At 66.0% G+C, this 113,644-nt stretch carries 94 protein-coding genes and 3 pseudogenes (2 of these 97 cut by a window edge); 53 read left to right on the top strand and 44 right to left on the bottom strand.

Features of this window, described 5'->3' with window-relative positions; genetic code table 11:
* A protein-coding gene (locus ACFQ2S_RS24295) for a sugar ABC transporter ATP-binding protein (RefSeq protein ID WP_386079196.1) crosses the window boundary here: on the bottom strand, positions 1-851 show its 5' portion. 571 nt of this gene lie to the left of the window's left edge; only the first 851 of its 1,422 coding nucleotides appear in the window; the start codon lies at positions 849-851; its stop codon lies beyond the left edge, outside the window.
* A gap of 666 nt (positions 852-1,517) precedes the next feature.
* Between ACFQ2S_RS24295 and ACFQ2S_RS24290 the strand changes: the two genes are divergently transcribed.
* Positions 1,518-3,146, top strand: a complete 1,629-nt coding sequence (locus ACFQ2S_RS24290) for an FGGY-family carbohydrate kinase (RefSeq protein WP_386079194.1) — start codon at positions 1,518-1,520, stop codon at positions 3,144-3,146.
* Positions 3,147-3,176: 30 nt separating this feature from the next.
* Here ACFQ2S_RS24290 and ACFQ2S_RS24285 read toward each other — a convergent pair whose 3' ends face one another.
* Together ACFQ2S_RS24285 and ACFQ2S_RS24280 are read right to left on the bottom strand one after the other, a co-directional pair.
* Positions 3,177-3,608 carry an RbsD/FucU family protein gene (locus ACFQ2S_RS24285; RefSeq protein ID WP_386079191.1) on the bottom strand — a complete coding sequence of 144 codons (432 nt, stop codon included), beginning with the start codon at positions 3,606-3,608 and terminating at the stop codon, positions 3,177-3,179.
* A 216-nt stretch (positions 3,609-3,824) separates the two neighbouring features.
* The gene (locus ACFQ2S_RS24280; RefSeq protein ID WP_386079188.1) at positions 3,825-4,508 is read right to left on the bottom strand and encodes a phosphoribosyltransferase; all 684 of its coding nucleotides are present in this window, start codon (positions 4,506-4,508) and stop codon (positions 3,825-3,827) included.
* A gap of 47 nt (positions 4,509-4,555) precedes the next feature.
* On the opposite strand from ACFQ2S_RS24280, the gene ACFQ2S_RS24275 reads away from it, so the two are divergent.
* Positions 4,556-5,713: a M20 aminoacylase family protein gene (locus ACFQ2S_RS24275; RefSeq protein WP_386079185.1), complete on the top strand. Its 1,158-nt coding sequence runs from the start codon at positions 4,556-4,558 to the stop codon at positions 5,711-5,713.
* Here the strand turns inward: ACFQ2S_RS24275 and ACFQ2S_RS24270 are convergent.
* From ACFQ2S_RS24270 to ACFQ2S_RS24240, 7 genes are all read right to left on the bottom strand, one after another.
* Positions 5,705-7,468: an adenine deaminase gene (locus tag ACFQ2S_RS24270; protein WP_386079183.1), complete on the bottom strand. Its 1,764-nt coding sequence runs from the start codon at positions 7,466-7,468 to the stop codon at positions 5,705-5,707. The genes ACFQ2S_RS24275 and ACFQ2S_RS24270 overlap by 9 nt on opposite strands.
* On the bottom strand, positions 7,465-8,355 hold the full coding sequence (locus ACFQ2S_RS24265; RefSeq protein WP_386079181.1) for a nucleoside hydrolase: 891 nt from the start codon (positions 8,353-8,355) through the stop codon (positions 7,465-7,467). Before ACFQ2S_RS24265 ends, ACFQ2S_RS24270 begins: the two co-directional genes overlap by 4 nt.
* On the bottom strand, positions 8,355-9,320 hold the full coding sequence (locus ACFQ2S_RS24260) for an ABC transporter ATP-binding protein (RefSeq protein WP_386079179.1): 966 nt from the start codon (positions 9,318-9,320) through the stop codon (positions 8,355-8,357). The genes ACFQ2S_RS24265 and ACFQ2S_RS24260 overlap by 1 nt, the downstream gene beginning before the upstream one ends.
* A gap of 168 nt (positions 9,321-9,488) precedes the next feature.
* On the bottom strand, positions 9,489-10,268 hold the full coding sequence (locus ACFQ2S_RS24255) for an ABC transporter permease (protein ID WP_386079176.1): 780 nt from the start codon (positions 10,266-10,268) through the stop codon (positions 9,489-9,491).
* Positions 10,265-11,092 (bottom strand): ABC transporter permease, encoded by an 828-nt coding sequence (locus ACFQ2S_RS24250; RefSeq protein WP_386079173.1) that lies wholly within the window; start codon positions 11,090-11,092, stop codon positions 10,265-10,267. Before ACFQ2S_RS24250 ends, ACFQ2S_RS24255 begins: the two co-directional genes overlap by 4 nt.
* A 4-nt stretch (positions 11,093-11,096) precedes the next feature.
* On the bottom strand, positions 11,097-12,119 hold the full coding sequence (locus ACFQ2S_RS24245; protein ID WP_386079170.1) for an ABC transporter substrate-binding protein: 1,023 nt from the start codon (positions 12,117-12,119) through the stop codon (positions 11,097-11,099).
* Positions 12,116-13,114 (bottom strand): LacI family DNA-binding transcriptional regulator, encoded by a 999-nt coding sequence (locus ACFQ2S_RS24240; RefSeq protein WP_386079168.1) that lies wholly within the window; start codon positions 13,112-13,114, stop codon positions 12,116-12,118. The genes ACFQ2S_RS24245 and ACFQ2S_RS24240 overlap by 4 nt, the downstream gene beginning before the upstream one ends.
* Positions 13,115-13,780: 666 nt before the next feature.
* Here ACFQ2S_RS24240 and pta point away from each other — a divergent pair.
* The gene (gene pta / locus ACFQ2S_RS24235; protein ID WP_386079165.1) at positions 13,781-15,916 is read left to right on the top strand and encodes a phosphate acetyltransferase; all 2,136 of its coding nucleotides are present in this window, start codon (positions 13,781-13,783) and stop codon (positions 15,914-15,916) included.
* A gap of 211 nt (positions 15,917-16,127) precedes the next feature.
* Here the strand turns inward: pta and ACFQ2S_RS24230 are convergent, their stop codons facing one another.
* Positions 16,128-17,024 (bottom strand): MurR/RpiR family transcriptional regulator, encoded by an 897-nt coding sequence (locus tag ACFQ2S_RS24230; protein WP_386079162.1) that lies wholly within the window; start codon positions 17,022-17,024, stop codon positions 16,128-16,130.
* A 323-nt stretch (positions 17,025-17,347) separates the two neighbouring features.
* Here ACFQ2S_RS24230 and ACFQ2S_RS24225 point away from each other — a divergent pair, with 323 nt between their 5' ends.
* From ACFQ2S_RS24225 to ACFQ2S_RS24195, 7 genes are read left to right on the top strand one after another with little or no spacing between them, the layout of a single operon-like run.
* A complete protein-coding gene (locus tag ACFQ2S_RS24225; protein ID WP_386079160.1) occupies positions 17,348-18,415 on the top strand; it encodes an extracellular solute-binding protein in 1,068 nt (355 codons plus the stop codon).
* A 1-nt stretch (position 18,416) separates the two neighbouring features.
* The gene (locus ACFQ2S_RS24220) at positions 18,417-19,523 is read left to right on the top strand and encodes an ABC transporter ATP-binding protein (RefSeq protein ID WP_386079158.1); all 1,107 of its coding nucleotides are present in this window, start codon (positions 18,417-18,419) and stop codon (positions 19,521-19,523) included.
* Positions 19,520-20,383: an ABC transporter permease gene (locus ACFQ2S_RS24215; protein WP_386079155.1), complete on the top strand. Its 864-nt coding sequence runs from the start codon at positions 19,520-19,522 to the stop codon at positions 20,381-20,383. Before ACFQ2S_RS24220 ends, ACFQ2S_RS24215 begins: the two co-directional genes overlap by 4 nt.
* Positions 20,383-21,156, top strand: a complete 774-nt coding sequence (locus tag ACFQ2S_RS24210; RefSeq protein WP_386079153.1) for an ABC transporter permease — start codon at positions 20,383-20,385, stop codon at positions 21,154-21,156. The genes ACFQ2S_RS24215 and ACFQ2S_RS24210 overlap by 1 nt, the downstream gene beginning before the upstream one ends.
* Before the next feature lie 13 nt (positions 21,157-21,169).
* Entirely contained in the window at positions 21,170-22,420 is a 1,251-nt protein-coding gene (locus ACFQ2S_RS24205) for a diaminopropionate ammonia-lyase (protein WP_386079150.1), read from the top strand.
* Entirely contained in the window at positions 22,417-23,667 is a 1,251-nt protein-coding gene (locus tag ACFQ2S_RS24200) for a Zn-dependent hydrolase (RefSeq protein WP_386079148.1), read from the top strand. Before ACFQ2S_RS24205 ends, ACFQ2S_RS24200 begins: the two co-directional genes overlap by 4 nt.
* Positions 23,664-24,641, top strand: a complete 978-nt coding sequence (locus ACFQ2S_RS24195) for an N-carbamoyl-D-amino-acid hydrolase (protein WP_386079145.1) — start codon at positions 23,664-23,666, stop codon at positions 24,639-24,641. The genes ACFQ2S_RS24200 and ACFQ2S_RS24195 overlap by 4 nt, the downstream gene beginning before the upstream one ends.
* Before the next feature lie 45 nt (positions 24,642-24,686).
* Here ACFQ2S_RS24195 and ACFQ2S_RS24190 read toward each other — a convergent pair whose 3' ends face one another.
* Positions 24,687-26,318 (bottom strand): FAD/NAD(P)-binding protein, encoded by a 1,632-nt coding sequence (locus ACFQ2S_RS24190; protein WP_386079142.1) that lies wholly within the window; start codon positions 26,316-26,318, stop codon positions 24,687-24,689.
* Positions 26,319-26,555: 237 nt separating this feature from the next.
* Here ACFQ2S_RS24190 and ACFQ2S_RS24185 point away from each other — a divergent pair, with 237 nt between their 5' ends.
* The gene (locus ACFQ2S_RS24185; RefSeq protein WP_386079140.1) at positions 26,556-27,536 is read left to right on the top strand and encodes a zinc-binding dehydrogenase; all 981 of its coding nucleotides are present in this window, start codon (positions 26,556-26,558) and stop codon (positions 27,534-27,536) included.
* Between the two features lie 484 nt (positions 27,537-28,020).
* Here ACFQ2S_RS24185 and ACFQ2S_RS24180 read toward each other — a convergent pair whose 3' ends face one another.
* On the bottom strand, positions 28,021-29,127 hold the full coding sequence (locus tag ACFQ2S_RS24180) for an alkene reductase (protein ID WP_386079138.1): 1,107 nt from the start codon (positions 29,125-29,127) through the stop codon (positions 28,021-28,023).
* A 307-nt stretch (positions 29,128-29,434) separates the two neighbouring features.
* Here ACFQ2S_RS24180 and ACFQ2S_RS24175 point away from each other — a divergent pair, with 307 nt between their 5' ends.
* From ACFQ2S_RS24175 to ACFQ2S_RS24155, 5 genes are all read left to right on the top strand, one after another.
* Positions 29,435-29,857 carry a GlcG/HbpS family heme-binding protein gene (locus ACFQ2S_RS24175; protein ID WP_386079136.1) on the top strand — a complete coding sequence of 141 codons (423 nt, stop codon included), beginning with the start codon at positions 29,435-29,437 and terminating at the stop codon, positions 29,855-29,857.
* Between the two features lie 438 nt (positions 29,858-30,295).
* A complete protein-coding gene (locus ACFQ2S_RS24170) occupies positions 30,296-30,793 on the top strand; it encodes a Hint domain-containing protein (protein ID WP_386079133.1) in 498 nt (165 codons plus the stop codon).
* Positions 30,794-30,922: 129 nt separating this feature from the next.
* Positions 30,923-31,462 carry a CIA30 family protein gene (locus ACFQ2S_RS24165; RefSeq protein ID WP_386079131.1) on the top strand — a complete coding sequence of 180 codons (540 nt, stop codon included), beginning with the start codon at positions 30,923-30,925 and terminating at the stop codon, positions 31,460-31,462.
* A gap of 148 nt (positions 31,463-31,610) precedes the next feature.
* Positions 31,611-32,813, top strand: coding sequence for a lytic murein transglycosylase (locus tag ACFQ2S_RS24160; RefSeq protein WP_386079382.1), 1,203 nt, complete (start codon positions 31,611-31,613; stop codon positions 32,811-32,813).
* Positions 32,814-32,920: 107 nt separating this feature from the next.
* Positions 32,921-33,325, top strand: a complete 405-nt coding sequence (locus ACFQ2S_RS24155; protein ID WP_386079128.1) for a c-type cytochrome — start codon at positions 32,921-32,923, stop codon at positions 33,323-33,325.
* Between the two features lie 24 nt (positions 33,326-33,349).
* On the opposite strand, the gene ACFQ2S_RS24150 is transcribed toward ACFQ2S_RS24155, so the two are convergent.
* The 3 genes from ACFQ2S_RS24150 to ACFQ2S_RS24140 form a co-directional block, all read right to left on the bottom strand.
* Positions 33,350-33,886: a histidine phosphatase family protein gene (locus tag ACFQ2S_RS24150; RefSeq protein WP_386079125.1), complete on the bottom strand. Its 537-nt coding sequence runs from the start codon at positions 33,884-33,886 to the stop codon at positions 33,350-33,352.
* A gap of 96 nt (positions 33,887-33,982) precedes the next feature.
* Positions 33,983-34,720 carry a dienelactone hydrolase family protein gene (locus ACFQ2S_RS24145; RefSeq protein ID WP_386079123.1) on the bottom strand — a complete coding sequence of 246 codons (738 nt, stop codon included), beginning with the start codon at positions 34,718-34,720 and terminating at the stop codon, positions 33,983-33,985.
* 226 nt (positions 34,721-34,946) lie between these two features.
* On the bottom strand, positions 34,947-37,382 hold the full coding sequence (locus ACFQ2S_RS24140; protein ID WP_386079121.1) for a GcvT family protein: 2,436 nt from the start codon (positions 37,380-37,382) through the stop codon (positions 34,947-34,949).
* Positions 37,383-37,488: 106 nt separating this feature from the next.
* Here ACFQ2S_RS24140 and ACFQ2S_RS24135 point away from each other — a divergent pair, with 106 nt between their 5' ends.
* The 6 genes and pseudogenes from ACFQ2S_RS24135 to ACFQ2S_RS24110 all read left to right on the top strand — a co-directional run bounded on the left by ACFQ2S_RS24135 (position 37,489) and on the right by ACFQ2S_RS24110 (position 41,169).
* Positions 37,489-38,418 carry a LysR family transcriptional regulator gene (locus ACFQ2S_RS24135; RefSeq protein WP_386079118.1) on the top strand — a complete coding sequence of 310 codons (930 nt, stop codon included), beginning with the start codon at positions 37,489-37,491 and terminating at the stop codon, positions 38,416-38,418.
* 279 nt (positions 38,419-38,697) lie between these two features.
* On the top strand, positions 38,698-38,970 hold the full coding sequence (locus ACFQ2S_RS24130; protein WP_386079116.1) for a hypothetical protein: 273 nt from the start codon (positions 38,698-38,700) through the stop codon (positions 38,968-38,970).
* Between the two features lie 186 nt (positions 38,971-39,156).
* Positions 39,157-39,456 (top strand): annotated as a pseudogene (locus ACFQ2S_RS24125) (MotA/TolQ/ExbB proton channel family protein); the annotation flags it as partial.
* 31 nt (positions 39,457-39,487) lie between these two features.
* Positions 39,488-39,826 carry a biopolymer transporter ExbD gene (locus ACFQ2S_RS24120; protein WP_386079113.1) on the top strand — a complete coding sequence of 113 codons (339 nt, stop codon included), beginning with the start codon at positions 39,488-39,490 and terminating at the stop codon, positions 39,824-39,826.
* A gap of 3 nt (positions 39,827-39,829) precedes the next feature.
* Positions 39,830-40,219 (top strand): ExbD/TolR family protein, encoded by a 390-nt coding sequence (locus ACFQ2S_RS24115; RefSeq protein WP_386079111.1) that lies wholly within the window; start codon positions 39,830-39,832, stop codon positions 40,217-40,219.
* Entirely contained in the window at positions 40,216-41,169 is a 954-nt protein-coding gene (locus ACFQ2S_RS24110; protein ID WP_386079108.1) for a TonB family protein, read from the top strand. The genes ACFQ2S_RS24115 and ACFQ2S_RS24110 overlap by 4 nt, the downstream gene beginning before the upstream one ends.
* Positions 41,170-41,182: 13 nt before the next feature.
* On the opposite strand, the gene ACFQ2S_RS24105 is transcribed toward ACFQ2S_RS24110, so the two are convergent.
* From ACFQ2S_RS24105 to ACFQ2S_RS24090, 4 genes are read right to left on the bottom strand one after another with little or no spacing between them, the layout of a single operon-like run.
* Positions 41,183-41,950, bottom strand: a complete 768-nt coding sequence (locus ACFQ2S_RS24105) for an iron ABC transporter ATP-binding protein (protein ID WP_386079106.1) — start codon at positions 41,948-41,950, stop codon at positions 41,183-41,185.
* Positions 41,947-42,585, bottom strand: coding sequence for an iron chelate uptake ABC transporter family permease subunit (locus ACFQ2S_RS24100; RefSeq protein WP_386079103.1), 639 nt, complete (start codon positions 42,583-42,585; stop codon positions 41,947-41,949). Before ACFQ2S_RS24100 ends, ACFQ2S_RS24105 begins: the two co-directional genes overlap by 4 nt.
* Positions 42,567-42,890: an iron chelate uptake ABC transporter family permease subunit gene (locus ACFQ2S_RS24095; protein ID WP_386079100.1), complete on the bottom strand. Its 324-nt coding sequence runs from the start codon at positions 42,888-42,890 to the stop codon at positions 42,567-42,569. Before ACFQ2S_RS24095 ends, ACFQ2S_RS24100 begins: the two co-directional genes overlap by 19 nt.
* A complete protein-coding gene (locus ACFQ2S_RS24090; RefSeq protein ID WP_386079097.1) occupies positions 42,883-43,005 on the bottom strand; it encodes a hypothetical protein in 123 nt (40 codons plus the stop codon). The genes ACFQ2S_RS24095 and ACFQ2S_RS24090 overlap by 8 nt, the downstream gene beginning before the upstream one ends.
* Positions 43,006-43,338: 333 nt before the next feature.
* Here ACFQ2S_RS24090 and ACFQ2S_RS24085 point away from each other — a divergent pair, with 333 nt between their 5' ends.
* Positions 43,339-44,154 (top strand): hypothetical protein, encoded by an 816-nt coding sequence (locus ACFQ2S_RS24085; RefSeq protein ID WP_386079095.1) that lies wholly within the window; start codon positions 43,339-43,341, stop codon positions 44,152-44,154.
* On the opposite strand, the gene ACFQ2S_RS24080 is transcribed toward ACFQ2S_RS24085, so the two are convergent.
* The 3 genes from ACFQ2S_RS24080 to ACFQ2S_RS24070 form a co-directional block, all read right to left on the bottom strand.
* Positions 44,138-44,371, bottom strand: a complete 234-nt coding sequence (locus tag ACFQ2S_RS24080) for a hypothetical protein (protein ID WP_386079092.1) — start codon at positions 44,369-44,371, stop codon at positions 44,138-44,140. The two genes, ACFQ2S_RS24085 and ACFQ2S_RS24080, sit on opposite strands and share 17 nt — an antisense overlap.
* A gap of 264 nt (positions 44,372-44,635) precedes the next feature.
* Positions 44,636-44,875: a hypothetical protein gene (locus ACFQ2S_RS24075; protein WP_386079089.1), complete on the bottom strand. Its 240-nt coding sequence runs from the start codon at positions 44,873-44,875 to the stop codon at positions 44,636-44,638.
* A 734-nt stretch (positions 44,876-45,609) separates the two neighbouring features.
* Positions 45,610-46,683: a LacI family DNA-binding transcriptional regulator gene (locus ACFQ2S_RS24070; protein WP_386079087.1), complete on the bottom strand. Its 1,074-nt coding sequence runs from the start codon at positions 46,681-46,683 to the stop codon at positions 45,610-45,612.
* A 432-nt stretch (positions 46,684-47,115) separates the two neighbouring features.
* Here ACFQ2S_RS24070 and ACFQ2S_RS24065 point away from each other — a divergent pair, with 432 nt between their 5' ends.
* The 6 genes and pseudogenes from ACFQ2S_RS24065 to ACFQ2S_RS24040 form a co-directional block, all read left to right on the top strand.
* Complete coding sequence (locus tag ACFQ2S_RS24065) at positions 47,116-48,195, top strand: TIM barrel protein (RefSeq protein ID WP_386079085.1); 1,080 nt, start codon at positions 47,116-47,118, stop codon at positions 48,193-48,195.
* 201 nt (positions 48,196-48,396) lie between these two features.
* Complete coding sequence (locus ACFQ2S_RS24060; RefSeq protein ID WP_386079083.1) at positions 48,397-48,639, top strand: hypothetical protein; 243 nt, start codon at positions 48,397-48,399, stop codon at positions 48,637-48,639.
* Between the two features lie 91 nt (positions 48,640-48,730).
* The gene (locus ACFQ2S_RS24055; RefSeq protein WP_386079081.1) at positions 48,731-49,711 is read left to right on the top strand and encodes an aldo/keto reductase; all 981 of its coding nucleotides are present in this window, start codon (positions 48,731-48,733) and stop codon (positions 49,709-49,711) included.
* A 273-nt stretch (positions 49,712-49,984) separates the two neighbouring features.
* Positions 49,985-51,049, top strand: coding sequence for a dipeptidase (locus ACFQ2S_RS24050; protein WP_386079078.1), 1,065 nt, complete (start codon positions 49,985-49,987; stop codon positions 51,047-51,049).
* A 193-nt stretch (positions 51,050-51,242) separates the two neighbouring features.
* Complete coding sequence (locus ACFQ2S_RS24045) at positions 51,243-52,220, top strand: ABC transporter substrate-binding protein (protein WP_386079075.1); 978 nt, start codon at positions 51,243-51,245, stop codon at positions 52,218-52,220.
* 40 nt (positions 52,221-52,260) lie between these two features.
* Positions 52,261-53,886 (top strand): annotated as a pseudogene (locus ACFQ2S_RS24040) (ABC transporter permease); the annotation flags it as partial.
* Positions 53,887-53,937: 51 nt separating this feature from the next.
* Here the strand turns inward: ACFQ2S_RS24040 and ACFQ2S_RS24035 are convergent.
* Both ACFQ2S_RS24035 and ACFQ2S_RS24030 read right to left on the bottom strand, forming a co-directional pair.
* On the bottom strand, positions 53,938-54,393 hold the full coding sequence (locus tag ACFQ2S_RS24035) for an HD domain-containing protein (RefSeq protein ID WP_386079379.1): 456 nt from the start codon (positions 54,391-54,393) through the stop codon (positions 53,938-53,940).
* A 66-nt stretch (positions 54,394-54,459) separates the two neighbouring features.
* Positions 54,460-55,500, bottom strand: coding sequence for an ABC transporter ATP-binding protein (locus tag ACFQ2S_RS24030; RefSeq protein WP_386079073.1), 1,041 nt, complete (start codon positions 55,498-55,500; stop codon positions 54,460-54,462).
* 235 nt (positions 55,501-55,735) lie between these two features.
* Here ACFQ2S_RS24030 and ACFQ2S_RS24025 point away from each other — a divergent pair, with 235 nt between their 5' ends.
* The 4 genes from ACFQ2S_RS24025 (at position 55,736) to ACFQ2S_RS24010 (ending at position 58,304) form a co-directional block, all read left to right on the top strand.
* Positions 55,736-56,563 carry an NAD(P)H-binding protein gene (locus ACFQ2S_RS24025; protein ID WP_386079071.1) on the top strand — a complete coding sequence of 276 codons (828 nt, stop codon included), beginning with the start codon at positions 55,736-55,738 and terminating at the stop codon, positions 56,561-56,563.
* Positions 56,564-56,597: 34 nt separating this feature from the next.
* Positions 56,598-57,023, top strand: a complete 426-nt coding sequence (locus ACFQ2S_RS24020) for a DUF4345 domain-containing protein (protein ID WP_386079068.1) — start codon at positions 56,598-56,600, stop codon at positions 57,021-57,023.
* Between the two features lie 70 nt (positions 57,024-57,093).
* On the top strand, positions 57,094-57,594 hold the full coding sequence (locus ACFQ2S_RS24015) for an anthrone oxygenase family protein (protein ID WP_386079065.1): 501 nt from the start codon (positions 57,094-57,096) through the stop codon (positions 57,592-57,594).
* A gap of 215 nt (positions 57,595-57,809) precedes the next feature.
* The gene (locus ACFQ2S_RS24010; RefSeq protein ID WP_386079062.1) at positions 57,810-58,304 is read left to right on the top strand and encodes an AAA family ATPase; all 495 of its coding nucleotides are present in this window, start codon (positions 57,810-57,812) and stop codon (positions 58,302-58,304) included.
* 67 nt (positions 58,305-58,371) lie between these two features.
* Here ACFQ2S_RS24010 and ACFQ2S_RS24005 read toward each other — a convergent pair whose 3' ends face one another.
* From ACFQ2S_RS24005 to ACFQ2S_RS23990, 4 genes are all read right to left on the bottom strand, one after another.
* Positions 58,372-59,265: an EamA family transporter gene (locus tag ACFQ2S_RS24005; protein ID WP_386079059.1), complete on the bottom strand. Its 894-nt coding sequence runs from the start codon at positions 59,263-59,265 to the stop codon at positions 58,372-58,374.
* Between the two features lie 262 nt (positions 59,266-59,527).
* Positions 59,528-60,151, bottom strand: coding sequence for an NAD(P)H:quinone oxidoreductase (wrbA, locus tag ACFQ2S_RS24000; RefSeq protein ID WP_386079056.1), 624 nt, complete (start codon positions 60,149-60,151; stop codon positions 59,528-59,530).
* A gap of 95 nt (positions 60,152-60,246) precedes the next feature.
* Positions 60,247-61,143 carry a LysR family transcriptional regulator gene (locus ACFQ2S_RS23995; protein WP_386079054.1) on the bottom strand — a complete coding sequence of 299 codons (897 nt, stop codon included), beginning with the start codon at positions 61,141-61,143 and terminating at the stop codon, positions 60,247-60,249.
* A gap of 60 nt (positions 61,144-61,203) precedes the next feature.
* The gene (locus ACFQ2S_RS23990) at positions 61,204-62,211 is read right to left on the bottom strand and encodes an AraC family transcriptional regulator (protein WP_386079051.1); all 1,008 of its coding nucleotides are present in this window, start codon (positions 62,209-62,211) and stop codon (positions 61,204-61,206) included.
* A 324-nt stretch (positions 62,212-62,535) separates the two neighbouring features.
* On the opposite strand from ACFQ2S_RS23990, the gene ACFQ2S_RS23985 reads away from it, so the two are divergent.
* The 6 genes from ACFQ2S_RS23985 to ftsH all read left to right on the top strand — a co-directional run bounded on the left by ACFQ2S_RS23985 (position 62,536) and on the right by ftsH (position 68,769).
* Positions 62,536-63,027: a hypothetical protein gene (locus tag ACFQ2S_RS23985; RefSeq protein ID WP_386079048.1), complete on the top strand. Its 492-nt coding sequence runs from the start codon at positions 62,536-62,538 to the stop codon at positions 63,025-63,027.
* On the top strand, positions 63,024-64,376 hold the full coding sequence (locus ACFQ2S_RS23980) for a GAF domain-containing protein (protein ID WP_386079045.1): 1,353 nt from the start codon (positions 63,024-63,026) through the stop codon (positions 64,374-64,376). Before ACFQ2S_RS23985 ends, ACFQ2S_RS23980 begins: the two co-directional genes overlap by 4 nt.
* 203 nt (positions 64,377-64,579) lie before the next feature.
* Positions 64,580-65,938 (top strand): FAD-binding oxidoreductase, encoded by a 1,359-nt coding sequence (locus ACFQ2S_RS23975; RefSeq protein ID WP_386079043.1) that lies wholly within the window; start codon positions 64,580-64,582, stop codon positions 65,936-65,938.
* Between the two features lie 48 nt (positions 65,939-65,986).
* Entirely contained in the window at positions 65,987-66,484 is a 498-nt protein-coding gene (locus tag ACFQ2S_RS23970; protein ID WP_386079041.1) for a c-type cytochrome, read from the top strand.
* Positions 66,485-66,559: 75 nt separating this feature from the next.
* Entirely contained in the window at positions 66,560-66,709 is a 150-nt protein-coding gene (locus tag ACFQ2S_RS23965; RefSeq protein ID WP_386079039.1) for a hypothetical protein, read from the top strand.
* 113 nt (positions 66,710-66,822) lie between these two features.
* Entirely contained in the window at positions 66,823-68,769 is a 1,947-nt protein-coding gene (gene ftsH, locus ACFQ2S_RS23960; RefSeq protein WP_386079036.1) for an ATP-dependent zinc metalloprotease FtsH, read from the top strand.
* A gap of 352 nt (positions 68,770-69,121) precedes the next feature.
* On the opposite strand, the gene gndA is transcribed toward ftsH, so the two are convergent.
* The 6 genes from gndA to ACFQ2S_RS23930 form a co-directional block, all read right to left on the bottom strand.
* Positions 69,122-70,543 (bottom strand): NADP-dependent phosphogluconate dehydrogenase, encoded by a 1,422-nt coding sequence (gndA, locus tag ACFQ2S_RS23955; protein ID WP_386079033.1) that lies wholly within the window; start codon positions 70,541-70,543, stop codon positions 69,122-69,124.
* A gap of 81 nt (positions 70,544-70,624) precedes the next feature.
* Entirely contained in the window at positions 70,625-71,587 is a 963-nt protein-coding gene (locus ACFQ2S_RS23950) for a pirin family protein (RefSeq protein ID WP_386079030.1), read from the bottom strand.
* Positions 71,588-71,623: 36 nt separating this feature from the next.
* Entirely contained in the window at positions 71,624-72,301 is a 678-nt protein-coding gene (locus ACFQ2S_RS23945) for a cupin domain-containing protein (RefSeq protein WP_386079027.1), read from the bottom strand.
* Positions 72,302-72,344: 43 nt separating this feature from the next.
* Entirely contained in the window at positions 72,345-72,644 is a 300-nt protein-coding gene (locus ACFQ2S_RS23940) for a GNAT family N-acetyltransferase (protein WP_386079025.1), read from the bottom strand.
* A gap of 35 nt (positions 72,645-72,679) precedes the next feature.
* Complete coding sequence (locus ACFQ2S_RS23935; protein ID WP_386079023.1) at positions 72,680-73,300, bottom strand: alpha/beta hydrolase; 621 nt, start codon at positions 73,298-73,300, stop codon at positions 72,680-72,682.
* A 27-nt stretch (positions 73,301-73,327) separates the two neighbouring features.
* The gene (locus tag ACFQ2S_RS23930; protein ID WP_386079021.1) at positions 73,328-74,260 is read right to left on the bottom strand and encodes a VOC family protein; all 933 of its coding nucleotides are present in this window, start codon (positions 74,258-74,260) and stop codon (positions 73,328-73,330) included.
* 115 nt (positions 74,261-74,375) lie between these two features.
* Between ACFQ2S_RS23930 and ACFQ2S_RS23925 the strand changes: the two genes are divergently transcribed.
* Positions 74,376-75,290: a LysR family transcriptional regulator gene (locus ACFQ2S_RS23925; RefSeq protein ID WP_386079018.1), complete on the top strand. Its 915-nt coding sequence runs from the start codon at positions 74,376-74,378 to the stop codon at positions 75,288-75,290.
* A gap of 28 nt (positions 75,291-75,318) precedes the next feature.
* Here the strand turns inward: ACFQ2S_RS23925 and ACFQ2S_RS23920 are convergent, their stop codons facing one another.
* Genes ACFQ2S_RS23920 through ACFQ2S_RS23905 form a run of 4 tightly spaced genes read right to left on the bottom strand, consistent with a single transcriptional unit; the run spans position 75,319 to position 80,174 of the window.
* Positions 75,319-76,602, bottom strand: coding sequence for an OpgC family protein (locus ACFQ2S_RS23920; protein WP_386079015.1), 1,284 nt, complete (start codon positions 76,600-76,602; stop codon positions 75,319-75,321).
* The gene (gene mdoH / locus ACFQ2S_RS23915; RefSeq protein ID WP_386079012.1) at positions 76,589-78,385 is read right to left on the bottom strand and encodes a glucans biosynthesis glucosyltransferase MdoH; all 1,797 of its coding nucleotides are present in this window, start codon (positions 78,383-78,385) and stop codon (positions 76,589-76,591) included. The genes ACFQ2S_RS23920 and mdoH overlap by 14 nt, the downstream gene beginning before the upstream one ends.
* Before the next feature lie 23 nt (positions 78,386-78,408).
* Positions 78,409-78,585, bottom strand: a complete 177-nt coding sequence (locus tag ACFQ2S_RS23910) for a hypothetical protein (RefSeq protein WP_386079009.1) — start codon at positions 78,583-78,585, stop codon at positions 78,409-78,411.
* Positions 78,582-80,174, bottom strand: coding sequence for a glucan biosynthesis protein (locus ACFQ2S_RS23905; RefSeq protein ID WP_386079006.1), 1,593 nt, complete (start codon positions 80,172-80,174; stop codon positions 78,582-78,584). The genes ACFQ2S_RS23910 and ACFQ2S_RS23905 overlap by 4 nt, the downstream gene beginning before the upstream one ends.
* A gap of 407 nt (positions 80,175-80,581) precedes the next feature.
* On the opposite strand from ACFQ2S_RS23905, the gene ACFQ2S_RS23900 reads away from it, so the two are divergent.
* Positions 80,582-81,229 carry an alpha/beta hydrolase gene (locus ACFQ2S_RS23900; RefSeq protein ID WP_386079004.1) on the top strand — a complete coding sequence of 216 codons (648 nt, stop codon included), beginning with the start codon at positions 80,582-80,584 and terminating at the stop codon, positions 81,227-81,229.
* A gap of 2 nt (positions 81,230-81,231) precedes the next feature.
* Positions 81,232-82,539, top strand: coding sequence for a glycoside hydrolase family 15 protein (locus tag ACFQ2S_RS23895; RefSeq protein ID WP_386079002.1), 1,308 nt, complete (start codon positions 81,232-81,234; stop codon positions 82,537-82,539).
* Here the strand turns inward: ACFQ2S_RS23895 and ACFQ2S_RS23890 are convergent.
* The 4 genes and pseudogenes from ACFQ2S_RS23890 to ACFQ2S_RS23875 form a co-directional block, all read right to left on the bottom strand.
* A complete protein-coding gene (locus ACFQ2S_RS23890; protein WP_386078999.1) occupies positions 82,515-83,771 on the bottom strand; it encodes a glucoamylase family protein in 1,257 nt (418 codons plus the stop codon). The two genes, ACFQ2S_RS23895 and ACFQ2S_RS23890, sit on opposite strands and share 25 nt — an antisense overlap.
* On the bottom strand, positions 83,759-86,002 hold the full coding sequence (locus tag ACFQ2S_RS23885) for a glycoside hydrolase family 3 N-terminal domain-containing protein (RefSeq protein WP_386078997.1): 2,244 nt from the start codon (positions 86,000-86,002) through the stop codon (positions 83,759-83,761). The genes ACFQ2S_RS23890 and ACFQ2S_RS23885 overlap by 13 nt, the downstream gene beginning before the upstream one ends.
* 24 nt (positions 86,003-86,026) lie before the next feature.
* Positions 86,027-86,635 (bottom strand): annotated as a pseudogene (locus tag ACFQ2S_RS24835) (ATP-binding cassette domain-containing protein); the annotation flags it as partial.
* Positions 86,636-88,677: 2,042 nt separating this feature from the next.
* Positions 88,678-89,478 (bottom strand): 4'-phosphopantetheinyl transferase family protein, encoded by an 801-nt coding sequence (locus tag ACFQ2S_RS23875; protein WP_386078991.1) that lies wholly within the window; start codon positions 89,476-89,478, stop codon positions 88,678-88,680.
* 323 nt (positions 89,479-89,801) lie between these two features.
* On the opposite strand from ACFQ2S_RS23875, the gene ACFQ2S_RS23870 reads away from it, so the two are divergent.
* The 8 genes from ACFQ2S_RS23870 (at position 89,802) to ACFQ2S_RS23835 (ending at position 106,450) form a co-directional block, all read left to right on the top strand.
* Positions 89,802-91,475 carry an amino acid adenylation domain-containing protein gene (locus tag ACFQ2S_RS23870; RefSeq protein ID WP_386078989.1) on the top strand — a complete coding sequence of 558 codons (1,674 nt, stop codon included), beginning with the start codon at positions 89,802-89,804 and terminating at the stop codon, positions 91,473-91,475.
* Complete coding sequence (locus tag ACFQ2S_RS23865; protein ID WP_386078986.1) at positions 91,468-91,701, top strand: acyl carrier protein; 234 nt, start codon at positions 91,468-91,470, stop codon at positions 91,699-91,701. The genes ACFQ2S_RS23870 and ACFQ2S_RS23865 overlap by 8 nt, the downstream gene beginning before the upstream one ends.
* Complete coding sequence (locus tag ACFQ2S_RS23860; protein ID WP_386078984.1) at positions 91,698-95,876, top strand: amino acid adenylation domain-containing protein; 4,179 nt, start codon at positions 91,698-91,700, stop codon at positions 95,874-95,876. The genes ACFQ2S_RS23865 and ACFQ2S_RS23860 overlap by 4 nt, the downstream gene beginning before the upstream one ends.
* Complete coding sequence (locus ACFQ2S_RS23855) at positions 95,873-100,606, top strand: non-ribosomal peptide synthetase (RefSeq protein ID WP_386078982.1); 4,734 nt, start codon at positions 95,873-95,875, stop codon at positions 100,604-100,606. Before ACFQ2S_RS23860 ends, ACFQ2S_RS23855 begins: the two co-directional genes overlap by 4 nt.
* A gap of 72 nt (positions 100,607-100,678) precedes the next feature.
* On the top strand, positions 100,679-101,839 hold the full coding sequence (locus ACFQ2S_RS23850; protein ID WP_386078979.1) for an acyl-CoA dehydrogenase family protein: 1,161 nt from the start codon (positions 100,679-100,681) through the stop codon (positions 101,837-101,839).
* 57 nt (positions 101,840-101,896) lie between these two features.
* Entirely contained in the window at positions 101,897-103,234 is a 1,338-nt protein-coding gene (locus tag ACFQ2S_RS23845; protein ID WP_386078977.1) for a nucleotide disphospho-sugar-binding domain-containing protein, read from the top strand.
* A 102-nt stretch (positions 103,235-103,336) separates the two neighbouring features.
* Entirely contained in the window at positions 103,337-104,524 is a 1,188-nt protein-coding gene (locus tag ACFQ2S_RS23840; protein WP_386078974.1) for a HupE/UreJ family protein, read from the top strand.
* Positions 104,525-104,554: 30 nt separating this feature from the next.
* Positions 104,555-106,450 carry an ABC transporter ATP-binding protein gene (locus tag ACFQ2S_RS23835; RefSeq protein ID WP_386078972.1) on the top strand — a complete coding sequence of 632 codons (1,896 nt, stop codon included), beginning with the start codon at positions 104,555-104,557 and terminating at the stop codon, positions 106,448-106,450.
* 631 nt (positions 106,451-107,081) lie between these two features.
* Here ACFQ2S_RS23835 and ACFQ2S_RS23830 read toward each other — a convergent pair.
* A complete protein-coding gene (locus tag ACFQ2S_RS23830; RefSeq protein WP_386078969.1) occupies positions 107,082-109,457 on the bottom strand; it encodes a S8 family serine peptidase in 2,376 nt (791 codons plus the stop codon).
* 418 nt (positions 109,458-109,875) lie between these two features.
* Here ACFQ2S_RS23830 and ACFQ2S_RS23825 point away from each other — a divergent pair, with 418 nt between their 5' ends.
* From ACFQ2S_RS23825 to ACFQ2S_RS23815, 3 genes are all read left to right on the top strand, one after another.
* Entirely contained in the window at positions 109,876-111,294 is a 1,419-nt protein-coding gene (locus tag ACFQ2S_RS23825; RefSeq protein WP_386078966.1) for a radical SAM protein, read from the top strand.
* A gap of 535 nt (positions 111,295-111,829) precedes the next feature.
* On the top strand, positions 111,830-112,471 hold the full coding sequence (locus ACFQ2S_RS23820; RefSeq protein ID WP_386078963.1) for a hypothetical protein: 642 nt from the start codon (positions 111,830-111,832) through the stop codon (positions 112,469-112,471).
* A 496-nt stretch (positions 112,472-112,967) separates the two neighbouring features.
* Positions 112,968-113,644 carry the 5' portion of a hypothetical protein gene (locus ACFQ2S_RS23815; protein WP_386078960.1) on the top strand. 730 nt of this gene lie beyond the right edge of the window, so only the first 677 of its 1,407 coding nucleotides appear in the window; it begins with the start codon at positions 112,968-112,970; the stop codon falls past the right edge of the window.

The following is a 113,644-nucleotide window of genomic DNA, read 5'->3' as shown; positions in this document are numbered from 1 at the left end:
CGGCGCGGCTGACCGCCGACCAGGATCTCGCCCGCATCCAGCGGGTCGGCGCCGAAGATCGCCCGTGCAACCTCCGTTCTGCCGGCGCCCATGAGGCCGGCAAAGCCCAGGATCTCGCCCTTCCTGAGTTCGAAGCTGACGTCCCGGATCTCCTTGCCACGGGTCAGGCCGCGGACTTCCAGCGCCACGTCGGCGGCGGACAGGTCGGGGACAACGAGCGGGTCGTGATGCACCTCGCGGCCGACCATCATGGCGATGATCGTGTCCACCGGGGTTTCTTTGGCATCGACAGTGCCGACGTATTCTCCATCGCGCATCACCGTTACCCGGTCGGCGATCCGCTTCAGCTCGTCCATCTTGTGGCTGATGTAGACGATGCCGACGCCTTCGGCCTTGAGCTTGTTGATGATGGAGAAGAGGTCGGAGATCTCGGCGTCGTTCAACGCCGCGGTCGGTTCGTCCATGATCAGAACCTCGGAGTTGAACGAGAGCGCCTTGGAGATCTCGATCATCTGCTGCTTGGCGATGGTCAGGTCGCCCACCAGAACCGAGGGGTCGAGGTTGAGGTGCATCGAGGCGAAGAGCTCCTTCGCCTGCCGGTTCATCTTGGCATCGTCGATCCGCCCGAGCGAGCGCCTTGGCTCACGGCCGATGAAGATGTTCTGTGCCGCCGAGAGATCGTTCATCAGGCTGAGTTCCTGGTGAATGATCCCGATGCCGAGCGCTTGGGCTTCCCGTGGGCCGACCGGTTCTTCGGGCTTGCCGCGGATAAGGATCTCGCCAGCGTCCTTGCGGTAGATGCCCGACAGAACCTTCATCAGCGTGGACTTGCCTGCGCCGTTCTCTCCCATAAGGGCATGGACCTCGCCCTTGCGGAGTTCGAGCCGGGCGCCCTTCAGGGCCTGAACCCCCCGGGAAGCCTTTGTCGATGTCGATCATCTCGACAATCTTGTCCATTTTGCGCTCCAACTGTCGCCTCATGGGCCGTCGGGCGGATGCGCCAGGATCGTCACTGGGATGCGCGGGTTCAAGGACGGCGGAGTCGGGGCGAAGATTGTGCCCGGCGCCTCGGTGAACCTGCTTGCTCCTCCCAAAGTACGAAACTGGAGCCCTCCTCAAGACCCCGTTTGCTGCTCCGACACCTCTGTCATCGGGTGGGCGGAGCGTTTTCGAACCGGTTCGACGGCATGTGAGCATCGCTGTGGCTTCATGTCAATAGACTGATGGTGTCGCGGGGCGCGCGCGAGTTTTCTTGCGCGGAGGGGGTGGTGGTGGCGAGTGGAGCTCTGCATATTTACTGATTTAAAACAGTTAAATAGATCGCGAAGATTCTTGAGCGGCTGTTTTTGCCCCACTTTTCAGAGCTTATGTGGTTCCGATGGTGTGGGATTGCGATGGTCGGGATTCAAAAATCGAAACGATGCAATTTTGTGGCGACTCGGGAAATGAGGTGGTTATGCTCATGGTAGATCGTCGGGCGATAGCTCGGCGCATCCGGACGAACGGGAGGAGATGACGTGACGTGCTTTCTTGGGATCGACGTCGGCACGGGAAGCGCCCGCGCCGGAGTCTTTGATGGGAGCGGGACCTTGCTAGGGGTCGCATCCCGCGAGACGGCGGCATTCCGGCCGCAGCCAGATTTCATCCAGCAGTCCTCGGCCGACATCTGGGAGGCGATCTGCGTCTCGGTGCGGGCGGCGATGGCGCAGGCTGGGCTCTCACCCGCGGAGATCGGCGGGATCGGTTTCGACGCCACCTGCTCGCTGGTGGTCTGCACCGCCGACGGCGCGCCGGTAAGCGTGAGCCCCGACGGCGCACCCGAGCAGGACATCATCCTTTGGATGGATCACCGCGCCGTCGCCGATGCCGAGGCGATCAATGCCACCGGCGCCGAGGTGCTGCGCTATGTCGGTAGCGTGATCTCGCCGGAGATGGAGATGCCAAAGCTGCGCTGGCTGAAGCGCAACCTGCCCGAGGCCTGGGAGCGCGCCGGGCTGTTCTTCGATCTGCCGGACTGGCTGGTCTGGCGAGCGACGGGCAGCCAGGTGCGCTCGCTCTGTTCCAGCACCTGCAAATGGACCTACATGGCTCAGAAAGGGCGCGGAGGAGAGGGCTGGGACGACGCCTTTCTGGCCGAGATCGGGCTGGAAGAACTCGCCGGCGCCGGGCACGCGATGATCGGGACCAAGTTCCTCTCGCCCGAGGAGAGCGCAGGCCGTCTGAACGCACGGGCCGCGGAGGAACTTGGACTGGCCGAGGGAACCCCGGTCGCCGCGGGCCTGATTGACGCCTATTCGGGTGCGCTCGGCACCCTCGGCGCGATGCCCGGGCATGCCGCCCTGACCGAACGAATGGCCGTAATCGCGGGCACCTCGACCTGCCACATCACCGTTACCCCCGAGCCTGCCTTCGTGCCCGGCGTCTGGGGCCCGTATTACTCGGTCCTGCTGCCGGATCTCTGGGCGCTGGAAGGCGGGCAATCCGCGGCCGGTGCGCTGATCGACGCGGTCGTCGCGCGGCATTCGGCAAGCGCCATGCTGCGCGCCAGAGCCGAGGAGGAGGGCCGCTCGATCCATGCGCTTCTGGCGGATGTGCTGGCCGGGATGGGGGAGGAGACGGCGTTGCTCACCGCGCACCGCCATGTGCAGCCGGATTTCCACGGCAACCGCGCGCCTCTGGCGGACCCGACCCGGCGCGGGGCGATCAGCGGGCTGTCGCTGGAACACGGGTTCGAGGACCTCGCGCTCGACTACCTTGCCACGCTGCAGGCTCTTTCCTACGGCACGCGGCACGTGCTGGAGGAGATGGCGGCGCAGGGGGTGGAGGTCACGACGATGGTGGTCAGCGGCGGGCTCGCCCGCAACGCCCTGTTCCTGCGGGAGATGGCGGATGCCTGCGGGTGCAAGGTGATCGTGCCGGAGCAGAAGGAGCCGGTGCTCCTTGGTTCGGCCATGCTCGGTGCTGTTGCGGGCGGCGGCTATGCCGACCTTCCCGCGGCGATGGGCGCGATGAGCGGGCCAGGGATCGAGATAGCCCCGCGGACCGGCGAGATCGCCGCATTCCACGACAGAAAATACCGGGTCTTCCGCCGAATGCAGGAGGATTTCGCGGCATATGCGGCGCTGATGGAGGGTCAGGACGCCTAACGCCAGGACGCGGAGCCGGACGGCGCATGGTCAGGGCTGAATCACGCCCTTGACCAGCAGGATGTTCCCGTAGAGCCGCCGCTCGCCCGTCTGGACGATGGCATAGGCGTCACGCGCCTTCTCGTAGAAGGCAAACCGCTCGACCGGCCCGATACGGGACGGGGTGTCGGCCGTGCTGTCGATGGTTTCCTGGAAGTCCGCCACTGCGGGCGGGACGGCAGCCGGATCGCCTACGACCTCCATGGAAAAAGCTGCGGGGTCCGACATGTGATCGAGCGGCATGATCGAGAGGATCGCTTGCAGCACGCGGGTCGCCGAAAGCCCGTCGGCCCGCACGAGCCGCTTTGCGCAGGCATCGGCCGGAAAATTCGCGTCTACCACCGCGATAACATCCCCATGCCCCATCGCGCGCAGGACGCGAAGCATGTCGGGCGAGAGAACGGGGTCGAGTCCTATCAGCATGTCGGGTCTCCAGTCACGAGCTTCGGCTCGGGTGGGCGAGGCAGAGCATCCTCTCGATGAGCGGGCCGCCCGTTGAGCCGCCGGCGAGCGGACGGCTCGCGCGGGTTATGTTCGGCCCCGTTGAGGGGAGTTGCAAGATGCTCCATTCGACCGGCAGCGATAACACCCTAGGAAATCTGCGAAACTGCCCTAACGGCATCCTGGGTGCCGGCTTTCTCAGTCGGGATCGGCCGGATGCCATCCCCGCGGCGTCATGCGCAGCAGCGGCGTTCGGATCACGCCCTTCACGTGGTCTTCGCCAAACTTGTGGCCATCGAAAAGCATCGCTTTCCAGCGAGTTGTCTGCAGCATAGCGGCGGCGACGACCTCCGGTCGATGCCCCGCGTGTTTCAGCAGGTCCAGCCCCGCGGTGATCGAGGTCCCCGAGCTGATGACGTCGTCGATCAGGGCGATACGGGCGTCTTCGAGGAGCGGGAGAAGCCGGGGGTCGATGTAGAGGCGCTTGGTGGCGCCGGGACTGGTGATGGAGGCGAGCGGGATGGACAGCTCGTCGCGATACCAGAATTTCCGCGAGGTGCCGAGCGGCACATAGCGCGCGTGCCCCAGCCGCTCGGCCACCGATCGGGCCAGCGACAGGCCGAGCGTGGGCAGGCCGACGACGATGTCGAGATCCAGCGGCGCGAGCTGCGCGGCGAGCATCTCGGCGAGCGTGGTCTCCACGTCGAAGCCGGCCTGGTTGAGGATGAGCGAGGCAATGCCCGTGGCGCCGTCTCCGAGCGCGCGGATCGGCAGGAACAGGATGCGCCCATCGGGCAGGCGCGCCGGGAAACGATCCTGCCAGGGGGGCGGAACGGCATCCTCGGGCGGGTGGATTTCCTGCCAGAATTCATGCGGTTCCATGTGCTGTGTCCTGTTCAATCCTCGAAGCGTTGGGTACACATAGCGGCATGACAGAGCCATCGTCCATCGACCTTCCGCGCCTCATCGAAATCCGTCGCGATCTGCACGCCAATCCCGAGCTCGGCTTCGAGGAAACGCGCACCGCCGCGATCGTTGCCGGCTTTTTGCGCGACCTCGGGCTGGAGGTGTCAGAGGGCATCGGGGGGACGGGTGTCGTTGGTGCCCTGCGTAACGGCGGCGGCAGGGCAGTCGGGCTTCGGGCGGACATGGATGCGCTGGCGATGCCGGAAACGGGCACGCCACCCTGGGCCTCGACCGTGCCGGGCAAGATGCATGCCTGCGGTCACGACGGGCACACCACGATGCTCCTCGGGGCTGCCGCGGCGCTTACTACGAATCCGCCCGAGGGCACGGTGTATTTCATCTTTCAGCCGGCCGAGGAGGGACGCGGCGGGGCGAAACGCATGGTCGAGGAGGGGCTCTTTGAGCGCTTTCCGTGCGACCTGGTCTTCGGGCTGCACAACATGCCGGGGCTGGCAGCGGACGAGATGGCCGTGGTCGCCGGCCCGCAGCTCGCCTCGTCGGACAGCTGGCGCGTGGCCTTCCGCGGGGTCGGCACGCACGGGGCCAAGCCGCATCTCGGCCGCGATCCGGTGACCGTGGCCGGGCATTTCATCGCGGCTTTGCAGACCATTCCAGGCCGGGTGGTCGATCCGTTGCAGCCCGCGGTGGTCAGCGCCTGTTCGGTGGCAGCCGGCAATCCCGAAGCGCTGAACGCGATCCCGGATTTCGTGGAGATCGGAGGCACCGCCCGGGCCTATTCTCCCTATGTGCGCGATCAGCTCGAGACGGAGATCGGCCAGCTCGCTGAGGGCATGGCGCAGGCCATGGGCGTGCGCGCCGAGTATCACTTCATTCGCCGCATACCGCCGGTGGTGAATGACGTCGGAGCGACGGCGGTGGCACTGGCAGCGGCGCAAGCCGTGTCGCGTGGCGGCGTGCGCACCGATTTCCCGCCCTCGACAGCGGGCGACGATTTCGCCTTCTTCGGAGAGGCGGTGCCGGGCGCCTATGTCTGGCTCGGAAACGGGCCGGCTGTCGATGGCGCGCTGCATCATAACACCGGCTACGATTTCAACGATTCCGCGATAGCTACGGGCGTTGCCTTCTGGGCAGAGGTGGCGCGGCAGGCCCTGTCAGCCTGACCCGTCCGCGAGGATTGGGGAGAGGCGCAGGATGCCCTCGTGGGAATCCGCGATGCCGCGGTCAGTCTGGTGCGGGCCAGCGTTGCAGGCGAGCGTCGCGCCGACCAGCGCCTTGAAGGTGAGATAGGGCGGCTCCCATTTGACCACGCCCCCCATCGCGGATCGAACGGCAGAGAATGCCTCCGCGACCTGCTCCAGTGGTGCATCCGAAACGAGCCCCGCCACCGGCAACGGCAGCACTGCGGTCGCAGCGCCGCCCTGAGCCACAGCCATGCCGCCGCGGGTCGCAATTACGGCATTCGCTGCGGCGGCCATGTCTTGTGGGGAATTCCCGAACACGGTCAGATTGTGGCTGTCGTGGCTGACCGTTGTCGCGAAGGCGCCGTTCCACTGGCCCCAGCCCCGCAGGAACCCCACCTTCGGAGCCGTATCCCCACCATGGCGGTTGATCACGGCTATTCTGGTCGTGCCGGACGGCGGGACGACGACTCCGTTGCGCACATCGGCAGTGATCTCGCCCCATTCGGTGAAGCGCGGGTGGGAAATCGTGGCGAGGCGGACGGTTGGCCCCTTGGCCGGCACGTCGAAATCGTCTGGACGCACAAGTGGCAGCGCGCAAGTGTCGAGAAAGGCGTCCGGGAAACGGGAGGCCGCCCCCTGGACATCAATGGGCGCGCCGTTGCGCAGCACGTGGCGAACGCGGACCGCCTCCAGATCCTCCAGCAACAGGATATCGGCCCGCTTGCCAGGGCCGATCAGGCCGAGATCCGGTCGGCCGATACGGATTGCCGCGTTCAGCGTTGCAGCCTGCAACGCCCGCATCGGGGCGAGCCCGTGGGCGATCATCTTGCGCAGCATCTCGTCGACGCCGCCGGTGGCCAGCAGGTCGTCGGGAAAGACGTCGTCGGAGCAGAAGGTCACGGTGGGCGGCATCTGAGGCAGCGACTGCAGTCGGTTGGCGAACTCCGGCAGCAAGTAGGGGTGCGATCCCCGCAGCTCGATGGTCAGCCCGGCGCGAAGCTTCTCCATGAGGTCATCGGCAGAGGTCACCTCGTGGTCGGAGGTGATGCCGGCGGCGGCATAGGCCTGCAGGTCTGGCCCAGTCAGGCTGCGGGCATGGCCACAGACCATCTTGCGTGAGTGCAGCCCGGCCTGCACGATCCCGCGCATCCGCTCGGTGCGGGACGTGACGGCGCGCATGTCCATGACTTCGGCCAGACCATGGATGCCGGGGTCGGAGAGCATCCCGGCAATCACCGGCGCGTCAAAGTCGGCGCCGGCGGTCTCGTATCCGGGCGCGGAGGGCACGCAGGATGGCGCAAGCGGCAGGATTCGCAGCGCCGACCTGGCGGCGCTGTCGAGCGCATAGCCGACCCCGGCGAGCCCCGCGACGTTTCCGAACTCGTGGGGATCCCAGACGACGGTTGTAACGCCCCGGGGCAGCACGGCGGCGGCATAGGTTTCGGGCGTGATCATGGAGCTTTCGACATGCATATGCGTGTCGATCAGGCTAGGCGCGGCAACGAGGCCGGTGGCGTCGACAATGTCGGTCGCGTCGCTCCGCGTTCCCGGTAGGTGGACCGAGGCGATCAGCGGCCCGACCAGCCCGATATCGGCCGGGCGCAGCTCTCCGGTGACCACGTCGGCGAGCGTCGCGCCCAGAATGAGCCGGTCGAACGGGGCGTCGCCGCGCGCCGCGGCAACAGCGCGGTCCCGGAGGCCGGCTTCATCGAGATCCTGCGGCTCGACGCTCACGGCCGTGTCTCCAGGGCCCGCAGGCACAGCGACCTGACCGAGGGGGCGTCAAGATCCCGAACGATCATGGCGTTGGCACGGTCCGGCCGGCGCTGGTCGACGACGGTGCGCCCGCGGGTATGCGCGCCCGCCAGTTCGACGACGATCTCGGCCGGCGCGGTGTCGAACAACTCAGGCGCTGCGAGGAGGGCCGCAGCGACGGGATCGTAGAGCGGCATGGCCGGGCGGCCTCGCGATAGCGCGATGTCGAGGTAGCCGCCGAGGAGGTCGCGCAGCAGGGGGGAGGCGTCGGTTGCCGCGACATCGGCCTCGGTGATTTCCACGCGGCGACAGGCGTCGAGGTCGACCATTGTGAGAGGCAGGTCCCGGGCCAGCAGGATCGCCAGCGCTTCGGGATCGGCGGCGGCGTTGAACTCCGCGGAGGCCGTGTGATTGCCACGTCCGGCCGCCCCGCCCATCCAGACGATGCGCCCGATCCGGGGAAGGAGATCCGGGCGCGCCAGGGCAAGTGCCGCGAGGTTTGTGAGGGGGCCGAGGGCGAGGATCTCGGCCTCGGTCTGCCCCGTAAGCCAGTTGGCGAGGGCAGGCAGAGCGGGGGGATGGTCCGTCTCGGCGTCGGGCAGTTGCGCGCCGCGGGTCGGCAAGCCGGTCTCGCCTAGGACATTCTGCGCGGTGGTGATCTCTCCAAGGATCGACCGCTCCGCGCCGGCATGGATCGGCGTCAGCCAGCCAAAGGCGCGGGCTGCACCGGCCGCGTTTCTGCGAACCTGCGGCAGGGGGGCATTGCCGAAGCTGAGCGACATGCCGTCGATCTGCCGGGCCTGTTCGGCGAGCAGGATCGCGAAGATGTCGTCGCCCCCCATGTCGGTGTCGATCCAGATCCCCATCAATCGATCCGCGCCAGTTCCACCGCGGTCTCGCGGGGCAGGTCGAAGGCGATCGTCTGCCCAATCTCGTAGCGCGGCAGCGCAACCGGGACATCCGCCTTGATCGTGCCGAGCGCGCTTTCGAGCACGTATTCCCGCCGCTCGCCGGCGAAAGAGGCGCCGCGGATCTGGCCCTGATGCGGGCCGCTGCCAAGTATCACCGCGCCGGGGCGCCAGGCCAGTCCGCCGCCCGCGTCGCTCGGAAGGATCGTCTCGAAGCCCATGAAGTCGGCCGCGAAGCCGGAGACGGGGGCGTTGTAGATCTCCTCGGCTGTGCCGGCCTGTTCGATGGCGCCGTTGCGCATCAGCACGATGCGATCTGCCAGCGCCAAGGCCTCGGACTGGTCGTGGGTCACGAAGACCATGGTGATGCCGGTCTCGCGCTGCACGCGCTGCAGCTCGGTACGCATCTCGAGCCGCAGGCGGGCGTCGAGGTTGCTGAGGGGCTCGTCGAGCAGGAGCACCTTGGGGTGCATCACCAGCGATCTTGCCAGCGAGACACGCTGTTGCTGGCCGCCAGACAGGTCGGCCGGCTGGCGCTTGGAGAAATCGGTCAGGCCGACGGTCTCCAGCCCCGCCATTACCTTGGCCTCAAGGTCGGGCTCGTGCCGAAGCCGCAAGCCGAAGGCGACATTCTCGAACACGCTCAGATGCGGAAAGAGCGCGTAGGACTGGAACACCAGGCCGACCTCGCGGCGGCTCGGCGGCAGGCGCGTCACGTCGCGACCGTCGATGTGGACGGAGCCGCTGCGAGGCGTCAGAAGCCCCGCGATGGCGCGCATCGTCGTGGTCTTGCCGCAGCCTGACGGGCCGAGCAGCGCGATCAACTCGCCCTTGCGGATGTCCAGGTCGAGGCGGTCGACCGCGACGGTTTTGTCATAGGCGAGCGTCAGATCCCGGAGGGAGACGAAATCCTGGTTGGTCATGGGTGTGATATTCCGGCCGGCGGGTACTGCGAGAAAGGGCGACGCGCGGCCGCGGGATCGGGGGCAGCCCCCACCCTTGGAAGGGGGGATGGGGCGGAGGCTGCCGGCACTGGCCGCCGGGCGCACGGGAGTAAGGCGCCATGGGGAGGCAGTGCAACTGAGTTGGGGTCAGACATAGCGGGACAATCCGATGAAACGTTCGGCGGCAAAGACGATACCGATCGACATGAACGCCAGCAGCGCCGAGAGCGCGGCCACCGACGGGTCGTAGTTGATCTCCATATAGGCGATCATGTCGATGGGCAGGGTGCGCAGACCCGGCCCCGAGAGAAAGAGCGACACCGGCACCTGGTTGAACGAGGTGACGAAGCCGAGGATGAAGGCCGCCAGCACGCCGCCGCGGATATTGGGCAGCACGATCCGGCGGAAGGCGCCGAAACGAGTGCAGCCGAGCATCAGCGCGGCCTCCTCCATGTCGACGCGGAGGTTCTCCATGGAGGCGGAGACGACGCGCACCGCATAGGGCAGGATCAGCGCCGTATGGGCGAGAAACAGCGCCAGCCCGATCCCGACGCCGAGCGGGATGACAAAGTACTGCAGCAACGCCAGGCCCACGATGATTCCCGGCACGATGATCGGCGAGGACACGATCAGCTTGACCGTCTCAGCGCCGGGCACCTTGAAGCGGGTCATCGCATAGGCGGCAGGGACCCCCAGCACCAGCGCGGCCAGCGTGCCGAAGATGGCAAGGAACATCGAGACCCCGAAGCTGGCGCGGAAGCTCTCGACCTCGAAGACCTTGATGAACCACTTGAGCGACAGGCCCTGCGGCGGGAATGCGAGGTTGTTGCCGGCCGAGAGCGCGGCGGCGATGATGATGAGGAACGGCCCGATCAGGAAGGTCAGGGTCAGGCCGAGGATGATCCAGGTCGAGAGGCGGCTGTTCATCGCGATTGCCTCGCCGTGGCAAGCCGCTTGAGCAGCAGGTTGGCGGAAAAGCTCATGACGATCAGGATCATGGCGATGACGGAGGCGGCGACGAAATCGTTCGCCACGGTCACCCGCTGGTAGAGCAGGGTTTCCAGCATGAGCACCTTGGAGCCGCCGAGGATGGCGGGCGTGATATAGGCCGTCATGGAGCCGGTGAAGACCAGCGTGCCGCCGATCACCAACCCTTCGCGGGTGAGCGGGAGAATTACCTTCCAGAACACCTGGAGCCAGTTCGCCCCGAGGATACGGGCGGCCGGGACCGCGTCGCGCGGCATGTTCTCCATCGCCGAGACAAGCGAGATGATCATGAGCGGCAGGAAAAGCTGGAGCAGGCCTATGAAGACCGCGGTTTCGGTGAAAAGGATGCGGATGGGCGTCTCGATCAGGCCGAGATCGACGAGAATCTGGTTCACGAAGCCGGTGCGGCCGAGGATCACCAGCCAGGCATAGGTGCGCGCCACGGGAGAGATCATCAACGGCAGCGTCACGAGGCCAAACATGCGCCCGCGCGATGTGGGCGGCAGGTTAACGATGGCAAAGGCCGCCGCATAACCAATCACCGCCGACACCGCGGCGACGAGCGTGGCGAGCTTCAGTGTTCGGAAGAACACCGTCTGGTTGCGGGACGAGGCGAAGAACTCGCCATAGGCAGACAGCGACCATCCCGTTTCGGTCTGGAAGGCTTCTGACAGGAGGATGCCGACCGGCAGCAGGAAGAGCGCCGCGGCGAAGATCGCCGCGGGCAGGACCAGGGCCAGACCGATTGCCCGGTTTTCGAACATGGCCTTACTTCACGACCTTCGTGTTCCACTGCTCCAGCCAGCTCTCGCGTTCGTCGAGAATGGTGGCCGGGGCGAGCAGGTCGAGTTGCGACACGGTCTCGGCGCCGTAGGTCAGGTTGGCGGCGATGTCGTCGGAGACCTCGACCTCGGCATTCGCGGGGCTGTCGACCAGTGCGTTGGCGAGGGCTGCCTGAATCTCGGTCGAGAGCCAGAAGTCCATGAACTGCAGCGCCAGTTCCTCGTTGCCGTTGTTCGCCGTCATCACCATGACGTTCATGCCGCCGGTCTGGCCTTCCGCGGGCGTGGCCCAGGCCATCGGCAGGCCGTTGTCCTTGAACTGTCCCCAGGCGAAGCGCCCCACGGGAGCGGCCCAGATCTCTTCCTGCTGCATCAGCTGGGCGAGCTGGGAAGAGCGGACGTAGAAGGTGACGATATCGTCGGCCTTCTCTCCCACGGCCTCGATCGGCGCGGTAAGGTCTGCGCCGGTCTCGCCCATGGCCTTGCCCAGCATGTAGAGCGCGGGCGGGCCCTGGTTGGTGGTGATGTCCGGGAAGGCGACATTGCCGGCAAGCTCCGGCGACAGCAGGTCGGCCCAGCTGTCCACAGTGACCTTGTCCGAGCGGTAGACGATGGAGGTGGCATAGAAGGTGTAGCCAATGCCCATGTTGTCGCCGAGCGGGTCCTTCGCGATGTCGTAGAGCTTGTCGTAGTTCGTGAGCTTCGACACGTCGACCGGCTGCAGCAGCCCCTTGCGCGCCGCGCCGAGCGCGTCGTGGGTCGACAGCACGGCCATATCGATCACGGGCGCGTCCTTGTTGGCTTCGATCTTGGCGATCCGCTCGATCGAGTTGCCGGTCTCCACGACGATCTCGCAGCCGCAGATCTCCTCGAACGGGTCGTAGACCAGTTCCTTGAACTCGTCCTGGGCGAAGGAATAGACCGAGATGGTCAGCGTCTTGTCCGCCGCCATCGCTGTGGCCGAGAGCGCCAGCGTCGAGGCGCTGGCCAGTGCAAGGGTCTTGATCATGTCGTCACATCTCCTTGTTGGGTTGTTTTGTTTTGCTTTGGGTCGTTCGGAGCCGGGCCGGTGGAGCCGCGCACCAGCAACTTCATCGGGATCAGGCGGGGAGCGGGCAGGGGGGCCTCGTCGAGCTGCAGCAAGAGATGCTGGACAGCCGCTGCCGCGATCTCCGGCATGTTCTGGGCAAGCGTTGTCAGCCCGGGCGTGATCTGCGCAGAGAAGCTGAGATCGTCGAAGCCGAGCACGCTGACATCGCCGGGCACCGACATCCCGGCGCCCTGCAGGCGGGTCAGGGCGGTCAGCGCGTGCAGGTCGGAGGTCGCGGCAAAGGCCGTCGCGCCCTCGCCCGCCAGCGCGGCGAAATCCGGGGCAGCCTCTTCCAGCCAGAAGACATCGGCCCGCGTTCCGGGCTCGAGCGCGGCCTCCATGCCGGCAATCCGGGCTGTCTGAACCGAGGAACGCCGGCTGTGGCCGAGCAGAACGAGACGTTTGTGGCCAAGGCCCTGCAGGTGCTCCACGGCCATACGTCCGCCCTGGAAATGGTCCGCGCAGACGCTGTTGCCCGGGGTCGCGGCGGAATCGATGATGGCGATGGGCAAGCTCAGGCTGCTGACCTGCGTGCCGCGGCAGGGCACGATGACGATGCCGTCTGCCCCGCGTTGTATCATCCGCTGCAGGGCTTCGGTCTGTGCGATTGGGTCGCCATGGGAATCCGCGATGAGGATGCCGTGGCCCGTGCGCGAGGCCGCCGCCTCGATGGCCTGCGCGAAGGCTGGAAACAGCGGGTTCGAGATGTCGGGCAACACCAGCCCCAGAACGCCGCTGCGCCCGGTGCGAAGCGCCCGGCCTGGCCCGCCGGGCCGATAGCCGATCTCGCGGATCTTTTCGCTGATCAGCTTGCGCGTCTCCTCCGACACTCGCCCCTTGCCGGACAGCACGTTGGACACCGTCGCCGTCGAGACGCCGAGCTGTTTCGCGATGTCTTTCAGTTTGGGCTGCATGGCGGGGCGGGATGTTCGGCTGGGGATGAAAAATCGTTTAACCAGACTAGAATCATCATCCGACCTGTCAACTTGGAGTTGTTAGCGTATGCTTAGCTCCCATGCTGCGATCCCCGGTGGCTCCCAGATCATTTGGAAAAGGATTCAGTGGCTTGGCGACCTGCCGCTCGCTGAAGATGGGTTCGCGGGCTTCGTTCTAAACCTCGCCCCTTCTTCTCTTGCCCAATTATTGTGCGCACTGCTCCGCCCTTTGCATTGCCTTTTTGCGGTGCGGCACGACGATTCCCGGAGACTCGATTTTCAGCAGATGGATCGCGGTTCCCGAGCCAGCGGAATCCCTGCCTGCACCTGTAGCGCAGCCGGGCTTTCGACCGTGCAGAGGTCCGGACTGGCCTCGACGTTTAGGGCCGTGCCGGTCCGGCCGTGACGAACGACCGCACCTAAACGTTGCCCTCCAATTGCCGACAACTACTGCGAAATGCCTGAAATTTCTGCGCTGCGACATTGCATATGCAGCAGGCGGCATGCCGGTGTGCACTGGCGGCGGGTAGCGCCCGGAGTCGGCATTCGTATATTTGTCGACAAGCCCCTGCAGTGCGCGTTCGCGGGTCCGTTCCCGAACGGTTGAGCGCTGCTCGCGTCCCTCAACAATCCTGGATATCCGACATGCCATCGAAAAAAGTCCTTTTCCTCGCCTCGGCCAACCTTGAAGCGGGCCTGACCTCCATGGCCCTGGGGCTTGCCCGGGCCTTGCAGCGCGAAGGGCTGAACGTCGCCTTCTCCAAGCCCATCGGCCAGGCGCCGCTCGGCGCGGGCGGAACGGCCGACCCCTCCATCTCCTTCGCCCGCGATCTCTGCAACTTGCCGGTCACCGGCTCCCTGCCGCTTACGCGGGCCTCGGACCTCGTTGCCGCCGGAGACATCGATGGGCTGATGGACGAGGTCGTCGACCTGATGGACGAACTCCACGGCGATTACGACGTGCTCGTGGTCGAAGGGCTGGTCGCGGTCGAGACCGACACCTTGGCACTGCCGGTCAACGCCGCGATGTGCCGGGCGCTCGGCGCGGACCTCGTGCCGGTGGTCAACGCCAACCGCCCGTCGGCCTCGGATATCGGATCGCTGGTCCGCCGCGTGGCCCGGCAGTTCGGAGGGAATGACGACACGCTGGATGTCGACGGCGGGTTTGCCGGCATTCTCGTCAACAAGGTGCCAGAAGACACCGATCCGGACAGTCTGCACGGCCTGATGCAGGCCGATCTCGGTCCGAACCTTCCAATCCTCGGAACCGTCCCATTCGACCCCAGCCTCTATGCCCCGCGACTTCAGGAGATGGTTGACGCGATGAACCTGACCGTGGTCAACGCGGGCGCGATGGAGGCCGGGCGCGTCAGCGAAGTCGTCGTCGCCGCGCGGTCGGTCGAACTCGTGCTGCCCTGCCTGGTTCCGGGGGCTCTGCTCGTCACCCCGGGGGACCGCGCCGACATCTGCCTCGCCGCCTCGCTCTCCTTCCTGAACGGCACCCGGCTCGCCGGACTGCTGCTCACTTGCGGCAGCCGGCCCGACGCGGTGGTGAGCGAGATCATGCGCCCGGCGGCCGAGGCCGGCCTGCCGATCTTCCTGGCCACCGATGACACCTACAACGTGGCCGCGCAGCTTGCGCAGCTCGATTGCCACGTCTCCGCCGACGACCGTCACCAGATGGAACGCGTCATTACGTCGATTGCCGACCGCATCGACGTGTCCGCTCTCCTGCCCAGGCTTGGGGCCGCGACCAAGCCGCTGCTGTCTCCCTCCGCGTTCCGCCACCAGCTGGTGCAGCTTGCCCGCTCGGCGGACCGTCGGATCGTCCTGCCCGAGGGCGAGGAGCCGCGCACCATCGAGGCGGCGATCAAGTGCGCCCAGAAGCAGATCGCCAATTGCGTGCTGCTGGGCGACCCCGACGCCATCGCCGCCAAGGCCGCCAAGCTGGGTCATGCGCTGCCGTCGAACCTGGAGATAGTCGATCCGGCCTCGATCCGCGCGCGCTACGTCGCGCCGATGGTGGAGATGCGCAAGCACAAGGGGCTGACCCCGGAGCAGGCCGACGCGCAGCTGGAAGACACGGTGGTTCTCGGCACCATGATGGTAACCGCGGGCGACGTGGACGGGCTGGTGTCCGGCGCGGTCCACACGACCGCCGACACGGTGCGGCCGGCGCTTCAGCTGATCAAGACCAAGCCCGGCGCAAAGATCGTCTCCAGCGTGTTCTTCATGCTGATGCCGACCGAGGTGCTGATCTACGGCGACTGCGCCATCAACCCCGATCCGTCGGCCGAGGAACTCGCCACCATCGCCATCCAGTCGGCGGAAACTGCGATCGCCTTCGGGATCGAGCCGCGGGTTGCGATGATCTCCTACTCGACCGGTGGATCTGGCATTGGCTCGGATGTCGAGAAGGTGCGGGATGCGACGCGGCTGGCCCAGAGCCTGCGCCCCGATCTGCTGATCGACGGCCCGTTGCAATACGATGCCGCCTCCGTCGCCAGCGTCGGTAAGCAGAAGGCGCCGGACAGCGCGGTCGCGGGCCGGGCGAATGTGTTCATCTTCCCCGACCTCAACACCGGCAACACGACCTACAAGGCGGTGCAACGCTCTGCCGGCGTGGTCAGCGTCGGTCCGATGCTGCAGGGCCTGCGCAAGCCGGTGAACGACCTTTCGCGCGGCGCACTTGTCGAGGACATCGTCTACACCATCGCCCTGACTGCCATTCAGGCCGCCGCGCCGGAGGTGCCGGCCGTCTCCGTCGCCGAAGCGATCTGAGTGTGCGCCCCGTCTGGAGCCATCCGGGCGGGGCCAACCCAGACGCGATAGCGCAATTTGGTAGGCGTTCGGCCGCCGCCCTCCCGCCTTCAGGGGCGTCGGTTCGTATGATTGCGCAGGGTGGCCCCGGTAATGCGCCGCCGCGAGGAAATGGCTCCACACGGACTTCCAGCCACCCACCGAACTCTTGCAAGCACCGTGATCCGACCGGTTAGCCCTTCGTGGCGGGTCCGGCAGCCGAGGGGGCGGATTCCAGTTCCCCGAGGGTCTCGCGCAGGGTCTCGACCTCGTTCAGGTGGTGAATGCCCCGGTCTTCGAGTTCGGCGGCGGTCTCGGTCGCCAGCATCCGCATCAGCGTAAGCGCCCCGACATAGGAGTCGATGGGCAGGGGCGTCTCGACGCTGCAGGTGAAGGTCCAGGTGGCGAAGGCCGGGGCTTCGCGCAGGCTCTTGTCGGCGATTAGGATCACCCGCGACTGGCGTTCTGCGATCAGCCGGATGATCTGACTGAATCGCGCCGGGCGCCTGCGGAACCCGACGACGACCGCGATGTCCTGCGGCCCGAGGCCGGCGATCCCTTCGGCGATCGTCTGGCCGTAGAGACCGAGGGGCGCAACATCGTGGCGCAACTGGGCGAGCTGGGCGGTCAGGTAGTCCGACAGGAAACGGCTGTTGCGAAAGCCCATCAGGCGGACCTGTCGGGCACCCGCAATCGCCCGGGACGCCTCCCGGAGGGCGCTGGCATCGAGCCGTGCCAGGGTAGCTTCGATCAAGCCGGCCTCGGTGCGGAGGAGATCGGCATGTGGCTCGCCGCCCGTGCCGCGCGCGGAGGTTTCCTTCATGAACAGGGGCGAGCCGGTTTCGCGCAAGGTGCGGGCGTCCTGCCGGGCCTGTTCGAAGCTGCGGTAGCCCAACCGTTGCACCAGCCGGCTGACCGTCGCGTTGGAGACCTGGGCATGTCCGGCCAACTCGGTGGCGGTCCAGACGGGCATCTCGGCGGGCGCGTTGAGGATCGTGTCCGCCACCCGCCGCTCGCTGTCCGGAAGTGCGGCGTAGGCCTCGTGGATGCGGCGCAGAAGGGATCCCTGTGTGGCTGGTTCGCTGGTCATGTGCTCTTCGCTCGTTGTCTGTGCAGGTTTTCGCGTTTGCGCGCCGGCTGCAAACCGGTGTTCGCGCGGCCGCGTCAATTGGCAGGGGCTGCAGCCAATCTGCACCGGTCGAGTCGGAGCTGCGGCTGGAATAACCGGCCTGTCTGGCTGGCAGCCTCCGCGGCGATGCGTTGGTTTTTGGGCATCCGCTTGCCCGGGGCGGCGCATTCTTGGGCACTTGCGGAATGTATGGGGATTTTCATGATTTGATATTATGTGAAAAATGAATTTCATAAAAGACTGAGGGTGCTCGACTTTCCGGCCACAGAACGAAAGGACCGACCATGTACCGCCGAGACCTCCTCAGGACCGCCCTTGCCGGGGCCGCGCTCGGGGCGCTTGGCCCCGCCTCCCGTGCCTTCGCCGCGACCGACATCCTCTGGATGACGTGGGAGAACCTCGCCAAGGACGACTACCTCGCGCCCTTCTTCGCCGCCAACGACGTGGCGCTGACCAAGACCTTCATCGGCACCGATGACGAGCAGTTCGCCAAGCTGCGCGCCGGTGGTGCGTCTTCGGTGGACCTGATCACGCCCGGTCTCGACAAGGTGGAGTTCTACACCGCCTCCGGCCTGCTCCAGCCGATCGATTTCGACAAGGTGCCGAACGCCGCGTTGCTCTATGACACCTTCAAGAAGACGCCGCTGGGCAAGGTCGATGGCGAAACCTACGGCATCCCGTTCTACTGGGGCATCAACCCGATCGTGTACCGGGCCGACCTTATGGACGAGGAGCCGGACTGGTCCGTGTTCTTCGAGGGCGACAAGTACAACGGCAAACTCGCGATGCGGGACTACGCGCTCGAGGGCATCATGATCGCCGCGATGTACCTGGGCATCCCCGAGAGCGAGATGTTCGATCTCGACGACGCGCAGCTGGCCGAGGTCAAGAAGGTCCTTATGATCCAGAAGTCCAAGCTTCGGACCTACTGGAACTCGATCGGCGACCTGACCAACCTGTTCGCCACCGGCGAAGTCGTCTGCGCCTTTTCCTGGGTGCCGCCCTATTACGACCTGCGGGCCAAGGGGATCGACATGGGCATGGCCAAGCCCAAGGAGGGCGTGATCGGATGGTGCGATACCATCGCGGTGCCCAAGGGCGTGGAAGGCGAGCGGCTCGACGCGACCTTCAAGCTGGTCGACTACCTGCTCGGCCCGGACTACGGCAAGATGCTCGCCGTCGGCGGTCCCTATGCCCAGTCGACCTCGGCCGCGCGCGACATGCTGAGCGCCGAGGAGCAGGAGAAGATCTTCATCAGCGATCTATCGATCATGGACAGCTTCGTCTGGAAGAAGAACCCGCCGCGCTACAACGAATGGGTGGCTCTCTGGAACGAAGTGAAGGCCAGCTGACATGACGACGCCTGATCTTCGGGCAGAGACGGACGGGGGCGGGCGCGCGCAGCGCCCGCTCCTCGAAGCCAAGGGGCTCTACAAGAGCTACGGCGAGGTCGACGCTGTCTCCGGCGTGGATTTCGCGCTCGACGGCAACAGCTATGTGACGCTGCTGGGGCCTTCGGGCTGCGGCAAGACCTCGATCCTGCGAATGATCGGCGGTTTCGAGGAGATCACCTCCGGCGCGCTGACCCTCGACGGTGCGCGTCTCGATGAGATCCCGGCGGCGCGGCGGCCGATCAACACGGTATTCCAGAGTTACGCGCTCTTTCCTCACCTGTCGGTGCTGGACAACGTCGCCTTCGGGCTGAGCTATCGCGGCATTCCCAGGTCGCGCATCCTGCCCACGGCGCTGGAGGCGCTCAAGACCGTCCGTATGGAAGCGATGGCCGACCGTCGGCCGCGCCAGCTCTCGGGCGGACAGCAACAGCGCGTGGCGCTGGCCCGCGCCATCGTCAACGAACCGCGGCTGCTGCTGCTCGACGAGCCGCTTTCGGCGCTCGACCGGCGGATGCGCAAGGACATGCAGATCGAGCTGAAGGACCTGCAACGTCGCCTCGGGATGACATTTCTGCATGTCACCCACGACCAGGAAGAGGCCTTCGCGCTCTCCGACCGCATCATCGTCATGCGCAACGGCCGGATCGAGCAGCAGGGAAGGCCGGACCATATCTACGCCCGCCCGAACACCGCCTACGTCGCCGATTTCATCGGCGGGGCGGTCTGCGTGCCGGGCGAGGTCGTCGACCGGCAGGCGGTCGACGTGATCCTCGACACGGCCTTGGGCCGATATCAGATTCCGGGCGCGCCACCACTCACGGCCGGCATGGCAGCAGTGCTGTGCCTGCGTCCGGAAAACCTCTTGCTCGCCGCCGACGGCATGCCGGCCCGCGTTACCTATTGCGTCTATCGCGGCTCGGACTGGATCGTGGAATGCGAGAGCGCGGGCCAGCTCCTGCAGGCCACGGCACTCGACACGCCGCCGCCGCCGGGCTCGGATGTGAAGCTGAGCTTCGATCCCGCCCGCGCCTGGGCGGCAGCGGCAGAACAGGGCGTAATCGCATGAGGGGCCTGCCGGGACAGATTGGCACCTGGCTGGCGATGCCGGTGGTGGCGGCGCTTGTCGCGCTCTGCCTCGCGCCGCTGCTGATCCTGCTGGCCTACAGTTTCTTCCAGGTGGATTTCGTCGCCATCTCGCGCGATCCGACCTTTGCCAACTACGTCAAGATCGCCGGCTCCGAGACCTACCGCGGCCTGATCGCACGCGCCTTCGGCTCCGCTCTTCTCGTGGTCGCGATCACCGCCGTCATCGGCTATCCTGTCGCCTGGTTCATCGCCAAGCGAGTGACCGGGGCGAAGTCCACCCTGCTGACGCTTTTGCTGGTGCCGCTCTATTCCGGCGACCTGGTGCGGATCTTTGCCTGGCGGGTCCTGCTGGGAGCGGAGGGCGCGATCAACCGCACGCTCATGTGGCTCGGGCTGACCACCGAGCCTCTGGCCGGGTTGCTCTTCAGCCCGCTCGCGACCCATATCGCGCTGACCTACAATTACCTGCCTTTCATGGTGATCGGCCTCTGGCTCGCCTTCGAAAGCCTCGACGACGCCTGGCTCGAGGCGGCGGCGGATCTCGGCGCGCCCGCGGCCGACCGGTTTCGCCGCGTGACGCTGCCGCTCACCTCGCCGGGGCTGATCGCGGGCGGGCTGATGGTCTTTGTCATGGTGGCAGGCGACTACCTGACGCCGCAACTGCTTGGGGGCGCGTCGGGCATCACCATCATCTCGGCGGTCAACGACCTCTTCGGCACCGCCTTCGACTGGCCGCTCGGCTCGGCCATCGCCTGGACGATGCTGGCGATCCTGATGCTCTGCTTCGGCGTGGGTGCGCTTGCGATCCGCCGCACCGCGCTCGTTTCGGAGGGCGTGTGATGTCCCGGCTGGCAACGCTTTGGGTCTGGCTGGTATTCGGTTTCATGTATCTGCCGATCGCCATGATCCTGCTGTTCTCGCTGAACGCATCGGACGTGATGGCCTTCCCGCTGCGCGGCTTCACGACGGAATGGTACGGCGCGATCCTCGCCGATGGCCGGCTCGGGGGCGGTTTCCTCACCACGCTCCTCGTGGCCTTTCCGGTGGCGATCCTGACCACGCTCTTCGGCGCGGCGGCCGCGCTGGCGCTTACGCTTTACCCGGTGCGGGGCACGGGGCTCTTCGTTGCGGCGTTGCTGATGCCGTTTCTCGTGCCGCGGCTCATCCTCGCCGTCTCCCAGCTCATCCTGTTCAAGGATGCCGGGATCGACCGCTCGCTCTGGACGGTCATCGCGGGGCAGTCGATCATCATCCTGCCGTTCTCCACCCTGATCATCGTCTCGGTGCTGATCAGCATAGACCGGCGTCTGATCGAGGCGGCGGCGGACCTGGGTGCCTCGGGCTGGTCTTGCTTCCGCCGGGTGGTGCTGCCGCTGATGGGCAACGGGCTTCTGGCCTCCTGGGTGATCGCCTTCGTGCTGTCCTCTTCCGAATACGTGCTGACGGCGTTTCTTTCGGGGCGGGAGCAGCCGCTCTCGGTGCTCGTCGCCTCCGATTTCCGTTTCAACCTCTCCCCCAGCCTGAATGCGCTTGCCGTGCTGATCGTGCTGGGAAACATCGCGCTCGTCGTGCTCGCGGAAAGCATCCGCCGCAGGTCGGGGCGCACGAACTGACGGGCAGGACCAAATGCAGGACCCAATCAAGTATGCCAACAGCCTCGGGCAGGGTGCGACGACCGAGATCGTGTTCAACCGGCATTTCAATCCGGGCGCCGACTACAGCAACAAGCAGGCCGCCGTTCTGAACGATGCGGCCTTCGAAACTGCCCGCTCCACCATCTCCGCCTGGCCGGGCTACGCGACGACGCCGCTTCTTGGCTTGCCGGGGATCGCGGCGGAGGCAGGCGTTGCAGCGCTGCACTACAAGGACGAGGGCGGGCGCTTTGGGCTTGGGAGCTTCAAGGCGCTCGGCGGTGCCTATGCCGTGTTGCGCCTTTTGACCCGCGAGGTCGCCGCGCGGAAGGGGATCGACGCGCCGCAGATCGAGGAGATCCTGGCCGGCGTCCATGACGACGTGATCTCGACCATCACCGTCTGCTGCGCGACCGACGGCAACCATGGCCGTTCGGTGGCCTGGGGGGCGCGGATCTTTGGCTGCAAATGCGTGATCTTCATCCACGCCACGGTTTCGGAAGGGCGCAAGTCCGCGATCGAGGCCTATGGCGCCGAGGTGCGTCGCTGCGCCGGGAATTACGACGACAGCGTGCGCGAGGCCGACGAGACGGCAAGGGCCGAGGGCTGGTTCGTTGTCTCCGACACCTCCTACCCCGGCTACACCGAGATCCCGAAGGACGTGATGCAGGGCTACGAGGTGATGGCCGCCGAGGCGGCGGAGCAGCTCGACGCAGGGCCCACCCATGTCTTCGTGCAGACCGGTGTCGGCGGCGTGGCCGCCGCGGTCGCCGCGCAGCTCCGCCGCCGCTACGGCGGGGCGCAGGCCCCCCGCGTTATCCTGGCAGATCCGGAAGACAGCGCCTGTTGGCTGGAGACAATTCGCAACGGCGAGCCGACCGCCGTCACCGGCGATCTCGACACGCTCATGGCCGGGCTGGCCTGTGGCGAGATTTCTCTGCTGGCCTGGGACGTGCTGAAGCCGCTGTGTTTCGCCACGATCTCGGTGGCCGATGCCGATGCGGTCGCCTGCATGCGCCGGCTGGCGGAACCTGTGCCGGGGGATCCGGCGATCGTGGCGGGGGAATCCGCGGTGGCCGGTTTGGCCGCGTTTCTCGCCGCCGCCGGGAATGCCGAGGCGCGGGCGGCCCTTGAGCTCGACGCGGCATCGCGGGTCCTCGTCTTCGGGACTGAGGCCGACACCGACCCCGCGCTCTACGAGGAGCTTGTCGGGAAGAGCGCCGACGCGGTGAGGGCGGGCGCATGAGGATCGAGATCAACACGGAACGGCTGTTGGCGCGGATCGAGGCGCTCGGCCGGATCGGCGCGCTCCCCGGCGGCGGTTGCAAGCGGCTGGCCCTGAGCGCAGAGGACGCGGCGGGCCGCGCGCTGGTCACCGGCTGGTTCTGCGACCTGGAACTGGACGTCCACACCGACGTGATCGGCAATTGCTGGGCCATCCGGTCCGGCCATAAGGATCTGCCGCCCCTGGTCATGGGCTCGCACATCGACACGGTCGCGACCGGCGGGCTCTATGACGGGGTACTCGGCGTGCTCGGCGGGCTCGAGGTGATCGAGAGCGTCATCGACGCCGTCATCGAGACGGAACATCCTCTGGCGGTGGCCTTCTTTACCAACGAGGAGGGCGCGCGGTTCGCGCCGGACATGATGGGCTCCGGCGTCAGCCAGGGCGCGCTCGATCTCGAGGAGATGCTGGCGAAGGTCGGCATCGACGGGGTGAGCGTGGCCGATGCGCTCGACGGGATCGGGGCGCGGGGCCGTGAGCCGGTGAGCGCGCTGGCGCCGTGCGCCTACCTGGAGTTGCACATCGAGCAGGGGCCGGTGCTGGAAGCCGAGGGCACCGAGATCGGCGTGGTCACCGGCGTCCAGGGCATCTCCTGGACCGAGTTCGCCATCGCCGGCCGGTCCGCCCATGCGGGCACGACGCCGATGGCGCTGCGTCAGGATGCCGGGGCCGTCGCTGCCGGGATCGCGATAGAGGCGCGGGCGATCGCGCGGGACTTCGGCTCGCCGCAGGTGGCCACGGTGGGGCGGATGCGCTTTGCCCCGGATATCGTCAACGTGGTGCCGGAGGAGGCGGTGCTGACCGTCGATCTGCGCCACACCGACGACGCGGTGTTGCAGGCCGCCGAGACACGTCTCTTCGATACCGCCGAAGCACTTGCCTCTGACGAAGGTTGCACGATCACCCGGCGGAGCCTCGCCCGGTTCGAGCCCGTTTCCTTTGATCCCGACCTCGTGGGCCAGATTGCCGAAGGCGCCAAAAGGCTCGGTCTGAGCCATCGACGGATGCCATCGGGCGCGGGGCATGACGCCCAGATGTTCGCGCCCAACTGCCCCGCCGCGATGATCTTCGTGCCCTCGAAGGACGGGATCAGTCACAACATTCACGAGTACACCGCTCCCCATGACCTCGCCAACGGCGTCCGCCTGCTGGCCGAGGTGGCGCTGGCCCGCGCCGGCGTGGTGAAACCGGAAGGACAGACCGCATGAGCCGAACCCTTGTCGCCGCCACGGCCCAGCTTGGCCCAATCGCCCGCGAGGAGCCGCGCTCCTCGGCCGTCAACCGGATGATCGCGTTGCTGGAAAAGGCCCATCGACGCGGCGCGGAACTGGTGGTCTTCCCCGAACTCGCGCTCACGACCTTCTTTCCGCGCTGGTATATCGAGGACGAAGCCGACCTCGACCGCTTCTTCGAAACCGAGATGCCGGGGCCCGAGACGGCGCCCCTCTTCGAGGCTGCGCGGCGGCTTGGGGTGGGCTTCTACCTGGGCTATGCGGAACTGGTCCGCGAGGGCGGGGTGAAACGGCGGTTCAACACCTCGATCATCGTTAACCGGACCGGCGAGATTGTCGGCAAGTACCGCAAGGTGCACCTGCCGGGCCATTTCAACCCGGAGGAATGGCGCCCGTTCCAGCACCTGGAGAAGCGCTATTTCGAACATGGCGATCTGGGGTTCCCGGTGTTCGACGCCATGGGCGGCAAGCTCGGCATGTGCCTGTGCAACGACCGCCGCTGGCCGGAGACGTTCCGAGTGCTGGGCCTGCGCGGCGCGGAACTGGTCATGCTGGGCTACAACACGCCGCTCCATTATCCGCAGGCGCCCGAGCACGACCACCTGCAGGATTTCCACAACCACCTGAGCATGCAGGCCGGCGCCTATGCCAACGGCTGCTGGGTGATCGGCACCGCAAAGGCCGGGCGGGAGGAGGGATGCGACCTGATCGGCGGCAGCTGCATCATCGCGCCCACGGGCGAGATCATCGCCCGCACCCAGGGGCTGGGCGACGAGATCTCGGTTGCGGAAATCGACCTCGACCGATGTAGCGAGCTACGCAAGAACGTGTTCAACTTCGCCCTGCACCGTGAACCGGGCGATTACGGACCGATCTGCGCCGGTGCCGAGGAGCGCGCTGAGGCTCGCGCGCGGATCACCGAAGAGAGCCGGTTCACGGCCCGGCGCTGAGCAAAGGAAGGGTGCCGATGGCGTCGCGCTGGGGGTGAGGATTGCTCAGCCGAGACCCCGCAGCACGCCTTGTGCCCAACGCCTCGAGGCCTCGCCAAAGCAGTCGTGCAGGGAATCCACCGCGATGACGCTCCCGAGCGCCAGTCGCCCGAGCAGGCACAGCCCGTCGCGCACCGATCCGTCGCGTCCGATCACCTGACCCTCGGGGTTGATCGACGCCGCGAGATCGTCCCCAGCCGCGGTAAGGTGCCCCTTGGACACAAGGTCCGATATGAGCGGGTCTCTGACGGTCGCGAGGTCCGGCGACGGCAGGACCGCGTCAATCATCACCGAGACCTCGGCGCGCCGCCCCTTGCTCTCGAGCTTCCACCCTGCGTCGCACATCTCGATTTCCGGATCGGTGGCGAGGTTCAGGTCTGCCAGTCCCGCCTCGACCAGCGCCGCCATCTCGCGCGCGGAGGACACCGGCGGGCCGTAGGAGTATCGTTTCAACCCCTCGTCGAACCCGATCAGAAGGCGCGCCGTTTCGGGCGACGTCTGCGCGGGATTGAAACCCGCCCGGATCTTGTCCTGCCATTTGCGCCAGACCTGTCCGACGGCATAGCCGATCGTCGGCGGCTCTGTCCCCTCTGCAAGGGCGATGCCGTGGTGCAGCATGTCGAGCGGGCCACGGGTTTCCTGCGTGCCGGCGGCGTCCCATTCGGTCTGCAGCCAGGCGGCGACGTCGAACGCCCGGTCAGTCGCCCCGATCTCTGCCAGGATGCGCGAGGCCACGGGTGCCAGCGCTTCGGTGACGCGTTGTCTTGCGCTCTCAGGCGCCGCTTCGGCGGCCTCTTCGATGGCCATCGAGAACGCCCGCGTTTCGCCCTCCAGCGGGGTGAACCACGCATCGATCGCCTCGGTCTCCGGCTTGGGAAAGGGCGGCTTGCCGTCGAGTGAGAAGGGTACGATCCGCGCGGGCTCGCGTCCGGACGGGATGTATCGCCCATCGCGGAACACGCCGCCCTGCGCGGTGGTCAGGCAGCGCAGCACGTCATAGGCCGAGAGACCCATGCCGCGAATGCCCACCGTCTTTCCGTTCCAGCCTCCGGCCGCCTCGATCAGCCGTGTCGCCGGATAGGCTTGGTGCACCTCGGCCATCGAATGCGCGGCGTGGTCCTGCCAGCCGGCCCATTGCTCGTCTGGTGTGACCGCCGGCTGGCCCGGTGTCAGCAGGACCTCGTCGTAGGGCGCCGGCCGCGCGCCTTTCGCCTGCACTCGCCAGCCATCGGGCGCGCGGGTGAGCCCTTCCACGGGCTCGGGGATCAGGGTGATGGACAGGGCCTCATGCGCCAGCAGCTCCCCTAGCCGGACCTGAAGGTAGCGGCCGAGGTCCGACCGGGTGGGGAAGGTGTCGGGCTCGGCGTCCTGTGCGAGCCAGTCCGCGAAGTCACCGCAGCGGGAATAGCCGGGTGGGCGGATGGCGATATCCCGGATCGGAATGTTCAGCAGGCAGAGCGGGCTTTCGTCCGGTGCAAAGTTGGGCCCCGCGCCGGGCGCCGGGAACGGGTCGAAGACATCGACCCGGATTGGGCCGGTTCCGGCGGGGCAGCCTTCAGCCAGGGCTTCCAGCGCGCCGAGTCCCCGAGGCCCGAGGCCGATCACCGCAATCCGTGCCGTGTCACCAAACCTGTTCAATGTCGCGTCCCTCTGCTGCGTATTGCCCGTCCGACGATGTGAGGCTCTTCCACCCGCTGACCAAGGCAACGCTTTGAGAACGGGTTTTGTTCAAAGGCCGGTCCAGACCCGTTCGGGGCGATCTGTTACGTTTGGTCAAGCCCTCGATGGGGTGCTCGGCCCGGCCCGCATACCTACATGACGATCAGCTCCGCTGTCCTCCCGGCGGAAAAGGTCAGATTTGAAAGGAACTTGCCCGTGAAAGCTGCAGTCCACGATACCTTCGGTGATCCCGCCGAAGTCCTTGTCGCCCGTGACGTCGACGCGCCGAAACCCGGTGCGGGCGAGGTGCTTGTTCGAATGAAGCTCTCGCCGATCCACAACCACGACCTTTGGACGGTGCGCGGCAACTACGGCTACAAACCCGAGTTGCCCGGCGCCATCGGTGGCACCGAGGCGCTCGGCACCGTCGAGGCTGTGGGCGAGGGCGTCGATGCCGCGATGGTTGGAAAGCGGGTTGCCGTCGCCGGCGTGCATGGCACCTGGGCGGAGTTCTTCACGGCGCCGGCCGGAACCATCCTGCCCTTGCCAGACGCCATTCCCGATTCCGCGGGCGCTCAGCTGATCGCCATGCCGTTCTCGGCGTTGTCGCTGCTCGAGACGTTGCGGGCGAAGGAGGGCGACTGGATCGTCGAGACGGCGGCCAACGGCGCGGTGGGCAAGATCATGGTCTCGCTCGCGAAGGCCCGGGGCATTCACCTGCTGAACCTGGTGCGCCGGCCCGAGGCGGCCGAGGAGCTCCGGCAGATCGGGGCGGAGAACGTCCTGTCGACCTCGGAGCCGGGCTGGCTGGACCGCGCGCGCGAACTGGTCGGTCCGGGCGGGGCCGTCTCGGCGATCGACTCGGTTGGGGGCGAGACGGCGGGCGATCTCGTCGAACTTCTGGGTGAGGATGGCGAACTCGTCGTTTTCGGGACGGCCACCGGCGCCCCGATGCCGCTGTCTTCGGGCGCGCTGATCATGAAGCACATCACGGTCAAGGGGTTCTGGGGCGCGCGTGTCAGCCGCGAGATGGATCCGCAGATGCGCATGCGGTTGATCGGCGAACTCGTGACCCTCGCCGCAAACGGCAAGATCGCGCTGGACGACGGTGGGCATTTCGCAATCGAGGACATTGCCGATGCCGTGAAGGCGGCGCTGACGCCCGGGCGCGGCGGCAAGATCATGATCCGTCCGTGATCGTCGCGACGCACACTCTTCGGTGCCATAACGGAGGGTGGGCCATGGCCGCGTCGCGTGACCAGTCGCGCGCCCGAAAATGGTCGGGGTATGCGCGCCCATCGACGAAATCAAACTGATCGTCTCTGAGCTTGCCGATGCCCTTCCCCCGTCATCGGGCTGAGCGAGGTAACCGGCAGCGAGGGACGCCACTGAGCCAGCCCATGCGGCAGGTATCCCAGTCGCTCGTGCTGCGCGACGCGTCAAGCCGAATTTGGCTGGAAAGGCCGAGGAGGAAGCTTGACGCGTTGCCCCGGATGGAAAGGCACCGCAGAGGGAACCGGCTGTGCCCGGATTGCCCGTCGCCCGACTGAGTGTCAAACGGCTGCGAAACTTCGGTGGATGGATGCGCTTCGGCTTCCTGTTCCTGACCGCCGCCCGTGCCATCGAAGGCAGTCTCGACAACCGGGAAGGTCAATACCGTTTGCCCTCGAGGCGCTCGGCTTCAGGTCGCTCCAAGTCGGGGATAGTCGATGTAGCCCTCCGCACCGGGTGTGTAGAACGTCGGCCGGTCATAGGGCGTCAAGTCGGCGCCGAGACGGAGGCGTTCCGGCAGGTCGGGGTTGGAAATGAAAAAGCGCCCGAACGCGATGGCGTCGGCCGCTCCCTCGGCAACCATGGCTTGCGCGCTGTCTCCGTTGAAGTTGCCCGCCGCGATCAACGCCCCGTTCCAGATCGGGCGATAGAGCCGGGCGGCCGACGGCACGCCCTGATGGTCGACATCCTTCTGGCCCGCACCGCTGGCGCGTGGCTCGATCAGGTGAAGATAGGCAAGGCCGAGCTTGTCCAGTTCACCGATCAGATGTGCGTAGAGCGGGAAGGGATCATCCTCTCCGCTGTCATTGGCAATGCCATAGGGCGTCAGGCGGATTCCGACACGGGAGGCGCCGACGGCGTTTGCGACGGCTTGAGTGATTTCCACGACGAGCCTGCAGCGCGCTTCAATCGAACCGCCATAGTCGTCGGTTCGGCGATTGCTGCGAGACTGTAGAAACTGTTCAAGCAGATAGCCGTTGGCTGCATGGATCTCGACGCCGTCGAAGCCGGCCGAGATCGCGCGCCGGGCCGCGGCAACGTAGGCGTCGACGAGCCTAGGAATGTCACCCGTCTCTATTTCCCGCGGCGTCGGGCAGGGCACGCGTCGCCGGTCCGGAAGCACCACATCCACATCCGCGCGGACCGCAGAGGGTGCGAATGGCGCGCCACCGTCCGGCTGATAGGAAGGGTGCGAAAGCCGTCCCATGTGCCAAAGCTGCATGACCCCGAGGCCGCCCTTCGCGTGAATCGCCTCGGCCACCTTCCGCCATGCGTCCTCCTGCTCGGCCGTGTAGATGCCGGGCGTGTCAGGGGCCCCCCTCCCGGACTGTGAGACATGGGTTGCTTCCGTTATGATAAGGCCGCCGGCGCTTGCCCTCTGGCGATAATACTCGACCATCATGTCGGTGGGGGCGTACTGCGGAGCAGCGGCGCGCATCCGTGTCAGCGGCGCCATGATCACCCTGTGGCCCAGGCTGAGATCGCCCATGTCCAGCGCCGAGAAAAGATCCGTCATCTTAGCAATAGCCTCTCAATCCGGCCCGAGGATGTGTTCCCGGCAGACGCTATGCCCTGCACCGCGACATCGCAAGCTTCGGACCTGTGTGTACCTTGCATCGGAGAGCGGCCCGCAACTCATCATCTGGGTGGAACCGTGGCCCGGCTTGCACTACCACTGGGTTCGGACCGCTCAGTGGGGCAGACCACTGGAGCAAATCCAGACCCCGAGAACGAACGAACCGCTTTGCTCACGCCGCTCGCCGTTGTGGGACGTCGGATGACTGGGTCGGCCTTCCAGCCGACATGAGGAGGAAGAAGATACAATGCGAACAATCAGAAGCCTGGACGTGGAGGACGCCCGCATTCTCATCGCCGGGGCGCGCGAGAAGGCAGAAGAGATCGGCGTGCCGATGTGCATCGCGATCACCGATGAGGCCGGCAACCTGTTGGCATTCGAACGCATGACCGGCGGAAAGGTCACGTCGATCACCATCGCCATCGACAAGAGCTACACCGCGTCGGGCGCGAAGAAGGCGACCCATGAATATGGGGCCGCGAGCCAGCCGGGCGCGCCCGCCTACGGGATCGCTTCGGCGATCGGCGGGCGACTGATGGTGGTTGGTGGCGGTCTGCCTGTGCTGGACGGTGGCGACGTCGTGGGGGGCATCGGTGTCAGTTCCGGAACGCCCGCGCAGGACATGGAGGTCGCTCAGGCCGGCATCGATAGACTCGAGGCGCAACGCTAGACGCCCCCTGGGGCCGAGACCCGGCCATATCGCGTGCACATCGCGGTGTTGGGGTCAGCATGGAAACAGTTTGGGTGCGCTGCAGGGTATCGTTGGGTAACCTGCGGCGTGCCTGCACCTTTTGGCATGGTGAATCAAACGTCACCAGCGGTTTAGATGCGTTGTGGGCCTGCCGGCCTGCCAGTGTTTGTTCTGTAAGGATCCTGTTTATGTACGAGTTCGTCCCGTTGGTCGCGATGGTCGCTTTCTTTGCCGCGTTGATCGTTCCCGACCGCTGCCTGCGAGCCGATGCTCGGGCGCTCCTTGGCGCCACCGTTCCCTCGGTCGCCATCCCTGGTGCCGTACGCCGCCTGTTGGTCAGGCGCTGCTCCGCAGCCGGAGCGTGAGTCGGACATGGCCGGGATATTCGATAGACCGTCTTTGGGGTGCCAAGCGCCCTTGCGTGCACCATCCGCTCGGGGACGGGCGGGGCAGGAGCCCGGTGAAAGCGCGTATCGCAAGCTGCAGGGGATTGCCGGTCCGACCTTGGTCGAGACCTCCTTCGGCATGGTTCCCGCGCACCTGATCCGGAAGGGAGATCCGGTGCATGTCGGTAAGGGGCGCTTCAAGCCCGTCCGGGCTGTGCGGACCTACCGTTTCGACGAGGACTTCCTCGAGGCGCAGCCCGAGGCGCGGCCTGTCGAGGTGGCGAGCGCCGCCTCGCATCTCCGGTCCGCTCCGAGAAAGCTTCATCTTGCGCCCGGCCAGCCGGTGCTCGTGGCCGGTGCGCGTTCGAGGGACGCGGTCCGCGTGGTGCCCGCCATCGACATCGGCAGGTATGTCGCTCAGGATCCTGCGTCCGCCGGACCGCTTACATATGTGCGACTGATGTTCGACAAGGAAGAATTTGTCCCGATCGAGGGTATCGGACTGCAATGCGCGGGGCCTGACGCCTAGGGCGGATCCGATCCTGCAGATTGGCGCAGCAGGGTCATGATCGGGCGGCGGGTGCCTTGGTGCCTCGCCGTGCTACATCTCGGATAAGGTCGGTGGGAACTCTGTTGGCCCCCTGAAGAGGAGCTGGAGGTGCACGAAGCACCCGACGTTATTGATGATCTTCGCTTCGAACCGCCTGTGGCGACGGTGGGAACCCGCTGGGCGCTGGTCTCCGACCGCGTGATGGGAGGCGTCTCCGCCGGTGAGATGTCTCGCGAGCGGGTGGTTGGCCGGGACGCGATCCGCCTTACGGGCGGCGTCAGTCTGGAGAACAACGGCGGTTTCCTGCAACTCGCGCTCGACCTTGCGACGGGCGGGGAAGCGGTGGATGCGCGCCGCTGGACCGGGCTGCGGCTCGACGTGTTCGGCAACGATCAGGACTACAACCTGCACCTCCGCACGTCGGACATCCGTCGCCCGTGGGAATCCTTCCGTCACGCCTTCCGAGCCACGCCCGACTGGACGACGGTCTTCCTGCCCTTCGCGGAGTTCACCCCGCACCGCACGGAGCAACCGCTCAGGCTGGAACGGCTGCGCAGGATCGGCGTGGTCGCCATCGGGCGAGCCTTCGAGGCCGACGTCGCCATTGCGGATATCCGGTTCTACGGCGGCGGTCGGCCGGAAGCATGATCGCCCGAAAATGCCGGGTTGCATCGGTGCGGGCGGCTGCGATGGTGGGGGTAACAAGACAATCCCAGGGCCGTGTACGATGCCGATTGCCAGAGAAATGACGCCTCGATCCAATGCCATCCGCCGGCTGTTGCTGGCCGTTCTCCTGATGGCAGCCGGGCCCGGTATGGCCCAGGACCGAGCGCAGGTCGCGCAGCAATACCGCACGTGGCTCGAGCAGACGGTGTGGCCGCGGGCCAGCGCGAAGGGCGTCAGCCGCGGCACGTTCGAAGCGGCATTCGACGGTGTGAAACTGAACTGGGACTTGCCGGACCTCGTCCCGCCCGGATCGAAGCCGGCGACGCCCAAGCGACAGCGGCAAGCGGAGTTCGGCTCGCCCGGACGTTACTTCAGCCGCGGCGCGATCGATGGGGCGACGTCGGTGGGCAGGGATATGGCCCGTCGCCATGCCGCCACGCTGGCGGCCGTCGAGAAACGCACCGGGGTTCCGGGGCGGATCATCCTGGCTGTCTGGGGGCGCGAGAGCGGATACGGTCGTGTGGACATCCCGCACGATGCCTTCGAGGTGCTCGGCACGAAGGGCTTCATGAGCACCCGGGCGGGGTATTTCACCGAGGAGCTGATCGCCGCGCTGGTCATCGCCGAGGAAGGCCACGTCTCGGCCCGCTCGATGAAGAGCAGCTGGGCCGGCGCGCTTGGCCAGCCCCAGTTCATGCCGTCGAGTTTTCTCGGTTACGCCGCCGACGGCGACGGCGATGGGCGCGCGGATATCTGGGGGTCCGAGGCCGATACCATCGCGTCGATCGGAACCTACCTCGCTCGCCACGGCTGGGATGCCGGCCGGGACTGGGGCTTCGAGGTCGTCGTGCCGCCCTCCGTGTCCTGCACGCTGGAGGGCCCGGACCAGGGGCGCCCGATCCGGGACTGGGAGAGCATGGGAATCGTGCGGGTCTCCGGGCGCCCGTTTCCCGAGGCCGAACGTGGGGCCGAGGGGTTCCTGCTGATGCCGGCCGGGCGCAACGGGCCGGCCTTCGTCGTGACACCGAACTTCTACGTTCTGAAGGATTACAACATGAGCGATCTCTACGCGCTCTTCGTCGGTCACATCGGGGACCGCATCCAGCACGGGATGGGGGATTTTGCCGGCCGTTGGGGCGAGGTCGGCGGTCTCTACCGGTCGGACGTGGCCGAAATGCAGCGCGCGCTGGAGACAGAGGGCCATGACGTCGGCGGCGTGGACGGGCTGCCGGGGTTCAAGACACGCCGTTCGATCGGTCGGTGGCAGGAGGCATCGGGGCGTCCGGCGACCTGTTTCCCGGAGGCATGGATGAAGGACAGTCTTCGCCCTTGAGCGGACCATGCGATCCTCGGTCAGAGGGTATGCGCCGGTTGCTGCGAAGGTTCGGGAGATCGGGTATGATTGCCAGCGGGCGCACAGGGACATGGGAGGTGGATCGGATGCGGAAGCGATTGATCGTGGCGGCTTTGCTGGCCGCGGGCGGGGTCTCGGCCCAGGAGCCGGACCCGGAACTCGGGCGGGACATCTACATGTCCTATTGCGCGCAATGCCATGGCTTCGACGCGCAGGGCGTGGGTCCGATGGCGGAGATACTTTCCGTGGTCACGCCGGATTTGACGGGCCTTGCCGCGCGGAACGGGGGCGCCTTTCCGACCGACACGGTGGCGATGAAGACCGACGGGCGGACGCCGCTTTTGGCGCATGGCGGCGACATGCCGCTCTTCGGACAATTCTTCGACGTGGGTGAGAGCGTGCTTGTCCGCCTGCCGAGCGGACAGTCCATGATGATGAGCCTGACCCTAGCAAGTGTGGTGGCCTATCTCGAGACGCTGCAGGCGCAGTGACCGGTCCCGGCGGTCGTCCGGCGGTTACGGGTCGATCAGAACGCTGCCTGTCACTTCCACACCGTCGTCGGTCAACTGTATCGCGAGGATCTCCCCCGACCGGGTGCCGCGCCCGGTCAGCGCCGAAATGTTGACTTGGTGCGAAACGAGCAGGATATGCCCGTCGGATTGCGCGATCAGGTCAAGTGCCTCTCGCGTCTGACGCTCTCGTGTCGAGAAATCCTCGAAGAAGGAATTCAGGACGGGTGCATCGGAGACGGGGCCGACATCGAGAAGTGCGGCCGTTTCCCGCGTCCGGCACCATTGGCTCGTGAGAACCCGATCGAAGGTGATGCCACGCTCGCGCAACGCCTCTCCGATCATCCGCGCCTGCTCGCGCCCGCGCTCGTCCAGGTTTCGCTGCGTCGCGCAATCCCCGAGGGTAAATGCCGCCGGATCGCCGGTGCCCGGAGCGAGGGCGTGGCGCATGACGGCAATGGAGCCCGGCTCGGTCAGGGCATCCCAATCGTCGGCGCTTGCCATCGAAGCAAAGGCGCATAGGGCGATGACGATATACTTCATCTTCGGTTCTGCCGGTCGGGTCTGTGCAGCCACTTTGACGGTGACATGTTCATGCCCCGCCGGCCCTTGCGGCCGACGGGAGCCGGTTGGACGGGCTCACCCTTGGAGCTGGTCTCCGAGGAACTGCGAAAAGGCCTCCCAGCTCGCGGCGTCCGCGCGTTCCTGGTAGCGGTCCGAGCCGAACACCGTGAACGCGTGCGGCGCGTTGGAATAGACCTCGATCGTGTAGGTGTTGCCGGATTCCTCGAGTTCCGTCGCCAGCGTGGCGACATCCTGCATGGTGATCGACGTATCGGCGCCGCCATGCAGCACCAGAAGCGGCGGCTCGTCGCCGTTCCATGACTGTCCTTCCGGAGTGTTCAGGCCACCGTGAAAGGTTGCGTAGCCGCGGGCCAGATCGCCCATGTCGCTGCGCGCCATTTCGAGTGCGACCGCGCCACCGAAGCAGTAGCCCTTCACCACCATCTCATCGACGCTGGAGCGCTCGCGGGCCTGTTCCACCCCGGCCTGCAGCAGGGCCCTCATGCGCTCCCGATCCTGGTAGAGCGCGCCCGTCGCGGCCCGCCGGTGATCGACCGTGTCGGTCGGGGTGTCATTGCCGAACATGTCCAGCGCAAAGGCGTTGTATCCCATCTCGGCCAGCATGTCGGCGCGCTGCCGCTCGTAGTCGGTCATCCCGTCCCAATCGTGCACGATGACCACGAGGCCCTTGGGATCGGCGGCCTCGGCCCAGTAGCCGGTGAAGGCTTCGCCATCGATGGTATATGGGACGTCTTCCGCCCAGGCGGACGTGGCGGCAAAGGTGGATGCCAGAATGATCGTTGCAGCGCGCATGTTTCCTCCAATCCTCTGTGCCGCGATCCGCGGCGGTAAATCTTCGATGGACGGAGAGGTAGCGCGGCATGAACTTCAGGCAAATCTCGCGGAGGGCGGTTGGGGCAGGGAGAAGCAGGTTGCCGAGACGGCCAAACCCGCTCCGCCTTCGGAAAACGCTCCCCGCGGCAAGGTCTACGCTGCCGCGGGATCGCAGGGATCGAGCAATTCGTCGAAGTGCGGTCCGTCAGCTCCTCATCCGGCTGAAGGCCGGGTCGTAGGGGGAGGGAGGAATGACTTCCGCAGCCGCGAGCCTGCCGCAGAGATCCACCTGAGTCACGGAGCCGATCTCCGCGTGTCCGGGCTCGACGAAGGCGAGGGCGAGGTTCAGGTCCACGCGATGCCCGTAGGCAGCCGAAGTGATCGTCCCGACCACCCTGCCGTCGTGCATCAGGGATGCGCCAGGGTGTGCAGGGGCGTCGCTGGCGTCGATTTTCAGCGTGACCAGCTTCCGGCGCGGACCCTCCGCGTGACGATCCAGCAGGGCGACCTTCCCGACGAAGGCTCCCTTGTGCAGCTTCACGAACCGCGACAGGCCGGTCTCGAAAGGATCGAACTCGGTGATGAGCTCCGCCTTCCAGTGCAGGAAGCCTTTCTCCAACCGCATCGACTCGACGGCCCGGGCTCCGAAGAGTTTCAGGCCATGGGCTTCGCCCGCCGCACGAAGCGCCAGGTAGGCGGCATGGAGCGACGCGTTGGGGACGTGGATCTCGTAGGCGAGCTCGCCCGAGAAGCTGACCCCCAGGATCGTCGCGGGCGCAAAGCCGACCTGGCATTCGCGCACGGACAGCCAGGGAAAGGCCTCCGCCGACCAATCCCCACGGGCGCAGCCTGACAGCACCGCCCGCGCCTTCGGGCCCGCGAGGACCAGGATCGTCTGATCGTTGGTCAGGCTGCGCAGCTGGACATCCTCGTCCGGTCGCAGATGGGCGCTCAGCCAATCCATGTCGTGGTATTCCGACGCCGCAGCCGACCCGTACCAGACGCGGGCCGGGCCCCGGTCTGAGGCCGGCAGGTTCGCCAGCGTCGCTTCGGCCTTGATGTTGCCGAGGTGGTTCAGCAGATAGCCGAGCCCGACACGGCCCTCGCGCTTCTTCACGGCGCCGCAGAACAGCCGGTCGAGAAAGGCGTGGCGATCCGCGCCGGTGATCTCGATCCGGTTGAACCCGTTGACCTCGGTCAGCCCGACGTTCTCGGCGACATTGCGGACCTCGGCGGCAACGATATCGAAGGTCTCGTCGAAATCGAAACTGGGCGTGAAGTGGAAATCGGGCGACGGCTTGATGTAATCCACCCGTTCCCAGCCGTTCACCACCGTGAAGTCGGCCCCTTCGGTGGCAAGCACCGGAGTCAGGGGCGTGGTCTTGGCGGGACGCCCGGCGGGGCGGTGCTCGTGGGGGAAGTGGAAGCGGAACTCGTTCTGGTAGTCCTCGATCGCCTTGAGGGCGGTCAGCTCCACGGTCGCGTGGCCGGTGAAACGGCGCGGGTCGATCACCCAGGTGTCGTAGCAGGCCTCGCCATGGACGATTTGCTGGGCCAGCAACCATCCGTGCCCGCCGCCTTCACCGAGGCCGGCGCGCAGGCCGATGATGCAATAGGCATTGCGCTTGCCGGGGATGGGGCCGACCAGGGGGGCGCCGTCGATCGTATAGGTGATCGGCCCGTTGACGACGCGCTTGATGCCGACTTCGGTGAGAACCGGCATTCGGGCGAAGGCGCCCTCCAGCACGTCCATGATCCTGTCGAGATCGTCCGGGCACAGGTCGTTGGAAAAGCCGGGGTCGATGCCGTCCATGCCCCAGGTCTTGCACTCCTGTTCGTAGAACCCGATCAACAGCCCGTCCTTCTCCTGCCGGCAGTAGTAGTCGCTGATCGGGCAGCGCAGCAGCGGCATCCGGTGCCCGGCGGCCGCGATGGCCGGAATGTCCTCGGTGACGAAATACTGGTGCTCCATCGAGGCGACGGGATGCTGCACGCCCATCATCGCGCCCACCTCGTTCACGCGGTAGCCGCAGGCGTTCACGACGATATCGCAGTCGATGTCGCCCTTGGCGGTATGCACGGTCCAGGTGTCGTCGCTGCGCTGCGTCAGGCCCGTCACGGGGGTGTTGCGATAGACCTCCGCCCCGGCCCTGCGGGCGTGGAAGGCCAGAGCCTGGCAGAGTTGCGCGGGATCGATATCGCCATCCTCGCCGTCCCAGAGCCCGCCGAGGAGGTTCTCGGTCGAGATCAGCGGGTGGCGGCGGGCGCATTCCGCCGCGTCGATCACCTCGTACTCCACCCCCATGCCACGCGCCATCGAGGCGAAATGCCGATACCCCTGCATCTGGGCCTCGGTGTTCGCCAGCCGGATTCCCCCATCGCCGTGGTGGTAACCCACCGGGTAGTCGGGATCGTCCCGGAGCTTCTTGTAAAGCGCAATTGAGTGGGATTTCAGGCCGACCATCGTCTGCGTCATGCCGAAATTCGTCACCTGAGCGGCCGAGTGCCAGGTGGTGCCGGAGGTCAGTTCATCGCGTTCGACCAGGACCACGTCCGTCCAACCTTCCTGCGTCAGGTGGTACAATGTCGAACATCCGGCGATCCCGCCGCCGATGACCACGACCTTGGTTCTGGATTTCATGGCGCGCATTCCCGTTGTCACGACTGCGGTCACCCTGCCAGAGGCTTCCTGATTTGAAAAACAGACTTATCAGCTAAAGTTCATCTGTGAATCAGAGGTTTTGTCGATGACCTTGTCCCTGCGCGCGATGCGCTATGTTCAGGCGGCGCTCCAGAAGGGCAGCATCTCGGCCGCCGCCGACGCGATGAACGTCGCGCCTTCCGCCATCTCGACGGCGCTGGCGCAAGCCGAAGCGACCTTCGGCATGGCGTTGGTGACCCGGGCGCGGGCCAAAGGTATCTTTCCGACCGCGGCGGGGCGCGAGGTGCAGCGGCGCATCGACGATCTGCTGGAGCGGTACGAAGCGCTCCTGGCGGATGTCTCCGATCTTCGGGCGGGCGTGTCGGGCACCCTCGCCATCGGGTACAACGCGCCGATCGCGCCGGCATTCTTCCCGGCGATCACCGCGCAGCTTCTCGCGGCACATCCCGAGGTGACGCTCTCCTTCAGCGAGGGTGACAACATGTCGATCCGAGCCGGGCTGATGGACGGGCAGTTCGATGTCATCCTGTTCGTCGAGGACCTGCCGACCCCACAGATAGCCACCCGCCCGTTGATCTTCGCGCCGACGTATTGCCTCTGCCCGGCGGACCATGCCCTTGCGCAGCAGGACGCGGTGTCGATCCCTGAGATCGTGCGCGAGCCGCTCATACTGCTCGACCGACCCGCTGCCCGCAGCTATTACATCGAACTTCTGACCCAGAGCGGCGCGCCGTTCAGGATTGCCGCGACCGCAAACTCGACAGAGATGGTCCGTTCCCTTGTCGCGCAAGGGCTCGGCGTTTCTCTCCTGAACATGCGCCCACGGGATATCCCGGCCTATTCCGGCAAGGGCGTTCGGTGCTTGCCAATTGCGGGAGCAACGAACGGGGTGCTTCTGTCGCTCGGCTTTGCTCCCGGGCCAACGCGGCAACTGGCGCAGATTTTCATGGACGCCTGCGTTGCTTTCTTCGACGGGCCGGATGGGGCGGGGTTTGTCGTCTCCAGCGGGAAATGACCCCAGGCGCACCGCGGAAGCGACCAGCAGGGAGATAGGGGCGCGGTTCGCGTTTCAAGGCCTCGCTGTCACGACGGCTCTATAAGAGGGGCGGAACAGCCGCGTTTGCAAGAATCTCCATGAAGTGTCCTGTAAGTCCGATTAATTCTGTCGATAAGTCGGTCAGCCAGACACTGACGTGTCCCAGCCTTCCCAGAAACTGAACACATGACCGCGTCTTGCGTGGGCGGGTGACCGGCAGAGCGCGCGCCGCCGGGACCGGATTAGAGGAGATGGATGGTGAAGCGGCATCAGCAAAAGCCGGGACCGAACCGCAAATGCGAACTGGACGTGCGGCGCTGGGCCAAGCTGCGTTCGGCGCGCCGCACGCTGCACGTTCTGAAGAGCGCCCTGGTTTTGCTCGTGATCTTCCCGGCGATTGCGGCGAGCGAGGACGCTCCTGCCGGACTTTCGATCGAGCTCAGTTCGGCCGAGGATCTCCCGGGCACCTGCCGGATGAGCTTCCTGATCCTGAACGGTTTCGCACAGGATATCGATCAGGCGGTTTACTAGACGGTGCTCTTCTCCCTTGAAGGGCAGGTCGCGCTGATGACCCTTCTCGACCTCAACGACCTCAACGACCTGCCGGCCGGCCCCGTTTCCGGCAGTTCCAGTTCGACGGGCTGGAATGCGGCGAGATCGGATCGGTTCTAATCAATGGCGCGCATGCGTGCGAGGGAGAGGGGGCTGGCCGAGGGCGCCTGCATCGACCGGCTCGAACACGGGCTAGGGACGTTGGACATGGTCGCCCAGCTGGCGCCGCTTCTTGGGCTTTTCGGAACCGTGCTCGGCATGATCGAGGCGTTCCGGCAGTTGCAGACGGCGGGGTCTTCGGTCGATCCCTCGCTTCTGGCGGGCGGCATCTGGGTGGCGCTTCTGACCACCGCGGCGGGGCTCGCCGTCGCCAACCGCGCGCTGCGCACCGTGTTCTCGCCCGCTAAGGGGGAGGTCGCGCCGCGTTCCCGGTGGCAGATGGACCGCATGGCCCATGGCGCTTGAGACGGTTCGCCGGCGGCGGGGGCGGTTGTCCATGACGTCGCTGATCGACGTCATCTTCCTGCTGCTGCTGTTCTTCATGTTGTCCTCGACGTTCTCCAGGTACGGCGAGATCGAGCTCAATGGCTCCGGGGCAGGGGGCTTGGCCGGCGATCGGCCGGTCCTGTTCCTGCGTCTTGCCGCGGAGGACCTGCTGCTGAACGGGCGACCGATCGCCTTCGACACCCTTCCCGAGACGCTGGCGGAGCTGATGGGCGGGGAAGAGCGGATCGTGCTGATCAGCCTGATGTCGGAGACGTCCTCCCAACGGCTTGTCGACCTTCTCGCGCTCTTGCGCGGGGTCGATGGGCTTACCGCCAGTGTTCTGGGGTAGTCCATGGTCCGCCGCAAATCCGCCGCCCGCAAGGAGCCGACCATCGCGCTGATCAACGTGGTGTTCCTGATGCTGATCTTCTTCATGATCGCGGGGACGCTGGCGCCGCCGCTCGACAGCGACCTTTCGCTTGTCGAGACCAGCGGGCTGGAGGCGCGCGAGCCGCCGGACACGCTGATCATCCATCCGGACGGGCGGCTGTCGCTGCGGGGGCGGACGGTGGAATCTGTCGGGCGCTTTCTGGCCGAGCTGCCTGAGGACGTGAGGCAGGGTGCAATCCGCGTCGTGCCGGACCGGGAATTGCCGGCTGCGGATCTCGTCCGCATCGGAGGCGAGCTGCGGGCGGCCGGGGCCGCCGGCGTGCTGGTCGTGACCGAGAGGGCGCTGCAATGATCCCGAGATCGAGAGGCGCCGCCCTGGCAGCCATCGCCCTCGCCGCGGCCACACATGGCGGGTTTCTGCTGGTGCAGGCTGCGCAGCCGCGGATCGAGATCGAGGGCGGTGCGGCGGGAGAGATATCTGTGCTGGGCAATTCCTTCGCCGACTTGTCCGCTGGCATTCTGTCTCCTGAGGTCGTCAAGGAAGCGTCCAGCCAGCCTGTCGCGGACTCTGCGCCGCCTGCCTCCAGTGCGCGCCTCGCCCCGACGGCCCCAACGGCCAGGCCAATGGCGCCCACTGCCGCCCAGGCATCGCGGCCCGTCCGCGTTGCGCCGACTGTGCAAGCGCCGTCCGACGTCCCGGTCCCGCAGGCGGCGAAGCCTGTCGAGCCGGTGGCGACGGCCAGAGCGGTCGCGCCGGATCCGATGGAGCCGGAGCCGGAGACACCCCACGAGGAAGCCGCAAAGGACGCCCCCACCGAACGCGCGCCGACGCAGACCGAGCGCCCGCCAGAGCGACCGACGCGTGCGGATGTTGCACAGCCGGCGCCAGCGAAGACGCAGGCCGAGCCACCCAAACGGTCGGTCGCGAGCGCGCGGGGAAATTCCGACACCAATGCCCGGGCAGGTGTGGCGACGGGCCAGGCGGAGGCCACGGCCACGGCCGCCGGCGCAGCGGAGGGGCGGTCGAGCAGGCAGGGCAATGCGGCCGAACCCAACTACCCCGGCAAGGTCTTCGCCCGGATCAACCGGACGCGGCGCTCGGTCACCAACGCGCGGGGGGAAACCGTGGTGGCCTTTGCCATCGGCGCCAATGGTGCGCTTACGTCGATTTCGATCGCGCGGAGTTCGAGCTCGCCCAGCCTCGACGAGGCCGCATTGGCGCAAGTCCGCCGCGCCGTGCCCTTTCCCCCGCCGCCGCCGGGCGCGCGCCGGTCCTATTCGGTGAAGATCAGCGGGCGATGAGGCCCGGAGCGGCTCAGATGTGGTGCAGGATGAGGGGGCGGCCGTGCAATTCCTCGACCTGGATCTCCATCCCGAAGAGCGCCGAAAGCACCGGGTTTGTCAGAACCTCCGTCGGCGCCCCGCAGGCAGCGATCGCGCCATCCTTGAGGGCTATGATGTGATCGGCCCAGGCAGCGGCGTAGTTGATCTCGTGGACGACCATGACGACGCGTCGGGGGCGGGGCGCCTCGGGCCGGCTCAGCGCGTGAACGCGGGCCATGAGGGCGCGCGCGTGGAACATGTCTAGGTTGTTGAATGGTTCGTCGAGCAGGAGCCAGTCGGTCCCCTGCGCAAACCCCATGGCGACGAAGGCGCGCTGCTGCTGGCCACCGGACAACTCGTCAAGAAACCTGTGCTGAAGGGCGCCGAGGTCGAAGGATGCGATCGCCTCGCCTACGGCGGCCTCGTCCTCGGGGCCGGGACGGCCGCGGTGATGCGGCCAGCGGCCGAAGCCCACGAGGTCGCGCACCCGCAGCCGCGACGCCACGCCCAGCTGCTGTGCGACGATGGCGAGCTTGAGGGCGAGGTCTGGCGAGGACGTTCGGACGAAGTCCTGTCCATCGACCTCGATCCGCCCGGTCTGGAGCGGCAGCAGCCGCGCAACGAGATTCAGAAGTGTCGACTTGCCCGCGCCGTTTGGTCCGATCAGGGCGGTGATGCCGGTGTCGGGGATCTCGACGGAGACGTCCCGCAGGATCTGCGTCTGGCCGATGCGGTGGCTGACGTTGCGGATGGAAATCATCGGATGCGTCCCCTGAGTACGAGGTAGAGGAAGAACAGGCCGCCGAGGAATTCCACGATCACGGAGAGGGTGGATTGCATCCTCAGCACACGTTCGAAGAGCGACTGGCCCGCCACGAGGACCAGCGCGGCAAGCATTCCGGCTGCGGGCAGGAGAAGTGCGTGGCGGTGGGTGCGCATGATCCCGTGTGCCAGCGCTGCCACCAGCAGGCCGAGAAAGGTGATCGGCCCGACAAGCGCGGTCGAGACGGAGACCAGCGCGGCGACAAGCGCCAGGAGGCCCAGCACCAGCCGGTCGAAGGGCAGACCGAGCCCGATCGCCGCATTGCGCCCGAGTGCGACGACGTCGAGCTCCCCGGCGATCCGCCACAGCACGGCAAGCGCCAGCACGGTGACGGCTCCCGTTATGGCGAGTTGCAGTGGCTCGACCGCGCCGAAACTCGCGAACATCGCGCCCTGCACCACCGCGAACTCGGACGGATCGATGATGCGTTGCAGGAAGGAGGTGAGGGAGCGGAAAAGCACGCTGAAGATCACGCCCACCAGCAACATGCGATGCATGTCCTGCCGACCGCGGCCCAACAGGAGGTTGAATAGCAGCATCGCCGCGCCCGTCATCACCAGCGTCTCCAGCAAGAACTTCCCCCGCCCGGATGCGTGGCGTAGCCGATGCCGCCGAGCAGGAACACGAGCACTGTCTGTATCAGCAGGAAAAGCGCGTCGAACCCCATGATCGCGGGCGTCAGGATACGGTTGCCGGTGATGGTCTGAAAGACGGCGGTGCTGGTGCCAAGGGCCACTCCGACCACCAGAAGCGCGGCGAGCTTGATTGCGCGAAGCTCCAGGACGAAGCCGACCGGCCCCTTTAGCTCCCAGAACAGAAAGAACGCGCTCGCGGCGGTCAGCAGGGCTGCGAGCAACATCAGGCGGCGCTCAGGCACGGGCGGGCCTCCCCAGCAGGAGCCAGAGGAAGTAGGCCTCTTCGGGTTCCTGTGCCCAACCGGCCGTGGCAACCAGCGTGGAAGCGCCGAGCAGCAAGGCTCTTCGTGCTCTCATGATCTCTGTCCCGCCTTGTAGTTGACTAAATTAGACAGGTATTTACCGTGCAGAGATCGCACGGAGCCAGTGGGCGGCCTTTGCAGGCGCGCCAGATGTCTTTGCCAGAAGGTCAAAGCATCGCCGGAGCCAGCCCAAGGTGCCTTTCTGCAACGAAATATTCGAGGGGTTAGCGATGCCGGATGGCGATTGCATGGAACACGGGGGCCATCGCAGCGGCCGCTGCGGTGAGCGATTCGATGCGATTGGCAGCCGGATTTCGCCGCGCTGGACGGGCACTACATCAAGCGGGTGCTGCGGGAGGGGCTGTCGCTATCCGCGCAGGATGTCAGGGTGCGGGCACCGTTCGAGGTGCGCGGGGTGCGGGCGGCGGGGGTGATGCTGCACTTCGTGCTGGAAGGCCAAGTTCGGCCGTCGCGCGGCGGGGAGGCGCTCGATCTCGGGCGGGGGGCGGGAGAGCCGGTTCGGATGGTCATGAGCGCGGCCAACGACCCGATGGCGTTTCGCCGCTGCGGCAGCGCGGGCGACCGTGTGCGGGGGGTCAACGTGGAGATGTCGCATGCCTGGCTTCGCGAGAACGGCCTTGGAGCTTTGGCCGACGGGACGGAGCCGTCCCTTCGGCGGAACTGCGGGAGCGTGCATCCGGAAGATGTCCGGATGCTGGAGCGGCTGATCCGCCTGATGCCCGAGGACACGCCGCTGGCGCGTCTCGAGGTCGAGGCGCTGGCGTTGCGGTTGATCTGCAGCACATGCGCCCAGTTTGCAGGTCGGGCTGGGTGCCGCGCGGGGATGAGCCGTGACGACAGTCGCAAGCTGGAGCGCATGGAGCAGTTCATCGAGGCGGGGCAGGGAGATCTGTCCGAACTGTCAGAGATTTCCCGGATCGGCAATGTCAGCCTGTCGAAAATGCGGCGGATGTTTTGCGCCGCCCACGGCTGCAGCGTGCAGCATTACGTGCGAGACACTCGCCCGTGCCTCCCTCGAACGGGACGGGGTGACAGTGGCCGAGGCCGCGCGGCTTGCGAGCTTCCGCTCACTTGCCAATTTTTTGACGGCGTTTCGGAGGGCGACGGAGTTTGCTCCGTCACACCTTTCAAAGTCGAGGGTCCGAACCCCGCCGTTCTGAGCCTCATCAAGTCGCTGCCCTGAATGTCAGGCGGCGTCCAGAAGAGGAAGACTGGGGATGACCTCGGGCGCCGGGAGGATGCGCAAGCCGGAGGTTTGCCGAAACTCGACGCAGCACCGGCGGCCGGAGCTCCGCCTCGAACGCGCGGATCTCTTCGAGGTCGTTGGGGACGGTCAGCATCTGGACGACGCCGATGTCCAGCCCGCCATCTGCGCCCTCGGTCACGGTGCTGCCGGCCATGCGGAACGTCAGGCGGATATGGGGGCATGACTACGGCAAGCGTGGTCTCGCCCGAGATCGGCGCACCTGGGGCGTCAGTTGCGAAAGGCACCGCGCCCATCCCGATCACGTTCCTCAGGTTTTCCTGGAGTTTATGCTCGGCCTCCAACGGCACGTACCGGCTGCAGGCGAACGGCGCTGTCAGGCCAGCGTCGGTCCGGGTGATCGCGATGTCGATCAGGTTCATCGTCTGGGGCCCGATGAAGCCGGCATCGAACGGTTTGCCTAGATGGTTATGAAGATCGATCGGACGGCCGGCCTGTTCGATCTGGCCGCCGATCCGGATCTGGCCGTCGGATGCAACTCCGGCCCTGAGATGAGTGCAGTGGTGGAAACTCCAGCAGCCGTACGGAGGGCCAGCGCAACGAAGTCGTCGTCCTCGATCCGCAGGTCGTCCTCGTGGGCGGCGTCGATCGTTCCAAGGGAACTCTTGAGGTTGGACAATTCGACTGAGGCCAAGGTCACCGCTCTTTTCCTTCTGACTCGTTCTGACCGCGGCGGACGGCGTACCTTTAAGGCGCGCGTGGCGGCCACTTCGCGACGAATGTCCTGTCGCCCCGGCCGTCCTTCTCGATGGCCCCGTTCCGCCTACGGCAGGGGCTCGATGTCGAACGTGTTCAGTTTGGCAAAGATGCACCCGGTTCAAGGGGCCGCGATCATGGCGTCCGGCTCGATCAGACCGGTGCGCACCGTGTTGACCTGGGGGCGCCCGCGGGGAGCAGATCGAGCACGGGCCGGCGAACACATTCTAGGCCAACGGTTCCCACCTCCTGCGCGCCCGGTGATCGGCCGAGGGCGTCGTCGCGCCGGTGGAGTCAGGGCATTCCGTCGCGCGGGCCCGTATCCAGTTCTCACTACTGGTGCAGGAGGGCCATCATCTGGGCGAGGGTGAAACTTGGCGACCAAATGGGCGATCACGGGGGGGCTGACCCGAACGTGTCCGTCCTCGAGCGCGTCGAGCACCCCGAGCGGTTTTACCTAGTCTCCAGCATGGGGCACGAAAGAAACGCTTCCCTCCGTCGCCGGAGCCGCGTGCAACATGGCAGAGCAAGGGCCGCGGCGGCCTCCATCACGCGCTTGGGGCATATGCGGGTGCGCGTCGTTTCCGGGATCGGAACAGCGACTTCGGGGCGGGTGACACCGCGTGTCCGGCACTCATGCGGGGCTCTTCCTCCCCGATAACTCGCTGGTTTCGCTCACTAGGTCCGCAACCTTGGATGGGAGCGGGTGGCGCCTGCGGGGGAGGTGGTCGATGACCGCACGACGAGATCCGGCCGTAGGACGACATGCGGCTCCGCGATCTCGTCCGTGCCTTCCAGCTGGTCGATGAGGCGGCTCACCACCATTTCGGACATCAGGTCGGCGGGTTGGCGGATGGTGGTGAGGGGAGGGTGCATGACCTTGGCGAGGTAGATGTCGTCGAACCCCACGACGGAGAGGTCTTCGGGCACCCGGTAGCCGAGTTCGCGCGCCCCGGAGAGCGCGCCGATCGCGTACATGTCGTTGACGCTGAAAACCGCCGTCGGCGGCTCGTCCAGGGTGAGCAGTTGGCGGATCCCGATCCGGCCGAGTTCGGCCGCATGGCTGTCGCCGAATCCTGCAACGTCGGGGGCGAGCCAGATCAGGCTTTCGTCGACATCGAGTCCCGACCGTTCCATCTCCGCGCGCATACCCGCCAGGCGGCCCGTCCGGCTCGAGGTGCCGATGGGGCCGGAGATGAACCCGATTCGCGTGTGCCCCAGTCCGATCAGGTGTCGCGTCGCAAGGCGCGCTCCGAGATCCTGGTCGACACTGACGGAACAGGAGATCATGGCGTTGCCGGCGGGGGTTCTACGATCGAAGGCGGCAATGCGCATGTCCTTGCCGATCTGCTCCGACAGGTGTCCAAGCGACAGTGGCGATGAGCCGAGGATGACTCCCCGGATCGATGAGCCATAGAGCGAACTGAGATACTGGGCCTCCAGTCTCGGATCGCGCTCGGCGTTGCAGATCATAACCTGGTATCCCCGCTTTTGCGCTTCTTTCTCGATCAGCTGCGAAACATTTCCCCAGAAAGGGTTGGCCACGGAGGGAACGACAAGGCCCAGCGTTCTGATCTGCCCCGATTGGAGCTGCCGGGCGACGGCGCTGGGCGTGTACTGGAGTTCGGAGATGGCTTCCTGCACACGCTGCAGGGTCTGGGCCCGCATCTTGGAGTGCCTGCCGTTGATCACGTTGGATACCGTGCTGACGGACACGCCGGCCCTTGCTGCTACGTCCTTGATCCCTGCCATCGTCGTTCTCTCGTCCATTCTGCCCAAACCGGGTGTGAGGCAGCTTCCAGCCATCGGCCGTAGGCGTCCATCGGACGGCTTGTGATTGGTAATACGGTACACCAATATATGTGCGAAGCTGCCAAATTTTTTTGTCCTTTTGAGTTAATGTTTTGGCTCCCGATACCTGAGGTCGCCTTTGAAGTTGGGGTCGACTTAAGTGTAACGTTTTACTAATCTTGTCGAAGGAGTTTCCCGAATCGCTGTATTTCGCACTGCCGGCCTCGTGCGTGGTCGCTTTCAGGGAGGATGAAATGGCCGCAAGTCGATCACGCTGGAACGATCTGGAACAAGGCGTGGCCGTCATGGGAGGCTTGGCGCTGACGGTCCCGTAGAAGGGTGCAATGGCTCAGGGCAAGACGCGAACTCGCTTCAACGGAATTGTCGATTCCGGTGCTGACGCCGCTGATCTATCCGGCCTCGATCGAGAACAATGTCGCTCCACAAAGGCTAAGCCTGTTGCAGGTCGCGCGCGGAGCGAGTTTCTGTGGGCCGATGCTGGCAATGTCCCTTTTGTCGCTGGTTCCGATGTTCATCCCCTTCTTCGTTTTCCAGAGGAAGCTGATCGACGGGATCGCGACCACCGGTCTGAAGGGCGGCTCGGTCGATCGAGGCCCAACCACACCACACGAGAGAAAGTCTGAGTTGGTGGAAAAACCGTTGATTATTGTTTTCACCAAGCCCTGGATGGAACCCCTGCCGGAGCTGGCGGGCAAGCTGGCGGGCCTTGGGTTCGGCGGCGTCGAACTTGCTGTGCGCCCCGGCTACCAGGTGGAGCCGGAAAACGTGAACGCCGACCTTCCGGGGGCGGTCAGGCTGCTGGCGGAACATGGGCTGAAGACGGCCAGCATCGCCAGCGATCCTGACGAGGCGACCATCGAAGCCTGCGGCGCTGCCGGCGTGGGCATCATCCGGCTCTGCGCGCCGATAGACATGGAGGCGGGCTACCTCGCCTCCATCGACCACCACCGGCGCCGCTTCGACGCGCCTCTCCCCGTTCTGGAGCGGACCGGCGTCGCGATCGGCGTGCAGAACCACTATGGCGAGCACGTCGGGAGCGCCTTGGGCCTCGCGCATCTGCTGTCAGGCTACGACCCGAAGCAGGTCTGCGCCGTGCTGGACATGGCCCATTGCGCGGTCGACGGAGAGCCGGTCTGCATCGCTGTGGATATTGCCCGCCCACATCTGAACGGGCTGGTGAACTTCAAGAGCGCCTGCCATCTGCGCGCGAACGGGCCGGAGATGGAGGCCGAGTATGTGGTGCATTGGACGACCCATGATCACGGCGGCTATAACTGGCGCGACCTGGTGGGAGCGTTGCATGGCGTGGGCTTTGCCGGCGCCTTCTGCATCCCTGCCGAGTACAGTCAACTGGCCGGGCGAACCGGCCAGCGCATGGGCGACGAGATCCTTCCCTTCCTGCGCAAGGACATCGCCCACCTCAAGGTGTTGGTCGCCGAGATCTATACGTGACGAGGCAGAGGAGCGGAGACGAAGCCTATGAAAACCGAAAGTGATCTGACCTTTTCCGATGTCAGGGGCGATCCAGCTGCACGGGCCGGACTTCGTGACAGTCAATGACGCGACCGAATGCGCCAATTGCGGCTTTGGCGACGCGACCGTCCACGGACGCGACATTGCAGCTGCGGCCTGTATTCAGGAAAGCTTCGCGCCATGCCTGATCGGCCGCACGCTGCATCCGACCTGTCGCCCATCTGTTTGGCGGCGCGGGCTCATGTCGATATCCGGGCGCCGAACTTCGGCATCCGGGAATACGTCGAATTTGGAACCGAAGCGTCGAACCAGGTGTTCTCCTATGACATGTCGGTCAAGGAGGGCATGTTTCATGTCGGCGACAGCGCAAGGCCGGTCGTCGGCTTCGACGCGGACGCCGCGGCGAAGTATCCCTACAACTGATCCTATCTGCCGGTGACCCGTCTGGAAGATGGAACCCTGTGGAGCTGGTAATCCGCATGGCACCCCGAACACACAAAGCGAGGCAAGCACTATGAACCGCAAATTCGGCAACACCGATCTCGAAACCAGCGCCATTGTCTATGGCTGCATGGGCGGCGCGGGGGCCTTCGGCGCCCAGGAGGAACAGGATTCCATCGAGGCTCTGCAGGAAGCCTTCAACGTCGGGATCAACTTCTTCGACACCGCCGAGGCCTATGGCAACGGCTATTCGGAGCAACTCCTCGGGCGTGCCCTGGGCGACAAGCGGTCCGAGCTGGTGATCTCCTCCAAGGTGGCGCGCGAGAACCTCGCGCCCGGCGACATCATCGCCGCCTGCGACCGCAGCCTGCAGAACCTCGGTTCGGATTACATCGACCTCTACATGCTGCACTGGCCCAACCGCGACGTGCCGCTGGCCGACAGCATCGGCGCGCTGAAGAAGCTCAAGGAAGACGGCAAGATCCGCTGGTACGGCGTGTCGAACTTCGGCAGCCTCGATCTCGACGAGGCTACGGCGCTCGGCGAGATCTCGGTCAACCAGCTTCCCTACCACCTGTTCTTCCGCGCCATCGAGTTCGAGGTCCAGCCGAAGTGCGAGGCCGCCGGCGTGCCGATCATGTGCTATTCCTCGTTGATGCAGGGGCTGCTGGCCGGCAAGTACAAGTCGCTGCAGGATTTCCCGGTGGACCGCGCCCGGACCCGGATGTTCGACCATCGCAAATGGGCGGAGGTCGTGCACAAGGAGGAAGGCGCCGAAGAGGCGGGGCAGGAACTTCTGGACGCACTCTGGAAGCTGGTGGACGAGACCGGCCTGAGCATGGAGGAACTGGCGATCGGCTGGCTGAAGAGTCGCCCGGCCGTCGGCGGCGTCATCGTCGGAACCCGCAACGGCGCGCAGAGCCGTGGGCTGAAGAAGTTGCTCGATGTCACCCTCGACGAGGCCGTGCTCAAGAGCCTGAGCGACGCGTCCGACCGGCTCAAGACCGAGCTGGGAACCGATATCGACATGTGGGGCAAGGGCAGAACCCGGTAAGATCCCTTCTTCGGGCTTGATCGGGCGACAGGCACGCCCGTCCTCTCTGCCGTGGTCGCGGTCTCCTGTGCGAGGCCGCGACCATTCGTTTTCAGGGAGATCTCTTCCGGATGAAAGCCTGCCCAAAGGTCCTCGCCTCTCTGGCATGCCGTCCGTTTTCCGGGTTAGGAACAGGGTCAGCGCTCGGCGCCCCCCGCGCGGCACGCGTGTTTCCGATGCGCAAGGCCCGGGATGACCGAGCACACCCAGTCCCGTGCCCGACCAGGAGTTACCATGACCGCGCCTCTCCCCTTCTTCGATGGTCACAACGATTTCCTCCTGCGCCTGATGAATGCGCCGGGGCCGAGGGAAGATGTCTGGCTCGGAACCGGCGGGGCAGGGCATCTGGACCTGGCGCGGATGAAGGCGGCGGGCTTTGCGGGCGGGCTGTTCGCGATCTTCGTGCCGCCGCGCGCGAGCGGATCGCTGTCCGATCTCCGGGCGACGATGGCAAATCCCCCGTTCGAGGTGCCGCTGCCGCCCCAGATGGATCACGCCACCGCGCAGCCCGACGCCATGACAATGGCCGGGTTGCTCCACTGGATGCAGCGCGCTGCGCTGGAGGATTTCCGGGTCTGCCGCTCAGTGCGCGAGATCCGCGACGCCATGGGCACCGGCGCAATCGCCGGGGTGATGCACATGGAGGGTGCCGAGACGATCGGCCCTGACCTCGACGCGCTCTACCTCTTCTACGAGATGGGGCTGCGTTCGCTCGGTCCGGTCTGGAGCCGCCCGACGATCTTTGGCCACGGGGTCCCGATGGCCTTTCCCGGAACGCCGGACACCGGGCCGGGGCTTACCGAAAAGGGCAAGGACCTCGTCCGGCTGTGCGACGCCCTCGGCATCCTGATCGACCTGTCGCATCTCAACGAGGCCGGTTTCGACAATGTGGCCGCCCTTTCCAGCGCGCCGCTGGTCGCGACCCATTCCAACGCCCACGCGCTCTGCCCGTCGCCCCGCAACCTCACCGACCGGCAACTCCACATGATCCGCGAGCGGGGCGGCATGGTGGGACTCAATTTTGCGACCTTCTTCCTGAATGCCGACGGCAGCACTGCCGCCGATGGCGGTTGGGAGGCGATGCTGCGGCACCTCGATCACCTTATCGACCAGCTGGGCGAGGATCACGTGGGCCTCGGTTCGGATTTCGACGGCTGTGTCGTGCCCGACGTGATCGGAGACGTCACCGGCGTACCCGCGCTCTTCGAGGCGATGGCGGCGCATGGATACGACGACGCGCTGTTGCGGAAGCTGGCCCGAGAGAATTGGCTGTCCTGCCTCGACCGCGTCTGGGGCTGAGACCGGGCTTGCCGGCTCACCTCCCGTGTTGCAGCGCAGGCGCGGCCTCCCCGGACGAGGTGCCGCGTTGCCCAAGCTGTCACCAGCCCTGAGCCCTGCGGCCGATTTCGCCGTGCAAGCCCCTGATGCGTTGAAAAACTGTCACACGCCTCTGTTAGCGCGGCGGGACAGCAATCCATCCACGGGGTTTCCCATGCGTCTTATCCTCCCGGCGATCGCCGCCGCCCTTCTTTCCACCTCCGCCCTCGCCGCCGATGTCTCCGGCAAGCTCGTTCTTTACACGTCCCAGCCGAATGCCGATGCCCAGCAAACCGTCGATGCGTTCCAGGCGAAGTATCCCGAGGTCGAGGTCGAGTGGATCCGGGACGGCACCACAAAGGTCATGGCCAAGCTGCGCGCCGAGTTCGAGGCCGGAGCACCGCAGCCCGACGTGCTGCTCATCGCCGACATGGTCACGATGGAGGGCCTCGAGGCCGAGGGCCGGCTGATGGCCTACCCGGAGGCCGACACCTCGGCCTACGACGCCGCGCTGATGGACGACGAGGGTCATTACTTCTCGACCAAGCTCATTACGACCGGCATCGTCTACAATACCGGCGCCGAGATGGTGCCGACCTCCTACAAGGACCTGCTCAAGGCCGAGGCGAAGGACAAGCTGGCGATGCCCTCGCCGCTGACCTCCGGCGCCGCGACGATCCACATGGCGGCGATCACGTCCAATCCCGATCTGGGGTGGAGCTTCTACGAAGGTCTCGCCGACCAGGGCGCAGTCCCCGAAGGCGGCAACGGCGGCACCTACAAGGCGGTGGCCGGCGGCGAGAAGCTCTACGGCTTCGTCGTGGACTTCCTGCCGATCCGCGAGATCGCCAACGGCGCGCCGGTCCAGTTCGTCTTCCCCGAGGAAGGCGTCTCGGCGGTGACCGAGCCCGTCGCGATCCTCTCGACGGCCCAGAACCCCGACGCGGCCAAGGCCTTTGTCGACTTCCTGATCTCCGAGGAAGGCCAGCAGCTTGCCGCCGACATGGGCTATCTGCCGGCGCATCCGGGCGTCACCCCGCCCGAAGGGTTCCCGGCGCTGACCGATATCAAACTGCTCGACTTCGATCCGGCCCGGGCGCTGGCCGAGGATCAGGCCAACAAGATGAAGTTCACCGAGATCTTCGGCGGCTGACACCTTGCGACTGACGAAATACCTGCGCAGCGGCGAGGGGATGACCCTTGCCGCTGTGACGTTTCTGGCGCTGGCGCTGTTCGTCTTTCCGCTCGGCCTGCTGGCCCGCGTCGGCCTGACCGGAGAGGAGGGCCTGTCGCTGGCGCCGCTGGGCGAGGCGCTGGCGTCCCGTTCGGTGCTCCGCGCGCTTGGGCATTCGCTGGTAACGGCGACGCTGTCCGCCTGCCTGTCGCTTGTCGCGGGCACGGCGATCGCCCTTGTCATGGGGTTGACGGACATCCGGTGGAAGGGGGCTTTCACCTTCCTGCTGCTGATTCCGATGATGATCCCACCGCACGTCACGGCGATTGCCTGGATCCAGGCGATGGGGCCGTCCTCGCCGATCCTGCGCAGCCTCGGGATGGCGCCGGAACTGGGCAGCACACATCCGCTCTATTCGCCGGGCGGCATGATATTCCTTCTTGGGGTGCAGCACACGCCGCTGGTCTTTCTCGTGGTGCTGGCGGCGCTGCGGACGCTGCCGCGCGAGATGAGCGACGCGGCGCGGATTGCGGGCGCGAGGCCTGTCCGGCTGCTGCGTCGGATCCTGCTGCCGCTGCTCGCGCCGACGCTGATCGCCGCCTGGGCGCTGGCCTTCGTCTCGGCGCTCGGCAATTTCGGCATCCAGTCGCTGCTCGGCATCCCGGCGCGCTACATTACGCTGCCGGTGCTGATCTGGCAGCGGCTGGCGAGCTTCGGACCGAGTGTGCTGACCGACGTGGCGGTGATCGCGGCCCTGCTCGCGCTGCTGGCTGTCGTGGTGATCCTGGCGCAGATGGCGCTGCTGGTTCGCAGCCGTGCGACGCTGATCGGGCCGCCGCAGCCACCGCTCCACCTGGCGCTCGGCCCTGCGCGACCCTGGGCCGAGGGAGCCCTGGCGGGGCTGGTCGCGGCGACGCTGGTGCTGCCGATGACGGCACTCGTGGCGACGGCGCTGGTGCGGACCTATGGCCTTCCGCTCAATGCCGAGACGATCACCCTCGACAACTTCACCGAGATCCTGTTTCGCCAGTCGGTCACCGCGCGGGCCTTTCTGAACTCCACGCTGACCGCAGCGGCGGCGGCCGGGGTCATCGCCATCGGCTGTGTCTTCCTCGCTCGCTTCATGTGCTCCCGTCGCCGGCCCGTGCGGCGCACCGCCGTCAGCCTGGCGACGCTGGCGGAGATGACCTATGCGATCCCCGGGCTGGTGATCTCCATCGCCTTCATCCTCGCTTTCATCAAGCCGCTGCCGGTGCTTGGCGTCTCTCTCTACAACACGCTCGGCATCATCTTCCTTGCCTATCTCTGCGCCTTCTTCTCGATCGCGTTGAAGCCGGTCAGCGCGGCCTACTTCCAGCTCGACCCGGCGCTGGATGAGGCGGCGCGGATCGCTGGCGGGCGCTACATGTTCCGGATGTGGCGCATCTTCCTCCCGCTGATCGCCCCGGCCGCGGCCTCTGGCGCGATCCTGGTCTTTCTGACGGCGTACAACGAGGTCACGGTCTCGGCCCTGCTCTGGTCCACGGGCAACGAGACCATCGGCACCACGATCTACAACTACGAGGACGGCGGCTACACCACGCTCGCGGCCGCGATGTCTTCGGTGACGGTCCTGGCCACGATCCTGCTCATGGTCCTGCTCGACCAGTTGGGCCGACGCGCCCCGCCGGGCGTCGTGCCCTGGCGGATCTTGCGGTCAGCGCAGGAGCGGCAGGAACTCGGCCTCGAGCGCCTCGTAGTCCGAAAGGTGCTGGTCCAGCGACGCAAGAAGCGGCGTATTGCCGGCGTGACGCTGACGGATCTCCGCGATCCGTTCGGACAGGGTGAATGTCTCGCCGCGCGGGCCGGAATGGGTGTCGCAGAAGGTGAGTGCCCGGCTGAGCGCGCTGCGCATCATCCGGCATTCCGGGCCGTAATGGGGCATCAGCTCCGGTCGCGTCCGCTGGGCCAGCGCCCGTGCGCCGGAATGGTGCAGCACGGCCTCCACGATCCCGTCGTCGAGGCCGTCGGAGCGGGCGACCAGCGCGCCGTCGACCGGGTGAAAGCCGGTGGTTGCAAGGTCCGGCGCATAGCCGAGGTCGTGATAGGCGGCCGCGATCACGAGCCGGCCGCCAAAGGGCAGCCGTGCCTCGATGCTTCGGGCGGTCTGCATGACCTTGCGGATATGTGCCAGCCGGTCGAAACCGGCATCGAAATGGTCTTCGGGCCGTCGCATGGCCTACTGCGGCAAAATCCAGGCGCGGCGAATGCGAACAGACACCGGCTGCCCGGGGTGAAGCGGCGCGCCGTGGGAGATCGTCAGCACCACGCTATCGGCGATCTGCAGCTCCGCTTCCCAGGTGCCGCCCCGATAGAAAACGCTGCGGACGGTGCCGGCAAGCCCGCCGGGCGTCGCATCGGGCAGGATCTCGATGGCCTCGGGGCGCAGCAGGGCGCGGGCCGGGCCGGCGGGTTGGCCGGGGGCGGCCTCCGCCGGGAAACGGGCGCTGGCGAGTTCGGCCATGCCATCTGCATAGCGCAGCGGCACGACCGCGCCATGGCCGATGAAGCCCGCCACCTCCGGCGAAACGGGGCGTTCGTAGATCTCCTGGGGGGTGCCGACCTGAAGAAACCGGCCGGCCCGCATGACCGCCATCCGGTCGGCCAGCGCCATGGCCTCGCGCTGATCGTGGGTGATGTAGATCGTCGTCGCGCCGGAGGACCGGTGAAAGGCCAACAACTCCCGCTCCATGGTCGCGCGCAGGTGCGGGTCCAGGTTGGCCAGCGGCTCGTCCATCAGGATCGTGCGGGCGCCGCCGGCCAGGCACCGCGCCAGCGCCACCCGTTGGCGTTGCCCGCCCGAGAGCGCCTCCGGCTTGCGGTCGGCGTAGTCCTGCAGCGAGACAGTGGCGAGATGCGGCTCCACGGCCCGCGCCGCCGCCTTGCGCCCCATCCCGCCGGCTTCGAGCGGAAAGGCGACGTTGTTCCTGACCGACAGGTGGGGCCAGAGCGCGTAGGATTGAAAGACGAACCCGGTTCCCCGTTCTTCCGGCGGGACCATGGTCGACCCGTTGGCCACCAGTTCGCCGTGCAGCCGGATCTCGCCGCGGTCCGGTGCTTCGAGCCCGGCGATCAGCCGCAGAAGCGTGCTCTTCCCGCAACCGGATTCGCCGACGATGACGAACAATTCCTGCGGGTCGACATCGAAGGTCACGTTGTCGACGGCGGCGAGCCCCGCGAAATCCTTACCAACCGCACCCACCTCGATCCCGCCTGCCATGTCCCGTCTGCTCCCGCATCTTTCGTCATTCTGGTTTGCGGGCTTTCTTCGGGCAGCCGTGTAACCGTTTCGTGACGGCTGCGATGCGGACGGTGCCGGCAGTCCTGTGGACCGACCAACGGCCCGGGCCAGCCAGCAAGGCATTTCCGGTCAAAACCCTGGCAGGTTCGGTCAATACCCCGGCGCTTCTGGGCGGCTATCCCTTGGTCATCACGCAAAACCAGGGAGCACACCCATGCACGTCAAACCCATCCTCGTCATCGGCGCCACCGGCAAGACCGGCGCGCGCGTCATCGCCCGACTGGAGGCGAAGGGCCTTTCGGTTCGCCGCGGCTCCCGCAGCTCCGACACGCCCTTCGACTGGGACGCGCCGGAAACCTGGGGCCCCGCTCTGGAGGGCGTCCGGTCGGCCTATGTCACCTATTTCCCCGATCTGGCCTTTCCCGGTGCGGTCGAGAAGCTCGAGGCGCTCTGCGCCGCTGCAAAGACCGCGGGCGTCGAGCACCTTGTCCTGCTGTCCGGTCGCGGGGAGCATCACGCGCGACTGGGCGAGGAGGTCGTGCGCAACTCGGGCGTGGATTTCACCATCGTCCGCTCGGCCTGGTTCGCGCAGAACTTTTCCGAGGGCTACCTGCGGGAGCCGATCCTCTCCGGCGTGCTGCCGATGCCGGGGGGCGACGTCGCGGAGCCGATCATCGACATCGACGACATTGCCGATGTGGTGGTGGCGGCGCTGACCGAAGAGGGGCACCGGGGCGAACTCTACGAGGTGACAGGGCCGCGGCTCCTGACCTTCGCCGACATGGCTGCCGAGCTGTCCGCCGCCACCAGCCGGCCGATCCGGCATGTCCCGATCACGTTCGAGGATTTCCACGCCGGGATCGCGGCGACAGGCGGAGACTTCGTGGCCGACGTCTTCACCGCGATCGCGCGCGAGACGCTGGACGGGCGCAACGCCAACCTGAGCGACGGTGTCGAGCGCGCCCTTGGCCGGCCGCCGCGCGATTTCGCGGATTTCGCCAGAGCCGCCGCACAGGCCGGCGCATGGCCGGTGGCCGCCTGACCGTCAAACGACCTCGATACCGAAAGGACATCCCATGACCCTTACCCGACTTGAAAAGGCTGCCCTTGGCATTTCCGGCGTCACGGCTCTCGCCATCGGTGGCTTCATTCTCGCCGCGCCGCATGCCTTCTACGCGAGCTACGGTATCGCTCTGGGCAACGACGCCAGCCTGCTGAGCGAGCTGCGCGCCCCGGCCGCTGGCCTCGCCGCCTTCGGAGCGCTCATGCTGGCCGGGATCGTCCGGGGCACGCTGAGCCGGGTTTCGATGATCGTGGCGCTGACCGTCTTCCTGGCCTTTCCGGCCGGGCGACTCTTCGGGATCGTGGCCGACGGCATGCCCTCCGGCGGCATCCTTGGCGCGCTGGTCGTCGAACTGGCCATCGCCGCCCTTTGCCTGGTCGCCTTTCGCCACAGGCTCCGCGCGCCCGAGAGGCAGGGCCAAGGCTATCCGGCCGCCTGAACCGTCACGCTTGCGGCGGGATGGCCGCGCCGTCCCGCCGCTCATCCAACCCCTCAAGGAGATTTCACAGATGTCCCCGTTCTTCTTCGTGCTGATGCAGGCGGCCATCCTGGCCTACGCGCTGGTCGGCGGCGTTTTCCTCGCCTTCTCGGATTTCATCATGCGTTCGCTGTCGCTGACCGGCGGCAGCGGTGGCGTGGAGGCCATGCAGGTCATCAACCGGGAGGTCTACCGCTGGGTCTTCATGACCCTGTTTCTCGGCATGGCCGTCGTCTCGCTGGGGGTCGCAGGTGTCGCGGCATTCGGCTTGAGCGGGCCCGAGCGCGGCCTCGTCCTGGCGGCTGGCATTGTCTACCTGGTGGGGTGCTTCGGCGTCACGGTGTTTTTCAACGTGCCGATGAACGAAGCTCTTGCGGGAATGGACCGGTCGTCCGATGCCGCCCGCAGCTACTGGACCGGCACCTATCTGCCCCGCTGGACCTTCTGGAACACGGTTCGCACGTTGGCCTGCGTGCTGTCCGCGGCCTTGCTCCTGCTCGGCCTGCTTTGGACGGCGCAGGGGCAGGCGTGACGCGGTGGTCGGGGCGCCCAGCTATCACGCTTGACCGGCGCGCCGGCATGGACATCCCGCCGCCCGCATGGCACCACGCCCGCATGACGACCCTGTTTCGGATACCCGCCGGCAAGCCCCCGGCTCGAATTACCATCCCGGCCTGACTCGCCGGGCCGGGCTCCCTGTATCCGAATTTCCACGAAACGCGCCTTGCGCCTCGACAGGTCTGTCTCATGTCACCCAACTTACCCACGCTCCATCTCCTCTGCGGCAAACCCGCTTCCGGCAAATCGACCTTGACCGGGAAGCTGGGACGCCAGCCGGGAACCGTCGTCCTCTCCGAGGATGCGCTGCTCTCCGCTCTCTACGGCGAGCAGATGGCCACGATCGCCGATTACGTTCGCTGCTCCGCCCGTCTCGAGGCCGCCATCGGCTCTCACGTCGTCTCGCTTCTGCGGGAGGGCGTCTCCGTCGTGCTCGACTTCCAGGCGAATACCCTTGCCAGGCGCGCTTGGATGCGCAGCCTCGTCGAGGCCTCGGGTGCGGCCCACACTTTGCACTTCCTCGACGTGCCGGACGAGGTCTGCTTGGCGCGGTTGCGGGCGCGGAACGCGTGCGGGGATCATCCGTTCGAGGTCTCGGACGAACAGTTCGCGCAGCTGAGCAGGCATTTCGTTCCTCCAACCCCGGAGGAAGGTCTCCATATCGTCATGCATGGCGCTGAGTGAAAACGATTATGGCCGCGCGGGGTCTGCTCCCGCGCGGCCGGTCTTGTTTTCTGGATGGGCCTGTCGTTCAGGCCGAGAGGGCGCGGCCTGACGGGACCTGGGCCTTCCGGGACCGGGGCCGGTTGGTGACCTGGCCCACCCAGACCGAACCGAGCACGATCACCGCGCCCAGGGCCTGCAACGGGCTCAGCGCCTGTCCGAGCCACAGCCAGCCGATGGCGACAGCGGTGACCGGGCTCATCATGCCGAGCATTGAGACCGCGCCGGGCTCGATCCGGGCGACGCCACGGAACCACAGCCAGTAGGTCAGCGCCGCGCCAAAAAGCCCGAGCCACGCGAGGCCGGCGAGATTCGCGGTATCGAGAGGCGGCAGGGGAGGCTCGAGCACGAGCGCGACGGGCAGCAGGATCAGCCCTCCCGCGGTCAGCTGCCAAGCGGTGAAGCTCAGCGCGGGCACTTGCGGCTGCCACTTGCGGCTCAACACGGTTCCCGCGGCCATTGAGGCGGCGCCGCCGATCCCGGCAGCGATGCCGATCGGGTCGAGCGCGGCCTCCGGGCCGAGCAGGAGCAGGGCCACGCCAGCGACACCGGTGAGGGCCGCAAGCACCGCCATCCCGCGGACCGGCGTTCCGAGCACGCCACGCGCGAGGCCAATGACGATCAGCGCCTGCAAGGATCCGAGCGTCGCCGCGACGCCGCCGGGGAGCCGGTAGGCCGCCACGAAAAGCAGCGTCCAGAAGATGGCGAAGTTCAGCGCCCCCAGTGCGAAGACGCGGCCCAGCCAGGCCCGCGGCGGCAGGCAGCGGGTGACGGCCAGCAACAGGAGCCCGGCCGGCAGCGCGCGCAGCACCGCGAGGGTGACGGGGTAGCCCGCGGGAAGGGCCTCGGTCGTGACGAGGTAGGTGCTGCCCCAGATCGCCGGGGCGAGCGCGGTGAGGAGGATGTCGGTCGGCCGGGTCATGGTCGGGTATCCTTTGCGGCGCGGGCACTCACCAGAGGTGGCGCGGGAAGACGGGCGGCTGGTCTGGCCATGGTTCGAGACCGATGTCGCGCATCTGCCGGGGAGAGAGGTCGCGGGGAACGGCTCGCCGCCGTTGGCGTCGCAGACTTCTGACGGGGAGGCGGAAGGGGAAGCTCATGAGAAGGCCCTTTCAGTTTTGGGGGGAAGAGCCCGGCACTCTCCGCGGCCTGCGCGGAGTGCCGGAGATATGACGGCCGTTGAATCAGGCGGCCTCGCGCATGCGTTCGCCGAGGGCGAGGCGGGCGGCCAGTTCGGCCACATGGGCGCCCTGGAACCGCGCGCCGGCAAGATCGGTCTCGGTGGGACGGAGCGCGCCATCGGCCCCGGCGATGGTGCCCGCGCCATAGGGCGCGCCGCCGATGATGCCGTCGCGCGATGTCTGGCCAGCGAAGGAATAGGGCAGGCCGGCGATCAGCATCCCGAAATGCTGCAGCGGGATCTGTGTGGAGAGCAGCGTCGCCTCGTGGCCGCCGTGCTGCGAGCCGGTGGAGGCAAAGACCCCGACCACCTTGCCGACCAGCGCATTCCGCGCCCAGAGCCCGCCGGCCTGGTCGAGGAACTGCTTCATCTGGCCGGCCATCATGCCGAAGCGGGTGGGCGTGCCGAGCAGCAGGCCGTCATAATCCGCCAGATCGGCGGGCGCGGCCTCGGGTGTGTCGTCCGCCAAGTAGCCCGCGCTCCGCCGCACGGCTTCGGGCACGGTTTCGGGGATGCGGCGGATATCGACGCGCGCACCGGGAACGCTGCGCGCGCCCTCCGCCGCGGCCAGCGCCATGTCGCGGACATGGCCGTAGCTGGAATAGTAAAGCACGAGAATGCGGGGCATGGGATCTTCTCCGGTCGGTGGTTCGTTGCCGGGAAGATCGGTGATCGGGCGGACGGGAATAAGCGGCCCGCGCGCAAATCATTCTTTACACCAGGTTATGAATGCGCGGGCCGGAGCGCGGTGCGCAGGTGCTCGAGAAAGGCCGAGACCTTGGCGTCCATGCCGAGCCGGGACGCGGTGACGGCGAAGATCTCCGGTGCGGGCAGCTCGTAATCCGGCAGCAGGCGAACCAGCTCGCCGCGCGCTTCCGGGCCGTCGGAGACGAAGTCGGGCAGGGTGCCGATCCCTTGGCCGGCGATGAGAAGGTCCCGCAGGACCAGGCTGTTTCCCACCCGCAAGGGCGGGTCGATCTGGACGGTGCGGGGGCCCTCCGGTCCCGAGAGGGCCCATTCCGTCAGGTGCTCGGCGAGCAGGAAGCCGACGATGCGATGCCGGGACAGATCGTCAGGACTCTGCGGCGTGCCCGTGTGCTCCAGATAGCCCGGTGCGGCAAAGATCCTCTGCCGCATGATCCCGATCCGCCGCGCCACCAGCGAGGAATCCGGCATCGCGGGCCGGATTCGGATGGAGACGTCGAAACCGCCTTCGATCATGTCCACCACGCGGTCGTCCATCGACAGCGTCAGCCGAAGGTCCGGATGCGCGTCGAGAAAGGAGGGCAGGATCGGCGCGATCACCATCTGCCCGAAGGAGCTCGAGGCGTTGACCTTCAGATGCCCCTGAACCCGTCCTGCGCCGTCGCGGATATGGTCCTCCACCCGTCCCACCGCATCGAGGATCCCGAGCGCCTCCTCGTAGTAGAGCCGCCCGGCATCGGTCAGGGACATGGACCGCGTGGTGCGGGTCAGGAGCGTGCAGCCGAGGCTTTCCTCCAGCAGTTTGACCTCACGGCTGAGAAGCGCCCCGGAAACGCCGAGATCCTCGGCGGCGCGGGCGAAGCTGCCGCGCTCGACGATGCGGCAATAGGCGTGCATGACGGAAAGCTTGTCCATGGTCTCGACATGTTGACCGCGACGGGCAGCTTGTCGACGGTTTTCCTGCCATCGGCGGTATCATGAGGAAGGTTTGCCGCTCCGGAAACCGGCCGGCGTTGCGCCGGTCCAGCGCTTGAAGGCGCGGTTGAAGGCGCTCTGTTCGGAGAAGCCGGTCAGGTAGGCGATCTCGGCGATGGAGTACTGCTCGTCGCGCAGCAGACCCTCGGCCAGTTCCCGGCGGGTGGCATCGGTCAGCAACTGGAAGGTCAGGCCATCCTCGGCCAGTCGCCGATGCAGGGAACGCGCGCTCAGGCCCAGCCGGCGGGCGACATCCTCCATCCTGGGAAGCCCTTCGCTGAGAGCCTGCGCGATGACATCCCGGGTGCGGTCGGCGATCCGCCGGGTCTCGGTGAGCAGGGAGAGTTCCTGTTCCAGGTGGCTTTCGAGAAACCGTGTGATTCCCCGGTCGCCAAGCCGGTTGGGGCTGTCCAACGAGGCTCGAGCGATCAGCAGTGCGTCGCGATCCGAGCCGAAGACGACCGGGCATCCGAAATAGGCCTCGTGCTGCGCGGTGCTGGACGGTGCCGCGTGCCGGATATGCACTTCCAGCGGGGAAAAGCTGCCGGTCTGCGAAACTTCGCGGGCGATGGCCGTCGCGCTGGCCAGTGTCGCCTCGTTCGACAGCCGAAGGCCAAGCCGCGGCGGCCCGGCGCGGTGCAGGTGAAACCAGCTGTCTTGCCCCTCGGGCTCCAGCGAATACTCGACAACGCTGGTCCAGAGCCTTGCAAACCGGGCGACCCGCGAGAAGGAGCCGCCGAGCGTGGTGGCTGCCTTGAAGGCCAGTCCGAGCGCCCCGTAATCGTCGAGCCGCATCGAGGCCCCTGTGCGCAGTGGCAGGTCGGTGACGTCGATCTCGGCCGCGATGCGCTCCAGCAGCCCGTAATACTCGGTATCCGCGATCATGGTCTTCGGATCGGCCTCGGCGTCCGGGGCGAGGCCGACCGACCGCAGCAGCCCCGCCTGATCGATCTCCGGCCCGGCCGCCGCAACCATCTTGCGCAGAAAGAGAGAGGTAACGGTTCCCATGCCCCTCTCAATACCCCATGCGGGCTACTGGACATAGGCTGCGATTCCCTGTGGTCGACACAGCGCCGGAGCGCCGGGCGGATGGGCATGAAGGAAGAGCGATGCGAATGGCGACGTCGATGTCGGGTTCAAGCATGACGCTTGTGCGGCAAGATGAGACCCTTGGCCAATCGGTCGCGAAATCGAATGGCAAGGCACGATGCTGGCTCTAATCAGGACGCCGCTCTATCCCGGTGTGCAGACACACGCTGCCAGATCGCCGAAAACGTGTTGTGGGCCGGGTAGGCCAAGTGTCGGAGGGGGCACGAGAGGCCGGCCCGCGCCATGCTCGCCTCCATGACGCCACTGCAGCTGCCGGCCGAACTCGTCGCGCTCGCTCAGGGCGGATGTGGCGTCACCGTCGCGTCAAGCGACGATGTCGGCGCGCCGGTCGTCGGCTTCGGCGTTGGTATCCGGATCATGCCAGAGGGCGTTGTGCGCGTCCTTCTGGGGCAGGCCGCCAACCTGGCCGTTCTCCGGTCGGTGCAGCTGCGCCGTGCGGTGGCCGTCACGTTCACGGCGACCCGGGATCACACCTCGTTCCAGGTAAAGGCTTCCCATGCCCGGATTTGCCCAGCCTGTTCCGACGACATTCCGGAGATGGATCGGCAGAATGCGCTGTTCCAGGATGGGTTGGTGGAGATCGGCTACGCGCGCGTGCAGGCGGCAGGATATTGCGCCTATGATCCTGCGGATCTGGTGGCGCTCGAGCTGACGCCCGAGCGTGTGTTCACCCAGACTCCCGGTCCCGGGGCCGGCGCGGAGTTGCCGCGATGACCGGTCTTCGCATTGATGGCCTCCGAAGGGCCTTGGAAGGGGTCATTGCCTCCGTTCTGGCGACCTGCGATGCCGATGGCGTTCCCAACGTCTCTATGATCAGCCAGGTTCATTACGTGGACCCGGAGCGCGTCGCGCTCTCCTACCAGTTCTTCAACAAGACGCGGCGAAACGTCATGGCCACCCGTCGCGCGATGGTGGTGGTGACCGATCCAGAAACGCTCCAGCACTTTCGCCTGTCGCTCGTCTACGAGGAGACGCAGACCGCCGGCCCGCTGTACGAGGGCATGAAGGCAAAGCTCGCCGGGATCGCATCGCATCACGGAGTCGAGGATGTCTTCCGGCTGCTCGGCGCGGATATCTACCGCGTGCAGTCGATCGAGGCGGTGCCGGGGCCGGTCGCGCTGCCGGTGGCGAACCGACCCTCGCTTCTGGCGGCGACACGGCGCACCTGTTCGGCCCTGGATGGCTGCGCCGACCTCGAAGAGCTTCTGGATTGCGTCACGGCCTGCCTCGAGCGCGACTTCGGCATCGCCTGGTCGATGGTTCTGATGGCGGGCGCGGAGGCCGGCCGTCTCTACACCGTCGCATCGCATGGCTATCCCGAAACCGGTGTCGGGGCCGAGGTTGCGCTGGGCGAAGGCGTGATCGGTGTCGCGGCGCGGGAGAACGCCCCGATCCGCATCGGCCACATGACGCGCGAATACCGATATGGCGCAGCGATAAGCGACGCCGCGCGCCGCCATGGAATCGTCTGCGACGTGCCCCGGCTCATCGCCTTTCCCGGTCTTGCCGCCCCGCGCAGCCAGATCGCGCTGCCGATCACCGAAGGCGGGGTCGTGGTCGGGGTGCTGTTTGCCGAGGATGACGAGATCAACCGCTTTGGCTACGACGAGGAGGATGCGCTCGCGCTGGTCGCCGGCCATGTCGGTGCGCGGATGTCCCTGCTGCGTCAGGACGCTGCCGACGAGGTCGCCGGCGACGCTTCGGTCCCTGACGCCGGGAATGGCCAGTTGACCCTTCGCTACTTTCGGCTCGACCAGAGCGTCTTTCTGGAGAACGAGTACCTCATCAAGGGCGTGGCCGGCGCGATCCTGTGGCGGCTGCTGTGCGAGCATCGCGCCACCGGGCGCACGGAGTTCACCACCCGCGAGCTGCGCCTCGACCCGGCACTGCGGCTACCGGCCCATGCCGAGAACCTCGACGCCCGCCTGATCCTCCTGCGCAAGCGGCTCGAGGAGCGGTCTGCCTGTCTCAGGCTCGAGAAGGCGGGGCGCGGACGGTTCAGACTGGTTGCGGCCTGTCGGGTGGCCCTGGAAGAGCCCGACGCGGGCGAGGTCGTCGTTTAGCAATCTCTTAGCATTCGTGAGCATTTCGCGAGCGAACACTTAGCATGCCCGCGCAGGGCTGCGGGGGTATTGCACTTGCCAGGGACGCGGTCGCCGAACCTTCGCCGAAGCGCCCCGATCGTTCTTCATTTCCCATCCGGGAACCCGATTCCTTTGGCCGGTTTCGGCGGGGCGGGCGCCCAAGCATTGCAGAGACTTTCTGAATGACTTTCGAAACCCTGAAGTCCCGCATACGCGGGCCGGTGATTACCGTGTTCGATCCCGACCATGCCGAGGCCTGCGACGCCCTGATCTGGAACGGCCGCAAGCCGCAGCGCCAGGCGCGGGTGATAATCCGCGCGGCGGACGCGGCCGATGTCCAGACGGCCGTTCGCTACGCCAGCGAGCACGGTCTGAGCGTCTCCGCACGAGGCGGCGGGCACCAGTTCACGGGCATCGCCGCCCGCGCCGATATGGTCGTCGACCTGGGCGCACTGGACGGGCTACGGATCGATGTGACCGAGCGCAGCGCCATTCTCGGGCCGGCCGTGTCCAACGCGCGGCTCGCGGCGGCGCTGGATCGTCACGGGCTGGCGTTTCCGGTTGGCCATTGCGGCGATGTGACCGTCAGCGGCTACCTGCTCGGCGGCGGAGTCGGCTGGAACTCCAGTGCCTGGGACATCGCCTGCTTCTCCGTGCTCGGGGTCGACGTGGTGATGGCCGATGGGCGGCTGCTGACCGCCACGGCGACAGAGCATCCCGACATCTTCTGGGCCGCCCGCGGCGCCGGCCCCGGGTTCTTCGGCATCGTCACCGCGTTCCGGGTCCGGCTCTATGAGGCGCCGCGCGCGTTGACGTCGGTGGTCCGGGTCTATCCTGCGGGCGAGGCCGAGGCGGTCGCAGCATGGGCGGAGGCGGCGGTGGCCCGCGCGCCGGCCAATGTCGAGTTCACGGCCAAGATCGCCGCCGGGCCGGAAGGTGCCGTCATCGCGGCCATCGCGAATGTCTTCGCAACCGAGGAGGCCGAGGCGCGCGGGATCTGCGCCGATCTCTGGCGCGATGCGCCGGAGGGGGCGGTGGAGGTCGCCGGGCCGATGCCCACGCCGATCTCGGCGCTCTACGAGATGACCGGACAGTCGACGCCGAAAGGCGCGCGATACGGGGTGGACTGCCTGTGGTCCGACGGGGCCTTCGGCGAGGCGCTTGCGCGCGTCCTGCGCAGCATCGAGCGGGCTCCTTCCTCCCGGAGCTTCGGTCTCGTCGCGCTGCGCTCGAACTCTGTCCCGCTGCCGGGCGATGCCGCCTTCAGCCGCGACGGCCGCATATTCGCGACGCTCTACGGGATCTGGCCGGAGGCGGCGCAGGACAGGGAGAACCTGGCATGGCTCCGCAGCTCCGTCGAAACCTGCCGCGGCTTAGCAACCGGCAGCTATGTCGGCGAGTCCGATCTCGACCGTCCGACGGCCGGGTTTCCCACGCTCTCCGCCGAGGCAGCCAGCCGCCTCTCGGACCTGCGCCTGCTTCACGATCCGACGGGGCGCTTTGGCATTCACGAAGGTCACAGCGACCAATCCGCAGCCTGAAACGTCACGGCCCGGGCGCTGCCCGGGCATTCCCAAAGGAAAACAGAAATGAGACCAATGCATCTTGTGGCGCTGACCACAGCGGCGCTCCTGTCTGTCGGTCATCGCGCCGATGCCGAGGGCGATGCCATCGCGCGCGGCGGCTACCTGGCCCGCATCATGGATTGCGCCGGCTGTCACATGCCGCGTGGGGCCGATGGTGCGCCGGTTATGGACGCCGGCCTGTCCGGCGGCAACATCGGCTTCGAGATCCCTGGGCTCGGGATCTTCTGGCCTCCCAACCTGACCCCGAGCGCCTCCGGTCTCGGCGACTGGACCGACGAGGAGATCGCCGACGCGATCCGGGCCGGTCAGCGACCGGACGGGCGACTGCTGGCGCCCGCGATGCCCTGGCCGGCCTATGCGGAGCTGTCCGACGAGGATGTCGCTGCGCTCGTCGCTTATCTCCGGTCGCTGCCTCCGACGGAGGCGCAACGGCTGGAACCTGTCGCAGCGAGTGCGGCGGCCAGGGCACCCTTCTACCGGGTGACCATGCCGACGAACTGACGTTTCCCCACGCTCTGCGGGCATCGGGAGCCGAGACACCCGCAGACCCCCCATTTCTTGAGAGAGGATTTCAGAATGTTGTGGAGACCCCTCGGGTGGTCAGGCTCACGCCGCCGCCCAACGCCCCCGATCCTTGCGCCAGAGCTTTCGTCGCATCGCCTGCGCGACCTTGGGCTGGAGCCGCAGATCGATCTGGGGCGCATCCCCTGGCCGGCGATCTGGTAGCAAGAGGGCGTCCTGGCAACGGGACGCCTTAGGGGTCGGCCTCGCTCGCGTTGACCTGCGTCAACGCGAGCAGCGCCGAGCCATGGCATCCTCGGTTGCGGAGTGGAACAGCCATGTCCGACGACCCGAACAAGCGACCGAATGGCCCCAATTCCCCGTGGGCCGAGCCCATGCTCATCCCATGGGCGTTCGCGCTCCTGTTGCTAGTGATGTTCTCCATGCTGCAGCCCGGAGCCGCCGTCGAAACCGTATCCTACAGTGAAATGAAGCGGTTGATCGGAACCGGTGCGGTTGCCGAAGCCGTGCTCGGAGAAAATTTGATCACGGTCACCCTTGCCGCCGACACGACCGGTGAGGCGGCGCAGTACAAGGCCGTCACCCCCGTCCAGCCAGATCCCGACCTTCTTGCGATGCTTGAGGCCGCGGACGTCGAGATCACGGCAGAGGCCCCCGCAGGCGACTCGCTGCTGCTTCTGTTCCTGCCTTGGATCGTCATCCTGGGAGTCTATGTCTGGCTGCAAAGACGGATGTTCAGACAGATCGGCGGCATCGACAGTCGCGGTATCGGCGGGATGTTCAGCGGGCGTTTCTCGCAACCGACGGCAACGCAATCTGAAACCAGGTTTGCCGACGTCGCCGGTCAGGAACAGGCGAAGAAGGAAGTCGCCGAACTGGTGGAGTTCCTGCGCGAGCCGGAGCGGTTCCAGAGGGTAGGCGCGGTCGTGCCTCGCGGGGTGTTGCTCATGGGGCCGCCGGGCACCGGCAAGACGCTCCTGGCGCGCGCGCTCGCGGGTGAGGCCGGGGTGCCCTTCTTCTCGACGTCCGGATCGGAGTTCATCGAGGTCTTTGTCGGTGTGGGTGCCGGACGGGTGCGGGCGATGTTCGATGCCGCTCGCAAGCGCGCGCCGTCCGTCATCTTCATCGACGAGCTCGACAGTATTGGGCGCACCCGTGGAACGGGTCTCGGCGGCGGCCACGACGAGCGCGAGCAGACACTGAACCAGATCCTCGCCGAACTCGACGGGTTCACCGGGCGGGAGGCCGTGGTGGTGCTGGCCGCCACCAACCGTCCGGACGTTCTGGACCCGGCCCTGCTGCGGCCGGGCCGGTTCGACCGCCACGTGACCCTGAACCTGCCCGACCAGAAGGCGCGCAGGGCCATCCTGGACATCCACGCCCGGGATATCCCGTTGTCCAACACCGCCGATCTCGACGACGTTGCGGCCGGCACGCCCGGCTTTTCAGGGGCAGACCTCAGGAACCTTCTCAACGAGGCGGCTATCCTCGCGGCACGGCGGCAGGGCGACCTTGTCAACGCAGCCGACCTCCAGGAAGCGCGTGACAAGATCATACTCGGCACGGTCCGCACGCTGGCCATACAGCCGCAGGAACGTCACCGCCTGGCCGTTCACGAAGCCGGTCACACGGCGGTCGCCCATTTCACGCCCGAAGCTGACCCGCTGTACAAGGTCACCATCATCCCGCGTGGCCGCAGCCTTGGCGGCACCCACATGCTGAGCCGCGAGGAACACCATACGCTTCCCGAAGGCTACCTCCGGGCGCAGCTCGCGATCTTGCTGGCCGGTCGCGCGGCCGAGCGGCATTTCCTTGGCAGCGTGAGTTCGGGAGCCGACGACGACATCAAGCGCGCGACTGAACTTGCGCGCTCGATGGTGGCCCGCTGGGGCATGACCGAGGAACTGGGACCAGTCGATTTACGCCAGAGTGAGGATCACCCCTTTCTCGGACAATCCATCGCGCAGCCCCACGAACATGCCGACCAGACCGCTGCACGCGTGGATCTGGCCGTGATCGGCCTCCTGAAAGAGGCAGAGGCCCGGGCGGAAGACATTCTGGTCCGAAACGAGGATGCGGTCAGCTATCTGATACGGGAACTCGAGAAGCGTGAGGTGCTCGAGGCCGATGAGATCCGCCTGTGCCTGGACGCGGGCCGGAAGGTGCGCCCGATGACGCCACGGCCAGACCTGCGCCCGACACCGGCAACCGGCAAGCATCCGGCGGAGCCCGAGCGGGAAGACAGCAGCGATCCGGGTTCGTAGGTCTGACGGCGACCCGCAAACCGGTGCGTTTCGGCGGCCTGCATTTGGCGTCAGGCGTTTGATCCCGTGTTTGGATAGAGTGGCGAGAGGCTTCCGGCGCAGCGTGCGTCAGTCGTCGGATCATCCCACAACCTGCATTGCTCCCGGCGAAGGCGCCAAATTCTGCGCACCGTCTTCTGATGGTGATCGGCATGGGACATTTGCACTGGGTGTTAGCCATCCGTCTTTCCAGAAGGCCCGTGGCGCGTCCGATCTCTGGTGAGGTCCGCCGAATGCGCATCGTCGCCAGTCGTGCCCTATAGCTGCGTCGGCCGTATGGTGCATCGGGGGCGTCTTGCAAGAACACCCAGCGTCAAGGCCGGTCTTGCCCGCTGGCCCACGGACCGTGATGCTTGCCCGCCGCATCGATCCTTTCAAACCCGTGGGCGCCAAAGAAATCACGTTGAGCCTGAAGCATGTTGGCGGTCGACCGCTCGGTGCGGATCATGTCGAAATAGCTGAGCGCGGCGGAGAGGGCGGGCATGGGCAGGCCGTGAAGCGCGCCCGTCGACACGACCTTGCGCAGCGCAACGTGGTTGCGCGCAACGAGATCGGCGAAATAGTCCGCAAAGATCAGGTTGCGCTCGGGCTCGCCGCGCAGGGCCGCGGCCATGTCGTTCAGCATGTCGGACCGGATGATGCAGCCTTCCCGCCAGACCTCGGCGATCTCGGGCATCGGCAGCGCCCATCCGTGCTGCGCCCCGGTGCGTGCGAGCAGGTCGAAACCCTGCGCGTAGCACATGATCTTGCCCGCGATCATCGCGGCTTCGAGGTCGTCCAGCGAGAGCGTGCCGTCGGGCAGGGACTGGGGCGCCGCGCCGAACAGTTCTTGCCCGGCACGGCGGGTTTCCAGTGCCGCCGACAGGTTGCGCGCCGCGACGGCCGCCTCGATCACCGGCACCGGTGCGCCAACCTGCTGGCTCTCGATCACCGTCCAGCGCCCGGTGCCCTTCTGTCCGGCCCGGTCCAGGATGACGTCGAGCATCGGCGATCCGGTTTCCGGATCGGTGGCGGCCGAGACCCTGGCCGAGATTTCCACGAGGTAGGAGCGAAGCGGGCCATCGTTCCAGCGACCGAAAACCTCGCCGCATTCGGCAGCGGAGAGGCCCATGCCATCGCGCAGCACGCCGTAGGTCTCGGCGATGAGCTGCATGTCGGCGTATTCGATGCCGTTGTGGACCGTCTTGACGAAATGGCCGGCACCGCCCTCGCCCATCCACGTGGCGCAGGGCTCTCCCTCGTACTTGGCGCTGATCGCCTCGAGAATGTGCGAGACCCGGTCCCAGTTGGCGCGGTCGCCGCCGCCCATGATCGACGGCCCGTGCCGTGCGCCCTCCTCGCCGCCAGAGACCCCGATGCCGAGAAAAGGCACACCCTGCGCCACGGCCTCGGCGGCGCGGCGGTTGGTGTCGTGGAAATTGGCATTGCCGGCGTCGATGATCAGGTCGTCCGGCCCGAGCAGTGGACGCAGGGCCGCGATCTGCGCGTCCACCGCTTCGCCTGCGGGCACCATCAGAATAATCGCGCGCGGTTCCGCCAGCGAGGCAACGAAATCCTCGAGAGAGCGTGTCGGCGTGATCCGCTCCGCCAAGGGGCCGGCCTCGGCCAGGAAACCATCCACCCGCGACACCGTGCGGTTGAAGACGGAGATCCGGAACCCCTTCTCCGCGATATTGAGTGACAGGGCCGCGCCCATGGTGCCAAGGCCGATCAGGCCGATTTCGGAAAGGTCCATCTTGCCCCTCGCTTCCTTTGGTCGTCGGGTTTCACCATGGCCGGGTAGGGCGCCTAGAACCGCCCTCCCGCCCGCACCGTGTCAACGCTTGATCTTGAGCCGATCCAGTTCGGGGGAGATTGGAATGAACTCCTCCGCATCCCCCGGCGGCAGGTGGAACGGTCCCTTCTCCCAATCCGCCGCTTTCCAGGCTTCCTTCGCCTCTTCGATCCGGTCCGGCGAGGACGAGACGAAGTTCCACCAGACATAGCGCGGCCCGTTCAGCGTCTCGCCGCCAAGCGCCATCAGCCGCGCCCCCTGCGAGCCCGCCCGCACCGAGAGACGGTCGCCCGGACGGAAGACCATCATCTGGCCTGCCTCGAAGCTCTGCCCGGCGTTCTCGATGGAGCCCTGCGTCACGTAGATACCGCGATCCTCGTGGTCATCCGGCAGAGGGAACTGCGCCCCCGGGGCCAGGGTGACATCGGCGTAGAAGATCTCCGACTGCATGGTAACGGGCGAGCGCTCGCCCCACGCGGTGCCGAGAATGAGCCGCGCCTGCGCGCCGCCCTCGCTCAGGTCCGGCAGGGCGCCTGCCTTGTGGTGCTCGAAATCCGGCGCAATGTCCTCGCGGTCCTCCGGCAGCGCGACCCATGTCTGGATGCCGAACAGCTTGTGCCGCGTGGCGCGGGTCTCGGCGCTGGTGCGCTCCGAATGCGTCACGCCCCGCCCGGCGAGCATCCAGTTCACCTCGCCGGGATAGATCATCTGGTGCGTCCCGAGGCTGTCGCGATGCTCGAACTCGCCCTGGTAGAGATAGGTCACCGTACCGAGGCCGATATGCGGGTGCGGGCGCACGTCGATGCCGCCATCGGTGATGAACTCGGCCGGGCCCATCTGGTCGAAAAAGATGAAGGGGCCCACCATCTGCCGCTTCGGCGAGGGCAGGGCCCGCCTTACCTCGAAGCCGCCGATATCGCGGGCGCGGGGGATGATAAGCGTCTCGATCGCATCCGCGCTGACGTGATCGGGGCAGTCCGGGGCGAGGGTCGGGTTCCAACTCATGGGTCTGGTCCTTGTCTCGGGGAGGGGGGCGGAGGGTCAGGCTTCGGGCGCGCGGACATCCAGAAGATGCCCGGTCTTGATCCAGAGCCGCGCGCCCTCGGGGCCGGCGGTCAGGGTGATCTCGTGGCCATCGGCGCGACGGATCCATGTCCAGGGCGAGAGCGCCACGCCGTCGAGGCGCAGGCTGCCGGAGAGCAGCAGGATCTCCGCACCGCCCTCAGCCGCCACGGCCGCGGAGCTCCCGGCCGACCATTGCTCGATCCGGACATCCTCGTGCGCGTCGCGATAGAGCGGCGATACCGCGACGCCGGGGCGGGACGCGTCCGCCACGCTGCCGAGTTTGTCGGTCGCCACGCGCACATGGGTGCGGTCCTCCGGCTGGAACTGCCAGAGCTTCACGAAGATCACGCAGCCCGGCTTCGAGCCCGGCGTGTGCCGCGAGGTCGGCGGATTCCGGATGTAGGCGCCTTCCGGGAAGGCCCCGTGCTCGTCCTCGAACACGCCGTCGAGCACGATGAACTCCTCGCCGCCTCCGTGGGTGTGGGGCGAGAAGTGGCTGTCGGGAGCATAGCGCACGATGGTCGTGGCGCGCGCCACCTCGTCGCCGATCCGGTCGAGCATCATCCGGTCGACCCCTGGCATCGGCGAGGCGACCCAGCGGTTGTCCTCTGGCCGGACGATGACATCCTGGGTGAAATCCGCGTTCAGGCTCATGGGGCGTTCCTTGTCTTCTGGTGTGCAGTTTGCGGGGCCGGGATCACCACTGGATGACATCCGCCAGCGCCTCGCGCCGCTTCTCGGCATAGGCGCGCACGAAGGGGCAGAGCGGCACGATCCGCTGGCCCGCCGCGCGGGCATCCGCGATCAGGCGTTCGGCGAGCGCCGCTGCGACGCCCTTGCCGCGCATGGTATCGGGCACGCCGGTGTGATCGGCGATGATGAGCTTGTCCGTCACCTTGGAGAGCGTCAGTTCGCCTTCGCCTTCCACGCCGGCGACCCTGGCGGCATAGCGTGCCTTGCTGTCGGTATCCGTGCGCGTGATCGTAATGCTTTCCATGACCAATTTTCCTTGTTGAAATGTCGCGGCCGGCTTCAGGCCGCGGTTTTCGCCTGGTTCAGAAACAGGGCGAGCGCGTCGATTTCCTCGGGGCGCACCTCGTGGCCTCCGTCGTGAATGCGGGTCGAAACCGTCGCGCCTTGCTCGGAGAACCAGTCTATCAGCTCCTCGCTTATCGGCCATGGACATATCGGGTCGCGGCGCCCGGCCGTGACGAGCATGTCGCGCCCCGCCAGCGCCGGAACCGGTTCTGGTGTCCACGGGATCAGCGGGTGCAGCAGCCCGATCCGGTCGAACAGCTCCGGATGCCTGAAGGTGACCGCGGCAAGGATATTGGCGCCGTTGGAATAGCCGAAGCCATAGACCGGCGAGCCGGGGTTGGCCTTCCGATGGGCGGCGACGAATCCGGCCATCTTCTCGGTCCGCGCCGCGAGATCCGCCATGTCGTAGACGCCCTCGCCGGTCCGCCGAAAGAACCGCGCAGCGCCCCTTTCGGAAACGTCCCCACGGGGAGAGACGACCCCGGCCTGCGGCAGGAGCTGCCGCGCGAGGCCGAAAAACTGGTTTTCGTCGCCGCCCGTGCCGTGAAAGGCAAGGATCAGCGGCGCGCCGGGTTCGGGCGCGTGAACGAGTGCCGTGTAGGCATCTGTCGACATGGCGACCTCCTTGGTGTTGCGCTTGATCTAGTCCGAGATCGGGACCAGTCCCGCCTCAATGCGCGACCGGATCGGCTCGTAGCGCGTGGGCAGCTTCAGCGCCTCGCCCAGATGCGCAGTGTCTTCGTCCCGGTCGAAGCCGGGCTCGTTGGTGGCGACCTCGAAGAGGATCCCGCCGGGGGTGCGGAAATAGATCGCCCAGAAGTAATCCCGGTCGATCACCGGCGTGACCTGGTAGCCGGTGTCCATCAGCGCCTTGCGCACCTCCAGCTGTGCCGCGCGGTTCTCGACCGCAAACGCGATATGATGCACGGAGCCCGCGCCTTGGGACGCGACACGCGCAGTCGGAATGGCCTCGATGTCGATCGTGTCGGCGGGGTTGCCACCCTCGATGACGTAGCGGGTCAGATTGCCCGTGGTCTCGGCCTTCTGGTAGCCCATGAACTCCAGCAACTCGCCCGTGGCGGCGGCATCCCGAAGCCGGAAGCGCGCGCCGTGAAAGCCCAGCACCCCGGTTTCCTCCGGCACATCGCCACCGGTCCAGGGCATGCGGCCGCGCAGCGCGTCCTCGACTAGCGCGAAGCTGTCGCCATCGGGGCCATCGAAGAGCAGACGGTCCGCACCGAAGGCGCTGTCCTCGGACAGACCGGTTGCGCCGTGCGTCGAAAGCCGCTCCTTCCAATAGCGGAGGCTGCCCTTCGGCACGGCAAACTCGGTCACGCCGACCTCACCGATCCCGCGCCGTCCCGGCGGCGTCTGGCCGAAGGGGAAGTAGGTCATCACGCTGCCGGGTGTCCCTGCTTCGTCGCCGTAATAGAGGTGGTACACCTCCGGCGCGTCGAAGTTGACGGTCTTCTTCACCCGCCGCAGACCGAGCGTCTTCGTGAAAAACGCGTTGTTGGCATTGGCATCTCCGGCAAGCGAGGTGACATGGTGCAATCCCCTGATCTGGTCGATCATCGTTCGCGCCTCTCTGGTCCTGTTCATTGCGTCGGGACAGATTTTGGCACGAATGTTCATTGAGACAATCGGCATCAATATTGCCTAATCTGTTGCGCCGAGCGTAATAATAACCATGGACGATCTCGGCCCGATCCGGGTTTTTCTGGAAGTTGCCCGCCAGAGCAGTTTCACCGGCGCCGCGCGCGTGCTCGGCACGACGCCTGCCAGCGTGACCCGCGCGGTGGCGCGGTTGGAGGAGACGCTCGGCCAGCAGTTGCTGCTCAGAACCACTCGCAAGGTGTCGACGACGAGCGCCGGCGCCATGGTTGCAGCGCGCTACGCCGCGCTGCTGGGAGAGTTCGATGCGGCGACCGAGCGGATCCGTCAGGAAAGCCTGCCGGATCGCGGCCAGTTGCGGCTGAATGCGCCGATGTCGCTGGGGTTGCGCTTGATGCCCGGGCTGGTGGAGAGCTTCCGCCTTGCCTACCCGCATGTGCAGGTGCAGCTCCGCCTGACGGATCGCCTGATCGACATCATGGAGGAGCCTTGCGACGTGGCCATCCGGATCAGCCAGGCGCCGACCGACAAGTCGACGATCTGGCGCAAGATTTGCGAAGTGCCCCGGCACGTGGTGGCCGCGCCCGCGCTGTTCGACCGTCTCCCCCGTCCGGAGACCCCAGATGAGATCGACCCGTTTTCCTGCCTTTCCTATGGTGAGACGACCGAACCAGAGACTTGGACCTTTCGTAAGGACCGAGGCAAGCGGCTGGTTCGGGCGCGCGGCGATGTGATCTCCAATAACGGCGACCTGCTGTACGAGCTTGTCGTGAAGGGCGGTGGCATGGCGCTTCTCCCGGATTTCATCGTTTCAGAGGGGTTGGCCTCCGGCGCTGTCGAGACCGTGCTGGACGACTGGTCCGTTCCGATGCTGTGGCTGACCCTGTTCTACCCACCCTACGAGAAACTGCCGCCGCTCGTTGCAACCTTCACCGACTTTTTCGAGGCATGCCTGAAGGAAAGCGCGCCCGGCGCGTTTCGCTGGAGTTAGGCGACCCAACGACCCGGCTGGAGATCACCTACATCGCTGGTGGCTTGGATCTTGCGGCCGTGCTGGACGATTGGATCGGTCGAACAAGAGCGGAGGAACTGCTGTCCGTCGAAACTTGAGACTGCGGCTCCCGAGGCCTGGTGTTCGCAGCGTCGGCAAGACGCGCGATTCCGACAAGCGCGGCCACCCCGACGAGTGGAAGCACCCAGGCCAGCCAGAGGGCGTCCGGTAGAGAGAGCATCAGGGCTTGGGCCGCCAGCGAGAGCACAGTGCCTGCCGCGAACACCAGCAGCCCGTGCCGCCCAAGCAGTCGAAGGGGCATCGCGTAGCGATGGGCCGAAAGTCGGGACACGATGGCGAGTTGCGACAGGAAGTATCCAAGCGCGAGGATATGCAGGAAGCGTGGTGCGGCGAGATAGGTCTTGTCGTGCGACGTGAAGATGAAAGGAGCCCCGGCCTCGGCCAGGTGATGCATCTGGATGTTGAAGAAATCCTCCAGGCCGGGAACGTATTTCCAGGCCAGAACGAACACCAGCAATGCCGCGGAAAGCCAGAACAGCAGGCGGGAGCGCGGGAAGAATGTCTTGCCCTGTCGCAGGCTGAGGCCGGTCAGCAAGCCGATCACGAAGATGGCCTGCCAGGCGAAAGGATTGAAGAACCAGCCTCCCTCGTTGGGATAGTTGGGCAGGTTGAGCCGGAAGAGGCCGGTTATCAGCCAGAGGCCGAGGGAGGCCGCGAGGAGAATCCGCGGCCAGCGAATTCCGAGCAGGATCGCCGCCGGAGCGCAGATCAGCAGCACCGAGTAGGCCGGGAGGATGTTCACATATCCGAACTGGTGCGTCAGGATCGGCAAGCCGATCAATCCCTCGGTCGGGTTCTCGAACACCTGCCGCATGTTGTTCTGGGTCAGAAGGTCCGGCAGGCCGGAAAGCTGGTAGGCAAGGCCGAAGATGGCGAGCGCACAGGCCGACAGAGCCATCTGGACGAGGTAGAGCGTCCAGGCCCGCTTCCAGAGCGGCGAGACGGCATGCCAGAGCCCGTTGCGAGCAAGGTGTTCCGGAAGGAACCGCGCGGTGTAGGCGAGGCCCGCGGCGATCCCGGACATCAGGAAGAACGCCTCCGCCGCATCCGAAAATCCGAGATTGCGGATCGTCAGGTATTCGTAGGGATTGCCGGGAACGTGGTTGATGAAGATCATCACCAGTGCAATCCCACGAAAGGCGTCTATCCGGAGGTCGCGTGGACGCCGTTCGCCGGGGGGCTTTCTGGTTGGAAAGGCAATGAGTTCTGCGCTGGCTTTATGCTGGGACATGATGTTCAACGGCCTTGCCGGCACTTGGTTCCGCCGGCGCGTTCTTCCAGGTCATCGCCCAACGGGTGCATACCTCGTGATAGGTCTTAACCACCGGTGGTGGCGCGATTTCTTCCTGCACGCTGAAGAGCGCATGCGTGAGCGGGCGCGATGTCCAGGCGATCAGGAACGGGGCGGCCAGCATCGGCAGGCCGACCGGCAATAGCCATATCAGGAGGTCGGGCGCAATCCAGTAGACCGACGCCAGCGCAGAAGCTCCGATCATCACGATCCAACGCCCCGACCGCCAGCCGTCCGCCAGACTGAGCAACCCCTCTCCGCGCTGATTGGCCGGCCATCCGCCATCCTGCCCGGAGAGTACCTGCAGCACGGCCCGGCTATGGTAGAGCAACATTAGCGGTGCAAGGAGCGTGGTAAGAAGTACCTCGGCAAGCACCGAAAAACCGCTGCGGAGGATACCGCCAAACCCGTCCACGCGGCTCGAGGCGATTGCGCCCGTCAGGATCGTGAGCTTCGGGATGATAAGAAGCCCCACGACGCCGAAAACCAACATGGTGACCTCCCGCGTCGAGGTGTTCGGGAAGACGGGGTACAGCTGGTGCGGTTCGGGAAAATAGTTCGGGGGCGGTGCGGTGACGGTCGCGACGAAGGACGCGACGAGGAACGCCGCCCAGAGTATCGAGACCACATAGGCCGCGATGTTCTGCAGGAAGACGAAGCGGCTCCAGCCCACCAGACCGGGCGCGAAGAGAAGCCGGGAATGCTGAAGGTTGCCCTGGCACCACCGCCGGTCCCGGCGGGCGAAGGAAAGGATGTTCTCCGGGCCTTCCTCGTAGGAGCCGGCTATGGAGGGATCCATCTCGACCTTCCAGCCTCCCCGAGCCAACAGCGCCGATTCCACGTAGTCGTGGCTGAGGATGTGCCCTCCGAATGGGGGTTTGCCGGAGAGCTCCGGCAAGCCGCAGCTGTCTGCGAAGGCGCGGACCCGCACGATGGCGTTGTGACCCCAGAACGGGCCAGTCGCGCCCTGCATTCGGGCCAGTCCGCGAGAGAACACCGGGCCATGGAAACCAGCCGCGAACTGGAGCGCACGGCCAAAGAACGAATGCGCACCGATGATCTTGGGCAAGGTTTGCAACAGGCCGAGTTTCGGATCTTGCTGCATTCGAGCGATCATTGTCCGTATCGCCTCGCCGCTCATGAGGCTGTCGGCGTCCAGGATCAAGGCGAGGTCGTAGGCGCCGCCGGAACGGCGGACGAAATCCTCGATGTTGCCGGCTTTTCGGCCGAGGTTCTGTGTTCGCCGCCGATAGAAGACCCGTCCCTCTCCCCCCGTTTCCCGCAGCAATCGGGCGAAGGCGAAACGCTCCCGCTGGGCGGCGACCTCGTCTCGCGTATCGGACAGAACCGCGAGATCGGCGGTCACGCCTGCTTCGGCTAGGGATGCATCGATGGCCGCGATGCGGGCGAAGGTGGTCAGTGGGTCCTCGTTGCAAATCGGGATCAGGATGACCGTTCGCGGCTGGGGCATCCGAAGATCAGGTTGCGCGCGGGGGCGCTGCCGCCCGGGCGTGCCGATCAGCGCCAGCGAAGCGCCCCAGGCAAGCCAGGCCGTGGTCAGGAAAATCAAAGCGGCCCTCGCCGCATCCAATGCGCCGAAGCCGTCGCGCGCGGCTGCTTCGGCCATCAGCAGTGAGGCCGCAACTGCCGCTATCAACGAAAAACCCAGCGCAAGAAGGCGGCAAAGACGCGTCGGTCCGTCCGGTTCGAGATGCGAATGCATGGCAGGCTATGCAAGCACCCCCGTCACGCCTTGCGGCGGGACAGGAACAGTCGACCGACGAGCGCGAGGTCTGCCCAGCTCGTGCGCTTCTCGACCACCTGCTTCTGCATCGGGAGGGGAGCCTCTGGTGGTGCCCAACGGGAAAGGCCGGAAGCCGGCGGGTCACTGGGCAGGGCGTCTTCGAAGTCCTTGGCGTTCAAGCGTTGATCCATTGGTACACCCATGTCTCGGTGAGTATGCGATCGTAGCCTGCGATGCCTGCCTTCAATTCAACAATTGAGCCCGGTTGCGCCCGGACCTCCATGACCAGTCTCCACACGTCCTTTCCGCTCACGGGGCTCAGGACAGTCTCGACAATCTCGCCATTGGTTGCGCTGGCGACCGGTTCAATCTCTGCGTTTCCGGGCAGCGAGCCCAACAGCCCGCCCGCGAAATCCACCACGAACTTTCGCGTCCCCGCATCGGTCTCGACGCCGGCGACGCCGCCCTTGCCGATCCGCGTCCGAAGCACCCTTGCAAGGGCTTTCGGCTGCGCGCCGGGCGGGGTCATGCCCCAATGGAGCCGGTAGGAGAATTCGAGCGCATCGCCGGCGCGGGTCGGCGTGTCAGGCACCCAGAAGGCGACGATGTTGTCGTGAATCTCCAGGTCCGAGGGTATCTCGACCAGCCGCACGGAGCCCTCGCCCCAGTCGCCGATCGGTTCGACCATGAGGGAGGGGCGCAGTTCGTAATGGGCCTGCGCATCCAGGAAATGCTCGAAGGCACGTTCACGTTGCACGAGGCCGAAGGAGGCCGGGTTCATCGCGCCGAGATAGGAACTCGCCAGTTGAGGCGGGTTGTTCAGCGGTCGGAAGTAGGTTTCGCCGGGCCGCGTGTTGAGTACCAGCGCCTCGCTGTCATGGACCGCCGCGCGGTAGTCGTCGAACGGACCCATGTCGGCGCCGCTGAACAGGAACATGGAGGTCAACGGCGCCACGCCAAGCTGCTCGATGTCCTTGCGCAGGAATAGGCGGGCGGTCACCTCCATCGAGGTTGTGTCGCCGGGCGAGATCACGAACCGGTAGGCACCGGTGACTGACGGGCTGTCGAGCGCGGCGTAGAGCGTCACCGAACCATCGCCCTCGTTCGGACGGCGAAGCCAGACTTCGGTGAACACGGGGAATTCCTCGGCCTGGGAAAGGCCGGTGTTCACGGCAAGCCCGCGGGCGCTGAGCCCGTAGGTATTGCCGCTCCCGAGCGCACGGAAATAACTCGCACCCTGGAAGACGACCAGCTCGTCGAAGATGTCGGCGCGATTGAGCTGGGTGTGCAGACGGAAGCCGGCAATGCCCGGCATCTCCGCGTTCGCCGGGATCGACGCGGCGAGGTCCTCGTCGTCATATTCGAAATCGGCAGTCGTGAAGGTCATCTGCTGAACGGTGTCGCCGACGATCTCGTTGATCTTCACCGGCTCCTTGAAGAGCCATCCGGGGTGGAATGCGTGAAGCCGGAAGGCGCCGCCGCCATCGCTCCAGCGGGCCTGTTCGGGCCGAAAGCGGATACGCTGGTAGGCATCATAGTCGAGTTCCGCGAGGAACCCGTGCACCTGCTCGGCAGGGGCGAATTCCTTTCCGGCAGCCTCCTGCATCGCGGCGCTCAGAGTGTCGAACGAGAACGCGGCAGGCGCGTCCTGCTGCGCGTGAACGAGAGCGGGCGACATGATTGCCGGCGCGCCGATGGCAGCGGCCGCCGAACACAGGAACTGGCGTCTCGCCCACTTTCCCTGCGACAACGCCCCACTCCGTTTCATGTTGGACTTCAACACGGAACTTCCCCCAATACAAAAATGGTAGTAAACGAATGCACTCATAAGATGTACTTCCGTCTGCATTGCGGCAAACGCCTCAGACCCATTCTCGGCATGATTCCGCGTTGCAATGCGGAAAGCCGCCGATACGGGACCCGCCGCTTTCGATTCTGCGCACGTAGGAACCGGATCTTCGTTGATGTGCTTGCGTCATGGGCATATTTTCGACGAGCTCAGTTCAGTCGCGTCAGGTAGGTTCAGAACGCTGACGCTTCAAGTGCTTGAAGTGGCCGAGGTCAAATAGATTTATGGCAAGATCTGCCCGGTCCTGGACCGAAGCCGAACGGAGTGAAGTGGTTCCTGCGGAGGTCCGGCCGATTCCGCTGGTTGTGGCGACGTCAGGCGCGTCCGTGCGCGGGACCGTTCTGCTTGTGCACGGCCGCAACGGCGCGCCGGATCAGCCGCATATCGCACAGATCGCGGAAGCGTATCTTGCCCGCGACTGGCGCGTGGTGGCGCCCGGGTTGCCGAATTCCTCCGCATTGCCGGGCTCGGGAGCCCCTGAAAAGCTGACCTTCACCGGGCATTGCAAGGCCGCGTCGGCGGCGTGGGTCTGGGTCCGTGAACGCTGGCCGGACGCGCCGCTGGCGCTTGCCGGACACAGCATCGGCGCCTTCGCCGTCGCCCATCTGGCCGCCGAGACGCCGGGCACGCACCATGTGCTGGCCGTGTCCCCGGCCGTGTCTGGGCGGGCGTTGCTGTTGGCGCGGGTGGCGATGGGGCCGCCGGCCGTGGAGGCGGTGGAACGGGAGGCGCCGTTGTTCCGCGCCGAGATGGAAACCGCCGACGCCGCGCCCGCGCTTGCCCGGAGCGACGCGCCGCTGGCTGTCGTGACAGGTGCGGAGGACGGGCTGGTTCCGCTCAAGGACGCGCGAGCCTATTTCGCGGCCGCTGCCAACGCGCGCTACTTCGCAGCCGTTCCGGGGCAACACCATTGCCCCATGGGCCCGGACGTCGGCGAAGCGCTGACTGCTGCGCTGTCGGCGCTGGAAGCATAGGCATGAAGCGCGCACCCGATCCGGACTGGATTGCGGCCCGGCGTCTGGCCGCCGCCCGTACGCTTCGTGCGGCAACCTCGGCCACGCATCTGGAGCGCCATCGATCGGGCTTCGGCTGGACCGTCCGTCCGGCAGCCGGCTCCATCCTTGCGTCGACACGCATTGCGAGCTGGGATCCGGAGCCCGACTATTTCCACCACTGGGTCCGCGATGCGGCGATTGCCCTGCGCGCCGTTCCCCTCGCGATCGCTGCTGAACCCGAAGCACGGGGCTTCTGGCTCGAGGCGGTTGCCGACACCGTGCGGTTTTCCCTCCGGATCTCCGATCCGAGCCGCCGTGGTCCGGCGACAAATCCCCTGCGCGCCACTACCCGACAGAGCCACGAGCAATTCCTTCGCCCTGACGGGGAACTCGCGGGGCTCGCTGGCGAGAAGTGGCTGGAGGAGCCGAGGTTCGCGGCGGATGGCTGCCCGGATCTCGAGCAATGGGGCCGCCCGCAGGACGACGGCCCAGCGTTGCGGGCCTCCGCGGTCATGGCGCTGGTCGATGCACTGCCCGAGGTCGCCTCGCCGGATACCGATGCGCTTGTTGCGCGGGCCCTCGAACACAGCCTCCGGGTCGCGGGCCGCCCCTGCATCGGTCCGTGGGAGGAAGCGCCGGCACGGCGATCCACCTTCACCCTGATCGCTGAATGGGATGCGCTCGACAGGGGATGCGCCCGGGCAGCCGCGCGGGGGGCATCCGCACCGGCGATGCGAGCGGCCGCGGACCGTATCGTCACCTTGATGCAGGAGGCGCGAGATGCGCGGTCGGGAGGCTGGCGGGAGAGCGTCGAGGCGCCCGAAGGGCATTTCGACAGCGCGACCGTGCTCGCAATCTTGCATGCCGGACGCCGCGACGGGCCCTTCGCCATTTCGGCCCCCGCGACCCGTGCGACGGTCGCCGCGCTGGAGGCGTGTTTCGCCGCCCTCTATCCGATCAACCGGGGCCAAGGTGCCCCTGCCATCGGCCGCTGGAAGGAAGATGTCTATTTCGGAGGCAACCCCTGGTATCCGACGACGCTTGGCTTTGCCGAACTGCACTACCGGCTCGCCGCCATGGGAGAGGCCGAAGCGTTCGAGAAGGCGGAAGCCTGGATGGGACTTGTCCAGAGCGTTGCACCAGACCCGGCCGAGCCGCTGGCGGAGCAATTCGACCGCCGCACCGGAGCGCCCGTTTCATGCCTCGCTCTCACCTGGTCAGCCGCCGCATTCCTCGAAGCCGCTGCCGCGCGCGATACGGCGCTTCAGGCGATGGCGGGGGCCAGATAGGGCGCGGTGAAGCCCAAGGCGCGCAGCCCGCGCTGCACTTCCGGCCGTCCGGACACCAGCTCCCACAGCAATCCGGTGCGATGGTTCTCCAGCCCGATGACAATCGGGGCCTGGTCGATGGCAAGCCGGCTCTCGGCGACCCATCCCTGCGTTTCGCAGAAGGCATCCACGAAGCCCGCTTCGCCCCAGATCCTGTCGCCCAGAACGTCGTGCAGGTGCCGCAGGACCGGCATCGCCTCCGCCGGCGCGAAAGGGAACGAGGCCAGCGCGGCGGTGGGCGTGATGACCCCGGTGTCTTCGGTCGGAGAATGCGCGACGTAGCCCGACGGATCGTCACTCGCGGTCAATCCCCAGCAATCGGCCCCGTAGCCGTCCCAGCCCTTCGGATTGAGCAGGCAGTGCTGGCGGTTCACCAGGGCATGGGCTCGGGCCTGCGCGCCGTAATCCGCATAGGCATCGCGCAGCCCCCGTGGATCGATGCCGAGGAAGGGATATTGGGACAGGAACAACGGCCCGCCCCAGTCCGGACCGAGGGGCAGCGGCGTTCCGCCGTAGCTGCGGCCATTGAGGAACGCGGGTGCGGTGGCCCAGCTTCGGTGGTAGGCAGATGCGGGGATCGGATGCGTACGAGAGCCCGCGCCGAGCACAAAGACCGGAAAGGCTTCGTTCCAGCCGCGGATCGGCAGCGCGCTCGGACTCCTGGGGCGGCGCGGATGGTGGTGCCACATGACGGCGCCGTCCTCGCGCAGATGCGCCGCCCAGTTCACCGCATCGAAGAGCGCCTCGATCCGGGCGCCGAGCGTCGGCTCCTCCGCGAAATAGGCCGCCGCCCCCAAAAGGCCCATCATCAGAAAGGCGGACTCTACAAGGTCGCCGCCATCATCCCCGGGCATGAAAGAGAGCACGCGCCCTGTCGTCCCCTGCAGGAAATGCGGGAAGACGCCATCGAACCGGTCGGCGCCTTCCAGAAAGCCGACGATCCTTTCCGTCCGGTCGAGGATCTCGCGCTTCGGGCGCCAGCCGCGTTCCGCGGCGACGATCTGGGCGAGCAGGCCGAAACCGGTGCCGCCGGTGCAGACGGTCTCCTCGATGTCATAACCGAAGGCGCCGCCGCTGCGCTCGCGCGCCATTCCGCTCACCGGGTGGCTCCAGTCCAGGAAGTAGAGCGCCGTCGCCTGGCCAACCCGGTCCCGGAGCGCGTCGTCGTCGAGCCCGCGGATCACGATTGCCATGTCAGCGTCACGCTCTGCGTGTCGCGGCTGTTCGGGCCGACATGCAGCACCACCTCGCCGGGATCACGCACCCATTCAGCGGCCTCGAGGGACGGAGCGATGGGGTAGCGGAATTGCTCGGAAGTGATCTCGAAGACCAGCTCGCGGCTTTCCCCGGCGCTCAGCGCCACCTGTTTGAAGTCGATCAGCATCCGGCCGGGGCGGGTCACGCGCGCCACAGGGTCCGTCGCATAGAGTTGCACCGTCTCGACGACCGCGCCGGGGCCATCGTTTTCGACGCGAAGCCGCAGCAGGACCTGCTCATCCCCAGGCGCGGCCTCCGCCGAAAGGCTCGGCGCGCCGTAGGTCACCTTGCCGTAGCCGAGCCCGAAGCCGAAAGGAAACCGTCGTGCGTCATCGGGCATGTCGAGCCAGCCCGTCCGGAATTTCATGAAACGCCCGGTGAAGGGGCGCCCCGTCGGGTCGCTGGCGTAGCTAAGCGGCACCTCGCCCGGGTGCGCCGGCAGCGAGACCGCCAGCCGCCCAGAGGGCACCGTCGCACCGAAGAGCAGGTCGGCCACGCCTTCCGGACCGGCGATGCCGCCGTGCCAGGCGTAGAGCACGGCGTCGGCTTTGTCCGCGATCTCACCCAGGGCGAGCGGACGACCGGCGAACACTACCACCACCAGCGGCTTGCCGGTGCTGGCCACGGCATCGATCAGACGGCGCTGCGGGGCGGGGAGGTCTGGCGACAGCCGCGAAGAGGACTCGCCCGCGTGTTCCTTGGCTTCGCCCACTGTGGCGATCACCACCTCCGCGTTGCGGGCGGCATCGAGGGCCTCTGCAAGCAACTCGGCCTCCGGCCTCTCGTCCGCATCCACGGTGACGCCGTGAACGTTGAGGCGCTGCTGGAGCCACGATTCGTCGACGATGTTCGCGCCCCAGGCGACCGACGGGGCGGAGCCGGTCATGGCCACCACGGCATCTCGCAGGCTGACGACATCCTCCGCCCGGCCGGAAACCGACCAGGTGCCGAGCATGTTCGCCCGATCCGTGGCAAACGGGCCGATGAGCGCCACGCGGCTATTGGGCCTCAAGGGCAGAAGGCCGTCGTTCTTCAGCAGGACGGCCGAGCGGGCGGCGGCCTTCCTGGCCAGCTTGCGCCCTTCCAGCCGCGACGGCGCCGCGGGCGAACCCTCAAGCCCGCGAAACGGGTTCTCGAGCAGTCCGAGCTTCTCCTTGAAGCTCAGCACGCGATAGCAGGCCCGGTCGACGAGGCCCACGATGTCCTCGGGCGAAAGGGCAAGTCCGGCGTCCGGTGCGTCCAGCCCGCTTCGTGCCAGTTCCGGAAGCTCGGCAAGGTAATCCTCGCCGACCATGTCCATGTCGACCCCTGCATGGAGCGCTCGGGCAACGGCCACGCTGGCTGGCCCCAGCCCATGCGGCGTGAGCTCCTTGACGCCCGTGTAGTCGGACACGATCAGCCCGCCGAATCCCGCCTGTCCGCGCAGCCAGCCCTCGATCAATGGCTCATTGGCGTGCATCGGTAGCTTGTTGACCGCGTTGAAGGCGACCATGACGCTGGCGGCTCCCTCGGCGATGCCGGCCTCGAAGGGCGGCAGGTAGACCGAAAGCAGGTCTTCCCAGGCGAGGCTCACGTTGTCGTAGTCACGCCCGCTTTCCGGTGCGCCATAGGCGACGAAATGCTTCAGGCAGGCCGCCACCCGGCCAGGCCCGGCGAAATCCTTCCCCTGGAAGCCGCGCGTGGCGGCCGCCGCGATCCGGGAGGCGAGGAGGGGGTCTTCGCCCGGACTTTCCGCCACGCGGCCCCACCGAGCGTCGCGGGAGATGTCGATCATGGGGGCGTAGACCTGGTGCAGGCCCTCTGCTGATGCCTCCGCGGCCGCAAAGGCCGAGGTCTCCTCGATCAGGTCGAGGTCCCAGCTGCAGGCCAGCGCGATGTTCAGCGGAAAGACCGTGCGGTGGCCGTGAATGACATCCTCCGCAAAGAACAGCGGGATATTCAGGCGCGAGCCGGCAAGGGCGCGTTCCTGCATCGCGCGCGCGGAGGCCAGCGACTTGGTGCCGAAGATCGCCCCGACCTGACCCGCGTCCAGCCGCCGCGCCAGCGGGGTGTTCTGCGCCCTCCCTGTGACCAAGCCTTCGCCTGCGGCGAGCAGGTTGAGCTGACCGATCTTCTCGGCGAGCGTCATTTCGGCCATCAGCCGGTCGACAATCGTCTGCTTTGCCATGCGGGCGCCTTGTTTGCTGAGCCTTTATTCCGCCGCGTGGCGCGCTGCGTATCCTGTCGCCACGATTGGGCGCAACTGCCCGATACCATTTCGGATTTCGAGAACCGAGGAATAGAACGGCTCGCCATCCGGGTCATGCGGCACGATCTCCCCGTGCAGAACCGCAAGAATTGCAGTTTCGGGCAAGCACTCGCACAAGGTGAGATGGAAGTCTACCGCGGCATTGACGTCGAGCGCGGAGGTGGCTTCGTCCAGCAGGAGGATCCGGGGTTTGGCCAGAAGGATGCGCGCCAGAACCAGCCTTTGCTTCTGGCCGCCGGACAGAACGTTGCGCCAGTTCTTGCCCTGGTAGAGGTCGTCCTCGAGGCAATTGATGAAGTCCCCCAGCCCGACCCGCGAGAGGGCATGGGCGGCGGCGATGTCGGAATGCTGCTCGGGATAATCGGGATAGGCCACCAGCGCCTTCAGCGTCAGGCGGTCCGGGATGTCGGGCTCCTGCCCGGCAAAGAACATCTCCGCCCCGTCCCGCATCTTCACGCGGCCCTTGCCATAGGGCCACAGCCCCGCGACTGCTTTCAGCAGGCTGCTCTTGCCGCAGCCGTTCTGGCCACGCAGGTAGACCCTCTCTCCGGGGTAGAGCGCCATGCGCGGCACCGTCAGGAAGGCCTGCGTGTCGTGCCCGCGATGGTGCAGGCTCAGATTTTCCATCGCCAGCAGCGGTCCGCTCTCGGTCCGGACCCGCTCGAAGCGACTGACCCCGGTTTCGGCGTAGAAGTCCTGCCGCTGGCGCACGCGCTCGATGGCGCAGGCAACCTCGGTCAGTCGGGCCGAATTCGCGCGGAGCATGGCGATCGCTGGCATCACGTTGATGAACCAGGACACGTCGCCAATGAGTTCCGCCGTCAACTCGCTGCTCGCCGCGAAGTCCCGGAAAGACAGGCTGCCGGCCATGAACGCGGGCAACGCCGGGAGATAGGCCAGCAGCCGCGCGGAGAGAAAGCTGTAGGTGTTCCGGAACATCAACATGCCCGCGTCCAGCCGGTTCTGGCGGCCCCATGTCTGATCGACGTCCGCGTAGAGCTTTCCGTTGATGCGGCTCTGAGCCCGCTCGCCACGGGAGGCGGCCAGCTGGGCGACGCGGTTGAGCATCACGCCCCACTCGCCCCGCCAGGCACCGTCGCGCCGTTGCCGCTGCAGGTTGAGCCGCTCCAGAACCCGCCCTAGCAGCCATGCGACATAGGTGATGGACGGGACGTAGACGGCGACCATCAGGATCGCCAGCAGCGCAGTGCCATATTCGCCGGGTACGAGGTTGACGTGGGAGGCCATCTCCGGGCCCACCGTCCGTTCCAGAGCAAGATTGGCCTCCTGTCCCCAGCGATCGAGGAAGGGCACGGGTTTGGTGTGGTCGAGCAAGGCTTCGGAGATGAAGTAGATGGACGTCACCGCCCCCCAAAGCCCCATCGAGAGACCAATCACGCCGCCGTAGAGGCCAGCGGAGCATTCGTCGATCCGCTGGTCGATGGCATCGGGCATCCGGGAGGTGCCGCCGGCTTCCGAGCGGTCGCTCATCAGGTCCAGGGCAGTGCGTTCATCCGACAGGATCGCATGGTTGAACTGCGCCACCAACCAGCCGCGTGCCCTGCGGTGCAAGGTCGTGGAGATGAAATGCCGAAGCGCCACGCCGGCGGTCCTGGCAACATAGATCGCGAGGTAGGCGCCCGCAGCCAGGAGCACAACGCGCACCGGGTCCGTGGCGGCTTCGAGGGAATGGAAATTCGCGAGCGACGCCAGGAATTCGGCGCTCGCCATGGCGACCCAGACGCTTGCCTTGCTGAGCAATGTGGTCAGCGCGATGATGACTGCGGTCAGCAACCATGCTTCCCGCCAGCGCTCGGACACCCAATATGCCGACAGAAGGCCCCAGAAGCCTGAAAGACGTTTCATTTAGCCTGCCCCGATGGTGTCCTGACATGCCGGCACTACCTCAGAGCAACGACCTGTCGCCTGAGGCGCCGATCTGGCACCATTTGTTGTTGATTTGGGGCCGATATGCGCCGCTTTGTTGCGCTTCGACCAATGCTCGTACCAAAGAATAGCCATTTTTCCGATCGGCAGTAAACCGCCGGAACGACACCGGACCCCATATTTTACTGGACGGAGCGAGGTTGCGTCGCACTTCTGCAACGGTCGACCCGCGCCGGTATCGGGGAATCGAGACTGCGCAGGTCGCCGATGTGGCTGATCCCGTGGGCTTTTTTGATCGCGTCGTTGCTGAGGGGCGTCTTCCGGGCCGAACCCGGCCAATCCAGTTTTGGGCGGGCACGCGTTTGTCTGGCAGGGCGGTCAGATTCCCTTATTTTGCCATCCGGCTCATGAGTCGTTGATCCACGTCATGGCGAATATGGATAGTTCTGCTACAAGAGATCATGGGTTGCGGGTATTGGAACTGCCGCAACCCGCTGCACTGTCCCTCGTTCCACACTCGGCGCTCAGCCGTTCTGGCGAGCGCCGTTTCTTGTCGGCCCTCCCGATGCTGGGGATCTTAAAAAGTCGGCGCGGTTTTCCGTGTGTCGGCTCGTGGACAGGACGGGCCTTCGCGAACCTTCCGGTCAGAAGCTCCGCAACCTGAACACAGTCCCAGAGCCCCGATGCCCGCATGCGAAGGTTCTGAGCTAACTGGACGCCGGCATCCACCACGGTTGCGACGTTCGGAACAGCGACAGGAGCTCATTGAAGGATGAATGCGTCTCCATGATTTCGCCGACAGGCGCGCTGCAGGCGATCGCTCCCGCGGTTCTCTCGGGGAAATGAGGCCCGATGCGGCCCAGTTCGTAAGCGACCCCATCAAGCATGGTCGTTGCGATCTCGCCGGACCACTGAACCGAAACCGATCGAGGGTCCGTCGACAATCCCGTTCCGGCCGCTTTGAGCACCGCCTCCTTGGCGCACCAGTATCGCAGGGCCAAGGGCCCCTGATCATGACGGGGCAGGGCAAGAACCTCGCCCACCTCGTTCGGTGTCAGGAAGTTCTCCACGACTGCGAGGGCGTCGCGCGCTCGATCTGTCTGCTCTACGTCGATCCCTACCATGCCGCCTTGCCGCAGCCCGATCGCTGCCGAACTGCCCGAATGCGAGAGGCTTACCTGTAGGCCGGACTGTGCCTCGCCGCGAAGCCTTGGCGGCACGTTGGGTTCGCCGGGGCTGACAAACTCCAGTGCGGCGGGAGACCGGCCCAAGGCCCATCCGGCGAGAATTCTCAGTGCAACATGACTGCACAGATACGCCCAAGCCGATGTCGGCTCGCGCATGCGCTGGTGTCGCCTCGTTTCCGCCGGGCAGAGAAGCGATGCTTCGGGAAAGGCATCCTCGGTGGGCATCCCAAGGGACAGGACCATCGCAAGGGGTCCGGCATGATGTTCCGGCGTCCGAAGCCTGGTCCAGAACTCCTCGAGTTCACAGCGGCGGAATGACATTCGACCGTCCTTGTCGGGGATCGCTTCTGGCATCGGATCCCGCGGGCTGTCCTGTCGCCATCGTGCGGCAGCGTCCAGATGTTGGGGCCAATTCTACCACTACAATATGAACCGAAATTCCGGCAATCAAACCTGCCATTGCAATGTCATGCTGGCGTGGCACCCGTCTTGCTGGGGTTATCCGACCGCGCCTTTCGGGGGATTGTACCAGTCTGTCTGAGGGTGCGGCGAAATTTATTGATCCAGAAGCCGTGGCCAACGTATCTTTGTTCTGCGGGTAATACATTGCAGGTTCTTGGGGAAAGAGTGGCGTTTTGAGGGGGATGGCAATCAATTCGACTTTGCGGCCTCGGTTGCAGTCATCCTGGCCATCGGGTTCGAAGATGATCAGACCAACCTTTCCCGCGCTTCTCCACACCCAGTTGGAGTTGGTTGCCGACGCAAACCCGGACAAGCCGGCCTTCAGGCTCGACGGCGCCAGTCTCACCTACGCCGACCTCGCTGCTGCGACCTCCCGCATGGCGCGAACATTGGTCGAGGCCGGGGTGTGTCGGGGGGATCGGGTGGCCCTCTTTCTCGACCGGTCGTTTGAAGCAAGCATCGCGCTTTTCGGTATCCTGCGGGCGGGTGCGGCCTATGTGCCGATCGATCCCGGTGCCTCGCAGCAGCGCGTTCATGAGATACTCGATCTGAGCGATGCCAGATGCCTCGTCACCACCGAGGCAAAGCGGGCTGCGCTGCCAGGTGGTTTTCCCGCCAGCATGTCGGCCGTCATCGGCCTGTCGAAGCCGCTTGAGGCAGAGGTCGACGTGATATCCTGGGAGGAGGCGCTGTCGTCTCCCGACCTCGGCGCGCGCGCGCAGGCCCTCTCGGAAACCGATCTCGCGTATATCATGTTCACCTCGGGCTCGACCGGCACGCCCAAGGGTATCATGCACACCCACGCCAGCGGCATGAGCTATGCCTGCATGGCTGCGAACCTGTATGGCCTTCACGCCGAGGACCGGTTCAGCAACGCCTGCGGTCTGCATTTCGACATGTCGACCCTTGACTATTTCTGCTCGACCCTGGTGGGCGCGAGCACAACTATCATTCCCGACCCCTGGCTCAAGTTGCCGGCGAGCCTCGCGGAACTGATCGAAGCGGAGCGGTTGACGGTTTGGTACTCCGTCCCCCTGGCCTTGCTGCAGCTTGTCGAATTCGGCGATCTTGGTTCGCGCGACCTGAGTGCCCTCAGGATCGTCCTCTATGGCGGCGAGGTTTTCGTTCCGAAGCATCTCGAGACATTGCGACGTCTTCTTCCCGACGCGCTGATCGGCAATGTCTATGGCCCGGCCGAAACCAATCAGTGCACGTGGTTCAACGTTCCGGAAGGGTGGAATGCCGACCGTGGGCCGGTGCCCATCGGTGCTGCTTGTCCCAATGCCGACCTCCTGGTGATCGGCGAGGACGATGCGGATGTCGCCCCGGGGGAGACCGGTGAACTCGCCGTCCGCGCGCCGACGATGATGCAAGGCTACTGGCGGCAACCCGAGCTGAACCGAACGGCGTTCCTGGAAAGGGCCGGGGCCGGCGGCGAGACGCAGCGCTATTACCGCACCGGGGACATCGTGATTGAGCGCCCTGACGGAAATCTCGATTTCCTTGGGCGCCGCGACCGGATGGTGAAGTCACGGGGCTTCCGGGTGGAACTCGACGAGGTCGAACGCGCCATCGCGGGGTTGCCGATGGTCTCGGAAGCGGCGACCTTCACGGTTGCGTTGCGCGAGGGGGTTACCGTCATCAGGGGCGCGGCAATTCTGAACCCCGAGGAAACGATTGGAGCGCGCGACCTTGCCGCGGCGGTGGCGCGCCTGTTGCCGCATTATGCCCGTCCCGACCGGATCGAACTCGTGCCGGAGTTTCCGCGAACGGGCTCGGGAAAGATCGATCGCCGGGCTTTGGCGGAACAGTTGTCGGGCGAGGCTCAGGTATCGGGAGTGGTTGGACATGCATGAGACGATACGGGAGTTCATCGAGGCCGATCTTGTACTGGAGCGGGAAATTACCGCCGATGAGCCGCTGCTGCTCAGCGGCATGATCGACTCGCTGGGCGTGATGCGGATCGTTGCCTTTCTGGAGACGAGCTTCGGCATAAAGATCCCGGCAAGCGATCTGAAGATCTCGAACTTCGGAACGTTGAACGCGATCGCGGCCTATGTCGCCGAAAGGACGGCCGCATGACCGAGCGCGCCGGACATCTGGCCGAGGCGCCCCTCACGTCGCCGCAGAAGATGCTCTGGGCGGGCCAGCAGATGGCGCCGAACAGCCCGCTCTACAACATGGCCTGGCTGGTGGAACTGGAAGGTTCCCCGGACACCGAAATCGTGCGGCGTGCGTTCGATGGCCTGTGCCGGTCGCGAGATGCCTTGCGGCTGGTGATCCGGACCTCCGATGCGGAGCCCGCTCAATACGACAGCGGGCAGCCGGCGGGGCGTTTCGGGGCGGTCGATGTCGATGACGCCGCCGCCGCAAGGCACTGGGCGGAACAGCGGATCGGCCGTGGCTTCGATCTTTCCCGCGAAACCTTCGAGGCTGCCTGCCTTCGCACCCGGAGCGGGGACTGCCTCTTCTATTTCTGCCAGCACCACATCTTCACGGACGCCTGGTCCGGCCGGGTGTTGCTGGAAGACCTTGCGGCGCGGATCGCGGCACTGCGGACGGGCAAGGAGCCTGAGCCCGCCAGCGCGGCGCAGTTCCTGCCAAGGGCTCTGGAGCCGCGCCCGATTCCGGACGCCGTGCGCGATCACTGGTCGGCCGTCGAGCGCGACGCCGTCGCTCTGCCGCGCCTCTACGGGCAGTCCGGAGAGCCCGGGGAAAGCGCGGCGGTTGTGGTCCGCATCCCACTCGGGTCGGAGCGGAGCGAGAAGCTTTTGCAGCTTGTCACGCATGACAGGTTCGCGGCCCTGTCGCGCCACCAGGCTGCGTTCAACGTCTATGCCACGGCGCTGTTGGCGTGGATGCACCGGGTTTCCGGGCAGCAGAGGCTTTCGCTCGGAACGGTCACCCACGGGCGCCACGCCGCGACCGACCGGGATGTCGCCGGATGCATGGTCGAGCTTTTCCCGCTCGCCGCCGCGCTGGAGCCGGACGAGACCTTTGCCAGCCTGCACGCAAAGGTCGCCGAAGCCGGCATGGACCTGTTGCGGAACGCGGCGCCCGGAGCCAGCACCGCCGGTCTGCAGGGTGGGTTCAACGTCGTGTTGAACCACATCACCGCGAGCTTTGCCGACGTTTCCGGGATCGGGCGCGCGGACTGGCTCGACAACGGCCATTCCGATCCCCGCCACGCGGTTCGTCTCAACGTCAGCGATTACGGCGAGAGCGCGGGGGGCGAGCTCAAGTGGCTCTTCAATGCCTCGACGTTTGATGCGCCGCGGCGCGAGGCCGCGCAGATGCATTTCCTGCGCCTGCTCGACCGCTTCCTGGATGATCCCGACGCCCGGATCGGCTCGGTCGATCTGGCCGGCGATGACGATCAGTCGGTCCGGCTCACCCGGCGGCAAGCAGAGATCCGCGACGAGGCGGCAAGCCCGGTGCAGGACGTGCTGGATGCGTTCGCCCAACACCTCGCCGATGATCCCGACGCGACGGTAATCCAGGGCGACGGCGGCGATCTCGACCGCAAGGGACTTGCGGCTCGGTCCGATGCCATTGCGGCGGCGCTCGCGGATGCCGGCGTGGGGCAAGGGGACCTTGTCGGCCTGCATCTGACGCGTTCGCCCGACCTGGTCGCCGCCATGCTCGGCGCACTGAAGCGCGGCGCCGTGTTCGTGCCTTTCGATCCGCAGCAACCTGCGCAGCGGCTGGACCGGATCGCCGAGGAGGCGCGGCCCGCGCTGGTCCTTTCCGAGGCGGCACTGGCGGAACGTTGGGCGCCTGCAGCCCGCCGGCTCGACCTCGCCGATATCGCGCCGCGGACAGCGGCCACTCCGTCCGAGGCCTCGGCGTGTGACAGGGCCTATGTGATCTTCACCTCCGGCTCGACCGGCACCCCGAAGGGCGTCGTCGTCGGCCGTGCCGCGCTTTCGCGCTATGCCCATTGGGCGGCTCGGGAGTTTTCTCCGGTGCCACGGGCGCGGTGGGCGCTGCACTCGGCCACCGGTTTCGATCTCACGATCACCTCGATCTTCGCGCCGCTGGTGGCCGGGGGGCAGATCCGGAGCTATCGCGAGCCGGCTGATGGCCCCGATCTCTCGGTGCTGCGGGTGTTCGAGGAAGATGCGGTCGATGTCGTCAAGCTTACGCCCGCGCACCTCGCGTTGGTCACGGAAACACCGCGCAGGCTGGAGCACATACGGTCGCTGGTGCTTGGCGGAGAGGAGCTGACCACGGCGCTTGCCGGCCGTGCGCAGGCGGCTTTCGGCCGAGATGTCGACATATGGAACGAGTACGGGCCGACGGAAGCCGTCGTCGGCTGTATGTCGCACCGTTTCGACCCGGCGAGCGACACCGGCCGGGCAGTCCCCATCGGCCGGCCTGCTGCGGCAACGGCGATCTACCTGCTCGACGCAAGCGGCAACCCCGCGCCCGATGAAGTGCCGGCGGAGCTCTTCGTCGGAGGCATCGAGCGGCTGGCAGATGGATACTTCCGCAACAGCGAGGCAACCGACGAGGCTTTCCTCCCGGACCCGTTCGCGCCCGGCCGCAGGATCTATCGCACAGGCGATCTCGGCTCCGTCGCGCGGGACGGGACGCTGCGGTACCACGGCCGGCTCGATACCCAGCTCAAGCTGCGCGGCGTGCGGATCGAGCCGGCCGAGATCGTCGCGGCGGCGATGGCGCATCCGGACGTTGGGTCCTGCGTCATTCGGATGAACGCCCCGCGCAAATCCATCGCTCATTGCACGCGGTGCGGTGTCGGAACAGACACCCCGGGGATCGAGATCGACGACACAGGCGTCTGCACCACCTGTTCCGGCTTCGACAGTTTTCGCGAGCGCGCGGCGGAATACTTCGGCGACCTCGGCGCCTTTGGCGGCATCGTCAAGGATCGGGCGCGGTTCCGCAGGGGCGACTATGATTGCCTGATGCTGCTTTCGGGCGGCAAGGACAGCAGCTATGCCCTGTGCCGTCTGGCGGAGGTCACCCCGCGCATCCTGGCCGCCACCCTCGACAACGGGTTCATTTCGGAGGGAGCCAAGGAAAACATCCGACGGGTCACGGCGGACCTCGGAATCGAGCACCGTTTCCTCGCCACCCCGGCCATGAACGAGATCTTCGTCGACAGCCTGAAACGCCATGCCAACGTCTGCAACGGCTGTTTCAAGACGATTTATACCCTTGGCCTGAAACTGGCGCGGGACGAGGGCATTCCGTTGATCGTGACCGGCCTTTCGCGCGGGCAGATGTTCGAAACCCGCCTCACCCGGGAGCTCTTCGAAACACAGGCACGGAATCCGGACGAGATCGACGACATGGTCCTCGCCGCCCGCCGTGCCTACCACCGCTACCCCGACACCGCGTCGCAACGGTTGAACGGAAACCTGTTCGACGACGACCGGATCTTCGACGAGGTGACCTTCGCCGATTTCTACCGCTATTGCGATGTGCCGGTCTCGGAGGTCTATCGCTATCTCGACGAGAAGATGTCCTGGATCCGTCCGGTCGATACCGGCCGGTCGACCAATTGCCTGATCAACGATGCGGGCATTCACGTGCACAAGACCGAGCGGGGATTTCACAACTATGCCGTCCCCTACAGTTGGGACGTGCGCATGGGCCACAAGACCCTCGAAGAGGCGCAGACGGAACTCGACGACGAGATCGACGAGGCGCATGTCCGGAGCATTCTCGACGAAATCGGCTACGAGATCCGCCGCCCGGACGCCGAAGACAGCGAGTTGATCTGTTACTACACGGGCGAGGCCGGGGCCGGCGACGTGCGACGCCACCTGTCGACGCGCCTGCCGCGAGAGATGATCCCGGCGCACTTCGTGCACCTGTCCCGCATGCCGCTGACGGCCAACGGCAAGATCGACGATGCCCGCCTGCCGGCTCCGGCCCGGGGCGGAGGCGAGGAGGCGAATGCCGACTTCGTGGCGCCGGCCACCCGGACGGAGCGGCACCTGGCCGAGATCTGGGGCGAGGTGCTCAACCGCGCCAACATCGGCACCGCCGACAACTACCTCGAGATCGGGGGCGATTCCATTGGTGCGATCCAGATCGCCGCCCGATGCCGCTCAGCCGGGCTGGCGATCTCGCCCATCGACATCTTCCGGCACCAGACTCTGCAGGCGCTCGCGGCCTTTGCCGACGGCGCGGCGCCCCCTCGGGAGGCTGCGAAACAGGTCCGCGCCAGCGTCGACCCGGACAACCTGAAGAAGCTCGCGGCTCTGCTCGGGAAGCCGAAGTCGTGACGGAGGCGCCGCTCGAATTCTCCGGGCTGGAGGATGTGCTCCCACTCTCGCCCTCGCAGGAGGGGATGCTTCTCCAATCCGTCGCCAATCCCGGCAGGGGGTACTACCTTGGCGTGATCGTTGGATCGCTGCCGGAGGGACTCGATCGCCCGGCCTTCGAGAGGGCGTGGCAGCAGGTGATCGACCGGCACCAGGCTCTGCGCAGCACGCTCGTCTGGGAGACCCTCGATACTCCCGTTCAACTGATCGCGGAGACATCCACTCTGCAGATCGAGGAACGCGACTGGAGCGACAGAACGTCGGCCGAGGCCGAAGCGGCGCTGGACGATCTGATCTCGGATCTGCGTCGCACCGGGCTTGATATTTCGAGCCTGCCGGCCATGCGCGGGGTGCTGATCGGCTGGCCGGGAGGCGGGTACCGGTTCTGCTGGCTGGTCCACCATGCGTTGCTCGACGACTGGTCGGTTGCCGTGGTGCTGCAGGAGGTCGGAGAGTTCTACGCAGCGGCGACTGCGACCGGAGCGGTGCCCATCCTGCGCGATGCAATCCCGGTGCGCGCGCTGGCCGACTGGCTCGCGGGACAGGACAACGCGGCGACCGAAGCCTGGTGGACGGACAAGCTCGCCGGGCCTCACGCCGAGGGCCGGTTGCCTTTCGATGCGCCGGTGGATGCCGGGCAAGATGGCGCGGGCCCGGCCACGCTCATCCTCGAACGCCAACTCTCCCCGGACATCAGCCGCGCGGTGTCAGCCTCGCTGGTGGAGAACCGCCTGACGTTGGGAGCCGCCATCGCGGCGGTCTGGGCGGCCGTTCTCGGGCGGCTGCTGGACAGGGACGAGGTGATCTTCGGTGTCGCTACCACGATGCGTCCGGCGGAGATCGAGGGAATCGACCGGGCGGTCGGAAACTTCGTGACAACATTGCCCGCCGGGCTGAACCTGGCGCAGTTCTCCAGCATGCGCGCGCTGATCGCTGACAGAATGGAGACCGGCGCGGCCGCGCACGAGAATGCGTCGCTTTCGCTGACCCGCCTCAAGACGCTCCTCGGGGTGTCGCCGAAGGCGCCGATCTTCGAATCCATCGTTTCGCTGAAATCCACCTCCGGGGCCGGCAGCGGCAAGGCAGTCCTCTTCGACAGCGTTCAGAGCCGGCTGAGCAGCGGCTTCCCGCTTGCCATGATCGTCGAGCCTGGGGATGCGATTGGCATTCGGCTCATCGCAGATGGACGGCGCATCGGTCAGGCGGACCTGCCTTGCATCCTGGACATGGTCGCGGCGGGTCTGGCGGCCCTGCCTGATTCCATGGATCGTCCGCCTCAGGATCTCCCAGTGCTGGCGAACATTCCCGGCGCGGTCAGCGAGCCGGATTTTGGCGACATCTCGGAACTCGGAACCTTCGGGCTGGTGCACGAGGAGATCCTTGCGCGTGCCGAGGAACGGCCCGATGCGACGGCGGTTGCGATGGGGGAGCGTTCGGTCACCTACCGCGAACTCGTCGAGCAAGCACGATCCGTTGCGGTCTGCCTTGGCGAGAAAGGGATTGGCCCCGGAGACAGCGTTGCGATCCTGATCTCCGTCGGGCCGGACGCATTCGTCGCCATGCTGGGAGCGCTGCTCGCCGGCGCGACCTATGTGCCGCTCAACGCCGAACATCCCGATGCCCACGTGCTGCGCATCCTCGAACATGCGGGCGTCCGGGTCGTGTTGACCGACCGGCAGAACGCGGAGCGGGTCGAGCGGTCGGGCAGGGGGGCTGTTGTCGTCGGCGATCTCGGCAACGTGGGGGGCGACGCCACTTTGCCAGAGGTGCCGCCCGACAGCCCGGCCTACCTGCTCTTTACCTCCGGCTCCACCGGCACGCCCAAAGGGGTGCTGGTCAGCCATCGCAACCTGTCAGCGTCGACCGAGGCGCGCCTGGCCTGGTACAAGGAGACGCCGGAAGCGTTTCTGCTGCTCTCTTCCATCGCCTTCGACAGCTCGGTTGCCGGCATCTACTGGACCCTCTGCACCGGCGGCACGCTGGTTCTGGCCGAACCGGATGCCGCGCGGGACCCGTTCCGGATCGGGACGCTCATCCAGGCCCGCTTCGTGACCCACACGCTCTGCCTGCCGTCTCTCTACAAGCTGATCCTGGAGGCCAGCGACGCGGGTGCCCTGGTCTCGCTGCAGACGGTGATCGTCGCCGGCGAAGCCGTCAGTCGGGCGATAGTTCATCAGCACCGGCAGAGCGGTGTCACCGCCCGGCTCGTCAACGAATACGGGCCCACGGAAGCCACGGTCTGGTGCTCGGCCTGCGATCTCGGGCGGCTGGAGGGCGCGGGGCCGGTGCCGATCGGGCGCGCGATCCCCGGCAGCCGGCTGATGATCCGGGACAGCCGGCACCGCCCCGTGCCGCCGGGAATGCCGGGAGAGCTCTGGGTGGGCGGTGCGGGCGTATCCCTCGGGTATCTCGACCTGCCGGAGGCAACCGCCGAGAGGTTCGTTGAAGATCCGACGCGCGACGGCGGAACAGCCTATCGAACCGGCGATCGGGTCCGGCGACGCGCCGACGGCATGTTCGAATACCTCGGCCGGATCGACCGGCAGGTGAAGGTCCGGGGCGTCCGGATCGAGCCGACCCTGATCGAGACCCTGCTCATGGACATGCCCGAAGTGCGGGAGGCGGCCGTTGACGCCCGTGGCGAGGACGAGGCGCGGGCGCTCGTGGCCTGGATCGTCGGCGAGCCGGAGAACCCGCCCGAGATCGGCGCCGTGGCTGCGCATCTGGCCGAGGCCCTGCCGGCCGCGATGGTGCCGTCGCAGCTTCTGATGGTCGATGAACTGCCGCGCACCTCGAACGGCAAGATCGACTACCGCGCCCTCGCCGCGCCGACTGCGCCTATAGCACCGGCGGCCATCGTCCCGCCTTCAAGCGAGACCGAAAAGGCGCTGGCGGAGATCTGGAAGCGGGTGCTCTGGCTGGAGCGGGAGATCGGGCTCGACGAGGATTTCTTCGAACTCGGGGGGCATTCGCTTGCAGCCATGCGCTTGATCACAGAGATCGGCTCGGGCCTCGGCCTGCGGATCCCGGTGGCCCGGCTGGGCCGTCTGACGACGATCCGGGATCAGGCCATGGCGCTCGATGCAATGCTTGCCGATGCCGATGCGGAGGTGCCGCCGAAGCCGGCGGAGGAGAGAGAACCAGAGACGCAGGCTCCGTCTTCCGCCGAAGCCGACCCGCTCGGAGGCCTTGTGGAGACCGAGCAGGCAAAACTGCACGCCTATCTCACGGCCTGGCCCGACCCGGTGCGCGAGGGGTCGTTGATCTCGGTTCTCAACCGCGATGGCACCCTGCCGCCCCTGTTTTTCTGGTTCACCGCCCGGGCGGATTTCGAGCGCCTCAGCGCGCAGCTTGGACCGGATCAGCCTGTCTACGGCATGCGCGCGGCGAACGGCGTCATCCCGAGCAGGGACACGGATCTCCAGATCTCGGCCCAGCATCGTGTCGCGCGGCATTACCTCCGGGACATTCTCGACGCATACCCCTCCGGGCCGTTCTACCTCGGGGGGCATTGCCAGGGGGGCATCGTCGCCTTGAATGTCGCCAACATGCTGCTGAACCTGCGCCGGCCGGTGGCGACGCTGATCCTGGTCCAGAAGGAACCGCCGATCCCCTATGCCGGCCACGTGGACCTGATCGTTGCGCAACATGCAATGACCAACCCTTACGGACGCTTCGCACGGCCGGAAGAAACCTGGGACAGGCTCTATCGCAGCTGGACGGTCGACTCGCTGCCCTGCGGGTATTCCGACATGTATTGGGGCCGCAACGAACGGCTGCTTGCCGGCAAGATCCGCGACCGCCTGGAGCAGGCCCGCAGGCGCGGCGGCTGGCCGCTTCCGCGCGGCGGCCATCTCCTGGAGTGGGGGGATGTGAACGCGCCCGAAGCCGCGGCGCGTGGCGCGGTGTTCGAGGTGGACGTCTCGATCCGGAACCTCGGCCAGGAAGTCTGGGCGCCAAGCGAGCAGAGCGGGCTTTTCCTTGTGTCTCGCGCTGTCACCGGCGCTCGGCCCGAGATCGCGCGGATTGGACATCGGACGCCATTGCACAGGACGATCGCACCGGGGGAGCGGGCGCGCGTGCTGGTCGCTGTCCGGATGCCGGATGACGATGGCGAGTTCAGCTTCGAGCTCGATATCGTCGAGGAGGGTATTTCGCATTTCTCCGACCGGGGCGCTCCGGTTCAAAGCTTCGTGGTCCGGTCAACGCCTTCCGATCCGCTTCTTTCGGCCGGGCAGGACGCTGACCCCGCGCAGATGCAGTTGGAATACGAGACGCCGGGTCAGCCCGATCCCCTGGCCGATTATGTGCGCAGGATCCGGCATTTCAGGACGGCAGGAAATGCGGCGGGTGGACTGGATATCGTGACCTCCGAAGCCCCCAATTACGCCGTTGCGCTGATCGAAGAGGGGCTTTGCGCGCTCGAGGTTGGAAACGTCGCCGCGGCCGCGTCGCCCTTGCTGGCAGCGGCCCGCCTTGCGCCGAAGGATCCCTGGGCGGCATTCGCCCTCGGTCGCCTGAGACATGCGCAATCCCGGCCAATCGCCGCGGCCCTGCAGATGATGAAGGCAAAGCGCCTGTCTCCCGACGCCGAACTTGCAACGCTGGTGGAGTACCACCTTGCCCGAATGAACGCCCCGCGCCGATGGGCCGGCAAGCTTGTCGATACGATCCGGCCCCGCAACCGCTGATTTTCCCTCCGCTTCCATCACAGGACACAGAGCAAACCGGCCCACGTCAAGAACAGGAAGAGTTGACCCACCATGCCTTTGACGACCGAGCAGATCGAACTGCGGGACGCCGCGCGTGACTTTGCCGCCGCCAACTTGGGCCGCGATCTTGAAGCGCGTGACCGGCGTGGGGCCGAGGATGCCGGGGATTGGTTGGGGGATTGGCGGAAATGCGCGGAATATGGGTTTCTTTCGGCGCAACTGCCGGTCGAGTACGGCGGCCGGCGCATGAGTGTTTCCTCGACCGTCGCGATGCTCGAAGGCCTGGGGATGGGATGCGCCGACAACGGCCTGACCCTCGCCGTCAATGGGCAGGTCTGGGCGGTGACCGAAGCGATCAAGACCTTTGCGACGGACGAGCAGGCGGGCCGCTGGCTGCCGGGGCTGGGCGATGGCAGCCTGATCGGTTCGGACGGCATGACCGAGCGCGACTCGGGTTCCGACGCCTTCGCGCTGAAGACGACCGCCGAACGGGTGGACGGCGGCTACGTGCTGAACGGCGAGAAGATCCTGATAGGCCTTGCTCCAAGATGCGACATCGCGCTGGTCTTCGCCTCGACCGATCCGGCGGCTGGGCGGTGGGGCGTTTCTGCCTTTATCGTGGAGGCCGGCGACGAGGGGTTCGAGCGGGGATTGCCGGACTCGAAGATGGGCCTGCGCACGGCCCCGCTCGGCGGGCTCACGCTTGAGAATTGCTTCGTCCCGGAAGACCGCCTCCTCGGAGGCGAGGGCGACGGCGGCGCTATCTTTCAGCATTCGGTCGAATGGGAGCGCTGTTTCATCTTTGCCAGCCACGTCGGGTCGATGGCGCGCCAGCTGGAGCAATGCGTGGACTTCGCCGGCAGGCGGAAGGTGTTCGGCACGGCCATCGCCAACCACCAGTCGGTCGGCAACCGGCTCGCGGACATGCGCCTGCGACTCGAGACGTCGCGCCTGATGCTCTACCACGCCGCCGAGATGAAGGATCGCGGCGAGCCCTGCACGATGACGGCGGCGATGACCAAGCTCCACATCTCCGAGGCCTTCGTCGCAAACAGCACGGACGCACTGCGCATCCATGGCGGCGCGGGGTACATGACCGAAACCGGCGTAGAGCGCGATTTGCGGGATGCGCTTGGCGGTGTGATCTACGGCGGCACGTCCGACATCCAGCGGCAGGTGATTTCCGCGATCCTGATGGGAGGGCGCGCCTGATGCCGCGGCGTCCTCGCAAGATCCGTGCCCTGCTGGCGCCCGGTTACGGGACGTAGCATGGCCCGGATCCTTGTCGCCAGCACCGGAATGCTCAGCAGCGTCTTCGTCGCTGCCGAGTTCGGTCGGCGGCTTGTCCGTGACGGCCACGAGGCCGTGCTCGTCACGACCGAAAACCACGGTGATCGCGTGCGGGAGTTCGGGCTGGCGTTCCGGGCGATGCCAAAGGTGCCGATCACGCCACTTGCCTGTCCACTGGAGGGGCTCGGCAAGAACCCGTTTGTCCGGACCCCGGCGCGGCGCCGGCAACGACTGGAAGAGACAGCAGCCATGCTCGGTGCCGCCGAGTTCGGCGCGATGCTCGACGAGATCACCCCGGACCTTGCAGTGATCGACTTCGAACTGCACGGGCCGATCATCGCGGCCCTCGGACGCGGTCAGCGCACCGCCCTTTTGCATTGTTTCTTTTCGACAATGGTCGGCCCGCGGAACCCGCCGCTCGGTTCCTTTACGGTGCCGGGCAGCGAGCCTGAGGGAGCGCCCGAGCCTGTCATGAACGAATGGTCCAACCTGCTCCGCTGGAAACGTCGGCAGGAGATCGTCGGGGCGCTGCGGCATTGGGGCGGGGACATCCCGTCGGCCTTGGGCCATCTGGCGCGCAAGCACCGGGTTGCTCGCGACATGTTCTTGCGGAGGCGGTGGCAGTATCCTTGGGGCTATCGGCTGCCCTGCCTGATGACCAGTCCGGCGGAGCTGGATTTTCCCGGCGAGGGGGATGATGACGTTCGCTACATCGGTCCGATGATCGCCGGGACGCGGCCGGAGGGGGCGTCGCAAGCCGATGTCCCGGGCATCCTGGGATCGGACGCCGCGGCCAACGGCAAGCCTGTCGTCCTGGCCTCCTTCGGCACGGTGAATTCACCGCCGCCCGCGTTCCTCGAGGCGCTCTGGGCGGCCTTCGAGGCGCGCCCGGACCGTGTTCTGGTCCACGTGGTCCCGCCCAATGCCGACGCGCCGCGGCGGCCACCCCCGGACAACGTGACGGTGGTGAACTGGCTCGACCAGCCTGCCGCGCTCGAACGGGCGTCCCTGATGATCAACCACGGCGGCGTCGGATCGGTTCGGGAGGCGGCGCACCGGGGTGTGCCGCAGATTGTCGTCGCGGCCGACATGATGGATCGTCCAGGCGGCGCCGCGCGGGTCCTCTCCCATGGATTAGGCGCTCGCCTGACCGGTCGTGAAGCAGCAGAGCAGATCTCGGGGACGATCGACGCCGTTCTCGCGGACGAAGGCATCGCCGCCGCCTGTGCCCGCATGTCGGAGGCCTCGCAAAGCTACGCCGCAGGGCGGGTCGCCGAGCGCGAGCTGAGACGGTTGTTGGACGAGGAGCGGAAATGAACGCGGTGTCCGAGAAAGGGAAGTGTGGCGTCGGAATGGCCGGGAAGGCCTGTCGGGCGCCTGGTGGAGTTTCAGGATGATTGTTTTGGAGGGAAGATGAGAGTGTGTGAAGTTCAAACGGCGCCGGTCCGATGGGTCCGCCAGATGCTGTTCCTGTGGGCGCTTACCGCGCTCTGTGTGATTTCAGGCGCGTCCGCATCGCAGGCCCATGCGCGTGACGAGAACTACGTCTGGATCAACGTCGAGACGGATCGGCTGAGCGGGCGCTTCGAGATCGCGTTCGACGACCTCCGGGACAGGCTCGGGATCGCGATCCCGGAGGAGCAGGATGCGCGGGAAGCCGCGGTTCGCGAGAACGCGGCCGAGATACAGCGCTACATCGACGAAAACTTCGACTTCCTGATCGATGGCGCCGAGCTTCAGGTGATCTTCGGGGAGGCCGGACTCGCGCCGGGCGCGGAGACACGCTTTGCCTCCTTCGCTTTCGAGACGGCCCCGATCGACCCGCCGGACCAGATCGAGATCCGGAACGAGATCCTGCTGTCATGGGAGTCCCCGCTCTACCGAAGCCTTATCGTCGCCGAATACGACCGAAAGCGTGGCCTGACCCATCCGCAGGACCACGTGGTCCAGGTCTACGGACCCAACAAGACGCTTCAGACGCTGGATTTCACCAACCTCGAGACGATCCTTACGCCGCGGGAGTTCGTGTGGCAGGGCATCCTCCACGTTATTGCCGGTCCCGATCACGTCCTGTTTCTCGCCGCGCTGCTCCTGTCCGCGGTCATGCGAATGGCGCCGCCACGGCACTGGGAACCTGCGGAAGGCATGGGGAAGGTCGCGTGGAACGCGTTTTGGGTCATCACCCTGTTCGCGGTTGCGCATTCAGCGACGCTGGCGTTGACGGTCCTTGGCATTCTCCAGCCGAACATCCAGCTGATCGAGTCCCTCATCGCGCTCTCGATCGTCGTAGTCGCGCTCAACAACCTGTTCCCGGTTCTCGACAGTGGGCGGTGGTTGATGATCGTATTCTTCGGACTGTTCCACGGAATGGGCTTTGCCTCGGCGATGAGCGACCTTCAGTTTCGCCTGGTCGAGCCGGTCAAGATCCTGCTGAACTTTAACGTCGGGATCGAGATCGGTCAGTTGATCATTCTCTTTCTCTTGCTGCCGCTGTTCTACATGATCCGTAAAACCGCATTCTTTCGGCGCTGGATATTTCAGGGCGGCAGCCTCGTGATTGCCGCCATCGCGGGATACTGGACCATCATTCGGGGGCTCGGATTGTGATTTCCGCAGCGGTTTGCAGAAATGGCCTGAATGGCAGGGGAGTCCGTTTCCCGAACGGTTCCTGCCTTGCGGGGTAGAAGAGAGAATTCGATGGCGGCACCGGCCTCCACATCAGAGACGTCAACTAGGCGATCGAGCTCCAAAGGGCTGACGGCGTCGTTCCTGGCAAAGCTCGGATCGCTGTTCTCGGAGCCTGATCGCCGGAGACTCGTGCGGCTCTTCTACGCCATCGTGCTCATGGCCTTTCTACAGGTGGTTGGCATCGCCTCGGTGCTTCCGTTTCTTAATCTGGCTGCGGACCCCGGGACAATCGCGGAGTCGGACAGGCTGCAACAGATCTACGGATTGTTCGGTCTCACAACCAACCGGTCGGCGTTGATCGCTACCGGAATTGCCGTTGTCGGGCTGCTTGCAATCGCCAACGCCGCGTCCGCCTACCTGATACTTCAGCGCCAGCGCATCGCCTGGTCTGTCGCCCATCACCTGTCGATGCGGTTGGTGGAGGGCTACGTGGCGCTGCCCTACAGGTTCTTCCTCGGACGCAGCTCCGCTGATCTGATCAAGAAGAACATCAACGATGTGAATGGCATCGTGAACGGGGTCATCCTGGAGGGAAGCAAGCTGGCCACTTACCTGATCACCAGCGTGATGATCCTTTCCATGCTCGCATTCGTCGAGCCTGCGGCGACGCTTCTCGCCTGTGGGGTGTTGCTGGCCATGTTCGGCACAATCGCAGTCCTGCGTCACAGGTTCCTCAGCGATCTCGGCCGCCAGAGCCTGAGCACCAATCAGCGGCGTTTCGAGACGTTTGTGGATCTGGTCGGGGGCATCAAGACGGTAAAGACCGACAGTGCGCAGGATTTTTTCGTGAGCCGTTTCGAACGGGCTTCAAGGGAATTCTCGGTCATCAACCCCCGCGTTCAGTCGACGGCGGCGATCCCGCGCTTCGCGGTGGAGGTGGTGGCGATGGGCGGTGTCGTCCTGACGACGATTTACCTCGTTGCCCAGGGCATTCGACTGGACGAGTTTCTCCCGTCCTTGACGCTGTTCGCCATCGCTGCCTATCGCCTGATCCCGGCAATCTCGGGCGCCTATTCGAGCTATGTCAGCGTTGTGAGCAGCCTTCCGGCCGTGGACAGCATCTACGAAGACCTGCAGGATCCCTCCCTGCTTTCGCCGCCCGTGCAGCGGCCAGTCGCATTTGAGCGCAGCATCGAAGTCGACCGGCTTTGCTTCCGGTATGACGAGGTCAATCCCCTGGTTTTGGACAATGTCACCCTTTCGATTGCACGCGGCGAGAAGGTTGCCTTCGTGGGCCCATCGGGAAGCGGGAAATCGACGCTGATCGACGCCGTCATGGGGCTCTACCAACCGCTGTCAGGTCAGATCCTGGTCGATGGAATTGCGCTCGACGGTGGCACCAAAGAGAGCTGGCGCACGCGGATCGGCTATGTGCCCCAGAGCGTGTTTCTTTACGACGACACCATCGCACGGAACGTTGCCTTCGGCCGTGCGGAGATCGACAGGGAAAGGCTGCGCGAGGCGTGTGACTGCGCGCAGCTCGGCTCATTGCTGGAGAAGCTGCCGAATGGATTCGAAACCAGGCTGGGCGAGAACGGTGTGCGCCTCAGCGGGGGCGAGCGGCAGCGGATCGGTCTCGCCCGCGCATTCTACCGCCGCCCCGACGTGCTGGTGCTCGACGAAGCCACGAGTTCACTGGACAACCGAACCGAGAAGGCGGTCATCGACGCGATATCGCGCCAATTGCCGTCGGCCACGACGCTGATGATTGCGCATCGGATCTCGACGGTGCGCCACTGCGACCGGCTGTTCGTGATGGACCGCGGGACGATACTGGCTGAAGGAACCTTCCAGGAACTGATCGAGGGCAATGCGTTGTTTCAGGAACTCGCCCATGTCTCCTGACACCTGGTCTGCGACTGGCTTGTATTCCTGGCGTGTGAAAGGTTGTCCGGCGTCGGCTCGCGACGCAGAGACTGCAGGCGGGGAAGGGTCCGGTTCATCGTGGCCATCCGGGATCGAAGCTCAACAAGACGCCGGGACCATCGAAGGACGCCGCTAAAACGTGGTCAGCATGATCCAGCGGAGACCCCGCATCAACCGCCCGACCGAGGCTGAGAGCTTGATCGAGCCGTGGTGCGACGTTCACAGCACCGTCCGTCCTTTCCATACTCTCCACGACACGGCGCCGGAATCGGAAAGCATCGTCCCGGTGCCCCCACAGGCACCTCAAGCACCAGCAATCACCGCAGAGCACTCCCTCGGGGTTGGACCACACCGAACTCGGTCGAAACGTTAAGCAATGTTTTATGGGGATTATGCTCGTTGGACGACCCGCGAAGCCAGTGGCGAACGAAAGCAAGCCATTTTCAGATCGGAGCGTCGTTCCATACCATTTGCCGCGCCGAGTTGGTGCCGCTCGGACGTATCCGAAGCACCGTTCTCGCCTGACTTGGCCCGACGCGCACACCTGCGTTCCCAGTTGCAATGATCGAAATCAGGGAAGCGGCGAGCGTTTCCACCGCCGCGCTGCGGATCAGACGAGAATATCCCCGGCAAGTTCTGCAATCGTCATCGAAAGGAGTCTCAGCACATCGTCGCCGCCCAGATCAAATTCAACGGCGCTGCCGACCTGGCTTGCCAAGGCCAGTGCGTCCACTTCGCTAGCGAAACCGAAACCGGTGAGGTCAAGATGATCCATGCCGTCCTCGAAGTCCTTGATGAGATCGGACCCGTCTCCGGGAGCGATCACGAAGATGTCTGCGCCGCGCCCGCCATGCAGGAAATCCGCCCCCCGGGACCCATCGAGCACGTCCTCGCCCCAGCCGCCGACAAGCCGGTCGTCCCCCCAGCCGCCAAGCAGCTGGTCGTTGCCGCCTCGGCCGTATAGAGAATCCTCGCCGCTGTTGCCCCAGGCCCGGTCGCGGCCCTTGCCGCCATCCAGATAGTCATCGCCGTCCGCGCCCCACATCCGGTCCTTGCCGACATTGCCGTAAAGGCTGTCGTGGCCCAACTCGCCGTAGAGCCAGTCGCCGTTGTCTCCGCCCGAAATCTGGTCGTCTCCGCGCCCCCCTCGAAGGGTGTTGCTGAATCCATTTCCGGTGAGCACGTCATTGCCATCACCTGCAGCCACGTTCTCGATCGCGCTGCCGGCGGCGATGCTCGCCCATGCGGTGCCGTCCACCGACAGTTTTCCCTGCTCGAGATCGAGCGTCACAGGCGCCGAGACCGCCACCAGGTTCAGCCAGTCCTTGCCGCCATTCGTATCACTGATCGTCCCGCGTCCGGGCTCGGCGGATCTGAGTTCCAGAAAGTCATTCGTGAAATGATGCACGTCGCTGACGTTCGCCGAGGCCCCGTAGAAATCGAGACTGAAGCCATCGATCTGTCCGGTCTTTCCGTCGGCGTTGTAATCCTCGACCTTCAGCGTCCAGGTGCCAGCAGTCGACATGCCGCGGAAGGCCGTGACCTCGAATGTCCATTCGAAGCCGTTCTCCATGAGTGCGTCGCCGCTTTCGAAGGTGGCGGTATACACATATTCCTCGCCCTCCCGGACGAGAAACGGGATTTCCGTGCCATCCGGCGCGACCAGCGAGAAGACCGTGTCGACGGCGCGCGCGTGCGTCACCTCGAGCGTCACGGCAATCGTCTCTATCGTGATGTTCTCCGACACCACCAGATCGATCTCGGCCGGCGTGCCCGCGGTCCCCGATGCTGCCGAGTCGTCCGGTATCGCGACTGCGTCACCGCCGTAACTTGCCGAGACGTGCAGTTCGTTGGCCGATGTCTGTGGTGTGGACTGGAACCGTGACCAGGCTTCGGCCATTCGCACCGCGGCAAAGGCGTCCACCATCCCGAAGCCGTAATTGAAATGAAAACTCATGCCACCGCCGTTCCAGTTGGTGGCCCCGTTCGAATCCCAGTTCGAGATCTCAAGACCGGATGCGGATCCTCCAAAGGTCGACCCCGTAAGGGCGGCCGATGTGGCGAGGATCGTCTGCACGTCCCTCCAGCCGAGGGCGTCGTTGGCCTCGAGCATCAGGGCGATGACCCCGGAAACCAACGGTGTCGCGGCCGACGTTCCCGAGAAGCCGTCGAAGTAATCGCCATCGTCCCGATTGGTGTTCACCCCGTTGGAGCCGGACAGATCCGTGGTCACCGCGGCCGCCGGAGCCGTGATGAGCAACGACGTGCCCCAGTTCGAAAAGGCGTCGGCGGCGCCTGTCGCATCCGTCGATCCCACGGTGATGGTGAACCGCGACGCATTGAGCGCGTAGCCATTGGCATTGCGTGCGTCGTTGCCCGCGGCCTGCACGATGATTGTGCCGGACCCGTCCCGTCCGGTCGCCGCGATCCCGGCATAGGCGTCTTGCCAGGCAGATGCGCGGCTGGTCGGGTCCGCGAGACTGCCCGGCGCCTCAGGGTCGACCTCGCCCCCGAAGAAGGACGGACCGTAAGGGAACTTCAGCAGGTAGCCGTATCCCGCAGCCTCGCCCCAACTGTTGTTCATGATGTCGAAGTTGCCCGCCCAGGCGAAGGCCTCGAGCGAGAGCGTCTCTGCGTCCGGCTGGAACTGAATATCGCCCACGAAGTTCACGCCGGTCATCATTACGCCGGGTGCGACGCCGACCCCGCCGACGTCGTTCATCGCGGTTGCGCCCAGAAGCCCGGCAACCGCCGTTCCATGCACGCTGTTTGTCGTCATCGGATTGTAGGTCGCGCCGTCGCTGTCGGTAAAGTGGAGGGAGGGATCGTAGGTCGCCGTCAGGTCGGGGTGGGTGTATTCCACCCCGTCGTCATAGACGCCGACGGTCACGCCTCGCCCAGCATAGTCGTCCCAGATCGTCTCGATGTCTCCGATCAGTTCGAAATGCCATTGCGTGTCGAAAAGCGGGTCGCTGGGGCGGGCCATGAGTATCCTCGACTGGTCGGGTTCAGGAATGGTCTGTCAGGGAGAAAGCTGGTGGCCGATTGGCCGTTCGGATGGTCTCGGCCGGAAACAGCGTGACGGAACCTGCCGGGAATGCCGGATATCCGGTCTCCCGATCGGGAGATTGCGTGAGGAGAGGTTTTGCCACCGCTTCGCCTTCCTGCCCCCACGTCAGGAATTAGCTCGGAACGAGGGCAATTCTGTGGCGCTTGCAGAAGATTTGCCTCGCATTGGTGGAAATGCTTGGCATCACTCTATCTCTGACAGGGACGTCCGGCGACCGCTCGGTGGGGGGCGAAGCTGCGCCGCAATGGCGATCAGCGCGCCTTGTCGCCGGTCCCGGCCAGGCCTTGGCAGGGTGCTGACGACAGATACAGGCATGTGATAGCATCGCACGACAATGGATCAGAAAATCGAACAGACCGCGGCGGCATCGCCGGACATCGAGGCCGCAGCCATTGTGCTCCGGGACCATCGAGAGCGTTACAGGGCTTCGGCGGTGCTCACCGAAAGCGATCCGAATTACGCAGATCCCCGCAGTTGCATCAGGGACGCGGTTGCCCATGCCGAGCGCGCAGCGGGTGCGGAGCCTCCGGCTTTGCGTGAGGCTCTCTGGTCGGCCCTAATCGAACGCAAGGGCGCGACCGAATTCGACTGGACCTGTGCCGCTTTCCATGCCCTTGAGAGCGGCAATTTCGGCGCGGCCCAAACGCGCGCCGGACGGTCGCTGGCACGGGGGGGCAACGATCTGGGCGCGCAGGCGATCCTGCATCAGGCTCGGAGAGGCGGGGCGGCGGATGACGGCTTCACGGGCCAGTTCTGCGATGCGCCGTTTCGCACGATCGAGACCGCACCGGGCGGAGATGTCTATTTCTGCTGTCCGGCCTGGCTTCCGAAGCCGATCGGCAACCTCGGCGACGATTCCGCCGAAGCCATCTGGAACTCCGCGGCGGCCAGGGACATCCGGGCCTCGATCCACGACGGAAGCTACCGCTACTGCAGCCGGAGCCACTGCCCGAAACTTTCGGGCAATTCCCTGCCCGAAACGACCGAACTCACGCACGCCCGCATGGCCGAGATCGCGCAATCCGAAGCGACGGCGCTCGAGGACATGCCGGAGCGGCTGGTGTTGTCGCACGACCGGTCGTGCAACCTGTCCTGTCCCACCTGCCGCAGCGAGCTCGTGCTAGCCCGCAAGGAGGAACAGAAACGCCTGAATGCGCTGGCCGACCGGGTGCTGTTTCCCCTCATGGGGCGGGCGCGGCGCGTGCGCCTGACCGGAAGCGGCGATCCCTTCGGTAGCGCGCATTTCCAGTACATTCTGCGGCGTCTGCGAGACATCGAGAACCCAAACCTCAAGATCGATCTGCAGACGAACGGTGTGCTGCTGACGCCCGCGCTCTGGGAGCGTCTCGGGCTTGAGGGCAGGGTCGACCAGATGCTGGTCTCGGCCGATGCCGCCACGCCGGAGACCTATGCCGAACTTCGCCGTGGCGCGACGTTCGATCAGCTTTTGCGCGCACTCGACTTCATTGCCGAACTGCGGCGCGACAATCGGATCCGCGTCTTCCGGCTGGACTTCGTTGTGCAGGCCCGCAATTTCCGCGAGATGCCGGCTTTCGCGAAGCTCGCCCGGAGCTTCGGATGCGATGGCGTCAAGTTCCAGATGGTCCGCAACTGGGGCACCTTCACGCCGGAGGAGTTCAGCGCGGCCGATATCGGCCGACACGACCACCCGGAGCACGGAGAGTTTCGGGCGGTGCTGGAGGACCCCTCGCTGAAATCGCCCAAGGTCGAGATCTGGGGCCTCCGCCTCTAGGCCCCCGAAACGTTGGTTTCAGTACCAGAAGATGGCAGTTGCACCGCGTGCGATGGCCGATGAGAACTCCATCGGCCGCCTGTTGAAACGGGGATCAAGGTAATGCCTATTCTTGCTTGGTCCGGGCTAATATGGCGTTCTCGTTCCATCGATTCCTTTGGCGTTGGAATGTCTTCGGTGGGCCAATCGCCCGTGTTGCAAATTTGCTGACCAAGTAAATGAGATTTTACGAAAAATTTCCTTTCAGCACGCGCTGATTACCTGCCCGATGCCTGCCATGGCTCTTAGGCAGATGCGGTCTCATCCGATCTATTTGCGTGTTGTCCTGCCAAAGCGAGTTGGTCTCCACGCCTCCTTGAGTTCAGGAGTGTGACACAGCCGTTCATATCGACCGCGGTCAATTCAATTGGTCCAGAGCCAAGGAGACGCACAGGGGCGCAATGCGGCAAAGCTTCAGAAAAATGCATTCAAACTCGCGATTTTGTTGTAAGATATCTACGGGGCATTTTGCTCTTGTGGGGGAGTTGTGCGTTCGATGTTCTTGACGAGGCAGAGCGGACTAAGAGGTTCGCTCATCGTCCTTTTTGTCGGCTTGTGCGTGGCGTTCACGATGGTGATAGGCCTCTATCTTGCGGGATTTGATGCAGTTGCCGCATTAAGGGACCGCAACCTGAGCGACGCTCCGGAAGCCGGTCTGATCAGCGACCTCGGTATCTTGGTGATGGCGTTCGCAGGAGTGACTGCTGCGATTGAGGCTTGGAGAAGCGCAAACCTGCCGCTTGGAATTCTGGCCTTGTTTTGTTGGCTCTTCGCATTGGATGATGCCTTGAGGATCCACGAAGCGTTCGGGCCGTTGGAGAGCGCCATCTTTGCTCTCTACGGGCTTCTAGCCGCCCTGGCGCTTTTCCTGTTCAGAAAACCAGGGGCTCCCCTTACCTGGCCGATAATCGTCGCCATCGCAGCGTTCGCTTTTTCGGTTTCAATTGATGTGTTGTGGGTTTGGTTGGTCGAAAATCTGCAAACGCCGGTACAGACCAAGCACCTGTTGCACCGGATAGGGATCGTACTCGAGGACGTGCCGAAGTTCGGAGGCATTCTTGTCCTATCAAGCTTTGCGATTGGAGAGGCATTTCTGGTTCGAGGTATTCGCAAAAGCATGAGGCTCCGGTCCCAATGAATTTCATAGCCGGAAGATGATAGCGGTGGCGCGTGCTCGGCCTACGGGAACACCTTCGGGCGCCCGTCGCAGCGAGAGTCGATCTTGCGCAGTGGCTTTGATACGGTTGAGAGGCTTGAACCTGCGATTGTCGTGGCGGACAGGCATTTCAGGTGCCGCCAGCGGTGGCAGCAATGCGTTCCCGCATGTCTTTCAAGGCATCGTTGGATCGGTCCGCGTTGTTCCCCCAGCCGGCGTTCATCCGTTCTGCGGGGGTAGGCCAGTCGGGAGTGTCCCAAGGCCCGGGCAGTCGTTCTGGCCGATCTGGACGCAGCCCCTGTCGGCAGTTCTTGATCAGCGAGCGATATAAGGCGATCTTGTCGTCCAAGGGCAGACAACTGGGGGCTGCCGGATTGACTGACCTGCGCACGATCCCGAAAAATCTCTTTCAGAGACAGGGCCGGTGTCGCAGACGGGATACCAATTTCATGCGTGACAAGAGCCGGAACCCGGAACGATGACCAAATTTTCAAACTACCTCGTTGCGTGGCTGCTGTTCTTTCCGGTGGCGCTTCCCGTCGCCGGTCAGGAACCGTCGGAGATCGCGGCACTTCAGAAGGATCTTTCTTCGACCGAGGCCGCCACACGCGATGCCGCCGAGGCGCAATTGCGTGACCTTGCGGACAAGGGCGACGCTGAGGCCGCTGGAATTCTGTCCCGCGCGATGGACAAGAGCGGCGACCGCCAGGCGGCCATCGATATCCTGAGGCCGGCCGCCGCTTCTGGCGACATTCCCACCATCCAGCGCCTCACCTGGCTGCTTCGCGAAAGCGATGCCGATGCCGGGGAAATCCTCGATGCCCTGCGGCTCGGGTGGGAAGCCGGTGACGTCGCGTCCGGCATCAACTATGCGCGCGGCCTGACCGGCGCGGGCGATCCCGACAGCCTGCGTATCGCACGCCAGACGCTGGAGGCGGCCTCGTCGCGCCCTGGCTTCACCGCCTGGGCCGACCTGGCCAGCATGCGAAAGTCAGGTGTCGGCGGCGCCACCGATCCCGAGGGCGCGTTTCGCGCGACACAAGAGGCCGCCAATTCGGGAAACGCCTGGTCAGAGCTCCACCTTGCCCGAATGTTTCTGAATGGCGAGGGAACGGAGCCCAACCCGGCGGCCGCGTTGGACCATTACCAGGCGGC

Source organism: Tropicimonas aquimaris, from assembly GCF_042676185.1.
In the GTDB taxonomy this organism is placed as follows: domain Bacteria; phylum Pseudomonadota; class Alphaproteobacteria; order Rhodobacterales; family Rhodobacteraceae; genus Tropicimonas; species Tropicimonas aquimaris.
The sequence above is the reverse complement of the archived record's forward strand: the minus strand, read 5'-3'. Positions and strand labels throughout refer to the sequence as shown.

What these genes read in the sequence shown, in the direction of transcription:
- ACFQ2S_RS24010 (WP_386079062.1), top strand. Translation starts at nt 57,810, where the DNA reads ATGTCACCCAACTTACCCACGCTCCATCTCCTCTGCGGCAAACCCGCT.
- ACFQ2S_RS23820 (WP_386078963.1), top strand. Translation starts at nt 111,830, where the DNA reads ATGTTCTTGACGAGGCAGAGCGGACTAAGAGGTTCGCTCATCGTCCTT.
- ACFQ2S_RS24105 (WP_386079106.1), bottom strand. Translation starts at nt 41,950, where the DNA reads ATGATTTCCATCCGCAACGTCAGCCACCGCATCGGCCAGACGCAGATC.
- ACFQ2S_RS24090 (WP_386079097.1), bottom strand. Translation starts at nt 43,005, where the DNA reads ATGAGAGCACGAAGAGCCTTGCTGCTCGGCGCTTCCACGCTGGTTGCC.
- ACFQ2S_RS24205 (WP_386079150.1), top strand. Translation starts at nt 21,170, where the DNA reads ATGCAGGACCCAATCAAGTATGCCAACAGCCTCGGGCAGGGTGCGACG.
- ACFQ2S_RS23965 (WP_386079039.1), top strand. Translation starts at nt 66,560, where the DNA reads ATGTTGTGGAGACCCCTCGGGTGGTCAGGCTCACGCCGCCGCCCAACG.
- ACFQ2S_RS24145 (WP_386079123.1), bottom strand. Translation starts at nt 34,720, where the DNA reads ATGCGCGCTGCAACGATCATTCTGGCATCCACCTTTGCCGCCACGTCC.
- ACFQ2S_RS24150 (WP_386079125.1), bottom strand. Translation starts at nt 33,886, where the DNA reads ATGAAGTATATCGTCATCGCCCTATGCGCCTTTGCTTCGATGGCAAGC.
- ACFQ2S_RS24260 (WP_386079179.1), bottom strand. Translation starts at nt 9,320, where the DNA reads ATGACCAACCAGGATTTCGTCTCCCTCCGGGATCTGACGCTCGCCTAT.
- ACFQ2S_RS24160 (WP_386079382.1), top strand. Translation starts at nt 31,611, where the DNA reads ATGGCAGCCGGGCCCGGTATGGCCCAGGACCGAGCGCAGGTCGCGCAG.
- ACFQ2S_RS23975 (WP_386079043.1), top strand. Translation starts at nt 64,580, where the DNA reads ATGACTTTCGAAACCCTGAAGTCCCGCATACGCGGGCCGGTGATTACC.
- ACFQ2S_RS24060 (WP_386079083.1), top strand. Translation starts at nt 48,397, where the DNA reads ATGCCTGATCGGCCGCACGCTGCATCCGACCTGTCGCCCATCTGTTTG.
- ACFQ2S_RS23970 (WP_386079041.1), top strand. Translation starts at nt 65,987, where the DNA reads ATGAGACCAATGCATCTTGTGGCGCTGACCACAGCGGCGCTCCTGTCT.
- ACFQ2S_RS23865 (WP_386078986.1), top strand. Translation starts at nt 91,468, where the DNA reads ATGCATGAGACGATACGGGAGTTCATCGAGGCCGATCTTGTACTGGAG.
- ACFQ2S_RS24255 (WP_386079176.1), bottom strand. Translation starts at nt 10,268, where the DNA reads ATGAACAGCCGCCTCTCGACCTGGATCATCCTCGGCCTGACCCTGACC.
- ACFQ2S_RS24055 (WP_386079081.1), top strand. Translation starts at nt 48,731, where the DNA reads ATGAACCGCAAATTCGGCAACACCGATCTCGAAACCAGCGCCATTGTC.
- ACFQ2S_RS24175 (WP_386079136.1), top strand. Translation starts at nt 29,435, where the DNA reads ATGCGAACAATCAGAAGCCTGGACGTGGAGGACGCCCGCATTCTCATC.
- ACFQ2S_RS23940 (WP_386079025.1), bottom strand. Translation starts at nt 72,644, where the DNA reads ATGGAAAGCATTACGATCACGCGCACGGATACCGACAGCAAGGCACGC.
- ACFQ2S_RS24030 (WP_386079073.1), bottom strand. Translation starts at nt 55,500, where the DNA reads ATGGCAGGCGGGATCGAGGTGGGTGCGGTTGGTAAGGATTTCGCGGGG.
- ACFQ2S_RS24195 (WP_386079145.1), top strand. Translation starts at nt 23,664, where the DNA reads ATGAGCCGAACCCTTGTCGCCGCCACGGCCCAGCTTGGCCCAATCGCC.
- ACFQ2S_RS23920 (WP_386079015.1), bottom strand. Translation starts at nt 76,602, where the DNA reads ATGTCCCAGCATAAAGCCAGCGCAGAACTCATTGCCTTTCCAACCAGA.
- ACFQ2S_RS24265 (WP_386079181.1), bottom strand. Translation starts at nt 8,355, where the DNA reads ATGGGGATCTGGATCGACACCGACATGGGGGGCGACGACATCTTCGCG.
- ACFQ2S_RS24200 (WP_386079148.1), top strand. Translation starts at nt 22,417, where the DNA reads ATGAGGATCGAGATCAACACGGAACGGCTGTTGGCGCGGATCGAGGCG.
- ACFQ2S_RS24155 (WP_386079128.1), top strand. Translation starts at nt 32,921, where the DNA reads ATGCGGAAGCGATTGATCGTGGCGGCTTTGCTGGCCGCGGGCGGGGTC.
- ACFQ2S_RS23985 (WP_386079048.1), top strand. Translation starts at nt 62,536, where the DNA reads ATGCTCGCCTCCATGACGCCACTGCAGCTGCCGGCCGAACTCGTCGCG.
- ACFQ2S_RS24210 (WP_386079153.1), top strand. Translation starts at nt 20,383, where the DNA reads ATGTCCCGGCTGGCAACGCTTTGGGTCTGGCTGGTATTCGGTTTCATG.
- ACFQ2S_RS23945 (WP_386079027.1), bottom strand. Translation starts at nt 72,301, where the DNA reads ATGAGCCTGAACGCGGATTTCACCCAGGATGTCATCGTCCGGCCAGAG.
- ftsH (WP_386079036.1), top strand. Translation starts at nt 66,823, where the DNA reads ATGTCCGACGACCCGAACAAGCGACCGAATGGCCCCAATTCCCCGTGG.
- ACFQ2S_RS24140 (WP_386079121.1), bottom strand. Translation starts at nt 37,382, where the DNA reads ATGAAATCCAGAACCAAGGTCGTGGTCATCGGCGGCGGGATCGCCGGA.
- pta (WP_386079165.1), top strand. Translation starts at nt 13,781, where the DNA reads ATGCCATCGAAAAAAGTCCTTTTCCTCGCCTCGGCCAACCTTGAAGCG.
- ACFQ2S_RS24115 (WP_386079111.1), top strand. Translation starts at nt 39,830, where the DNA reads ATGGTCCGCCGCAAATCCGCCGCCCGCAAGGAGCCGACCATCGCGCTG.
- ACFQ2S_RS23995 (WP_386079054.1), bottom strand. Translation starts at nt 61,143, where the DNA reads ATGGACAAGCTTTCCGTCATGCACGCCTATTGCCGCATCGTCGAGCGC.
- ACFQ2S_RS24285 (WP_386079191.1), bottom strand. Translation starts at nt 3,608, where the DNA reads ATGCTGATAGGACTCGACCCCGTTCTCTCGCCCGACATGCTTCGCGTC.
- ACFQ2S_RS24230 (WP_386079162.1), bottom strand. Translation starts at nt 17,024, where the DNA reads ATGACCAGCGAACCAGCCACACAGGGATCCCTTCTGCGCCGCATCCAC.
- ACFQ2S_RS24275 (WP_386079185.1), top strand. Translation starts at nt 4,556, where the DNA reads ATGACAGAGCCATCGTCCATCGACCTTCCGCGCCTCATCGAAATCCGT.
- ACFQ2S_RS24120 (WP_386079113.1), top strand. Translation starts at nt 39,488, where the DNA reads ATGACGTCGCTGATCGACGTCATCTTCCTGCTGCTGCTGTTCTTCATG.
- ACFQ2S_RS23895 (WP_386079002.1), top strand. Translation starts at nt 81,232, where the DNA reads ATGAAGCGCGCACCCGATCCGGACTGGATTGCGGCCCGGCGTCTGGCC.
- mdoH (WP_386079012.1), bottom strand. Translation starts at nt 78,385, where the DNA reads ATGCATTCGCATCTCGAACCGGACGGACCGACGCGTCTTTGCCGCCTT.
- ACFQ2S_RS23950 (WP_386079030.1), bottom strand. Translation starts at nt 71,587, where the DNA reads ATGAGTTGGAACCCGACCCTCGCCCCGGACTGCCCCGATCACGTCAGC.
- ACFQ2S_RS24080 (WP_386079092.1), bottom strand. Translation starts at nt 44,371, where the DNA reads ATGGCCGGCAGCACCGTGACCGAGGGCGCAGATGGCGGGCTGGACATC.
- ACFQ2S_RS23980 (WP_386079045.1), top strand. Translation starts at nt 63,024, where the DNA reads ATGACCGGTCTTCGCATTGATGGCCTCCGAAGGGCCTTGGAAGGGGTC.
- ACFQ2S_RS23925 (WP_386079018.1), top strand. Translation starts at nt 74,376, where the DNA reads ATGGACGATCTCGGCCCGATCCGGGTTTTTCTGGAAGTTGCCCGCCAG.
- ACFQ2S_RS24225 (WP_386079160.1), top strand. Translation starts at nt 17,348, where the DNA reads ATGTACCGCCGAGACCTCCTCAGGACCGCCCTTGCCGGGGCCGCGCTC.
- ACFQ2S_RS24050 (WP_386079078.1), top strand. Translation starts at nt 49,985, where the DNA reads ATGACCGCGCCTCTCCCCTTCTTCGATGGTCACAACGATTTCCTCCTG.
- ACFQ2S_RS24020 (WP_386079068.1), top strand. Translation starts at nt 56,598, where the DNA reads ATGACCCTTACCCGACTTGAAAAGGCTGCCCTTGGCATTTCCGGCGTC.
- ACFQ2S_RS23830 (WP_386078969.1), bottom strand. Translation starts at nt 109,457, where the DNA reads ATGGCCCGCCCCAGCGACCCGCTTTTCGACACGCAATGGCATTTCGAA.
- ACFQ2S_RS24135 (WP_386079118.1), top strand. Translation starts at nt 37,489, where the DNA reads ATGACCTTGTCCCTGCGCGCGATGCGCTATGTTCAGGCGGCGCTCCAG.
- ACFQ2S_RS24035 (WP_386079379.1), bottom strand. Translation starts at nt 54,393, where the DNA reads ATGCAGACCGCCCGAAGCATCGAGGCACGGCTGCCCTTTGGCGGCCGG.
- ACFQ2S_RS23835 (WP_386078972.1), top strand. Translation starts at nt 104,555, where the DNA reads ATGGCAGGGGAGTCCGTTTCCCGAACGGTTCCTGCCTTGCGGGGTAGA.
- ACFQ2S_RS24025 (WP_386079071.1), top strand. Translation starts at nt 55,736, where the DNA reads ATGCACGTCAAACCCATCCTCGTCATCGGCGCCACCGGCAAGACCGGC.
- ACFQ2S_RS23825 (WP_386078966.1), top strand. Translation starts at nt 109,876, where the DNA reads ATGGATCAGAAAATCGAACAGACCGCGGCGGCATCGCCGGACATCGAG.
- ACFQ2S_RS23860 (WP_386078984.1), top strand. Translation starts at nt 91,698, where the DNA reads ATGACCGAGCGCGCCGGACATCTGGCCGAGGCGCCCCTCACGTCGCCG.
- ACFQ2S_RS24240 (WP_386079168.1), bottom strand. Translation starts at nt 13,114, where the DNA reads ATGCAGCCCAAACTGAAAGACATCGCGAAACAGCTCGGCGTCTCGACG.
- ACFQ2S_RS23990 (WP_386079051.1), bottom strand. Translation starts at nt 62,211, where the DNA reads ATGGGAACCGTTACCTCTCTCTTTCTGCGCAAGATGGTTGCGGCGGCC.
- ACFQ2S_RS23935 (WP_386079023.1), bottom strand. Translation starts at nt 73,300, where the DNA reads ATGTCGACAGATGCCTACACGGCACTCGTTCACGCGCCCGAACCCGGC.
- ACFQ2S_RS23885 (WP_386078997.1), bottom strand. Translation starts at nt 86,002, where the DNA reads ATGGCAAAGCAGACGATTGTCGACCGGCTGATGGCCGAAATGACGCTC.
- ACFQ2S_RS23875 (WP_386078991.1), bottom strand. Translation starts at nt 89,478, where the DNA reads ATGTCATTCCGCCGCTGTGAACTCGAGGAGTTCTGGACCAGGCTTCGG.
- ACFQ2S_RS24280 (WP_386079188.1), bottom strand. Translation starts at nt 4,508, where the DNA reads ATGGAACCGCATGAATTCTGGCAGGAAATCCACCCGCCCGAGGATGCC.
- ACFQ2S_RS24005 (WP_386079059.1), bottom strand. Translation starts at nt 59,265, where the DNA reads ATGACCCGGCCGACCGACATCCTCCTCACCGCGCTCGCCCCGGCGATC.
- ACFQ2S_RS24250 (WP_386079173.1), bottom strand. Translation starts at nt 11,092, where the DNA reads ATGTTCGAAAACCGGGCAATCGGTCTGGCCCTGGTCCTGCCCGCGGCG.
- ACFQ2S_RS24045 (WP_386079075.1), top strand. Translation starts at nt 51,243, where the DNA reads ATGCGTCTTATCCTCCCGGCGATCGCCGCCGCCCTTCTTTCCACCTCC.
- ACFQ2S_RS23870 (WP_386078989.1), top strand. Translation starts at nt 89,802, where the DNA reads ATGGCAATCAATTCGACTTTGCGGCCTCGGTTGCAGTCATCCTGGCCA.
- ACFQ2S_RS24245 (WP_386079170.1), bottom strand. Translation starts at nt 12,119, where the DNA reads ATGATCAAGACCCTTGCACTGGCCAGCGCCTCGACGCTGGCGCTCTCG.
- ACFQ2S_RS24215 (WP_386079155.1), top strand. Translation starts at nt 19,520, where the DNA reads ATGAGGGGCCTGCCGGGACAGATTGGCACCTGGCTGGCGATGCCGGTG.
- ACFQ2S_RS24015 (WP_386079065.1), top strand. Translation starts at nt 57,094, where the DNA reads ATGTCCCCGTTCTTCTTCGTGCTGATGCAGGCGGCCATCCTGGCCTAC.
- ACFQ2S_RS23930 (WP_386079021.1), bottom strand. Translation starts at nt 74,260, where the DNA reads ATGATCGACCAGATCAGGGGATTGCACCATGTCACCTCGCTTGCCGGA.
- ACFQ2S_RS24220 (WP_386079158.1), top strand. Translation starts at nt 18,417, where the DNA reads ATGACGACGCCTGATCTTCGGGCAGAGACGGACGGGGGCGGGCGCGCG.
- ACFQ2S_RS24070 (WP_386079087.1), bottom strand. Translation starts at nt 46,683, where the DNA reads ATGGCAGGGATCAAGGACGTAGCAGCAAGGGCCGGCGTGTCCGTCAGC.
- ACFQ2S_RS24180 (WP_386079138.1), bottom strand. Translation starts at nt 29,127, where the DNA reads ATGACGGATCTTTTCTCGGCGCTGGACATGGGCGATCTCAGCCTGGGC.
- ACFQ2S_RS23890 (WP_386078999.1), bottom strand. Translation starts at nt 83,771, where the DNA reads ATGGCAATCGTGATCCGCGGGCTCGACGACGACGCGCTCCGGGACCGG.
- wrbA (WP_386079056.1), bottom strand. Translation starts at nt 60,151, where the DNA reads ATGCCCCGCATTCTCGTGCTTTACTATTCCAGCTACGGCCATGTCCGC.
- ACFQ2S_RS23845 (WP_386078977.1), top strand. Translation starts at nt 101,897, where the DNA reads ATGGCCCGGATCCTTGTCGCCAGCACCGGAATGCTCAGCAGCGTCTTC.
- gndA (WP_386079033.1), bottom strand. Translation starts at nt 70,543, where the DNA reads ATGGACCTTTCCGAAATCGGCCTGATCGGCCTTGGCACCATGGGCGCG.
- ACFQ2S_RS24110 (WP_386079108.1), top strand. Translation starts at nt 40,216, where the DNA reads ATGATCCCGAGATCGAGAGGCGCCGCCCTGGCAGCCATCGCCCTCGCC.
- ACFQ2S_RS23850 (WP_386078979.1), top strand. Translation starts at nt 100,679, where the DNA reads ATGCCTTTGACGACCGAGCAGATCGAACTGCGGGACGCCGCGCGTGAC.
- ACFQ2S_RS23905 (WP_386079006.1), bottom strand. Translation starts at nt 80,174, where the DNA reads ATGAAACGGAGTGGGGCGTTGTCGCAGGGAAAGTGGGCGAGACGCCAG.